This is a genomic window from Ensifer sp. NPDC090286, assembly GCF_044769565.1.
GTDB lineage: Bacteria > Pseudomonadota > Alphaproteobacteria > Rhizobiales > Rhizobiaceae > Ensifer.
The window spans coordinates 845,406-952,254 of record NZ_JBIVYF010000003.1 but is presented as its reverse complement, the minus strand read 5'-3'; the positions used below and the strand labels follow the sequence as shown (position 1 = coordinate 952,254).

General features: G+C 63.8%; 121 protein-coding genes and 2 tRNA genes (2 of these 123 only partly in view). 53 read left to right on the top strand and 70 right to left on the bottom strand.

Annotation, left to right across the window (positions count from 1 at the left end; all coding sequences use genetic code 11):
• Together fabB and fabA are read right to left on the bottom strand one after the other, a co-directional pair.
• On the bottom strand, positions 1 to 551 hold the 5' portion of the coding sequence (gene fabB, locus ACIQUG_RS19865; RefSeq protein ID WP_402323634.1) for a beta-ketoacyl-ACP synthase I. 673 nt of this gene lie to the left of the window's left edge; 551 of the gene's 1,224 nt are visible here — the first part of the coding sequence; its start codon is at positions 549 to 551; the stop codon falls past the left edge of the window.
• A 47-nt stretch (positions 552 to 598) separates the two neighbouring features.
• A complete protein-coding gene (gene fabA / locus ACIQUG_RS19860; RefSeq protein ID WP_402323633.1) occupies positions 599 to 1,114 on the bottom strand; it encodes a 3-hydroxyacyl-[acyl-carrier-protein] dehydratase FabA in 516 nt (171 codons plus the stop codon).
• Positions 1,115 to 1,435: 321 nt separating this feature from the next.
• Between fabA and irrA the strand changes: the two genes are divergently transcribed.
• Positions 1,436 to 1,858: an iron response transcriptional regulator IrrA gene (gene irrA, locus ACIQUG_RS19855; protein ID WP_043611882.1), complete on the top strand. Its 423-nt coding sequence runs from the start codon at positions 1,436 to 1,438 to the stop codon at positions 1,856 to 1,858.
• 45 nt (positions 1,859 to 1,903) lie between these two features.
• Here the strand turns inward: irrA and ACIQUG_RS19850 are convergent, their stop codons facing one another.
• The 3 genes from ACIQUG_RS19850 to ACIQUG_RS19840 form a co-directional block, all read right to left on the bottom strand.
• Positions 1,904 to 2,329, bottom strand: a complete 426-nt coding sequence (locus ACIQUG_RS19850; RefSeq protein WP_402323632.1) for a plastocyanin/azurin family copper-binding protein — start codon at positions 2,327 to 2,329, stop codon at positions 1,904 to 1,906.
• A gap of 104 nt (positions 2,330 to 2,433) precedes the next feature.
• Positions 2,434 to 3,069 carry a trimeric intracellular cation channel family protein gene (locus tag ACIQUG_RS19845; protein ID WP_077962782.1) on the bottom strand — a complete coding sequence of 212 codons (636 nt, stop codon included), beginning with the start codon at positions 3,067 to 3,069 and terminating at the stop codon, positions 2,434 to 2,436.
• A 110-nt stretch (positions 3,070 to 3,179) separates the two neighbouring features.
• Positions 3,180 to 3,965, bottom strand: coding sequence for a YdcF family protein (locus ACIQUG_RS19840; RefSeq protein ID WP_402323631.1), 786 nt, complete (start codon positions 3,963 to 3,965; stop codon positions 3,180 to 3,182).
• 59 nt (positions 3,966 to 4,024) lie between these two features.
• Here ACIQUG_RS19840 and ACIQUG_RS19835 point away from each other — a divergent pair, with 59 nt between their 5' ends.
• Entirely contained in the window at positions 4,025 to 4,465 is a 441-nt protein-coding gene (locus ACIQUG_RS19835) for a hypothetical protein (protein WP_402323630.1), read from the top strand.
• Positions 4,466 to 4,497: 32 nt separating this feature from the next.
• On the opposite strand, the gene ACIQUG_RS19830 is transcribed toward ACIQUG_RS19835, so the two are convergent.
• Together ACIQUG_RS19830 and ACIQUG_RS19825 are read right to left on the bottom strand one after the other, a co-directional pair.
• Positions 4,498 to 4,573: transfer RNA gene (locus tag ACIQUG_RS19830), tRNA-Ala, on the bottom strand.
• A 200-nt stretch (positions 4,574 to 4,773) separates the two neighbouring features.
• Positions 4,774 to 5,166, bottom strand: a complete 393-nt coding sequence (locus ACIQUG_RS19825; protein WP_043611865.1) for a TIGR02300 family protein — start codon at positions 5,164 to 5,166, stop codon at positions 4,774 to 4,776.
• A gap of 298 nt (positions 5,167 to 5,464) precedes the next feature.
• Here ACIQUG_RS19825 and aroA point away from each other — a divergent pair, with 298 nt between their 5' ends.
• The 4 genes from aroA to rpsA all read left to right on the top strand — a co-directional run bounded on the left by aroA (position 5,465) and on the right by rpsA (position 10,149).
• Entirely contained in the window at positions 5,465 to 6,811 is a 1,347-nt protein-coding gene (aroA, locus tag ACIQUG_RS19820) for a 3-phosphoshikimate 1-carboxyvinyltransferase (protein WP_402323629.1), read from the top strand.
• Positions 6,812 to 6,834: 23 nt separating this feature from the next.
• Positions 6,835 to 7,641, top strand: coding sequence for a hypothetical protein (locus ACIQUG_RS19815; protein WP_402323628.1), 807 nt, complete (start codon positions 6,835 to 6,837; stop codon positions 7,639 to 7,641).
• Positions 7,638 to 8,276, top strand: coding sequence for a (d)CMP kinase (gene cmk / locus ACIQUG_RS19810; protein ID WP_402323627.1), 639 nt, complete (start codon positions 7,638 to 7,640; stop codon positions 8,274 to 8,276). The genes ACIQUG_RS19815 and cmk overlap by 4 nt, the downstream gene beginning before the upstream one ends.
• 148 nt (positions 8,277 to 8,424) lie before the next feature.
• Positions 8,425 to 10,149, top strand: coding sequence for a 30S ribosomal protein S1 (gene rpsA / locus ACIQUG_RS19805; protein ID WP_082005877.1), 1,725 nt, complete (start codon positions 8,425 to 8,427; stop codon positions 10,147 to 10,149).
• Between the two features lie 139 nt (positions 10,150 to 10,288).
• Here rpsA and ACIQUG_RS19800 read toward each other — a convergent pair whose 3' ends face one another.
• The 3 genes from ACIQUG_RS19800 to ACIQUG_RS19790 form a co-directional block, all read right to left on the bottom strand.
• Positions 10,289 to 11,881 carry a hypothetical protein gene (locus tag ACIQUG_RS19800; protein ID WP_402323626.1) on the bottom strand — a complete coding sequence of 531 codons (1,593 nt, stop codon included), beginning with the start codon at positions 11,879 to 11,881 and terminating at the stop codon, positions 10,289 to 10,291.
• A 284-nt stretch (positions 11,882 to 12,165) separates the two neighbouring features.
• Positions 12,166 to 12,870 carry a hypothetical protein gene (locus ACIQUG_RS19795; RefSeq protein WP_402323625.1) on the bottom strand — a complete coding sequence of 235 codons (705 nt, stop codon included), beginning with the start codon at positions 12,868 to 12,870 and terminating at the stop codon, positions 12,166 to 12,168.
• A 229-nt stretch (positions 12,871 to 13,099) separates the two neighbouring features.
• Positions 13,100 to 13,624 (bottom strand): BA14K family protein, encoded by a 525-nt coding sequence (locus ACIQUG_RS19790; protein ID WP_402323624.1) that lies wholly within the window; start codon positions 13,622 to 13,624, stop codon positions 13,100 to 13,102.
• 224 nt (positions 13,625 to 13,848) lie between these two features.
• Here ACIQUG_RS19790 and ACIQUG_RS19785 point away from each other — a divergent pair, with 224 nt between their 5' ends.
• The 3 genes from ACIQUG_RS19785 to ACIQUG_RS19775 all read left to right on the top strand — a co-directional run bounded on the left by ACIQUG_RS19785 (position 13,849) and on the right by ACIQUG_RS19775 (position 16,674).
• Positions 13,849 to 15,276, top strand: coding sequence for a phosphomannomutase (locus ACIQUG_RS19785; RefSeq protein ID WP_402323753.1), 1,428 nt, complete (start codon positions 13,849 to 13,851; stop codon positions 15,274 to 15,276).
• A 77-nt stretch (positions 15,277 to 15,353) separates the two neighbouring features.
• Positions 15,354 to 15,440, top strand: a tRNA-Leu gene (locus ACIQUG_RS19780).
• A gap of 280 nt (positions 15,441 to 15,720) precedes the next feature.
• The gene (locus tag ACIQUG_RS19775) at positions 15,721 to 16,674 is read left to right on the top strand and encodes an adenylate/guanylate cyclase domain-containing protein (protein WP_402323623.1); all 954 of its coding nucleotides are present in this window, start codon (positions 15,721 to 15,723) and stop codon (positions 16,672 to 16,674) included.
• Between the two features lie 3 nt (positions 16,675 to 16,677).
• Here the strand turns inward: ACIQUG_RS19775 and ACIQUG_RS19770 are convergent, their stop codons facing one another.
• The 3 genes from ACIQUG_RS19770 to ACIQUG_RS19760 form a co-directional block, all read right to left on the bottom strand.
• A complete protein-coding gene (locus ACIQUG_RS19770) occupies positions 16,678 to 18,684 on the bottom strand; it encodes an adenylate/guanylate cyclase domain-containing protein (RefSeq protein WP_402323622.1) in 2,007 nt (668 codons plus the stop codon).
• Positions 18,685 to 18,837: 153 nt separating this feature from the next.
• A complete protein-coding gene (locus tag ACIQUG_RS19765) occupies positions 18,838 to 19,866 on the bottom strand; it encodes a hydroxyacid dehydrogenase (protein WP_402323621.1) in 1,029 nt (342 codons plus the stop codon).
• A gap of 184 nt (positions 19,867 to 20,050) precedes the next feature.
• A complete protein-coding gene (locus tag ACIQUG_RS19760; RefSeq protein ID WP_192448158.1) occupies positions 20,051 to 20,362 on the bottom strand; it encodes a hypothetical protein in 312 nt (103 codons plus the stop codon).
• 107 nt (positions 20,363 to 20,469) lie between these two features.
• Between ACIQUG_RS19760 and ACIQUG_RS19755 the strand changes: the two genes are divergently transcribed.
• The gene (locus ACIQUG_RS19755; RefSeq protein WP_192448157.1) at positions 20,470 to 21,096 is read left to right on the top strand and encodes a ribonuclease D; all 627 of its coding nucleotides are present in this window, start codon (positions 20,470 to 20,472) and stop codon (positions 21,094 to 21,096) included.
• A gap of 14 nt (positions 21,097 to 21,110) precedes the next feature.
• Here the strand turns inward: ACIQUG_RS19755 and ACIQUG_RS19750 are convergent, their stop codons facing one another.
• A complete protein-coding gene (locus tag ACIQUG_RS19750; protein ID WP_082566375.1) occupies positions 21,111 to 21,455 on the bottom strand; it encodes a YqaA family protein in 345 nt (114 codons plus the stop codon).
• 83 nt (positions 21,456 to 21,538) lie between these two features.
• On the bottom strand, positions 21,539 to 21,820 hold the full coding sequence (locus ACIQUG_RS19745) for a SelT/SelW/SelH family protein (RefSeq protein ID WP_029742402.1): 282 nt from the start codon (positions 21,818 to 21,820) through the stop codon (positions 21,539 to 21,541).
• Between the two features lie 215 nt (positions 21,821 to 22,035).
• On the opposite strand from ACIQUG_RS19745, the gene ACIQUG_RS19740 reads away from it, so the two are divergent.
• Positions 22,036 to 22,491: a DoxX family protein gene (locus ACIQUG_RS19740; protein WP_402323620.1), complete on the top strand. Its 456-nt coding sequence runs from the start codon at positions 22,036 to 22,038 to the stop codon at positions 22,489 to 22,491.
• A gap of 96 nt (positions 22,492 to 22,587) precedes the next feature.
• Here the strand turns inward: ACIQUG_RS19740 and rnk are convergent, their stop codons facing one another.
• On the bottom strand, positions 22,588 to 22,992 hold the full coding sequence (gene rnk / locus ACIQUG_RS19735; protein WP_043617194.1) for a nucleoside diphosphate kinase regulator: 405 nt from the start codon (positions 22,990 to 22,992) through the stop codon (positions 22,588 to 22,590).
• Positions 22,993 to 23,345: 353 nt separating this feature from the next.
• Here rnk and ACIQUG_RS19730 point away from each other — a divergent pair, with 353 nt between their 5' ends.
• Genes ACIQUG_RS19730 through ACIQUG_RS19715 form a run of 4 tightly spaced genes read left to right on the top strand, consistent with a single transcriptional unit; the run spans position 23,346 to position 25,675 of the window.
• The gene (locus ACIQUG_RS19730) at positions 23,346 to 24,101 is read left to right on the top strand and encodes a type 1 glutamine amidotransferase (RefSeq protein WP_402323752.1); all 756 of its coding nucleotides are present in this window, start codon (positions 23,346 to 23,348) and stop codon (positions 24,099 to 24,101) included.
• Positions 24,098 to 24,577, top strand: coding sequence for a GFA family protein (locus ACIQUG_RS19725; RefSeq protein ID WP_402323619.1), 480 nt, complete (start codon positions 24,098 to 24,100; stop codon positions 24,575 to 24,577). The genes ACIQUG_RS19730 and ACIQUG_RS19725 overlap by 4 nt, the downstream gene beginning before the upstream one ends.
• The gene (locus ACIQUG_RS19720) at positions 24,574 to 25,137 is read left to right on the top strand and encodes a sugar O-acetyltransferase (RefSeq protein WP_402323618.1); all 564 of its coding nucleotides are present in this window, start codon (positions 24,574 to 24,576) and stop codon (positions 25,135 to 25,137) included. The genes ACIQUG_RS19725 and ACIQUG_RS19720 overlap by 4 nt, the downstream gene beginning before the upstream one ends.
• Positions 25,138 to 25,162: 25 nt before the next feature.
• On the top strand, positions 25,163 to 25,675 hold the full coding sequence (locus tag ACIQUG_RS19715; RefSeq protein ID WP_402323617.1) for a GNAT family N-acetyltransferase: 513 nt from the start codon (positions 25,163 to 25,165) through the stop codon (positions 25,673 to 25,675).
• Between the two features lie 92 nt (positions 25,676 to 25,767).
• Here the strand turns inward: ACIQUG_RS19715 and ACIQUG_RS19710 are convergent, their stop codons facing one another.
• A complete protein-coding gene (locus ACIQUG_RS19710) occupies positions 25,768 to 26,388 on the bottom strand; it encodes a TetR/AcrR family transcriptional regulator (protein ID WP_402323616.1) in 621 nt (206 codons plus the stop codon).
• Positions 26,389 to 26,518: 130 nt separating this feature from the next.
• Here ACIQUG_RS19710 and ACIQUG_RS19705 point away from each other — a divergent pair, with 130 nt between their 5' ends.
• Positions 26,519 to 27,985: an MFS transporter gene (locus tag ACIQUG_RS19705; protein ID WP_402323615.1), complete on the top strand. Its 1,467-nt coding sequence runs from the start codon at positions 26,519 to 26,521 to the stop codon at positions 27,983 to 27,985.
• A gap of 100 nt (positions 27,986 to 28,085) precedes the next feature.
• On the opposite strand, the gene lepA is transcribed toward ACIQUG_RS19705, so the two are convergent.
• Together lepA and ACIQUG_RS19695 are read right to left on the bottom strand one after the other, a co-directional pair.
• Positions 28,086 to 29,912: a translation elongation factor 4 gene (lepA, locus tag ACIQUG_RS19700; protein WP_371742535.1), complete on the bottom strand. Its 1,827-nt coding sequence runs from the start codon at positions 29,910 to 29,912 to the stop codon at positions 28,086 to 28,088.
• Between the two features lie 70 nt (positions 29,913 to 29,982).
• On the bottom strand, positions 29,983 to 31,224 hold the full coding sequence (locus tag ACIQUG_RS19695) for an MFS transporter (RefSeq protein ID WP_112983904.1): 1,242 nt from the start codon (positions 31,222 to 31,224) through the stop codon (positions 29,983 to 29,985).
• A gap of 219 nt (positions 31,225 to 31,443) precedes the next feature.
• Here ACIQUG_RS19695 and ACIQUG_RS19690 point away from each other — a divergent pair, with 219 nt between their 5' ends.
• The 4 genes from ACIQUG_RS19690 to ACIQUG_RS19675 all read left to right on the top strand — a co-directional run bounded on the left by ACIQUG_RS19690 (position 31,444) and on the right by ACIQUG_RS19675 (position 34,196).
• A complete protein-coding gene (locus ACIQUG_RS19690; protein ID WP_192448148.1) occupies positions 31,444 to 32,022 on the top strand; it encodes a helix-turn-helix domain-containing protein in 579 nt (192 codons plus the stop codon).
• Positions 32,023 to 32,024: 2 nt separating this feature from the next.
• Positions 32,025 to 32,552, top strand: coding sequence for a GNAT family N-acetyltransferase (locus ACIQUG_RS19685; protein WP_402323614.1), 528 nt, complete (start codon positions 32,025 to 32,027; stop codon positions 32,550 to 32,552).
• A gap of 172 nt (positions 32,553 to 32,724) precedes the next feature.
• A complete protein-coding gene (locus ACIQUG_RS19680; RefSeq protein ID WP_402323613.1) occupies positions 32,725 to 33,750 on the top strand; it encodes a histone deacetylase family protein in 1,026 nt (341 codons plus the stop codon).
• A 98-nt stretch (positions 33,751 to 33,848) separates the two neighbouring features.
• A complete protein-coding gene (locus tag ACIQUG_RS19675) occupies positions 33,849 to 34,196 on the top strand; it encodes an antibiotic biosynthesis monooxygenase (protein ID WP_402323612.1) in 348 nt (115 codons plus the stop codon).
• A gap of 109 nt (positions 34,197 to 34,305) precedes the next feature.
• On the opposite strand, the gene ACIQUG_RS19670 is transcribed toward ACIQUG_RS19675, so the two are convergent.
• Entirely contained in the window at positions 34,306 to 34,944 is a 639-nt protein-coding gene (locus tag ACIQUG_RS19670; RefSeq protein ID WP_192448145.1) for an exopolysaccharide biosynthesis protein, read from the bottom strand.
• Between the two features lie 203 nt (positions 34,945 to 35,147).
• Between ACIQUG_RS19670 and ACIQUG_RS19665 the strand changes: the two genes are divergently transcribed.
• Positions 35,148 to 35,810, top strand: coding sequence for an OmpA family protein (locus ACIQUG_RS19665; protein WP_029742421.1), 663 nt, complete (start codon positions 35,148 to 35,150; stop codon positions 35,808 to 35,810).
• A gap of 71 nt (positions 35,811 to 35,881) precedes the next feature.
• On the opposite strand, the gene ACIQUG_RS19660 is transcribed toward ACIQUG_RS19665, so the two are convergent.
• From ACIQUG_RS19660 to epmA, 6 genes are all read right to left on the bottom strand, one after another.
• On the bottom strand, positions 35,882 to 36,697 hold the full coding sequence (locus ACIQUG_RS19660; protein WP_402323611.1) for a class I SAM-dependent methyltransferase: 816 nt from the start codon (positions 36,695 to 36,697) through the stop codon (positions 35,882 to 35,884).
• A gap of 80 nt (positions 36,698 to 36,777) precedes the next feature.
• Positions 36,778 to 38,205 (bottom strand): MFS transporter, encoded by a 1,428-nt coding sequence (locus tag ACIQUG_RS19655; RefSeq protein ID WP_402323610.1) that lies wholly within the window; start codon positions 38,203 to 38,205, stop codon positions 36,778 to 36,780.
• Positions 38,206 to 38,295: 90 nt separating this feature from the next.
• Entirely contained in the window at positions 38,296 to 39,189 is an 894-nt protein-coding gene (gene sigJ, locus ACIQUG_RS19650) for an RNA polymerase sigma factor SigJ (protein WP_402323609.1), read from the bottom strand.
• Between the two features lies 1 nt (position 39,190).
• Positions 39,191 to 39,622, bottom strand: a complete 432-nt coding sequence (locus ACIQUG_RS19645) for a carboxymuconolactone decarboxylase family protein (protein WP_402323608.1) — start codon at positions 39,620 to 39,622, stop codon at positions 39,191 to 39,193.
• A gap of 167 nt (positions 39,623 to 39,789) precedes the next feature.
• The gene (locus ACIQUG_RS19640; protein ID WP_402323607.1) at positions 39,790 to 40,842 is read right to left on the bottom strand and encodes a lysine-2,3-aminomutase-like protein; all 1,053 of its coding nucleotides are present in this window, start codon (positions 40,840 to 40,842) and stop codon (positions 39,790 to 39,792) included.
• Positions 40,839 to 41,891: an EF-P lysine aminoacylase EpmA gene (gene epmA / locus ACIQUG_RS19635; protein WP_402323606.1), complete on the bottom strand. Its 1,053-nt coding sequence runs from the start codon at positions 41,889 to 41,891 to the stop codon at positions 40,839 to 40,841. Before epmA ends, ACIQUG_RS19640 begins: the two co-directional genes overlap by 4 nt.
• Positions 41,892 to 42,051: 160 nt before the next feature.
• Between epmA and efp the strand changes: the two genes are divergently transcribed.
• Positions 42,052 to 42,621, top strand: coding sequence for an elongation factor P (efp, locus tag ACIQUG_RS19630; protein WP_043617128.1), 570 nt, complete (start codon positions 42,052 to 42,054; stop codon positions 42,619 to 42,621).
• Positions 42,622 to 42,781: 160 nt separating this feature from the next.
• Entirely contained in the window at positions 42,782 to 44,023 is a 1,242-nt protein-coding gene (locus ACIQUG_RS19625) for a class I SAM-dependent methyltransferase (RefSeq protein WP_402323605.1), read from the top strand.
• Here the strand turns inward: ACIQUG_RS19625 and ACIQUG_RS19620 are convergent.
• Positions 44,013 to 44,843 carry a lipo-like protein gene (locus ACIQUG_RS19620; protein WP_402323604.1) on the bottom strand — a complete coding sequence of 277 codons (831 nt, stop codon included), beginning with the start codon at positions 44,841 to 44,843 and terminating at the stop codon, positions 44,013 to 44,015. The genes ACIQUG_RS19625 and ACIQUG_RS19620 overlap by 11 nt on opposite strands.
• A 165-nt stretch (positions 44,844 to 45,008) precedes the next feature.
• Here ACIQUG_RS19620 and mbfA point away from each other — a divergent pair, with 165 nt between their 5' ends.
• A complete protein-coding gene (gene mbfA, locus ACIQUG_RS19615; protein WP_402323603.1) occupies positions 45,009 to 45,992 on the top strand; it encodes an iron exporter MbfA in 984 nt (327 codons plus the stop codon).
• Positions 45,993 to 46,063: 71 nt separating this feature from the next.
• Here mbfA and ACIQUG_RS19610 read toward each other — a convergent pair whose 3' ends face one another.
• Both ACIQUG_RS19610 and ACIQUG_RS19605 read right to left on the bottom strand, forming a co-directional pair.
• Positions 46,064 to 46,684, bottom strand: coding sequence for a transglutaminase-like cysteine peptidase (locus tag ACIQUG_RS19610; RefSeq protein WP_043617116.1), 621 nt, complete (start codon positions 46,682 to 46,684; stop codon positions 46,064 to 46,066).
• A gap of 288 nt (positions 46,685 to 46,972) precedes the next feature.
• On the bottom strand, positions 46,973 to 47,776 hold the full coding sequence (locus ACIQUG_RS19605) for an alpha/beta hydrolase (protein WP_402323602.1): 804 nt from the start codon (positions 47,774 to 47,776) through the stop codon (positions 46,973 to 46,975).
• Between the two features lie 220 nt (positions 47,777 to 47,996).
• Between ACIQUG_RS19605 and infC the strand changes: the two genes are divergently transcribed.
• The 10 genes from infC to pheT all read left to right on the top strand — a co-directional run bounded on the left by infC (position 47,997) and on the right by pheT (position 57,382).
• A complete protein-coding gene (gene infC, locus ACIQUG_RS19600) occupies positions 47,997 to 48,533 on the top strand; it encodes a translation initiation factor IF-3 (RefSeq protein ID WP_043617110.1) in 537 nt (178 codons plus the stop codon).
• 166 nt (positions 48,534 to 48,699) lie between these two features.
• Positions 48,700 to 49,212, top strand: coding sequence for a hypothetical protein (locus ACIQUG_RS19595; protein ID WP_402323601.1), 513 nt, complete (start codon positions 48,700 to 48,702; stop codon positions 49,210 to 49,212).
• Between the two features lie 279 nt (positions 49,213 to 49,491).
• Positions 49,492 to 49,962 (top strand): PepSY domain-containing protein, encoded by a 471-nt coding sequence (locus tag ACIQUG_RS19590; protein ID WP_402323600.1) that lies wholly within the window; start codon positions 49,492 to 49,494, stop codon positions 49,960 to 49,962.
• A gap of 9 nt (positions 49,963 to 49,971) precedes the next feature.
• Positions 49,972 to 50,637 carry a response regulator transcription factor gene (locus tag ACIQUG_RS19585; protein WP_402323599.1) on the top strand — a complete coding sequence of 222 codons (666 nt, stop codon included), beginning with the start codon at positions 49,972 to 49,974 and terminating at the stop codon, positions 50,635 to 50,637.
• A complete protein-coding gene (locus ACIQUG_RS19580; protein ID WP_402323598.1) occupies positions 50,634 to 52,001 on the top strand; it encodes a sensor histidine kinase in 1,368 nt (455 codons plus the stop codon). The genes ACIQUG_RS19585 and ACIQUG_RS19580 overlap by 4 nt, the downstream gene beginning before the upstream one ends.
• Positions 52,002 to 52,220: 219 nt before the next feature.
• Positions 52,221 to 52,424 (top strand): 50S ribosomal protein L35, encoded by a 204-nt coding sequence (gene rpmI, locus ACIQUG_RS19575; RefSeq protein WP_043617095.1) that lies wholly within the window; start codon positions 52,221 to 52,223, stop codon positions 52,422 to 52,424.
• Positions 52,425 to 52,463: 39 nt separating this feature from the next.
• Entirely contained in the window at positions 52,464 to 52,868 is a 405-nt protein-coding gene (gene rplT, locus ACIQUG_RS19570; RefSeq protein WP_043617092.1) for a 50S ribosomal protein L20, read from the top strand.
• Between the two features lie 145 nt (positions 52,869 to 53,013).
• Entirely contained in the window at positions 53,014 to 53,787 is a 774-nt protein-coding gene (locus tag ACIQUG_RS19565; protein ID WP_402323597.1) for a serine/threonine protein phosphatase, read from the top strand.
• Positions 53,788 to 53,839: 52 nt separating this feature from the next.
• Complete coding sequence (gene pheS, locus ACIQUG_RS19560; protein ID WP_192448129.1) at positions 53,840 to 54,922, top strand: phenylalanine--tRNA ligase subunit alpha; 1,083 nt, start codon at positions 53,840 to 53,842, stop codon at positions 54,920 to 54,922.
• A 33-nt stretch (positions 54,923 to 54,955) separates the two neighbouring features.
• Positions 54,956 to 57,382: a phenylalanine--tRNA ligase subunit beta gene (gene pheT, locus ACIQUG_RS19555; RefSeq protein WP_402323596.1), complete on the top strand. Its 2,427-nt coding sequence runs from the start codon at positions 54,956 to 54,958 to the stop codon at positions 57,380 to 57,382.
• 60 nt (positions 57,383 to 57,442) lie between these two features.
• Here the strand turns inward: pheT and ACIQUG_RS19550 are convergent, their stop codons facing one another.
• The 3 genes from ACIQUG_RS19550 to ACIQUG_RS19540 all read right to left on the bottom strand — a co-directional run bounded on the left by ACIQUG_RS19550 (position 57,443) and on the right by ACIQUG_RS19540 (position 59,297).
• Positions 57,443 to 57,841 (bottom strand): VOC family protein, encoded by a 399-nt coding sequence (locus tag ACIQUG_RS19550; protein WP_402323595.1) that lies wholly within the window; start codon positions 57,839 to 57,841, stop codon positions 57,443 to 57,445.
• The gene (locus ACIQUG_RS19545) at positions 57,838 to 58,200 is read right to left on the bottom strand and encodes a nuclear transport factor 2 family protein (RefSeq protein ID WP_034804642.1); all 363 of its coding nucleotides are present in this window, start codon (positions 58,198 to 58,200) and stop codon (positions 57,838 to 57,840) included. The genes ACIQUG_RS19550 and ACIQUG_RS19545 overlap by 4 nt, the downstream gene beginning before the upstream one ends.
• A gap of 101 nt (positions 58,201 to 58,301) precedes the next feature.
• Complete coding sequence (locus tag ACIQUG_RS19540; RefSeq protein WP_402323594.1) at positions 58,302 to 59,297, bottom strand: aldo/keto reductase; 996 nt, start codon at positions 59,295 to 59,297, stop codon at positions 58,302 to 58,304.
• Between the two features lie 252 nt (positions 59,298 to 59,549).
• Here ACIQUG_RS19540 and ACIQUG_RS19535 point away from each other — a divergent pair, with 252 nt between their 5' ends.
• Positions 59,550 to 60,440 (top strand): LysR family transcriptional regulator, encoded by an 891-nt coding sequence (locus ACIQUG_RS19535; protein WP_402323593.1) that lies wholly within the window; start codon positions 59,550 to 59,552, stop codon positions 60,438 to 60,440.
• A gap of 79 nt (positions 60,441 to 60,519) precedes the next feature.
• The gene (locus ACIQUG_RS19530; RefSeq protein ID WP_402323592.1) at positions 60,520 to 61,155 is read left to right on the top strand and encodes a hypothetical protein; all 636 of its coding nucleotides are present in this window, start codon (positions 60,520 to 60,522) and stop codon (positions 61,153 to 61,155) included.
• On the opposite strand, the gene ACIQUG_RS19525 is transcribed toward ACIQUG_RS19530, so the two are convergent.
• Entirely contained in the window at positions 61,107 to 61,580 is a 474-nt protein-coding gene (locus ACIQUG_RS19525) for a GNAT family N-acetyltransferase (protein WP_402323591.1), read from the bottom strand. The two genes, ACIQUG_RS19530 and ACIQUG_RS19525, sit on opposite strands and share 49 nt — an antisense overlap.
• A gap of 19 nt (positions 61,581 to 61,599) precedes the next feature.
• Positions 61,600 to 62,550: an aldo/keto reductase gene (locus ACIQUG_RS19520; RefSeq protein ID WP_402323590.1), complete on the bottom strand. Its 951-nt coding sequence runs from the start codon at positions 62,548 to 62,550 to the stop codon at positions 61,600 to 61,602.
• 199 nt (positions 62,551 to 62,749) lie between these two features.
• Between ACIQUG_RS19520 and ACIQUG_RS19515 the strand changes: the two genes are divergently transcribed.
• The gene (locus ACIQUG_RS19515; protein WP_402323589.1) at positions 62,750 to 63,736 is read left to right on the top strand and encodes a Gfo/Idh/MocA family protein; all 987 of its coding nucleotides are present in this window, start codon (positions 62,750 to 62,752) and stop codon (positions 63,734 to 63,736) included.
• 66 nt (positions 63,737 to 63,802) lie between these two features.
• On the opposite strand, the gene ACIQUG_RS19510 is transcribed toward ACIQUG_RS19515, so the two are convergent.
• On the bottom strand, positions 63,803 to 64,258 hold the full coding sequence (locus ACIQUG_RS19510; protein ID WP_402323588.1) for a hypothetical protein: 456 nt from the start codon (positions 64,256 to 64,258) through the stop codon (positions 63,803 to 63,805).
• 77 nt (positions 64,259 to 64,335) lie between these two features.
• Between ACIQUG_RS19510 and ACIQUG_RS19505 the strand changes: the two genes are divergently transcribed.
• A complete protein-coding gene (locus tag ACIQUG_RS19505) occupies positions 64,336 to 65,115 on the top strand; it encodes a helix-turn-helix domain-containing protein (RefSeq protein WP_043617066.1) in 780 nt (259 codons plus the stop codon).
• 4 nt (positions 65,116 to 65,119) lie between these two features.
• On the opposite strand, the gene ACIQUG_RS19500 is transcribed toward ACIQUG_RS19505, so the two are convergent.
• From ACIQUG_RS19500 to ACIQUG_RS19485, 4 genes are read right to left on the bottom strand one after another with little or no spacing between them, the layout of a single operon-like run.
• Entirely contained in the window at positions 65,120 to 65,329 is a 210-nt protein-coding gene (locus tag ACIQUG_RS19500; protein WP_043617063.1) for a hypothetical protein, read from the bottom strand.
• Positions 65,330 to 65,346: 17 nt separating this feature from the next.
• Complete coding sequence (locus tag ACIQUG_RS19495; RefSeq protein WP_245281632.1) at positions 65,347 to 65,715, bottom strand: transporter; 369 nt, start codon at positions 65,713 to 65,715, stop codon at positions 65,347 to 65,349.
• Between the two features lie 3 nt (positions 65,716 to 65,718).
• Positions 65,719 to 66,426 carry a class I SAM-dependent methyltransferase gene (locus ACIQUG_RS19490; RefSeq protein WP_402323587.1) on the bottom strand — a complete coding sequence of 236 codons (708 nt, stop codon included), beginning with the start codon at positions 66,424 to 66,426 and terminating at the stop codon, positions 65,719 to 65,721.
• On the bottom strand, positions 66,423 to 67,457 hold the full coding sequence (locus tag ACIQUG_RS19485) for a glycosyltransferase family 2 protein (RefSeq protein WP_402323586.1): 1,035 nt from the start codon (positions 67,455 to 67,457) through the stop codon (positions 66,423 to 66,425). The genes ACIQUG_RS19490 and ACIQUG_RS19485 overlap by 4 nt, the downstream gene beginning before the upstream one ends.
• A 137-nt stretch (positions 67,458 to 67,594) precedes the next feature.
• On the opposite strand from ACIQUG_RS19485, the gene ACIQUG_RS19480 reads away from it, so the two are divergent.
• From ACIQUG_RS19480 to ACIQUG_RS19465, 4 genes are all read left to right on the top strand, one after another.
• The gene (locus ACIQUG_RS19480; RefSeq protein WP_402323585.1) at positions 67,595 to 69,415 is read left to right on the top strand and encodes a hypothetical protein; all 1,821 of its coding nucleotides are present in this window, start codon (positions 67,595 to 67,597) and stop codon (positions 69,413 to 69,415) included.
• Positions 69,416 to 69,488: 73 nt separating this feature from the next.
• Entirely contained in the window at positions 69,489 to 71,093 is a 1,605-nt protein-coding gene (xseA, locus tag ACIQUG_RS19475; protein WP_402323584.1) for an exodeoxyribonuclease VII large subunit, read from the top strand.
• Between the two features lie 66 nt (positions 71,094 to 71,159).
• Positions 71,160 to 71,753, top strand: a complete 594-nt coding sequence (locus ACIQUG_RS19470) for a chloramphenicol phosphotransferase CPT family protein (protein ID WP_402323583.1) — start codon at positions 71,160 to 71,162, stop codon at positions 71,751 to 71,753.
• 124 nt (positions 71,754 to 71,877) lie between these two features.
• Positions 71,878 to 72,468 (top strand): NAD(P)H-dependent oxidoreductase, encoded by a 591-nt coding sequence (locus tag ACIQUG_RS19465; RefSeq protein WP_402323582.1) that lies wholly within the window; start codon positions 71,878 to 71,880, stop codon positions 72,466 to 72,468.
• 6 nt (positions 72,469 to 72,474) lie between these two features.
• Here the strand turns inward: ACIQUG_RS19465 and ACIQUG_RS19460 are convergent, their stop codons facing one another.
• Positions 72,475 to 72,969 (bottom strand): MarR family winged helix-turn-helix transcriptional regulator, encoded by a 495-nt coding sequence (locus tag ACIQUG_RS19460; RefSeq protein WP_402323581.1) that lies wholly within the window; start codon positions 72,967 to 72,969, stop codon positions 72,475 to 72,477.
• Between the two features lie 89 nt (positions 72,970 to 73,058).
• Here ACIQUG_RS19460 and ACIQUG_RS19455 point away from each other — a divergent pair, with 89 nt between their 5' ends.
• From ACIQUG_RS19455 to ACIQUG_RS19445, 3 genes are all read left to right on the top strand, one after another.
• A complete protein-coding gene (locus ACIQUG_RS19455; protein WP_402323580.1) occupies positions 73,059 to 73,937 on the top strand; it encodes an EamA family transporter in 879 nt (292 codons plus the stop codon).
• 72 nt (positions 73,938 to 74,009) lie between these two features.
• Positions 74,010 to 74,639: an RNA polymerase sigma factor gene (locus ACIQUG_RS19450; RefSeq protein ID WP_402323579.1), complete on the top strand. Its 630-nt coding sequence runs from the start codon at positions 74,010 to 74,012 to the stop codon at positions 74,637 to 74,639.
• Positions 74,640 to 74,660: 21 nt separating this feature from the next.
• The gene (locus tag ACIQUG_RS19445) at positions 74,661 to 75,059 is read left to right on the top strand and encodes a VOC family protein (RefSeq protein WP_402323578.1); all 399 of its coding nucleotides are present in this window, start codon (positions 74,661 to 74,663) and stop codon (positions 75,057 to 75,059) included.
• An 89-nt stretch (positions 75,060 to 75,148) separates the two neighbouring features.
• Here the strand turns inward: ACIQUG_RS19445 and ACIQUG_RS19440 are convergent, their stop codons facing one another.
• The 3 genes from ACIQUG_RS19440 to ACIQUG_RS19430 form a co-directional block, all read right to left on the bottom strand.
• Positions 75,149 to 76,402, bottom strand: a complete 1,254-nt coding sequence (locus ACIQUG_RS19440) for an aminopeptidase (RefSeq protein WP_034804607.1) — start codon at positions 76,400 to 76,402, stop codon at positions 75,149 to 75,151.
• An 88-nt stretch (positions 76,403 to 76,490) separates the two neighbouring features.
• Positions 76,491 to 77,396, bottom strand: coding sequence for an MBL fold metallo-hydrolase (locus ACIQUG_RS19435; protein WP_402323577.1), 906 nt, complete (start codon positions 77,394 to 77,396; stop codon positions 76,491 to 76,493).
• A 66-nt stretch (positions 77,397 to 77,462) separates the two neighbouring features.
• Entirely contained in the window at positions 77,463 to 78,134 is a 672-nt protein-coding gene (locus tag ACIQUG_RS19430) for a glutathione S-transferase family protein (RefSeq protein WP_402323576.1), read from the bottom strand.
• A gap of 84 nt (positions 78,135 to 78,218) precedes the next feature.
• On the opposite strand from ACIQUG_RS19430, the gene ACIQUG_RS19425 reads away from it, so the two are divergent.
• A complete protein-coding gene (locus ACIQUG_RS19425) occupies positions 78,219 to 78,674 on the top strand; it encodes a MarR family winged helix-turn-helix transcriptional regulator (RefSeq protein WP_402323575.1) in 456 nt (151 codons plus the stop codon).
• Positions 78,675 to 78,825: 151 nt separating this feature from the next.
• Here ACIQUG_RS19425 and ACIQUG_RS19420 read toward each other — a convergent pair whose 3' ends face one another.
• The 5 genes from ACIQUG_RS19420 to tatA all read right to left on the bottom strand — a co-directional run bounded on the left by ACIQUG_RS19420 (position 78,826) and on the right by tatA (position 82,295).
• Complete coding sequence (locus tag ACIQUG_RS19420) at positions 78,826 to 79,413, bottom strand: dual specificity protein phosphatase family protein (RefSeq protein WP_402323574.1); 588 nt, start codon at positions 79,411 to 79,413, stop codon at positions 78,826 to 78,828.
• Positions 79,414 to 79,522: 109 nt separating this feature from the next.
• Complete coding sequence (ybaK, locus tag ACIQUG_RS19415; RefSeq protein WP_402323573.1) at positions 79,523 to 79,996, bottom strand: Cys-tRNA(Pro) deacylase; 474 nt, start codon at positions 79,994 to 79,996, stop codon at positions 79,523 to 79,525.
• Between the two features lie 21 nt (positions 79,997 to 80,017).
• Positions 80,018 to 80,371, bottom strand: coding sequence for an ArsC family reductase (locus ACIQUG_RS19410; protein ID WP_402323572.1), 354 nt, complete (start codon positions 80,369 to 80,371; stop codon positions 80,018 to 80,020).
• Positions 80,372 to 80,484: 113 nt separating this feature from the next.
• Positions 80,485 to 81,117 (bottom strand): YitT family protein, encoded by a 633-nt coding sequence (locus ACIQUG_RS19405; RefSeq protein ID WP_402323571.1) that lies wholly within the window; start codon positions 81,115 to 81,117, stop codon positions 80,485 to 80,487.
• 8 nt (positions 81,118 to 81,125) lie between these two features.
• Positions 81,126 to 82,295, bottom strand: coding sequence for a tyrosine aminotransferase (gene tatA / locus ACIQUG_RS19400; protein ID WP_402323570.1), 1,170 nt, complete (start codon positions 82,293 to 82,295; stop codon positions 81,126 to 81,128).
• A 15-nt stretch (positions 82,296 to 82,310) separates the two neighbouring features.
• Here tatA and ACIQUG_RS19395 point away from each other — a divergent pair, with 15 nt between their 5' ends.
• Together ACIQUG_RS19395 and ACIQUG_RS19390 are read left to right on the top strand one after the other, a co-directional pair.
• Positions 82,311 to 82,511, top strand: a complete 201-nt coding sequence (locus ACIQUG_RS19395; RefSeq protein ID WP_402323569.1) for a hypothetical protein — start codon at positions 82,311 to 82,313, stop codon at positions 82,509 to 82,511.
• A complete protein-coding gene (locus tag ACIQUG_RS19390) occupies positions 82,504 to 82,977 on the top strand; it encodes an Lrp/AsnC family transcriptional regulator (RefSeq protein ID WP_043625875.1) in 474 nt (157 codons plus the stop codon). Before ACIQUG_RS19395 ends, ACIQUG_RS19390 begins: the two co-directional genes overlap by 8 nt.
• Before the next feature lie 26 nt (positions 82,978 to 83,003).
• On the opposite strand, the gene ACIQUG_RS19385 is transcribed toward ACIQUG_RS19390, so the two are convergent.
• Positions 83,004 to 84,062, bottom strand: a complete 1,059-nt coding sequence (locus tag ACIQUG_RS19385; RefSeq protein ID WP_402323568.1) for a succinylglutamate desuccinylase/aspartoacylase family protein — start codon at positions 84,060 to 84,062, stop codon at positions 83,004 to 83,006.
• Positions 84,063 to 84,231: 169 nt separating this feature from the next.
• On the opposite strand from ACIQUG_RS19385, the gene ACIQUG_RS19380 reads away from it, so the two are divergent.
• A complete protein-coding gene (locus ACIQUG_RS19380; protein ID WP_402323567.1) occupies positions 84,232 to 84,858 on the top strand; it encodes a glutathione S-transferase family protein in 627 nt (208 codons plus the stop codon).
• Positions 84,859 to 85,051: 193 nt separating this feature from the next.
• The gene (locus tag ACIQUG_RS19375) at positions 85,052 to 85,516 is read left to right on the top strand and encodes a hypothetical protein (protein WP_402323566.1); all 465 of its coding nucleotides are present in this window, start codon (positions 85,052 to 85,054) and stop codon (positions 85,514 to 85,516) included.
• Between the two features lie 123 nt (positions 85,517 to 85,639).
• On the opposite strand, the gene ACIQUG_RS19370 is transcribed toward ACIQUG_RS19375, so the two are convergent.
• From ACIQUG_RS19370 to ACIQUG_RS19345, 6 genes are all read right to left on the bottom strand, one after another.
• The gene (locus ACIQUG_RS19370; RefSeq protein WP_402323565.1) at positions 85,640 to 86,212 is read right to left on the bottom strand and encodes a 2'-5' RNA ligase family protein; all 573 of its coding nucleotides are present in this window, start codon (positions 86,210 to 86,212) and stop codon (positions 85,640 to 85,642) included.
• A 129-nt stretch (positions 86,213 to 86,341) separates the two neighbouring features.
• On the bottom strand, positions 86,342 to 86,755 hold the full coding sequence (locus ACIQUG_RS19365) for a GFA family protein (RefSeq protein ID WP_402323564.1): 414 nt from the start codon (positions 86,753 to 86,755) through the stop codon (positions 86,342 to 86,344).
• Positions 86,756 to 86,876: 121 nt separating this feature from the next.
• Positions 86,877 to 87,344 (bottom strand): SRPBCC domain-containing protein, encoded by a 468-nt coding sequence (locus ACIQUG_RS19360; RefSeq protein ID WP_402323563.1) that lies wholly within the window; start codon positions 87,342 to 87,344, stop codon positions 86,877 to 86,879.
• Positions 87,341 to 87,670, bottom strand: a complete 330-nt coding sequence (locus ACIQUG_RS19355; RefSeq protein WP_402323562.1) for an ArsR/SmtB family transcription factor — start codon at positions 87,668 to 87,670, stop codon at positions 87,341 to 87,343. The genes ACIQUG_RS19360 and ACIQUG_RS19355 overlap by 4 nt, the downstream gene beginning before the upstream one ends.
• 124 nt (positions 87,671 to 87,794) lie before the next feature.
• Entirely contained in the window at positions 87,795 to 88,529 is a 735-nt protein-coding gene (locus ACIQUG_RS19350) for an SDR family oxidoreductase (protein WP_402323561.1), read from the bottom strand.
• A 257-nt stretch (positions 88,530 to 88,786) separates the two neighbouring features.
• Positions 88,787 to 89,545, bottom strand: coding sequence for an alpha/beta hydrolase (locus ACIQUG_RS19345; protein WP_402323560.1), 759 nt, complete (start codon positions 89,543 to 89,545; stop codon positions 88,787 to 88,789).
• Positions 89,546 to 89,692: 147 nt separating this feature from the next.
• Between ACIQUG_RS19345 and ACIQUG_RS19340 the strand changes: the two genes are divergently transcribed.
• Positions 89,693 to 90,139, top strand: a complete 447-nt coding sequence (locus ACIQUG_RS19340; protein WP_043625851.1) for a MarR family winged helix-turn-helix transcriptional regulator — start codon at positions 89,693 to 89,695, stop codon at positions 90,137 to 90,139.
• Between the two features lie 101 nt (positions 90,140 to 90,240).
• Here the strand turns inward: ACIQUG_RS19340 and guaA are convergent, their stop codons facing one another.
• From guaA to ACIQUG_RS19320, 4 genes are all read right to left on the bottom strand, one after another.
• Entirely contained in the window at positions 90,241 to 91,803 is a 1,563-nt protein-coding gene (gene guaA, locus ACIQUG_RS19335; RefSeq protein ID WP_402323559.1) for a glutamine-hydrolyzing GMP synthase, read from the bottom strand.
• Between the two features lie 94 nt (positions 91,804 to 91,897).
• Complete coding sequence (locus ACIQUG_RS19330; RefSeq protein WP_402323558.1) at positions 91,898 to 92,536, bottom strand: 5'-methylthioadenosine/S-adenosylhomocysteine nucleosidase; 639 nt, start codon at positions 92,534 to 92,536, stop codon at positions 91,898 to 91,900.
• Positions 92,533 to 92,985, bottom strand: a complete 453-nt coding sequence (locus ACIQUG_RS19325) for a PaaI family thioesterase (protein ID WP_192448094.1) — start codon at positions 92,983 to 92,985, stop codon at positions 92,533 to 92,535. Before ACIQUG_RS19325 ends, ACIQUG_RS19330 begins: the two co-directional genes overlap by 4 nt.
• A 76-nt stretch (positions 92,986 to 93,061) precedes the next feature.
• Positions 93,062 to 93,514, bottom strand: coding sequence for a TspO/MBR family protein (locus ACIQUG_RS19320; protein WP_402323557.1), 453 nt, complete (start codon positions 93,512 to 93,514; stop codon positions 93,062 to 93,064).
• Between the two features lie 83 nt (positions 93,515 to 93,597).
• Between ACIQUG_RS19320 and ACIQUG_RS19315 the strand changes: the two genes are divergently transcribed.
• Positions 93,598 to 94,152 carry a GNAT family N-acetyltransferase gene (locus ACIQUG_RS19315; RefSeq protein WP_043625836.1) on the top strand — a complete coding sequence of 185 codons (555 nt, stop codon included), beginning with the start codon at positions 93,598 to 93,600 and terminating at the stop codon, positions 94,150 to 94,152.
• Between the two features lie 13 nt (positions 94,153 to 94,165).
• Here ACIQUG_RS19315 and ACIQUG_RS19310 read toward each other — a convergent pair whose 3' ends face one another.
• From ACIQUG_RS19310 to ACIQUG_RS19265, 10 genes are all read right to left on the bottom strand, one after another.
• The gene (locus ACIQUG_RS19310; RefSeq protein ID WP_402323556.1) at positions 94,166 to 95,251 is read right to left on the bottom strand and encodes a DUF1513 domain-containing protein; all 1,086 of its coding nucleotides are present in this window, start codon (positions 95,249 to 95,251) and stop codon (positions 94,166 to 94,168) included.
• 31 nt (positions 95,252 to 95,282) lie between these two features.
• Complete coding sequence (locus ACIQUG_RS19305) at positions 95,283 to 96,272, bottom strand: magnesium transporter CorA family protein (protein ID WP_402323555.1); 990 nt, start codon at positions 96,270 to 96,272, stop codon at positions 95,283 to 95,285.
• 209 nt (positions 96,273 to 96,481) lie between these two features.
• On the bottom strand, positions 96,482 to 97,597 hold the full coding sequence (locus ACIQUG_RS19300) for an imelysin family protein (protein WP_402323554.1): 1,116 nt from the start codon (positions 97,595 to 97,597) through the stop codon (positions 96,482 to 96,484).
• Complete coding sequence (locus ACIQUG_RS19295) at positions 97,597 to 99,126, bottom strand: di-heme oxidoredictase family protein (RefSeq protein WP_402323553.1); 1,530 nt, start codon at positions 99,124 to 99,126, stop codon at positions 97,597 to 97,599. Before ACIQUG_RS19295 ends, ACIQUG_RS19300 begins: the two co-directional genes overlap by 1 nt.
• A gap of 49 nt (positions 99,127 to 99,175) precedes the next feature.
• Positions 99,176 to 100,456 carry an imelysin family protein gene (locus ACIQUG_RS19290; protein WP_043615417.1) on the bottom strand — a complete coding sequence of 427 codons (1,281 nt, stop codon included), beginning with the start codon at positions 100,454 to 100,456 and terminating at the stop codon, positions 99,176 to 99,178.
• Between the two features lie 188 nt (positions 100,457 to 100,644).
• On the bottom strand, positions 100,645 to 101,931 hold the full coding sequence (locus tag ACIQUG_RS19285) for an RsmB/NOP family class I SAM-dependent RNA methyltransferase (protein ID WP_402323552.1): 1,287 nt from the start codon (positions 101,929 to 101,931) through the stop codon (positions 100,645 to 100,647).
• Between the two features lie 136 nt (positions 101,932 to 102,067).
• The gene (locus ACIQUG_RS19280) at positions 102,068 to 102,442 is read right to left on the bottom strand and encodes a septal ring lytic transglycosylase RlpA family protein (protein WP_060519659.1); all 375 of its coding nucleotides are present in this window, start codon (positions 102,440 to 102,442) and stop codon (positions 102,068 to 102,070) included.
• 461 nt (positions 102,443 to 102,903) lie between these two features.
• A complete protein-coding gene (locus ACIQUG_RS19275; protein WP_402323551.1) occupies positions 102,904 to 103,779 on the bottom strand; it encodes an SDR family oxidoreductase in 876 nt (291 codons plus the stop codon).
• Positions 103,767 to 104,969 (bottom strand): tRNA epoxyqueuosine(34) reductase QueG, encoded by a 1,203-nt coding sequence (queG, locus tag ACIQUG_RS19270; RefSeq protein WP_402323550.1) that lies wholly within the window; start codon positions 104,967 to 104,969, stop codon positions 103,767 to 103,769. Before queG ends, ACIQUG_RS19275 begins: the two co-directional genes overlap by 13 nt.
• Positions 104,950 to 105,642, bottom strand: a complete 693-nt coding sequence (locus ACIQUG_RS19265) for a glutathione S-transferase family protein (protein ID WP_043615432.1) — start codon at positions 105,640 to 105,642, stop codon at positions 104,950 to 104,952. Before ACIQUG_RS19265 ends, queG begins: the two co-directional genes overlap by 20 nt.
• A 162-nt stretch (positions 105,643 to 105,804) precedes the next feature.
• Between ACIQUG_RS19265 and ACIQUG_RS19260 the strand changes: the two genes are divergently transcribed.
• A complete protein-coding gene (locus ACIQUG_RS19260; RefSeq protein ID WP_402323549.1) occupies positions 105,805 to 106,611 on the top strand; it encodes an undecaprenyl-diphosphate phosphatase in 807 nt (268 codons plus the stop codon).
• A 164-nt stretch (positions 106,612 to 106,775) separates the two neighbouring features.
• Here the strand turns inward: ACIQUG_RS19260 and ACIQUG_RS19255 are convergent, their stop codons facing one another.
• Positions 106,776 to 106,849, bottom strand: partial view of a hypothetical protein gene (locus ACIQUG_RS19255; RefSeq protein ID WP_034804494.1) — the end only. It continues 88 nt past the right edge of the window; the window shows 74 of its 162 coding nt (coding positions 89–162); its start codon lies off the right edge, out of view; it ends in the stop codon at positions 106,776 to 106,778.

The window sequence follows — 106,849 nt, the reverse complement described above, 5'->3', positions numbered from 1 at the left end:
ACGTCCTGCTTGCCCCACTGGATCATCTCGGCAGCGTTGCCGATGCAATGGGCCGAGGTCGAGCAGGCCGACGAGATCGAATAGTTGACGCCGTGGATCTGGAACCAGGTGGCAAGCGTCGCCGATGCGGTGGACGACATCGCCTTCGGAACGGCGAACGGGCCGATACGCTTCGGGCTGACGTTCTTGCGGGTGATGTCGGCCGCTTCGACGATCGTGCGGGTGGACGGTCCGCCCGAGCCCATGATGATGCCGGTGCGCTCGTTGCGGGCGATGACGGCTTCTTCCAGACCGGAGTCGGCGATTGCCTGCTTCATCGCCACGTGGTTCCAGGCGCCGCCCTGCGACAGGAAGCGCATGGCACGGCGATCGACGAGTTCGGTCGGATCGAGCGAAGGCGCGCCCCAGACCTGGCACTTGAAGCCGTTCTCGGCGAAATCGGGAGAAAACGTGATGCCCGACTTGGCATCGCGCAACGACGCCGTGACTTCGTCTGCATTGTTCCCGATCGAGGAAACGATGCCGAGGCCCGTGACAACAACCCGTCTCATGGTACTGACCTTTTCTTTATTTCGTTGGCTGCGGAAAGGCCTGGATCTTACTCGGCCTTATCCTTCGACAGGCCGACGCGGAGGTCGGTCGCCTGATAGATAGTTTCGCCATCGGCTTTCAGCCAGCCGTCGGCCGTGCCGAGCACGAGCCGTCCGCGCATGACGCGCTTGAAGTCGATGCCGTACTCGAGAAGCTTGGTGTGGGGACGCACCATGCCCTTGAACTTCACTTCGCCGGTGGAAAGCGCCATGCCGCGGCCGGGCTCGCCGAGCCAACCGAGGTAGAAGCCGGTCAGCTGCCACATGCCGTCGAGGCCGAGGCAGCCAGGCATGATCGGGTTGCCCTGGAAGTGGCAGGGAAAATACCAGTCGTCCGGCCGCACGTCGTATTCGGCGCGCAGGTAGCCCTTGTCGAAGGCTCCGCCGGTTTCGGAGATTTCGGTGATGCGGTGGACCATCAGCATCGGCGGCAGCGGCAGCTGGGCATTGCCGGGGCCAAACAATTCTCCACGGCCGCAGGCCAGGATTTCCTCATAGTTGAAGCTGGATTGTCTGGTCGTCATGAATAGATGTTTCCCCGCGTAACAAATTGTGTTGTCCGACCTGCTTTAGAGCAAGTTTGGCTTGAAATGAAGCGTGGCGACCCGGATCTTGCGGTTTTCCGTCCGGTCTCCATCGCTCCAGATGACGATTTCACTCCGCCGTCGCTTACAGGATCAATGTGGGCGCGACCAGAGTTAATTGCCAGCATTCCCCGAGTTTGACCGGTTTTTCGGGCTTTGCAACGCCTGTCAGGGCTGGAATCTATTGAAAGGCGAGGACGTAAAAGTTATATCGCGGAGGAAGTATTGTGAATTTCGCCGGGATACATGGAACGACCCTTGATGACGAAAGCAACAGAAGTGAGCTCGGAAGAAAGGCTTCGCCACTCAGGCCTGCGTCCGACCCGTCAACGCGTTGCCCTCGCCGATCTGATCTTTGCCAAGGGTGATCGCCACCTGACCGTCGAAGAATTGCACGAAGAGGCCGTCATGGCCGGCGTGCCCGTGTCGCTGGCGACGGTCTACAACACGCTGCACCAGTTTACCGAGGCCGGCATGATCCGCGTGCTGGCGGTGGAAAGCGCCAAGACCTATTTCGACACCAACGTGTCGGACCATCATCACTTCTTCGTCGAGGGCCAGAACGAGGTTCTCGATATTCCGGTCAGCAACATCCACATAGACAATCTGCCGGAGCCGCCCGAGGGCATGGAAATCGCCCATGTCGACGTGGTCATCCGTCTGCGCCGCAAGAACGGCCGCTGATAGGGCGGCCACCGTGACGGTGGCCGCGATGGCGATCGATCGCCGCTATTCCGTCACCGTCAGATTGGCGCGCATGCCAGCCTCGTAGTGCCCTTTGATGTTGCAAAGGAGCACATAGCTGCCCGGCGCGAGCTTGGCTTTCAGCTGGCCGTCGGCTCCGGGCTTCAGCTCGGAAACCTCACCGAGGCTCTTGAGTTGCTTTTCGTCGACGCGATGCTTGGCCGCGATGAGATTGATCTTCTGGTCGGCTGATTTCAGCTTCACCAGCACCATCTCGTGCTCTTCGGTCATGGCGTCGTTGTGCACCAGGAAGACCGTCTCTCCGGCCTTTATCGTCGACTGGTCGAGTGTCAGTGTCATCGGGCCGCCCGCTTCACCACCTTCGACGACCTTGACGGTCGTGGCGGCAAATGCCGGCGAGGCCATGCAAAGAAGGGCGAGTGCGGCAAGCTTGTTGCTGAGGAAGCGCATGCGGTATCCCTTTCGCTGGAGCCGCCCGGGTGGCGGCCGACACCGCATCAACTACGCTACCCGTGCTGTCCGGCGCCTGTCATAGGCAGGCGGGTGCTCAAGGCTCACATCACGTCGTCCGGGTCGCGGCCAGGCAATGCCTTGCCGGTCGGCAGCGTCCAGCCGAATTTGAGCGCGCCTGCGCGTACGGCAAAGGCCGAGGCCACGCCGAGCGCCGAGGCGGCCACAAGCGGTAGCCCCACCATCGTCGCCAGCACATAGGCGCTGGCGCCGATCAGCGCTGCCGTCACGTAGACTTCCGGCCGCAGCAGCACCGAGGGTTCTCCGGCCAGCAGATCGCGAAGCACGCCGCCGAACGTCGCCGTCAGCATGCCGGTAACGAGCGCGACGCCCGGCGACCCCGTGGCCGCATAGCCTTTCGCCGCACCCATCACGCAATAGGCCGACAGGCCGATCGCGTCGAGCCAGACGAGGACCCGGTAGCGCGAATCGAAGAGATGGGCGGTGAAGAACAGGAGAACGGCGACGGTGGCGCAGACCAGCAGATAGGTCGGGTTGGTGACCCAGAAGACGGGCGTAGCGCCGAGCACGACGTCGCGCATCGTGCCGCCGCCGATGCCGGTGACCGAGGCCAGGAACAGATAGCCGATGATGTCGAGCTGCTTGCGCGACGCCGACAGCGCCCCGGTGGCGGCAAACACGGCCACGCCGGCATAGTCGAGGATTTCGAGGATCGGCATGGGCGCTCCGTTTCAGCCCGATTGGCTCTCGCAGATCATTAGCGCACCGCCAGGATGAAGTCAGGGGGCGAACTGCCGTTTGCAGCAGCAGTGGGGCATGTCATGGCTTCCTATTGCGGCAGCACGGCCTGGGTGCGGCCGAGCAGGTAGTAGGCAACAAGCCCGGTCCATTCCTTGGCGGCCGTCGTCGTCAGCTGCGCGTTCAGCGAGGGCTGGGTGAAATCGAAGCCAAGGCGCACCTTGCCGCTGGTGCGGTAGTCGGTCGGCCAGGGCAGGACATCGATGTCATTGGCGCGGAAGAGCCCGACGGAGCGCGGCATATGATAGGCCGAGGTGACGAGCGCGCACTGTGAAAGTCCGTTTGCCGCCAGCAGGTCCTTGGTGTAGCGCGCGTTCTCGAAAGTGGTGCGCGAATCTTCCTCGCGGATCACCCGATCCGCGGCGATCCCGAAGATGTCGAAGAACGCCTTGGAGGCCAGCGCATCGCCCTCGTAGGCGCCGCTGATCGAGCCGTCGCCGCCGGAGACGAGGATCCGCGCTTCGGGATAACGCTTGGCGAGGCTCGCGGTCTCGATGAAGCGGTCTGCCGCCTGGTTGAGTTCCGTGCCGCCACGGCTCGCCATGACTTCGTTTTCGAAGGCGCCGCCGAGCACGATGATGCAGGAGAGCGCCGTCGGCGGTGTCGGGCGCGCAAATCGATCCTCGAGCGCTTGCAGCGCATAGGGGCCTGTGGTGGTGAACAGGCTGGCGAAAAGCACCAGCGCGCCGAGGCTGCCGAGAACAGCGCCGATGCGGCGCCAGCCGATGGCCGTCGCAAGCAGCCCGGCGATGACGGCAAGCAGCGAGAACGACAGCGGCTGCGCGATGAGCCAGAAGATTTTCGAGATCAGAAACATGGTACCAGCTTCTGCGTTCCGCTGCTTAACAAATCATGAACGCATGGCGGCGCGAGCGGATGGTGCGCGCGAAGCGGCTGTTCGCGTTCGCGCAAGCTAGCGCATGCATCCTGTTCATCCGAACGTTGCGTGGGCGGCTCCGGCCACCACTTTCATTTGAAGCCGAAAGGAGTATCATCCCCGAGATGACCACGATAGCCGGCTTCCGATCGCAGCTGTTTCGTGCCGCCAACGAGGTTCATGACCTCACCCCGCTGCAGGCACAGCGCTTGCTTGAAGGCGCAGTGGCGCTGATCCGCTGCATGCGCGAGCAGACGGGCATGGAGCCGAACACCGAAGCGCCGGACGTAACCAACATCCTTCTGGATATCGCCGGTTCCATCCCCAGCCGATCCGAACGCGAAATCCGCAACGCCCTGCTTGAGTCGGCCGACATCATCCGGCTCTTGACGATGATCCTGGATTCGCTGGACGAAATGGCAGCGGACGAAGGTCCGTGAGGACCGGGCACTGATCAATCGAAAGAAGGATTTGGTGGAGCTAAGCGGGATCGAACCGCTGACCTCTTGCATGCCATGCAAGCGCTCTCCCAGCTGAGCTATAGCCCCATATCGGGTTCCGGCTAGGCCGGTCCGGGAAGCTCGTCGGGCTGTTGTGCTCGGCGAGTGGCGGCTTATTACTTCCCCTTTTTGAGGATGGCAAGCCGAAAAATGCGTGGCCTGTGGATTTATTTTTTGTCCGGGCCATTTTTCTCCCGTCCGGGCCACTTTGGCCGAGGACGGGAGCATTTCTTTGTCATTTGAAGCGCTTAGACGTCTTCTTCGTCGTCCGACACGCCGATGAGGTCGCTCATGTCGTCGTCGTCGTCTTCGTCGTCTGTCTGCAGGAAGGTGTCGTCATCGTCGTCACCGTCGATTTCGACGTCGTCGTCGCCGAGATCCGGCAGGTCGTCGCCGCCGGCTGCCTCATCATCGGCATCCTCGAGCGAAACGAGTTCGACTTCGGTGTTCTCTGCATCGACTTCCGTTACGTCTTCTTCTTCTTCCTTCTCGAGCACCTTGGCGACCGAGGTTTCTTCGAAGAAGGACAGCGGATAGGACTTGCCGGTGTAGGGCGAAACGATCGGATCACTGTTCAGATCGTAGAATTTGCGCCCCGTTTCCGGGTCGATGCGCTTTGTTCCAAGTTCCGGTTTTGCCACAGTCAAAGCCTCTTGAATGGCCGGCCGAGCCGGCGCTTGCCGGAAAGCCGGCGGGTGGAAAGGGTATCAAGCTTATGATGATTAGCCGGTCCCCATAATCGTCTTGACCGCATCTGTCAAAGACAAATCGCCAAAGCCCCGGCGTTGCCGGCTTTCCGGCCCTTGCCGCCTCCTGTGGCGATCTCCGCGCGACCGCGATTTATGGAACACGCAACAGGGGTTGTGATAGGAGTGCTGCGGAACGGGCGCGGTTGCGCCTTTCACCAAGAGCGCCCTTTTTCGGGCCAGAGGATGCCGCATGTCTCATGGATCGGGCCCGCGGCCCGCCACCGCCCGAAAGTCCGCCGATCTGCGCGGGTCGATCCGCATTCCCGGCGACAAGTCGATCTCGCACCGGGCGCTGATGCTGGGTGGGCTTGCTGGCGGCGAAACGCGCATTACGGGCCTTTTAGAAGGCGCGGACGTGCTGGCCACCGGCCGCGCGATGCAGGCCATGGGGGCCCGCATCCGCAAGGAGGGTAACACCTTTGTCGTCGATGGCGTCGGCAACGGCGCGCTGCTTGCACCAGAGGCGCCGCTCGATTTCGGCAATGCCGGCACTGGCTGCCGTCTGGTGATGGGGCTGGCGGGCGTCTATGACTTCGAAACGACATTCGTTGGCGATACCTCGCTCAGCCGCCGGCCGATGGCGCGGGTTCTCGACCCCTTGCGCGAAATGGGCGTGCAGGTGAGGGCGGCCGCAGGCGATCGCCTGCCGGTGACCCTTCGCGGACCGAAGACGCCGACGCCGATCGCCTACCGGGTGCCGGTCGCCTCCGCCCAGGCGAAGTCGGCGGTGCTGCTCGCCGGTCTCAACGCGCCCGGCATCACCACCGTCATCGAACCGGTCATGACGCGCGATCACACGGAACGGATGCTGCAGGCGTTTGGCGCCGCGCTCTCTGTCGAGACCGAGATCAACGGCGTTCGTACGATCCGCCTCGAAGGTCGAGACAAGCTTACCGGCCAGGAGATCGACGTGCCCGGCGATCCTTCGTCGGCGGCTTTCCCACTGGTCGCGGCCCTGGTCGTTCCGGGCTCCGACATCACGATCACCAACGTGCTGATGAACCCGACGCGCACGGGTCTGATCCTGACGCTTCAGGAGATGGGCGGGGATATCGAGGTGATCGACGGCAGCCATGTTGGCGGGGAAGACGTGGCGGATCTGCGCGTACGGCATTCCGAACTGAGCGGCGTCACGGTTCCTGAAGAGCGCGCCGCTTCGATGATCGACGAGTACCCGGCTCTCGCCATCGCCGCCGCATTTGCCGAAGGTAAGACCGTCATGGCCGGCCTCGACGAACTGCGGGTAAAGGAGTCCGATCGTCTCGCCGCCATCGCCGCAGGCCTGACGCTCAATGGCGTCGAATGCGAGGAGGGGGCTTCTTCGCTGATGGTGCGCGGCCGTCGCGACGGCAAGGGGCTCGGAAACGCAGCCGGTGCATCGGTCAAGACCCATCTCGATCACCGCATCGCCATGAGCTTCCTGGTTCTTGGACTTGCATCCGAACATCCGGTCACCGTCGATGACGTGTCGATGATCGCGACAAGCTTTCCTGGCTTCTTGGACCTGATGGCCGGTCTCGGCGCGAGGATCGCGTGAGTTCGACGACGCTGGCGACAAGAATGAGATTGCCGCTGACCGTTGCGGTCGTGGTGCTTCTGACCCTGCTGACGCAGATCGGCGGCGCCGTCTGGCTCGTCACGCGTGCGCTCTTGCGCCGAAGGAGGGCCGGCGTTGCCGTGTTCCTCGCGCTCTTTCTCGGCCTCTATGCGGCAGGGACCGCGCTCAGCTATGCCGTTGCGCCGATCTTCGGCCGCGTTCCTCTGTCCTGTTTCGACGATGGCACGTCGCGGCTGAAGATGCAGTCACCGCTCTTCTGCGTCCTGAACCGCCAATATGTCGTTCCGGAATTGAAGGAAGCGGCGGCCGCCCTGTCGCGCCATATGGATCAGGCGTTCCCCGGAACGACCACCTTGGCGCTCGACGCCAACTTTCCGTTCTTTGACGGTTTTCCGCTTTTCCCGCATCTCTCCCATTCGGACGGTCGGAAGCTCGATGTCGCATTCTTCTATCAGGATGCCGAGGGCAGCTATAAGGATAGGGCGACCCGCTCGCCGATCGGCTATTTTGCCTTCGAGCAACCGAGAGCGGAGAGCATTCTCCCATGCCGGGATCGCGAAGACCTCTTGACCTTGCGCTGGGACTTGGACTTCTTGCAGTCGCTGTGGCAGCCCTTGCCGCTGGAGGAGGGCCGAACCGCAGAGGCGCTCCGCTGGCTCTCGGGCGAGGGGAGCGGTTTCGGCATCGAGAAGATTTTCGTGGAGCCGCATCTGGCGCAGCGACTTGGCGTCGAAGCGGAGTCCATTCGGTTTCAGGGGTGCCGGGCCGCCAGGCACGACGACCATATACATATGCAGGTTGGAAAATGACGTTCACCATCGCCATCGACGGACCGGCCGCAGCCGGCAAGGGCACGCTCTCGCGCCGCATCGCCGAGGAATACGGCTTCCATCATCTCGATACGGGGCTGACCTATCGCGCCACCGCCAAGGCACTGCTCGATGCCGGCCTGCCGCTTGACGACGAGGCGGTCGCCGAGAAGGTGGCGCGCGAGGTCGAACTGGCAGGCCTCGATCGCTCGGTCCTTTCCGCCCACGCGATCGGCGAGGCGGCCTCGAAGATCGCGGTCATGCCGGCCGTGCGCCGGGCGCTGGTCGAGGCGCAGCAGGCCTTTTCGCTGCGCGAGCCCGGCACGGTGCTCGACGGCCGCGACATCGGCACGGTCGTCTGCCCGGATGCGCCGGTAAAACTCTATGTCACCGCCTCGCCGGAAGTGCGGGCCAGGCGTCGCTACGACGAGATCATCGGCAATGGCCAGCCGGCCGACTACCAGGCGATTTTCGAGGATGTGAAGAAGCGCGACGAGCGCGACATGGGGCGTGCAGACAGTCCTTTGCGCCCGGCCGAGGATGCGCACTTGCTTGATACGTCCGAAATGAGTATAGAGGCGGCGTTTCAGGCCGCGAAGACTTTGATCGAGGCGGCCCTGATCAAGAAGATCTGAAGAAGAGCCCATCCCAGACACTGTCAGGATCGCCCTTCTTGCATAAGCCTGAAATTCCGTCCACGCGCCGGATTGCTCCTTCAAATGGAGCGGACTGGGTTCAGGCCTGTTCAACACCAGCCCCCGGCGCATGTGCGTCTCGAATGAGATGCATGCAGGAGATTCCATGTCTGCTACCAACCCCACCCGTGACGATTTCGCAGCGCTTCTCGAAGAATCCTTCGCGAAGACCGATCTCGCCGAAGGCTATGTTGCCAAGGGCATCGTTACGGCCATCGAAAAGGACGTCGCCGTTGTCGACGTCGGCCTGAAGGTCGAAGGCCGCATCGCTCTGAAGGAATTCGGCGCGAAGGCGAAGGACGGCTCGCTCAAGGTCGGCGACGAAGTCGAAGTCTACGTTGAGCGCATCGAAAACGCGCTCGGCGAGGCTGTTCTGTCGCGCGAAAAGGCTCGCCGCGAAGAAAGCTGGATGCGCCTGGAAGTGAAGTTCGAAGCCGGCGAACGCGTCGAAGGCATCATCTTCAACCAGGTCAAGGGTGGCTTCACCGTCGATCTCGACGGCGCCGTTGCCTTCCTTCCGCGCTCGCAGGTCGACATCCGTCCGATCCGCGACGTGACCCCGCTGATGCACAACCCGCAGCCCTTCGAAATCCTCAAGATGGACAAGCGCCGTGGCAACATCGTCGTTTCGCGTCGTACGGTTCTCGAAGAGTCCCGCGCCGAACAGCGTTCTGAAATCGTTCAGAACCTTGAAGAAGGCCAGGTTGTCGAAGGCGTCGTCAAGAACATCACCGATTACGGTGCGTTCGTCGACCTCGGCGGCATCGACGGTCTGCTCCATGTCACCGACATGGCATGGCGCCGCGTGAACCATCCGTCGGAGATCCTGAACATCGGCCAGCAGGTCAAGGTTCAGATCATCCGCATCAACCAGGAAACCCACCGCATCTCGCTCGGCATGAAGCAGCTCGAGTCGGATCCGTGGGATGGCATCGGTGCGAAGTACCCGGTCGGCAAGAAGATCTCCGGTACCGTCACGAACATCACCGACTACGGTGCGTTCGTCGAGCTGGAGCCGGGCATCGAAGGCCTGATCCACATCTCCGAAATGTCCTGGACCAAGAAGAACGTACACCCCGGCAAGATCCTGTCCACGAGCCAGGAAGTCGACGTTGTCGTTCTCGAAGTCGATCCGACCAAGCGTCGTATCTCGCTCGGCCTCAAGCAGACGCTCGAGAACCCGTGGCAGGCATTCGCGCATAGCCATCCGGCTGGCACCGAAGTTGAAGGCGAAGTCAAGAACAAGACCGAATTCGGCCTGTTCATCGGCCTCGACGGCGACGTTGACGGCATGGTTCACCTTTCCGACCTCGACTGGAACCGTCCGGGCGAGCAGGTCATCGAAGAGTTCAACAAGGGCGACGTCGTTCGCGCTGTTGTTCTCGACGTCGACGTCGAGAAGGAACGCATCTCGCTCGGCATCAAGCAGCTCGGCAAGGATGCAGTCGGCGACGCCGCTGCTTCGGGCGAACTGCGCAAGAACGCCGTTGTTTCGGCCGAAATCATCGCGATCAACGATGGTGGCATCGAAGTGAAGCTCGTCAACCACGAAGACATCACCTCGTTCATCCGCCGCGCTGACCTGTCGCGTGATCGTGACGAACAGCGTCCGGAGCGTTTCTCGGTTGGTCAGGTTGTCGACGCTCGCGTCACCAACTTCTCCAAGAAGGACCGCAAGATCCAGCTGTCGATCAAGGCTCTGGAAATCGCTGAAGAGAAGGAAGCCGTTGCTCAGTTCGGTTCGTCCGACTCGGGCGCTTCGCTCGGCGACATCCTCGGCGCAGCTCTGAAGAACCGCCAGAACAACGAGTAATCGTTGCCTGACGTTTGAACTGAAAAACCCGCGGAGAGCGATCTCCGCGGGTTTTTCTTTGTAAGTCCGAAGTGTGAAATCGGCGCGCAGCTTTGGGCGCGGCCAGGCCCGAGCCCAAGTCCAAGTCTGAGCCGGTGTCCTAACCGAGACCGCCGAGCCTGCGGTAAAGATCATAGGCGTCGGGCGTTTCCGGTGCCTCTTCCTCTGGCATGGCTTCGCCGGTCGGCTCTCCGTCTTCCGGGTTTCCGTCGCTGCCCTCTTGTGCCGTTTCTTCCTCGCCCGTTGCCTCTTCGCCGGAGCCTCCAGGCATGCCGCGCGAATGGTCTTCGCCTTCCACCTCGCCCGCGTCCGTCGGATAGGGGATCATGGCGAAGGGGATGGCCTCACGCGGCAGGCCGTTTTCCACCAACCTCGCGATCATCTGCTGCACCGTCTGTTCGTCCGTAGTGCGCTGTGGGCGAATGTCTGTGGTTGCGCGCGGCTGGACCGTCTCCTCGGGGCGATCATCCAGGAGCGACGGCAAGTTCGTGTCTGCAGCCGTTGCGGTGTGCTGGCGGGCGGCGGCATCGGCGATGCGCGTGCCGGCGTCCTTGGCGGGCGTCTGGGAATGGGTGGCCGGTTCTTCAATCGGTTGCCGCGCCGCCGATCCGGGATCGCCATCGGCCGCGCCGGCAGGCAAGGCCACGCTGTCACGGATGAGTGTCTTGATCGCCTCGGAAAGCACGCGTGCCGGGCGCACCTCCGGGTCGTTGCGACCGGCCGCAGTGGTCCTGTGGCCGTCTTCCTCGTCGGCATCGGGCAGCGGTCCGTAGGTGCCGTCGGGATCCTCGCCTTCGATCGTATCGGCCGCCTCCGTCTCGTCGGCGCCGTGTGCGTCGAGCGGCGCTGCGGCACTGTCTTCGGCCGGGGCTTCTATCTCTCCATGCCCGGTCTCCCCGGGTTGCAGGGCTTCCTCGGCCTCGGCCATGGGGCCGGCCAGCGATGCCGCCTCCGCAATCTCGCCTTCGCCGGCAAGCAGGGCGGCAGCGCTGCCGATCGGCGTATCGCCCGACGAAGCGCTCTTCGCGCCGTTTGCGCGCGCGTCGCCTCGCTCCGCGGGCTTTTCGCTCCGGCCCTTCGACGACGCTTCGGTTCCGACCGTTTCCAGTTCCTCGCCCCGCGGCTCGGTCACATCGTTGCCGACGCCAAAGGTCTTGCGCAGCACGGCCTGTAGAAGGGCGACTTCACCCCCGAGCGGCGTGCGTGCGGCAGCCTGGCTCAAAGGCAGCGCCGGCTGGAGCGAGGGGTTGCGTAGGATGACGTCACGCGCCTGCGCCGGCATGGGTGTCGCGGTGCCGCCCGGCGCGTTCGTGCCGTTGCGGATGGCCGGCAGCTCCGCCAGCAGGCCGACGCGGATAGAAAGATTGCGCCCGCCGAGCTGCCGCTCCAACAGCACCCGGTCGGACGTCGGCATGGATTCGAGGAAGGCGACCAGCCGCCGGACGAAATCGCGCCCGCCTTCCTGCGGCAGTGGCGGGAATTTGAGGATGCGCGCCAGATCCTCCATCAGTCGCACCAGCGCGTCCTTCGAAAGGATCTCGCGACCGGACAGATGCCGTGTCAGCGCATCGAGGATTTTCTGTATGGCTTCGCCACGCTGGCTGGCAGTCAATGGCGCTGCAGGCTGCAGCGTCCTTGCGGTCGTCTCTTCTGTGCTGGCCGCGGTTCGGGCTGCCTGGATGGGTATCAGCATTCTGGTCTCCATCTCGCTTGACCTCGGTTTGACCAATCGTCGTCGAGCGACGAAACGCGCTTGGGCGCGGTCCGATTTTTCGGCTTGCGCGCGACTTTCTGTTCATCACTTGCGGGTTGGCGCCTCATGCGCGTCGTGGCGAATGGCCAGACAGCCGCGGCTCGGCCGCGGATAGGAGAATCGGCATGATGGTTTGAGATTAGGAGAAAGAGGTTTATGAATTCTTAACCATGTTTCGACGCCCCCGCCTGTCGCGGTCCGGCTTGCGGACGGGTCGGCAAGGCCTATGGTGCGCCCGCCGTGCGCTGGTCGGCGACATCTTCCATCTCGTCCTTGAGCTGGAGTGCCCGCAGCTGGTGCTCCTCTTCGTCGAGCGATAGCTTGTCGGTTCTGCGGGTCGGGTCGCTGCGCAGGCTATCGAGCTGCGCTTCCTCGATCGACTGCGGCTCGGTCGCGCGCGCCAGGCGGTCGACGGCATTTGCGGCTTGGGCGGTGCTTTGCGGCCCCTTGTCGGCCGTTTCGCCAAGCGCGGCCTTCAGCAGGTCGTTTTCGCGGCCGGTTGGATTTTTGAGCGCCTGGATCAACTCGCTCAGAGAAATGCTGAGCTTGTGAAGCCCAAGCGCCTTCTCGACGCCGGCGATGGCGCCGGGGCTCATTTCCTTCAGCTGGTTCTCGATTTCCCTTGCAAAGGCCGCATCGGACTTGAACGTTTCGCGCTCGACGCCGAAGATCTTTCCGACCTCTCGGATGAGCACGGCGCGGTTGTTGCTGGCGTCGTTGCGGGCATGATCGAAGAAGTAGCCGTTGATCTTCTCGTTGGCCGCTTTTTGAGCGCCATCGGGCTTGACCTGCTCCCTCAGGAGCCTGTCGTCCTTTGTGCCCTTGGCCTTTTCCTCTTCCTCCGTCTGTCGCTTCTCGATGTCCCTGAGGATCGAGCCGACCAGATTGGTCGTCGCGGTGGCGGCAGATTGCTGGGTCGGAAGCAGCATGTTTCATCCTGGCAGCACGATGGATCGTTTCGAAACGGTAGGCCTTCGCGGTTAATGCCGGTTTAACTCGCGCTGCCGAGATGTTGGAACACGCAAGAGCCGGCAATGGCGCGCAAGGCTTCCACCTCCCGCTGACGCGGGACCAAAGGGGCGCAGGCGGCACGGCCAGGCCGGGCCTCGATCAGGGCGCTAGAGCGTCTCTTGCGCGTTCACATGGACGCATCGGGCTCTAGCGGTAAGGCGAATAGCAGACCTTGTAGGCGCCACCGTAGCTTAAGAACCGGTTGGTTGCCGGATTGTAGGAACGGTAGCGCGACAGGCACCAGCTGACATGGGCGTTGCCGCCGCCGACATAGCGATCGCGATAGTAGTAGTTGCCGCCGTAGTAACGGCGGGGATAGTCGCGATAGTAGCCGTAACGGGGATAGTAGCCGTAGCGGGGGTAGTAACCTCCGCCATAGTAACCGCCACCGTAATAGCCGCCGGAGCCGAAATACAAGGTCAGGCCGGAGCCGCCATAATAAGGGCTACCCCATCCGCGTCTGTAGTAAGGGCCTCCCCAACCGCCGCGCCAACCGTATCCGCCATATCCGCCGTAACGGCGGTGATAATACTGCACATTCTGGACGTCGCCTTGTGCCTTGATCTGAAGGTCGGGCGCCTGAAGCGGCATCGTCTGCACAGGTCCGACGGGGGTGATCAGGGAGGCGGCGGCCAAGCTGCAGCCGATAACGAAATTGCGAAATCCCGTCATTTTGTCCTCGCTTTCGGAAAGCACTGCCTTCCGGTTGTGTCCCTGCCTGTATTACGTTTGCATTTCTTGGTTTATTCATGGCAATGGGCAGGGAGCGTGCAGAAGGGAGCCTTGGAGCTCCGACCTTTGGCCACCTCGCCCGGAAGGCGCCTGTCCCGCGTGCGCGCCGTTTTACATTTGTCCCTTTTTTCGCCCAGCACTGGGCAGCGGAGAATGCGATGCAGTTGAAGTTTGGTACCAGCGGCCTGCGTGGCCTCTCAGAGGAACTGAAGGGTGAGCCTTCGGCTCGCTACGCGACCGCGTTTGCGCGCTATCTTCTGACGTCCGGGCGCAGCCAGCCGGGTGATCCCATCGTGATCGCCCGAGATTTTCGCGATTCGAGCCCGGAGATCGCCGCGGTCTGCGCCTCGGCGCTTGGGCGCGAGGGGCTGCGCGTTTTCGATTGCGGCACGGTGCCGACGCCGGCGCTTGCGCTCTATGGCCGCGAATGCGGAGCGGCCGGTCTGATGATCACCGGCTCCCATATCCCGGCCGATCGCAACGGCATCAAGTTTTATCGGCCGGACGGCGAGATCGACAAGGAAGATGAAGTCGCCATCAGCCGGATTGCCGATGAAATCGCCGGGCAGGTCGCACCCGTCGCCGATCAGGGGATCGGCGAGGACCATGAGTCCCGCGCAGCCACGCTTTTCATGGAGCGGAACCGGCAGTTGTTGCCCGCCGGAGCGCTTGTCGGCCTCAAGGTCGGCGTCTACCAGCACAGCACCGTCGCCCGGGACCTTCTCGCCGAGCTGATCGCCTTCTTTGGCGCCGAGGTCGTCGCCCTTGGACGCTCGGAACACTTTGTCCCGGTCGACACCGAAGCTGTGTCCGCTGAAACGATCGAACGGCTTCAGGAGTGGGCCCGCGAACACCGGCTCGACGCGATCGTATCTGCGGACGGTGACGGCGACCGACCGCTGGTCGCGGACGAGAACGGCGCGCCGTTGCGCGGCGATCTCCTCGGGTTGATTGCCTGCGGCTTCCTCGGCGCGACGCGCGCCGTTACGCCGGTCACGTCGAATTCCGGCCTGGAGCGCAGGGAAGGGCTCTCCGTGCTGCGCACCCGTGTCGGGTCGCCCTTCGTGATCGCCGGGATGCAGCAGGCCTTGGACGAGGGATCGACCAAGGTCGCCGGCTTCGAGGCCAATGGCGGCACGCTGACGGCCAGCCCGTTCATCGTCAACGGCGCAACCCTCCAGGCGCTGCCAACCCGCGACTGTGTCCTGCCGATCGTCGCTGCACTGGCCGCGGCGGCAGAGGCCAAGCTCTCGCTGTCGGCGATGGCCGCATCCTATCGCCTTCCCGTGGCGCTCAGCGACCGGCTCGAAAACTTTCCGGTCGAAACCAGCGCCCGACTGATGGCCTATTTGCGCGGCGGTGACGAAAACCTCTCCGCATTTCTGGCGCCGATCGGCAAGCCGGCGAGCGTAAGCGATATCGACGGGCTGCGGGTGACGCTCGACGACGGTCGCATCATTCACTTCCGCCCCTCCGGAAATGCGCCAGAGATGCGCTGCTATGTCGAGGCGGACACGGTAGAGGCGGCCGAGCGGCTTCTGTCGAGCGGTCTATCCACAATCCGGCATTGGGCAGAAACCGCCTCGAACTGAGTTTTTTGTCCTCTGACACGAAAACTTCAAAAAGCCTGTTGACACTTCGACTCGAGCCTTTTACACACCCGCTCGTCGCCCAGATGGCGGAATTGGTAGACGCGCCAGCTTCAGGTGCTGGTACTCGAAAGGGTGTGGAGGTTCGAGTCCTCTTCTGGGCACCAAATTCCCAAACCAAATCTTTGATTTGGTTTTGAAAAACCCCGGTTCGCCGGGGTTTTTTCGTTTCTGGCCTCTGGCCGGATTCCGCGACGATTTCCTGCCTTCCAGTCCGCACTTTTCGACCAGAATGGTTGCATGCTCGAGATATTTTCGCGCGGTGCGCCTTGAAGCTTGGGTCGGCAGCATTGATATTCTATCGGCAATGAAAGGGCAGGCTTTCCGAGCGAGGGCGGCGCCCATGTTATCGTCCGCCGGGGCGGCGGCTTTGAGGAGGACGAAGCGATGTCTGAGACACGTCGCAAGCTGACGACCATATTCTCCGCGGACGTCCAGGACTACACGCGGCTGATGCGCGCCGACGAGGAAGGCACGCTCGCCACGTTGAAGCGCCACCGCGATGCCATGGGACGGCTGATCGAGGCGCATGAGGGCCGTGTCGTCAACACCTGGGGCGATGGGCTGATCGCCGAGTTTCCGAGCGTCGTGGAAGCGCTGCGTACCGCGATCGACGTGCAGAACGAACTTGCCGGCTGCAACGAGAAATGCGCGGCCGACGAGCAGATGCTGTTTCGCATCGGCATCAATCTTGGCGACGTGATCGCCGAGGGCGACGATCTCTATGGCGACGGCGTCAACGTGGCAGCCAGGCTGCAGGCGTCCGCGCCGGCTGGCGGCATCGTCATCTCCAACACCGTGTACGACCAGGTACGCAACAAGGTCGCCGTCGGTTTCGATTTTCTGGGACCTCTTGAGGTCAAGAACATCGATGGCGGCGTGCCGAGCTATGCCGTGCGCATCGGCACGGACGATCCCCGTCCGGCCTTTGCCGCCGAAACCTTCGGCCGTCGCGTTGAAGCCGCCGCTCCGGAAGCGGCCCAACCGCGCCCTGAGCCGGAACCCGTGGGCGTGATTGCGGCGATCAGAAGCGGATCGCTCCCGGTCCTCTGCATCGTTGCTGCAGGACTGGTCGCTCTCAACCTTTTGACCTGGAACGGAACCTTCTGGTCCGTCTGGCCGCTGCTTGGCCTCGCCATCCTGGCCGGACTTGCCTGGATCAAAGCCAACCCGTGGGTGGATCGCAGCATCGGCATGCTGGTGCTCTCGGGGTTGGTGCTTCTCAGCATCAATCTCTTGACGTGGCGCGGCGTCTTCTGGGCCGTCTGGCCACTGCTTGCCTTTGCCGTGGTCGGAGGCATCCGCTGGGTCACGCGGCAGGGCCGCAGCCTCGGCTCCTGACGCCTATCCGCGGCTTTCGGAACCGGCCGGCGAGTTGTCGCGCGTCGTCGGCTCGTCATCGAGGGCTTCCGGCTCTTTCGGCTCGGCGCCCAGCACTTCGTAGATCTCAAGGGCCGAAGCGCGGCCCTTGGCTTGCGCTGTGCCAAGCGGTCGGAAGTGGATCGTGCCACCCGTATGGGCGACGACCGCGCCGCTCGCCATGATCGTCGTGCCGTAGTTCTTGTTCATGCCCTCCAGGCGCGAGGCGACGTTCACCGTGTCGCCCATGGCGGTATATTGCAGCCGTTCCTTGGCGCCGACATTGCCGACGACGGCGGTGCCGGTGTGGATGCCGAAGCGCGTGCGGAACTCCGGGAGTCCCTTCTTGCGCTGTGCTTCGTTGAAGACGCTGAGGCGCTGCTGGACTGCGAGCGCGCACCGACACGCATTCTCGGCGTGTTTGTCGTCCGGCGCCGGGGCGTTCCACATGGCAAAGACCGAATCGCCGAGGAACTGGATGATCGTGCCGTCGTGCTCGCCGACCGTCTCGCTGAAAATGTCGAAATACTCCGACAGCATCGCCACCACCTCCTCGGGCGAATGCCGTTCGCTGAGCGTGGTGAAATCGTAGATGTCGGTGAAGAGCGCGGTGACTTCCTGGCGCCAGGCGGCGCGGCCGCTGAAGTGTCCGGATTCGATGCCCTTGCGCACCAGTTCCTTCGGCACATAGAGCGCGAAAGTGAAGATCGCGTCGCGGGCCCGGTTCATGGCGCCGCCGAGCGTCGAGATTTCGCTGACATGCGAGGAAACGTCGATCGGGGTGGTGAAGTCGAGGTCCTGCAGCCGGTTGGCGCTGGCGGTCAGCTGGTTGAGCCCCTTGGTGATCAGATGCGCCAGCACCAGAGAGGCGAGCACCGCCAAGGCTACCACGGCCCCGGAAATCGCCAGCCCCTGAACGAGCGTCTTGTTGGCGTCCGCCATCAGTTCGTCGAGCGGGGCGGCCACGACGGCCCGGTTGCCGGAGAGAAGCAGCGCGGATTCGAGCGGCGTCACCATGACGAGATAGGTGCGGTCCCCTACCTGCACGAAGTCGGCCTTGCCGGGCGCTGGCGGATGCTGACGGATGCTCTGGATCAGCGGATCGCTGTCGGCCTGCACGATCGGAGCGTCCTTGTCCTTGGCCGCCATGATACGCCGCATCATCACCCTGTCGGAGTGGATGATCGGCCGGCCGACGGCATCGAGGATGAAGGAGACCGAACCAGCAGTCAGCCGCTCGCGGGCGAGGAAGTCGGTGATCGTGTCGAGCACGACATCGGCGCCGATGACGATCTGCGGATTGCCGCGATGCGCCTGCGAGATGGTCATGCCCAGCGTTTCGGTGGTGGCGCTTTCATAGGGCCCGGTCGAGACCGCGGCCTTGCCGTTGACTGCTGCGCGGTACCAGGGCCGGGTGCGCGGGTCGAAGCTCGATGGCGGCAGCCGCCGTTCGGAGAACTGCGTGCCGTCCTTGTCGAGGAAGAGAACGCGCTGGACCGGCTTGCCGTTCGAATCCCGTTCCATCGAGCGCACCGCAATGGCGGCGCCACGGGGCGCGTCGAGCGCCATGCGCCAGGCAACCTGCTTGAGGTCGACGACCTGAAAGAACGCGCCATTGGGATAGCCGACATAGACCCCATCGATGTGCGGCGAGCGGGTGATGCCTTCGCGAAGTACCGCGACCTTGTCGTTCATGCGCTCAGGCGGGGGCACGAGGAAGGAATTGGCGACGGAGGAGACAAGATTGACGAGGGCGGACGTGTCCCCCGAGAGCACGCCCAGCCGGTCGACAAGGCGGTTCATGAAGCCGCGCATGTTGGCTTCGGCGTCGGCGATCGCGGCGTTGCGCGAGCGATGGTAGTCGAGCCCGACAAGCGTCGCGGAAACGACGATCAGCATGGCGACCATGACGAGGCTGAACAGCGATCGCAGCGAACTGTTCCAGCCATCGCGTGTCTTGCCTTGTCGAGCGCCGGGCGCCGTGTCTACCATCGCGTTTCTCTGAATCCGTAACGATGCCTCGGCGACGACCTTAACGTGCAAGGTCGGTCGCATGTGCAAGAAAAGTTAAATGCGAATCCCATAAAACACGTTAACCGGCGGGATGCACGATCCCGCCGGGATCAGCAGCGAAAAATCGATGTCTCAGTTCACCGTTACGGGCTTCGAGCGCATGCGCGCGACGGTTTCGCGTTCGGCGCGCTTGCAGCGCATCGGCGGCAGGCCGCGATCCATCAGGTCCATGTCTTCGAGCACCATGTCGCCCATCTTCTTGAAGGCGCTGTCGAGCGCGCCGGCGCGATGGGCCGAACGCAGGAAGCCCGGTAGGCGGCGAACGGGATGGTCGAGCGGCAGGGGCTCCTGCGGAAAGACGTCGCTCGCCGCCACGATATGGCCGCGCGCGACGGCTGCGATCAGCGCATCGAAGTCGACGACGCTGGCACGGCTGAGCAGAATGAAGGCAGCACCCGGACGCATGCGAGCAAACGCCTTCTCGCCAAGGAAGCCTTCATTCTCGCTGGTGACGGAGGCAACGACGAAGACGAAGTCGCTTTCGCCAAGCACGGTGTCGAGCGGTGCCGGTTCGACGCCGTTGTCTCGCAGGATCGAAGCCGGCATCCAGGGGTCAAAGACGCGGATCTTCGCCCGGAAACCGGAGAGTACACGGTTCAAGGCCTTGCCGAGATCGCCAAAGCCGATGATGCCGATCTCGGCGCCGGAGAGAAGGCGTGCCGAGCGGTTGCCGTCGCCGCCCCAAAGTTCGCGGCCCTCGCGGAAAGCAAGGTCGGCGTCGACGACGCCGCGGGCGATATTGAGCGCCATGGCGAGGCCGAGTTCCGCCACCGGCTCGGCAAAGACCTGGCCGGTCGTCACCACATGGATGCCGCGCTCGAACAGCACCTCATAGGGCATGTTGTTGATCAGGTTGCTTTCGACGTTGAGGATCGCTTTCAGCTGGCCCATGCGCTGCAGGGTGGCGTGGTCGAGCGGCGGCTGGCCGATGATGTAGCGGGCGTTGCCGAGCACGTCGTCGCCAAGGCTTGCGATATCCTCCGGGTCCGCTTCGACAATGCGGTAGCGGCGATGCAGGTCCTTGAGGGCATCCGGTGTGAAGATGAGATCGAGCGTGCGCGGTGCGGGTGCACTGATGGCAAGCGGCCGGCTGTCTGGCATGGTTCCTCCCACTGCCTGTTTCCTTTGATCATGTCGATCGAAGGATAAGAACATGCAGCACTTCAAAGCGCTACCGTGACCTTTGCGCGGCGCTGCAGATGGAGGATGCCCCAGGCGCTGGTCGTGAAGTTACGAACCGATGCGCCGCTTGCCAAACGGACGAGCGGGCTTGCCCAGTTTTTGCTTAGTAGCCGAGGCCACGCTTCTGCCGATAGAGCGACGGCGGCAAGTCGCTGCCCTGGAACACCGGCCCGTCACCGCGGCGGCAATTGTAGATCGTGTCGTAGACGGGACCGCCGCGGGCTGACGATTCGAATGGATAGTTGCGGTCGACAAAGGTCTGCTCGCAGACGGTTTGGTCGCCACCGCCGTTCAACGGGTCCATCTGTCGCACGCCCGGCAGGTCCCGATAGGTCTGTGCCGGCGCCGGCACGGCCGTCAGCCCGATCGCCAGCGCGAGCGTGGAAAGAGCGAGGGCGGGTTGAAAAGACGTCATCGTCAGGACTTTCAAAGGGCAGCCGGCGGGCGGAACGCGACAACGGTATCGCCGACGCCAAACTTGCGCTATAGGCCACACCACTTCGTTTGATCTGGGGATTTTCGATGGCGAATGCAATACGGTTCCATGAAGGCGATATCTCCGCAGCCGACGCTGACCGTTACCGAGGCGCGATCGCGATCGACACGGAAACGCTCGGCCTCATCCCCCGTCGTGATCGTCTCTGCGTGGTGCAGCTGTCATCGGGCGACGGAACGGCTGACGTGATCCGCATCGCCTCCGGCCAGAAGGAGGCGCCGAACCTCGTCGCCATGCTTGCCGATCCGGCCCGCCAGAAGATCTTCCATTTCGGCCGCTTCGACATCGCCGTCCTCTTCCATACCTTCGGGGTGACGACGACGCCGGTCTTCTGCACCAAGATCGCCTCGCGGCTGGCCCGCACCTACACTGATCGCCACGGCCTCAAGGACAACCTCAAGGAAATGCTCGACGTCGACATTTCCAAACAGCAGCAATCGTCCGACTGGGCAGCAGAAACCCTGTCTCAGGCGCAGCTCGAATATGCCGCCTCCGACGTGCTGCACCTGCATGCGCTGCGCGACAAGCTGACGGCGCGCCTCATTCGCGATGGTCGCATGGAGCATGCCGATGCCTGCTTCGCGTTCCTGCCGACGCGCTCCAAGCTCGACCTGCTCGGCTGGGACGAGACGGATATCTTCGCTCACAGCTGAGCTGCGTTGGGCGGCTACGGCGTCAGGTAAAGGACGACCGCATAACGCGCGGCCTTGCCGATCGTGACGAACAGCAGGAACAGCGGCAGCTTCATGCGCAGCAATCCGGCAACCAGCGTCAGCGGGTCACCGATGACCGGCAGCCAGGAAAGAAGCAGCACCGGCTGGCCGTAGCGGGCAAAGAGCGCCTCTGCCTTTTGCCGATTGGTCGGCGAAACCGGAAACCAGCGGCGTCCCTCGAAGCGGATCAGGAAACGCCCGAGCGCAAAATTGACGACGGCGCCGAGCACGTTGCCTGACGTCGCGGCGATGAAAAGGGCAGGGCGGCTCGTTTCGCCGTGCAGGGCGGCGGCGACGATCGCGGCTTCCGACATGCCGAAAAGCAGCGTTGCCGACAGGAAGGCCGCGGAAAAGACGCCGGCAAGAATTCCGAAATCCAGGATCAACTCCTGTCCGTATGGCCGAGATCGCGCTCCGGCTCGATGATGTCGCGGATGCGCTGCTTCAGTTCCTTGGGGCCGGGAAAACCGCCGTCCCGCTTGCGCTCCCAGATGAGCGCGTCATCGACGCGGATCTCGAAGTTGCCGCCGGTGCCGGGAATGAGCGCCACTTCGCCGAGCGACTGCCCGAAGGTCTGCAGCAGTTCCTGCGCCATCCAGCCGGCGCGCAGCAGCCAGTTGCACTGGGTGCAGTAGAGGATGGTGATGCGCGGCTTCTGGTCCATCGGGTGTCTCGGATGTGCTTCGGGCGGCGACCATAGCGGTCGCCTCAGTTGGAAACAACTGCGTTCCGGGAGCTCGTGCTCACGCTGTGCTCACATGATTGTCAACCAATTTAGTCATGTTTTTATCGGCGGATAGCTTGCTTTGCGCGGGCGTCGCGGCGAGACAATGCGGCATTGCACAAATTGTCGCACCCAACCGCCGGAGAGGCCCCTTAATGACCGACGTCACCGTTTCCAGTTCCCGCCCGCGCGCCATCCTGCCGGCGCTGGAAAAGATCTATCTGCCGCTCAACACGTCCGCCGAAACGCTGTTGCGTGTGCTCGCCGGCGCTCTGCTCGCGGTTCACGGTTTTGGCAAGATCACCAATCCCTTCGGCGCGATCGGCATGGTCGAGGGCCTCGGGTTCTATCCGGGCGTCTTCTGGTCGCCGCTTCTCGCTGCGACCGAATTCTTCGGCGGCATTCTGATCACGATCGGTCTGTTGACGCGCCCGGCCGCCTTTGCCGGCATGATCGTTCTGCTCGTCACCGTCTACTTCCACGGCATCGTCCAGGGTGAGGGGCTCTTCGGCGCGGAGAAGTCGATCCTCTGGGCAGCGATCCTGTTCTTCTTCGCCATTCGCGGCGCCAACAGCCAGTCTGTCGACGCCAAGCTCGGCAAGCAGTTCTGATCGAACGAACGACGGTCGGACAAACGGGGAGGCGGTGAAAATCGGCCTCCCCGTTTTCGTCTGGCTGCCAGCGAGGCTTCCTCTGTCGCTGATCTCTCAGGCGCTTTCCTTGGCCGTGACGCTGCGAATGGTCATCCGGTGTACCTTGCCCGACCGGTCCTGCCAGTCGATCGACTGGCCGACGGAGAGCCCGATCAGCGCCGCGCCGACAGGCGTCAGAACCGAGATGCGGCCGGCCTCGATATCGGCCTCGCCGGGATAGACGAGCGTCACCTGCTTGGCAAAACCGTTGTCCGCCTCGAAGGCGACGGTGGAGCCCATCTGCACGCTATCGGCGGGTAGCGCGCCGGGCGCGCCGACGCGGGCGCGGTCGAGTTCGGAGAGCAGCGCCTCGGCCACATCAGGCACGCGTTCGAGCGCGGAGGAAGCGAGCGCCGTCAGCCGCTTGTGGTCTTCGGCATTGATGATGATCGGGGGAAGTTTCTTGCGGGTTGCCGCCATGATGGGACCTGACAGGTTCAATCGAAGCGCACGACAGGGCGCAATCGAATAGGTTTTCTGGAGATTGGCGCTCGTTCAGCCGCGCTCGGAAATTTCTTCTGCCGACGCGAAAGGCTCCCCTGACCCGGAGAGCGCAAGCGTCCGGGCTGGGGTCAGGTTCCTGCGATCGGGCACACCCGGAAGCAGCAATGAGAAGAAATCATCGGCATCATCATGCCCCAAGGGTCGGAAAGTTCGCTCCCGAAGTCAAGGCCCGCATGGACCCGTCGGCATCATCGCATCGCCATGTGACCTCTTGAACAGTGGCCGCGCTCGTGGTCAATCTCCACGGTCGATGTGAAGGGAATGCGATGATGCGGGTGCTGGTGGTTGAAAACATGGCGAAGACCGAGCTTGGCCAGGTCGGCACGGCGCTGCGGGAGGCAAAGGCCGAGATCGAGATCCGCCGCGCCTATCTTGGCGAGGCCGTTCCCGAAACACCGGAAGGCTACGACGCGCTTGTGGTGCTCGGCGGCGAGCAGAGCGCGCTCGACGATGCCGCCTATCCCTATCTGCCTGAGCTTGCCGCGCTGATGCGCCGATTCGGTGACAGCGGCCGTTCCGTGCTCGGGATCTGCCTCGGCAGCCAGCTTCTCGCCCGCGCCTATGGGGGGCGGAACCTGCTGGGCGAGGCCAAGGAATTCGGCTGGTGCGAGGTGCAGGTGCGCGGCGAAGGTGCCGAGGACCCGGTCCTTTCCAGCGTTGGCGAGCGCTTCCCCATCTTCCAATGGCATGGCGACACTTTCACGCTGCCCGAAGGGGCGGTCCATCTCGCCGAAAATGGCGTTACCCGGCATCAGGCCTTCCGCGTCGGCCGTGCCGCCTACGGCACCCAGTTCCATTTCGAGGCGGACACGCACCTCGTCGAAGACTGGAACCGCGCCTTCCCGGACACGATCAAGCGGCTCGATCCCACCTGGCTTGCGCGCTACCATGAACACGCCGCGCGCCACGGCTGGCAGGCGGATACCGCTGGCCTGGCTCTTGCCCGCGCCTGGGTCGCGACTATCATCCGCCAGCAGGGCAGCGCGGCAAATGAGGAACCGGCGTTGGAGGAGATCAGCGGATGAGCGAGGCACGAAACGGCGGCTGCTTCTGCGGCAGGATCCGCTATCGGTTGAAGGCAGCGCCGATGTTCGTCAATTGCTGCCATTGCAGCGATTGCCAGCGCCAGGTCGGCAGCGCCTTCGTCGTCAACGGCGTGATCGAGCGCGACAATATCGAACTGGTTGAGGGCGAACCGGTCGTCGTGACGCTTCCGACGGACAGCGGCCGTCCGCATGACGTCTACCGTTGCGCCGAATGCCAGACGGCGCTCTGGAGCGACTACGGTCGGCGCGGCTGGCTTTCGTTCGTCCGGATCGCAAGCCTCGACCACCCGTCGGACTTCCCGCCGGATGCGCATATCTTCACCCGCTCCAAGGTTCAGTGGCTGTCGCTCGAGGGCGGCGCGCCGGCCTTTGATATCTACTACGACATGAAGACGATGTGGCCGCCGGAAAGCCTGGCGCGGCGCGCGGTCGCGGAAGCGAAAGCAAAAGCGTGACAGCCAGCGAACGCGACAAGATGGCAGCCGGAGAATGGTACTCCTGCCTCGTCGACGAACTCGAGGCGATGCGGATGACGGCGCGTATTGCTGTCCATCAGCACAACACCATGCCGCCGGCGGAGCGTGGAAACGTGGCGTCGGCGCTACGGGCGCTGTTCGGTGCCGTTGCCGATAACGTCTTCATCGAGGCGCCGTTCCATTGCTCCTACGGCATCAACATCCACCTTGGCGCCCGCGTCTATCTCAATGCCGGCTGTACCATCCTCGACAGCGGTCGCGTGACGATCGGCGCAGGGGCGATGCTGGGGCCGAACGTGCAGATCTATTGCGCCGAGCATCACAGGGATGCCGTGCTTCGTGGCCAGGGTCTCGAAGTCGCCAAGCCGGTGACGATCGGCGCAGATGTCTGGATCGGCGGTGGGGCGATCCTTCTTGGCGGCGTGACGATCGGCGAGGGCGCGATCGTTGGTGCGGGTTCGGTGGTGACAAAGGACGTGGCGGCTGGCGCCGTGGTCGCCGGCAACCCGGCGCGCCCGCTCCGCCGACGGACCACTTAACACGATTTTAGAAGGACGATTTTTGATGGCGAATGACATGAAGACGATCCGTGTGCGCCCGGCGCGGCCGGACGATGCACCGGCGTTGTGCGCTTTCCTCAACGAGATCATCGCGATCGGCGGCACCACCGCCCATCAGACGCCGTTCACGCCGGAGAGCTTCGTGGCGCATTATCTCGCCGGCCCCGGCTTCGTCTGCTGCTTCGTCGCCGAGGACGAGGCGGGTGAGCCCTGCGCCTTCCAGGCGCTCGACCAGTGGGACGGGATACCAGAGGACTGGGCCGATATCGGCACTTTCTCGCGCCCTGGCAACAAGGTGCCCGGCGCCGGTACGGCGCTCTTCAAGGCGACCTGCGACCATGCCCGTTCGATCGGCCTCAGCGCCCTCAACGCCACGATCCGCGCCGACAACACCGGCGGGCTTACCTATTACGGCAAGATGGGCTTCGTCGACTACAAGGTCGACAAGGCCGTGCCGCTTGCGGACGGGAGGCTGGTGGACCGTATCTCGAAACGATTCCTGCTTTCAGAGGGGTGAGGCGGACGCTGTCGCCAGACCTTTCGGTACTCTCCCAATTCGATCCTCGGACTTGATCCGAGGATCCAGGCCCGAACAATCACGAACCGACGTCACGCCGGCCGGACGCTTCGCTCCACCATGGCCAGGATCGTCTCACAGAGCTCGTCTCGCGCCTCTTCGGCCGTGATGTCTCCTGTCGCTGCGGCGTTGGAGAGGCCATCGGCGGCGCCGAGCATCGCCCAGAACGCGGCCGCCGCGATGCGCTTCTCTCCCGTGAACGGGCTCAGCACCTTCCGGCACTTCTCGATGTAAATCAGCTGATAGGTGCGTTTGACGCTCGCAAGCTCGGGCGAGCCGGCGAGCGCTGCCAGCACGCCGGGGATCTCGCGGCCCTGTGCCAGCACGCACTCGACATAGGACGCGGCAATGGTCCTTGCGGTTCCCTGAAGTGTCGGGTCGCTCGCGGCAATGGCGGCATCCATCACCACCGTCTGGCGCGCGTCGAAATCCTGGTAGAGCGCTGCGAGCAGGCCGTTGCGGGTACCGAAATGATCATAGACCACCGGCTTTGCGACCGCTGCCGCCTCGGCGAGATGCGGCAGGGTCAGCGCGTCCGTGCCTTCGTCGCGAACGAGGCTCCATGCCACGTCGATGAGTTGGTTCAGCCGCTGCTCGCGGCTCAGGCGAACGCGCTTCACAGCGGTCGGGCTTGTTTCCATTGCACTTGACATCACTATATACCAAAAGTAACTTACCTTAAGTATATAAGATAAACCCTCCCATCGCAACCATCCGCCTGCCTGACGGCCGGTGGCCGAAGCGGCATGCGCACGCGTGCCGTTGGCAAAGGAATTGTGCCCAATGACTGACGTCTCGCTCCCTCGTTCTCAAGGCCGAAGCGCCTGGCTCGGCCTCATCGCCGTGCTGCCGCTGGTCCTCATCGTCGCCATGGATGGTTCCATCCTCTATCTCGCCATGCCGCGCGTGACCTCGGCTCTCATGCCCACCGCCGACCAGGCGCTCTGGATCCTCGATATCTACGGTTTCGTCGTCGGTTCGCTGCTGATTGCCTTCGGCAATATCGGCGATCGCTACGGCCGATTGAAACTGATCATGATCGGCGCGGTGATCTTCGGTGCTGGGTCTCTTGGTGCCGCCTTTTCGCAATCGCCGATGGCGCTGATCGCTTCGCGGGCGCTGATGGGGCTCGGTGGGGCGACATTGCTGCCCTCGGGGCTCGCAATCGTCAGTGCGTTGTTTCCGGATCCGCGACTGCGGGCGCGGGCGATCGGCATCTTCGCTGCCACCTTCGCGGCCGGCTTCGCCATCGGTCCGGTGATCGGCGGCATTCTGTTGCAGCGGCTTGAGTGGGGCGTGGTGTTCCTGATCAACGTTCCCGTCGTGCTCGGCTTCCTCATCGCCGCACTGATCCTTCTTCGCGAAGTGCGCTCCACGACCTATGGCCGCATCGACCTGCCAAGCCTCGTCCTGTCCTTTGCCGGGATCCTGCTCACCACCTATTCGCTGAAGACCGCAGCCGCCTACGGCTTCACGCCGCTGCAGATGTTCTCCGGAATCGTTGGTGTCCTCGCCATCGTGCTCTTCCTTCGCCGGCAAACGCGGATCGCCTATCCGCTGCTCGACCTCGGCCTGTTTCGCGACCGCATCTTTTCCATCGCCATTCTCACCGGCCTCCTGCCGCTGGTCGTCTGGTCGGCTGTCGGTTACCTCTCGGGCATCTATCTGCAATCGGTCCTGGGCTTCGATGTTTTTACCGCGGCACTTTTGACCTTGCCGGGCGCTGTCGTGCTGATGGCGACCTGCGTCGGGACGGCGCGCATCGTCGATGCGGTCGGCCGCAAGAGGGCGCTTGTCGCGACGCATGTCCTGATCGCAGCCGGCCTCTCCCTGCTGCTTTTCACGAGCACCGAAGCGGGCGTTCCAGCCCTCATTGCCTCGACGGTGGTTGCGGGCATCGGTTACGGCCTCTCCTTCAGCCTCGTCGCCGAAATCGCCGTGTCAGCGGTGCCGGCCGAACGCGCCGGTGCCGCGGGGTCGATCGCCGAAACCAGCAACGAACTCGGCAACGCGCTCGGTATCACGCTGCTCGGCTCACTGGCCGCCCTCAGCTTCCGCCTGCTCGGCCCCGGCGTCGCCGGTACGCTCAACGAAACCCTTGATAAGCCGGGCCTTGCTCCTGAAATGGTGCTGCAGGCCAAGGACGCCTTCCTCACCGGCCTCCACCTCGCAGCCGGCGTCGGCGCATTGTCGCTGCTCGCATTGGGCATCATTGCCTGGCTCTGGCTGCCGAAGAAGCTGCCGGAGTGAGTGGCACGAGAAGCAACGGACATTGCGGACGGTGACCACAAACCAAAAAGGGCGACCCGAGGGCCGCCCTTTCAAACGTAGAAACATGCGGCGCTACCGCCTATTCGTCGCCCATCTTGAGGGCGGCGATGAAGGCTTCCTGCGGGATTTCCACCTTGCCGAACTGGCGCATGCGCTTCTTGCCGGCCTTCTGCTTTTCCAAGAGCTTGCGCTTGCGGGTGGCGTCGCCGCCGTAGCACTTGGCGGTCACGTCCTTGCGCAGCGCCGAGATGGTTTCGCGGGCAATGACGTTGCCGCCGATGGCCGCCTGGATCGGGATCTTGAACATGTGCTTCGGGATCAGCTCCTTGAGCTTCTCGCACATTTCGCGGCCGCGCTTTTCGGCTGCCATCCGGTGCACCATCATCGAGAGCGCGTCGACCGGCTCGCCGTTGACGAGGATCGACATCTTCACAAGGTTGCCTTCCTTGTGGTCGGTGATCTGGTAGTCGAACGAGGCGTAGCCCTTGGAGATCGACTTCAGGCGGTCGTAGAAATCGAAGACGACTTCGTTGAGCGGCAGGTCGTAGGTCAGCATCGCCCGGGTGCCGACATAGGTCAGCTCGATCTGGATGCCGCGGCGGTCCTGGCAGAGCTTCAGGATACCGCCGAGATAATCGTCGGGCGTCAGGATCGTCGCGCGGATCCACGGCTCATGGATCTCGGCGATCTTGACGACGTCGGGCATGTCGGCCGGGTTGTGCAGTTCGCGTTCCGAGCCGTCGGTCATGAACAGCTTGTAGACAACCGAAGGCGCGGTCGCGATCAGGTCGAGGTCGAACTCGCGCTCGAGACGCTCCTGGATGATTTCGAGGTGCAGCAGGCCGAGGAAGCCGCAGCGGAAGCCGAAGCCGAGTGCCGCCGAGGATTCCATTTCGAACGAGAACGAGGCGTCGTTGAGGCGCAGCTTGCCCATTGCCGAGCGCAGGTCCTCGAAGTCGGCGGCATCGACCGGGAAGAGACCACAGAACACCACCGGCTGCGCCGGCTTGAAGCCCGGCAGTGCGGTTGCGGTCGGGCGCTTGTCCTCGGTGATGGTATCGCCGACGCGGGTATCGGCCACTTCCTTGATCGAAGCGGTGATGAAGCCGATCTCGCCTGGGCCGAGCGCATCCATCGCCACCATCTTCGGCGTCAGCACGCCGACGCGTTCGATCGTGTACTTGGCGTCGGTACCCATCATGCGGATGGTCATGCCCTTCTTGAGCGTACCGTCGATGATGCGCACGAGAACCATGACGCCGAGATAGGTGTCGTACCAGCTGTCGACGAGCAGGGCCTTCAGCGGTGCCGCATCGCCGCCGTCGCTCTTCGGCGCTGGCAGCTTGGTGACGATCGCTTCGAGCACGTCAGGAATGCCGAGGCCGGTCTTGGCCGAAATCAGCACCGCGTCGGACGCGTCGATGCCGATCACTTCCTCGATCTGTTCCTTGATGCGGTCCGGTTCGGCCGCCGGCAGGTCGATCTTGTTGAGCACGGTGACGAGTTCGTGGTTGTTGTCGATCGCTTGGTAGACGTTGGCGAGCGTCTGGGCTTCCACGCCCTGCGACGCGTCGACGACCAGCAACGAGCCTTCGCAGGCCGACAGCGAGCGCGAGACTTCGTAAGCGAAGTCGACGTGCCCGGGGGTGTCGATCAGGTTCAGCACATAGGTTTCGCCATCATTGGCCTTGTAGTGCAGGCGCACCGTCTGGGCCTTGATGGTGATGCCGCGCTCGCGCTCGATATCCATGCTGTCGAGCACCTGCTCGGACATCTCGCGCTCGGCGAGGCCGCCGGTGGACTGGATCAGCCGGTCGGCAAGCGTCGACTTGCCGTGGTCGATGTGGGCCACGATCGAGAAGTTGCGGATATGCGAAAGGGGCGTCTTCGAAGATGTTGTGCTCATGGGCCGCATATAGCAGTGCCTTCAACCGCCGCAAAGCGGGAAATGAAGGCTTCGTTCACTATAAATCAGGCTATTCGGCACTCGCCTCCGCATCGACGAGCGCGCCGGCATTGGGCACCTGCGCACTCCTGATCTCGAAGCTCTCGCGCTCGGCCGCCGGCACCTCATCGCGCTTGCGCAACCTGAGCAGCACGAAGAAGGCATAAAGGGCGGCAACGGCCATCGCCGCATAGATGAACGTGCGCTGCCCGAACACCGGCGTCAGCAGCGTTACCAGCATCGGCACGACGGTCGCGGCGATCGACCAGGCGACCAGCATGGTGCTGGCAAGCGGCACGAAATCGGCGGGATCCGTGCGGTCGTTGGCATGCGCATTGGCGATCGAATAGACGGTCTCGACCGCACCGGCGAACAACGCAAAGACCAGCATGAGCAGGAGCAGATTGCTGAAGGAGGCCGACAGCGCGAAAAAGCCGGCAGCAAGGATCAGCAGGCACGTGCCGATCAGCACCAGGCGCCGGTCGATCCGGTCCGACAGCGTACCCATCGGATACTGGATGGCGATGAGGCCGAACTGCATGACGAACATCAGGTTGGCGACGTCGCCTTGGCTGACATTGTTGGCGGCCGCATAGATCGGCGTGAAGCCCTGCACCACCATCGAAAGGCCGCCGGCGGCGAGTACGCCGATGAAGGCGACGGGGGAATTGCGCCAGACCATCGGGATGTCGATGCTGACCTTGGCCGGCGGTGGTGGCGTCGGCAGGCGGGTGAGCCCGATCGGCAGAAGGGCAAGGGCGGTGAAGAAGATGGTGACGAGCGGCGGCAGGTTGCCGTCGGCCGGGATCTGCCCGAACAGCCAGGCGCCGGTGCCGAGCCCGATGACATAGGCCATGTAGAACAGCGCCATCGCCTTGCCGCGCCAGTGGTTTTCGCTCGCATGATTGAGCCAGCTCTGGGCGATGATGAAATTGGTGTTGCCGGACGCGCCATAGAGGCCGCGCGCAAGCACCCACAACAGGGGATGCATGCCGAGCGCGATCGTCAGCGCCGAGAGGATGACGAGCGCCATCGAGCAGGAAAAGGCGCGCGCATGGCCGACGCGACGGATCATCGGTCCGGCGATGACGCAGCCGATCAGCCCGCCGAAGGCGATCATCGTGACAGCAGCCCCCGGCACCCAATCCGGTGCGTCCGAGCGCGTCAACGCGAAGGGCACATAGGCGAGCATCATGCCGTTGCCGATCGCGACCGCCGTCATCGAGGCGACGATGCTGGCGATCGAGGTCAGCGAGGAGGGCTGCTTGGTCATGTCCAACCTGTCGATGGAGGCCGCCCGTGCGGGTGCGCTGGCGTGATGGATGAGGGTCGTCTAAAGTATTGAAGTCAAAGCTTTTCTCGTTTCTGCGTCCGAAGCCGCCACCATAGCCGAAACACCCGTGTCGCGCTGTCGCCAATGCGGCATCGCATGCCTGTATTTTCAGTCTTTCTCAGTCTTGACTCCACTATATGAGAAATGCAATCTCAAATAATGGAAAACGTCACCGACCCCCTCGAACATGCCATCGGCGAGCGCATTCGCACGCTGCGGACGCAACAGAACCTGACGCTCGACGAACTCGCCTCAAGCTCCGGCGTCAGCCGGGCGATGATCTCGCGCATCGAGCGCGGTGAGGCGAGCCCGACCGCCCAGCTTCTCGCCAAGCTCTGCAGCGCGCTCTCGACGACCCTTTCTGCGCTCTTTGCCTTCGAAGCCGAGGAAGCATCGCCGCTTGCCAGGCGCGCCGATCAGCGGCTCTGGCGCGATCCGGAATCCGGCTATCTACGCCGCTCCGTCTCCCCCGACGGTCTTGGCTCGCCGATCGATATCGTCGAGGTCGAGTTTCCGCCCGGTGCCCGCGTCGTCTTCGAGCGGCAACCCTCCGATCGCGGCATCACCCAGCATCTCTGGCTGTTTTCCGGGCGGCTCGAAATGACGACTGCATCCGGCTTCCATTCGCTCGAGCCAGGCGACTGCCTGTTCATGGGGCTGGAGGCGGGCCACATCTTCCACAACCCCCACGATGAGCCGGCTCACTATGCCGTCATCCTCTGCCGCACCAAGGTTTGACCATGTCTGACATTCAGATCCGCCTGCTCGATGAAGCCCAGACCCGCGACGCCATCCCGGCGCTTGCCGAGGTGCTGTCCGATTGCGTCGAGGGCGGCGCCTCGGTCGGTTTCATGCAGCCCTACCCGCCGGAAGCGGCACTCACCTACTGGCGCGGCGTCGCCGAGGCGGTTGCCGGCGGTGAGACGCTGCTGATGGTTGCCGAGGTTGCAGGCCGCATCCTTGGCACCGTGCAGGTCGGCGTCGCGCAGATGCCGAACCAGCCGCATCGCGGTGACCTGAAGAAGCTGCTGGTGCATCGCGACGCCCGCGGCAAAGGCCTGGCGCGCCGGCTGATGGACGCGGTCGAGCGCGAAGCCGCCACCCGTGGCAAGACACTGCTGGTGCTCGATACGGCGACCGGCAGTGAGGCCGAGGCGATCTACCCGCGCTTGGGCTGGGAGCGCGTCGGCGTCATCCCCGATTACGCCATGTGGCCGGAAGGCGGCCTCTGCGCCACCACGTTCTTCTACAAGCGGATCGCGGCTTAGAGCGGTTGCCATGGGTTGGATTATCCCCTCTCCTTGGTTTAACCGGAGGACTAACCCTCTCCCCGCTCGCGGGGCGAGGGGGACATGCACGAGGCACGGGCTGACCGCCCGAGGTTGCCAACCTCGAAACCTGGGGTAGGGTGCTGGCACCGTTTCCATCTCAGGATACTCCATGCGCATCTATTACACCGAAGACCACAAGCTCCGTGACGCCAAGACCGAGCTTTTCGGCGGCGAACTTGTGCCGCCTTTCGAGGCGCCGTTTCGTGCCGAATGGATCCTGGCGGCGGTCAAGGAAGCCGGCTTCCACGATGTCTTGGCACCGGAACGTCACGGTCTCGATGTCGCGCTCAAGCTGCATGCGCCCGATTATCTCGACTTCCTCGAAACCGCCTGGGCGCGTTGGGTCGCCGATGGCTACCGCGGCGAGGCGATCCCGGCCTGCTTTCCGGCGCGGCGCATGCGCCAGCATCCGCCGAGGGACATCGACGGCGCGCTCGGCTATTATTCCTTCGCGGCGGAAACGGCGATCACCGAGGGCACCTATGCGGCCGCGCGCGCCGCGATGGATTGCGCCATCTCGGCCGCCGACCACATCCATGCCGGCAACCGTGCCGCCTTCGCGCTCTGCCGCCCGCCCGGCCATCATGCGGCGATCGATCTCTATGGCGGCTATTCCTTCATCAACAATGCCGCCTGCGCCGCCCAGCGCCTAAGGGATCATGGTGCTCAAAAGGTCGCCGTGCTCGACGTCGATTTCCACCATGGCAACGGCACCCAGGATATCTTCTACGAGCGCGGCGACGTCTACTTTGCCTCGCTGCATGGCGACCCCGTCGAGGCCTTTCCGCACTTCCTCGGCTTTGCCGACGAGGAGGGCGCCGGCGCCGGGCTCGGCACGACGAAGAACTATCCGCTGCCGCGCGGTACGCTGTTTGACGCCTGGTCGGCGGCGATGGCCGATGCGCTCTCGCGCATCGAGGCCTTCGGTGCCGAAGCCCTGGTCGTCTCGCTCGGCGTCGATACCTTCGAGCGCGATCCGATCTCATTCTTCCGACTGAAATCCGAAGATTATCTGCGCATGGGCGAGGCGCTGCAGCGCACCGGCCTGCCGGTCGTCGTCTGCATGGAGGGCGGCTACGGCGTGCCGGAAATCGGCCTCAACGTCGCCAATGTGCTGAAGGGTATTTCTGGCTAAAGGTCAGCATTCGGAAAATACGCTTGCCGCTATTGACCTCAACTTTGCTTGAGGTCGTACGACTGCTCTCGTTCAAAAGAGATCAGAGGAAAAGAGCTATGAGCAGTCAGTCAAATAGCGTGGCGCCGCTTTACCGCATCAACAAATACACCGTGCCGGCGGAAGCCCGGCCGCAGTTCGTCGAACTGGTCGACAAGACGCTGGCCGTCATTCGCAAACAGGATGGTTATGTGAAAGACCTGTTCCTGGAGCAGCATGCCGGTCCCGGCCAGTTCGATTTCATTACCATGATCGAATTCGCGAGTGCCGACGTCGCGCCCAAGGTCGCAGCCGCGCTGATCGAGTTCGACCGCCAGCTCGGCCTCGATCGCGAGGCGCTGATGACGACGCTCGGCATCCGCACCGATTTCGCCAGCTACCGGGCCTTCGGCGGGTTGGCTGCCTAGGACCGTTCCAGCAAACGGTTTTCCGTCCGGAATTGCGCGTAACAGAGGGCTGGAACGAAAAAGCCCGGCAGTCAGCCGGGCCGATCGATGCTTCCGATGCAAACGCGCGTCAGGAAACGAAGAACGTCGACAGGCCCTGGCCGGCGGCAAAGGCCATATAGGCAAGCACGGTGAAATAGACCGTCGTCGCGACGAGGAAGAGATAGCCGCCAGCCACCATCAGTCCGTCGCGCTGGATGATGCCGAGCGAGAGCAGCAGGATCGCGATCCCTGGTAGCGTATTCGACAGCGGGATCAGGCCCAATGGAAACATCAGCAGGATGCCGCCGGCCATGATCATCAGGCCGTTGAAGCGGTTCATCAGCGCGCCCTGCGTCAGGAAGCCGAGACGCGGGCGGACATAGCGGTCGAGCTTGGAAACGATATCCGCGCCTTTTTGCAGCGTCGGCACCAGCTTCTCGGTTTCGATCCGGCGATCGAGAATGCGCTGCGGCATCCACGGCAGGCGATTGAGCGTGACCGATACGGAAATCAGGATGATCGCCGCGCCGAAGACGGTGCTGACGCCCGGGATCGACACCGGCAGCAGAAACGGCAGCGTCAGCAGGGCGCACAGCAGCAGGAAGCCCTGTTCGCCGATTTCGGTCATGAGTTCGCGCAGCGTGATCGTCTCGCCGCGGATCGAGGCAATCATGCCGTTGAGCGTGTCGCTGAGACTGCGTTGGGTGTCGCCGAACTCGATTGCCATTGGCGCTTGCCTCTCTTTTCTTGGATGCCCGTCCTATCAAGAGCGTGTGAAGGATCGGTTATTGTGTGCCCTGATGGCCACGCCGGCCGCTGGAGAAGCGGGATTTGCCGGCAAACCGTGGCGTGAATGGGACGCCTCTTCATCTTCCTGCCGCAATCGCTAGTATGAAGCAACTTCGAGCACCAATGGGGACAACTGATTCCATGATCAAGAAATGCGCCATTCTGGCTGTCGCGGCCATCTATCTTTCGGGATGCACCACCACCGATCCCTATACGGGCGAACAGAAGATGTCGAACACCGCCGGTGGCGCGCTGATCGGCGCAGGCCTCGGCGCGGCAACCGGTCTGCTGGTTGGCGGCAGTGCCGCAGGACGCCGTGACTCGGCCCTCGTCGGCGCCGCGATCGGCGGTCTCGGCGGCGGCCTGATCGGCAACTACATGGACAACCAGGAAGCCGAACTGCGCGCCCAGCTGCAGGGTACCGGCGTTTCGGTCACCCGCGCCGGCGACCGCATCATCCTCAACATGCCGTCCAACATCACGTTTGCGACCGACCGCGACCAGGTGATCCCGGCCTTCTACGACACGCTGAACTCGGTGGCGATCGTGCTGCGCAAGTTCAACAAGACGATGATCGACGTCGACGGCCACACGGATGCGACCGGCAGCGCCTCGTACAACCAGGGCCTCTCCGAGCGCCGTGCCGCTTCGGTCGCCAACTATCTGGCTGGCCAGGGCGTCGACCAGCGCCGCATGTCGGCCATGGGCTACGGCAAGGAGCGTCCGATCGCATCCAACGGCAGCGAAGCCGGCCGCGCGCAGAACCGCCGCGTCGAAATCTCGATCGCGCCGATCAAGGCCTGATCGGTCGAAATCGACGGCTTGCAATGAAAGGGCTGCGCCGCAAGGCGCGGCCCTTTTTCATTTTCGTCAGTCTAGAAACCGTAGCGCAACAGGCGGCCCATCCGGCGTAGCATTGGCAGGGCGCTGACGACATGCGCCGCTATGCGCGCCAACGGCGACAGGCGCGCGACCTGAGCCGCATCATATTCGCTGATCTCGTCGAGCAAGGTCAGGCCGGGCACGTCCCGCTCCAGCGCCCGAGCGTTTTCCAGCCCCCAGCGAAGCTCCGCCCCGGTCGCCCGCAGGGACGGGTTCAACCGCAAAAGTTCGATGCCCAGATGGCTGTAGGCATCGAAAACGATTTCTCCGCCGGAAAGGCAGGAGGTCACCCGTCGCAAGACATCGCGCACCTCCTGTTCACAAAGATAGGGGAACACCCCCTCGGCGACGACGATCGCCGGGCGGTCCGCCGGAACGAGGTCGATCCAGCCGCGCTCCGTTATCGAGGAGGCGATCGTCGTGCAGCCCGGGCGCTTCGGGAAAAGCTGTTGCCGCAAGGCGATCACATCGGGAAAGTCGACGTCGAACCAGCCGATGGACGCGGGCGGATCGAGCCGCAGCACGCGGGTGTCGAGACCGCAGCCGAGATTGAGCACGATCGCGTCCGGGTGGCGCCCGATAAAGTCGCGCGTCCAGCGGTCGAGCATATGGGCGCGCACCGCGATGCCGATAGTCATGTCATGGCTTGCATCGGGCGGTTTCGGCCTGCCGGCAAGCCGCCGCATCAGATCGGCGGCAAAGTGATCGTTCAGCAAGGAATCGGGAAACGCGCTCTCTGCGGCCTTGGCCTGGAGCGTGACCAGCAGGGTCTCCCGTACACCATGAAGGCCGATCTCCTCGGCTTCCATCCTCTCCTCCCAAGGGCGCCCGCACCCCTCGTGCTTGCATTTTCTGGCCTTCCACCCCCGGGGGAAAGCCAGCAATGCGCCTATTTTGCCACCCGCCGCGCCCGCCAGACGCGTCCGGCTGTCAGCACGGCCAGCGCCGGCATCAGCGCGAACAGCCAGAAGAGCCAGCGCGTCGCCGTCGCCACGCCATCCGTCGACGGCGTTTCGATGCCGGCGAGATTGGCTGTCAGTCCGGCAAGCGCCGCGCCGAGCGCTGCGGCGAAGAGCTGGACCGTGGTAATCGAACTCGAGGCCTTCTCCGCTTCGCCCTCCGGCGCAAATTCATAGACCGCCGTCACGATGTGCGGCCAGGCAAAACCCATGCCGAAACCGACCGCCATGATGCCGATGCTGAGCGGCACGGCGATCGTCATGAATTCCGAGCCCGCCATCGGCATGAACAGCGCAATCAATGCCAGGCCGACGAAGCCGAAGGCCGGGCCGGCAAAGATCGTCTGCTTCGCCCTTTCGCCGTGCCAGTGCGCGCTTGTCATCGACCCGGCGGTCCAGCCGATCGACATCAGCGCCGCAATGTAGCCGGCGACCAGCGGCGACAAGCCGTGCAACTCCTGCAAGAGGTACGGCACATAGATTTCCGGCTGCAGGCCGACCATCAGCAGGGTGATCGTAGCATAAAGGGCTGCCAGCGGGGAGGCCGGGGTGAAGCTTCCGGAGGGGAGCAGTTTGCCGGTCGCCCGCTTCTCGACGACGAGCAGCGCCAGGAACATGAGGATCGCGGCGCCGACGCAGCCTATCTGTTCCGCCGCCGTGGTCAGCGTGCTGGCAATCGAAAGCGCAAGCACGATGGCGACGAGCAGCGCGAGTTGCACCAAGGGAAGCGGCGTGCGCACGCTCTCGGCGGCAGCCTTGCGCGGCAAGGTCGAGAAGGCGAGCGTCGCCAATAGCGCCGTCAGCGGCAAGAGCGACCAGAAGGCGACGCGCCAGGTGGAAAACTCGGCGAACATGCCGCCGATCGCCGGGCCGACCAGCGTCGCCGTGCCCCAGGTGGCCGAAATCAGGCCGATGGCGCGGGTCCAGAGCTCCGGCCGGAAGACCTCGCGGATCACGCCATAGGCAAGCGCATAGAGCAGCCCGCCGCCAAAACCCTGGATCGCCCGGCCGGCAAGCAGCATCGCCATCGACGGGGCCGCAGCGCAGAGGAGCGTGCCCAGCCCGAAGACGAGCGCACCGATCGCATAGGCGCCGCCGGCGCCAACGGCACCAAGCAGCCGGGCCGACAGGGCCGCGCCGAGGATCGAGGCGGCGACGAAGACGGTCGTGCTCCAGGCGTAATATTCGAGCCCGCCGATCTCGCGCACGATCGACGGCATGATCGTCGTCACGACGTAGATGTTGAGCGCGTGCAGCGCGACGCCACCGCTGAGCACCAGCGAATGCACGGCGTTGCCGCCGCTCAAGAGCGCGCGCCAGCCGGTTTCCTGGTGGGGGGCGGATGTTTTTTCGAGCATGTCAGTACCTCATGCAGGGGTATCGCCGAAAACGTGCGACCGGCTTCGCCGGTGGGGAGGATCACGTTTGCAAAGGCGAAGCCGCCAGTATCAGTGGAGCGCAGCCTCGCCGAAACGCGTGAGCTTTTCCGGGTTGCGCATGATGAAGATGTCGTTGACGTTTCCGTCGCCGTCATAGCCGAAGGCGACGGTTGCCGCGATCTCGTTTTTCGTTTCGTCCCGAAGCACGATGCCGCGGCCGCCATTGATGTCGCCGATTTCCCAAACGTAATGCGACCAGTATTCGGTAAGCCGGTCGACGATGAAGGCGAGCACCGTTTCCTTGCCGGCGAGCACGCCGAGCACGGTCGCCACCTTGCCGCCGCCGTCGGCCGTCAGCTTCACATCGGCCGAAAGCAGGGCCGAGAGCCCGGTGACATTGCCGCCGTGGATTGCGCTATGGAAAGCGGAAAGCAGTTCGTCCTGGCGTTCGCGCGGGGTCTGGTGCCGCGCCTTTTCGAGCCCGATGTTGGTCTTGGCGCGCGACACCAGCTTGCGCGCGGCGGTTTCCTGCATGTCGAGCGTTTCGGCCACTTCGTCATAGGGCTGGCCGAAGATCTCGTGCAGCAGGTAGGCGGCGCGCTCCTTCGGCGTCAGCCGTTCGAGCATCAAAAGGAACGCGGTGGTGAGCGAGGAGGTCAGCGTCAGCTTCTCCTCGGCATTGTCGTCGCTCGCCGTATGGATCGGCTCGGGCAACCATGCGCCGACATAGTCGACGCGCTTGCGGTGAGCCGCTTTCAGGAGGTCGAGGCAGCGGCGGGTGCAGGCCGTCGTCAGCCATGCCGCCGGCGTGTCGATCGATGCCCGGTCGACCTCCTGCCATTTCAGGAACGTGTCCTGCACCGCATCTTCCGCATCGGCACGCGAGCCGAGAATGCGGTAGGCAAGACCGAGGAGGCGCGGGCGCGCCTCCTCGAAGATCTGCATGTGCTGCCGGTCGTTCATATCAGTGCCTCGAAATCTGGATGCGGTTCCAAAGGTTGATCATCGCCACCGTCGCGGTGATGACGCTGATCTCCTTTTCGCTGAAATGCTGGCGCAGTTCGGCGCGAAGCGGCGCAAAGTCGGTGCGCGGCTCCAGTTCGGTCAGTGCCTCGGTCCAGGCAAGGGCTGCCTTCTCACGCGGGGTGAAATCACTGACCTGGTCCCAGACGATGATGCGGTCGAGCCGCTCGTTGCTCTCGCCCTCGGCGCGGGATTCCTTGGTGTGCATCTTCACGCAGAAGCCGCAACGGTTGATCTGCGAGGCGCGCAGCTGCACCAGATTGTGGATCGTGCGGTCGAGCCCGTGCAGGTCCATGGTCTTGTGCACGTCGGCGAGCGCGCCGAGCACATCGGAGATTTCCTGTTCATAGCGGACGGCTTTGGTATCGGCCATGGTCTCAACTCCATCGTTGTCGTGTTGCTTATGACCAATTGACGATCGACGCCGGACAGCTGTGACGTGGGCTCGATGATTTTTCTCGCAGGACGCGAAGAAAAATGCATGAGCTGATTATTTTGAAGAAGTTTCAATAATTTGAGAGTCGCGATTTCTCGCGGTCATCAGGCTTTCGGTGGATAGCTGTGCTCGCCGCCGCGAAAATCCGTGACCGTGTAACAGCCGCCGCCCTCGGCCGCGATCGAGGCGGCGCTGATCACCGCCTTGCCGTGCCCGCCGGGAATGTCGAGGATGTAGGTCGGCTGGCAGAGGCCGGAGACCCGGCCGCGCAAGGCGGCGACCAGCGCCTGGCCTTCCTCGATCGTCAGGCGGAAATGGCTGGTGCCGGGCGCGAGGTCCGGGTGGTGCAGGTAGTAGGGCTTGATCCGCGTTTCGACGAAGGCGCGCATCAGGCCGGCAAGCACCTCGGCATCGTCGTTGACGCCCTTCAAGAGCACCGACTGGCTGACCATGACGATGCCGGCATCGATCAGTCGGGCAGAGGCGGCACGCGCCTCGTCCGTCAGTTCGCGCGGGTGGTTGGCATGCAGCGCCACATAGGTCGCCTTGCCGCTGGCTTTGAGTGCCGCGATCAGGTCGGCGTCGATGCGCGCCGGCTCGACCACCGGAACGCGGGTGTGGAAACGGACGATCTTCACATGCGGGATCGGCTTCAGCCGTTCCATGAGTTCGGTGAGCCGGCGCGGCGACAACACCAGCGGATCGCCGCCGGTGAGGATCACTTCCCAGATTTCCTCGTGGCTTGCGATGTATGCGATCGCGGCGTCGAGTTCGGCCGGCGTCAGCGTGCCGAGACCCTGCGGCCCGACCATCTCGCGGCGGAAGCAAAAACGGCAATAGACCGGGCAGACATGCACGGCCTTCAGAAGCACCCGGTCCGGATAGCGGTGAACGATGCCGGTGACGGGGCTGTGCGGCTTGTCGCCGATCGGGTCCTCGCGCTCTTCAGGCAGCAGCGTCAGTTCGGCCGCGTCGGGCACGAACTGGCGGGCAATCGGGTCATTGGGGTCGTTGGGATCGATGAGACCGGCAATTGCAGGGCTGATCGCGACGGCGTAACGCTCGGCAACAGCAGCAACCGCCGCCTCCTTGGCTTCGTCGATGAGGCCGGCATCGACGAGTTCGCGCGCAGTCTTGATCGGGCGGTGCACGTTCACGCTCGTGTCTCCGCCACCGGCGCCCAGAGCACCTGGTCGATGCGCGACGCCCCGGTTGCGAGCATCACCAGCCGGTCGAAGCCGAGCGCAATGCCGCTTGCCTCGGGCATGATCGCAAGTGCGGCCAGAAAATCCTCGTCGAGCGGATAGGTCTCGCCATAGACGCGGGCCTTTTCGACCATTTCCATCTCGAAGCGCCGGCGCTGCTCGGCCGCGTCGGTCAGCTCGCCGAAGGCATTCGCAAGTTCGACGCCGCAGGCATAGAGCTCGAAGCGTTCGGCAACGCGACGGTCGCGCGCAGCCGGACGCGCCAGCGCCGCTTCCGCCATCGGGTATTCGTCGAGGATCGTCGCGCGGCCGAAGCCGAGATGCGGCTCGACCTTTTCGACGAGCACGCGGCTGAAGAGGTCGGCCCAGGTGTCGTCATGGGCGACCCGAAGACCGGCCGCGGCCATCGCTGCGGCAAGGGTTTCGCGGTCGGTTTCGCCGTTGGCGGCAATCGAGGCCAGCAGGTCGATGCCGGCAAAACGCCCGAAGGCGTCCGCCACGCTGAGGCGCTCTGGCGCGGCAAAGGGATCGCAGGCCTGCCCCTGGAAAACGAACTGCTTCGTGCCGGTCGTTTCCGCCGCAAGCGCCAAGATCTCGGCGCTGTCGCGCATCAAGGCCTCATAGCTTTCACCAGTGCGGTACCATTCGAGCATGGTGAATTCGGGGTGGTGCAGCGGTCCGCGCTCGCGGTTGCGGTAGACATGGGCGAAACAGGCGATGCGCTGTTCGCCGGCCGCCAGCAGCTTCTTGCAGGCAAATTCCGGCGAGGTGTGCAGATAGAGCGGATGGCCGGAGCCGTCGTGGTTGAGCGCTTCTGTGGCGAAGGCATGCAAATGTGCCTCGTTGCCGGGCGAGACCTGCAGCGTTGCCGTGTCGACCTCGATGAAATCGCGTGTCTCGAAGAACCGGCGCAATGCCGATTGGATCCGGTTGCGGCCGAGAAGAAACGGGCGCCGGTCGGCATGGACATCGGGTGTCCACCAGGGTGAGGCATGCGACATGGTCGGTTCAGTCCAGGCTTTCTTCGCGCAGATGCCGGCTCAGGCTGGCTATTTGCACGAAATTAGGGTAGTGGCGGCGCGAAATCCTTATTTTCGCGTCCTTCAGGGCCAGTGTTTCCGGCCCACGGTGTCGCGCATACCTCTGTTACAAGGAAGACTAATGGTCAAGGTCATCGCTTCATCTGTCCGTAAGGGCAACGTACTCGACGTCGACGGCAAGCTCTATGTCGTGCTTACCGCCCAGAACTTCCACCCGGGCAAGGGCACGCCGGTCACCCAGGTCGACATGCGCCGCATTTCCGACGGCGTGAAGGTCTCCGAACGCTACCGCACGACCGAACAGGTCGAGCGCGCCTTCGTCGAAGACCGCGAGCACACCTTCCTTTACGAAGACGCCGAAGGCTTCCACTTCATGAACCCGGAAAGCTATGACCAGCTGGTCATGAGCACGGACGATATCGGCGACCTCAAGGCCTACCTGCAGGAAGGCATGGCTGTCATTCTTTCGATCCACGAAGGCCTGGCGATCGCCATCGACCTGCCGCGCCACGTGACGCTCGAAATCACCGAGACCGAGCCGGTCGTCAAGGGCCAGACGGCTTCGTCGTCCTACAAGCCGGCGGTTCTGTCGAACGGCGTTCGCACGCTCGTTCCGCCGCACATCCAGGCCGGCACCCGCGTCGTCATCGCGACGGAAGACGGTTCCTACGTCGAGCGCGCCAAGGACTGAGGCATCGACCAGGTCAATTTGGACGGGGACGGCAGCGAAGGTTGCCGTCCCCGTTTTCGTTTCCAGTAGGTTGCGTGAGCAACCAGAAATTTAAGGGGCGCATTTCGAAAAACGGGTGCTAGGATGCGGCGCCGATACGACATGTCACGAGAGGGCCTGCATGTTCCCATTGTCGCATATGATGAAGTCGTTCATTCGCAAGGGTCGCCTGACGGTGATCGATGCCGATGGCAAGAGGCACGTTTATTCCGGGACGCCCGGGCCGGAAGTGACGATGCGTCTCACCGACAAGAAGCTCTATCGCAGCCTCGTCTTCAATGCGGAACTGGCCGCCGGCGAAGCCTATATGGACGGCACCATGCGCTTCGAGGAGGGCTCCACCCTCCGGGATTTCCTGACGCTGTTTTCGATCAACCGCCTGTCGCTCGGCTCCTACCCGATCCAGAAGTTGCTGCGCGCGGTAAAGATGCGCTTCCGCAAGCGCCAGCAGGCCAACCCCAAGGGCAAGGCACAGCAGAACGTCGCGCATCACTACGATCTCGGCAACGAGTTCTACAAGCTGTTCCTCGACGAGAACATGCTCTACTCCTGCGCCTACTTCCGCGAGCCGAACGAGACGCTCGAGACGGCGCAGCGCAACAAGCTGAGGTTGCTTGCCTCCAAGCTTTGCCTGGAGCCCGGCATGAAGGTGCTCGATATCGGCTGCGGCTGGGGCGACCTTGCGATGTATCTCGCGCAGCTCGCCGATGTTCAGGTGCTCGGCGTGACGCTTTCCAAGGAGCAGCAGGCGCTTGCCACCGAACGGGCGCGCAAGGCTGGCCTTTCGGACCGGGTGCGCTTCGAGCTCAAGGACTATCGCGATGTGCAGGGGCCGTTCGACCGCATCGTCTCGGTCGGCATGTTCGAACATGTCGGCGTGCATCACTATGACGAGTTCTTCAAGAAGCTGAACGCGCTGATGCCGGACGACGGCCTGGCGGTGCTGCATTCGATCGGCCACATGAGCCCGCCCGGCATGGCAAGCTCCTGGCTTCGCAAGTACATTTTCCCCGGCGCCTATTCGCCGGCACTGTCGGAGGTCTTCGAGGTCGTCGAGCGCAACAGCCTCTGGGTTTCCGATCTCGAATTCCTGCGGGTGCACTATGCAACGACGCTTGCTCATTGGGGCGCGCGCTTCGAGGCGAACCGCGACAAGGTGATCGCCCTTTACGACGAGCGCTTTGCTCGCATGTGGGAGTTCTATCTGATCAGTGCCGAGATGATGTTCCGCACCGGCAGCCAGCTCGTCTTCCACATGCAGCTGTCGCGCTCCCGCGATGCGGCGCCGATCGTGCGCGACTATATCACCGATCGTCAGCGCGATTACATGGCCCGCGAACAGGCGCTCGCCCTCAACCTTTGAACGGGTGTTCTTCGTCGTTGTGCCAACGCAGCCGCTTGTAGTCGAAGCCGAACTCCAGCGTCGGCTTGACGATCGCAAAGAACGGCGAGAGGTCGAAATCCCTGGGCGTGTAGAGCGAGTGATGCCGGATATGCAGGATCTCTTCGCGTGAATAGGTCGAGGTTGCGGCCGCCCGTCCGGGCGCGCGGGTAACCTCCGGCAGGATCGGATAGCGGATCTGCTCGAAGGCGGCCGCAATCAGCGTCGAGCAGATCGCCCGCGTCGGATCGCCGGAACCGAAGGCCAGCAGCCGTCGCCGCCAGCGCACCGGAACCGGCGGTGTCGGCAGGAAGTAGCGCAGCATGTCCAAAATGTTCTTCAGGTCGTATTTCAACCCGAGCCTCGAGATCATGAAGCCGACGAGGGCCGTGCGATCATCCGGCGTCAGCGCGATTGGCCGGCAGATGCGGGTGTTGAACGAGGCGTATTTCTTCAACGGCACGGCGACGCAGCCCTCGCCGATGTTGACCTCGATCAGCTGCGGCCGCTCGATGACCGGCAATGTCGCCTGATCGAGCGTCAGCGGCATCTGGTCGCCGGCAAAGAAGGCGGCATGCGACCAGGTCGATTGCGTCAGGTACTTGATCGCCGCCGAAACCTTCTGGTTGCCCTCGATCAAGAGAATGTCGCCCGGGCGCAGCGTGCGCGCCAGCGTTTCCTGATCGGATGGCGTGTAGGGTTCGTAGCCGGATGTCTGCGCCTGCAGGCGCGCGGCGATCCTGGCGCCGAGACGATCCAACACTGTGTCTTTGCTTTCGGAAAGCGGATAGATGGTCCTCATCGAGGCGATCGCTCCGGGGAAGGGAATGAGATTCGCGGGTGGCCGGCATCGTGGCCGAGCCGCGACACTCTGTCGAGAGATTGTCGCATGATTGCATGGCTTTGGCCTTGACGGGGTGATCCCGCATTTCTATTTTAGAATTATTCTAAAGAAGGTTTCCTCCCGATGTTTTCCCGTCTCTTCTCCCGTTCCAAACGCCCGTTTTTGTCCTTGAGCGAACAGGAAATCCTGGCGCTCGCGATCTCCTCCGAAGAGGACGACGGGCGCATTTATCTCGCCTATGCTGATGCGCTTCGGGCGCAATACCCCCACTCGGCAAAAGTGTTCGAGGAGATGGCGGAGGAGGAAAGCCACCACAGGCAATGGTTGATCGATCTGCACGTTCAGCGTTTCGGCAATCGCATCCCGCTGATCCGGCGCGAGCATGTGCGCGACTTCCCCGAGCGCAAGCCCGACTGGCTGATTGCCGAAATGCCGATCGAAAAGGCGCGCGAGGAAGCCGAAGCGATGGAGGAGGCGGCGCACCGCTTTTATGTCGAGGCCGCGACCAGAACCCAAGATGCCGCCACCCGCAAGCTGCTCGGCGATCTCGCGATTGCCGAAAAGTCGCATGAATCGCTGGCCCGTCGGCTTGGCGAACAGCATACGCCCGAGGACGTGCGCGCCGAGGAGGACCAGACTGCGCGCCGCCAGTTCATTCTCACTTACGTTCAGCCCGGGCTCGCCGGCCTGATGGACGGCTCGGTGTCGACGCTGGCCCCGATCTTCGCCGCCGCCTTTGCGACCCAGGACACCTGGCAGACCTTCCTGGTCGGTCTCTCGGCCTCTGTCGGCGCCGGCATCTCCATGGGCTTCACCGAAGCCGCCCATGATGACGGCAAGCTTTCCGGTCGCGGCTCGCCGATCAAGCGCGGCCTCGCCTCCGGCATCATGACCGCGCTTGGCGGTCTCGGCCATGCGCTGCCCTATCTGATCCCGCACTTCTGGACGGCGACCGCGACGGCGGCCGTGATCGTCTTCGTCGAGCTTTGGGCGATCGCCTTCATCCAGAACCGCTACATGGAAACGCCGTTCCTCAGGGCCGCTTTCCAAGTGGTGCTCGGCGGTGGCCTGGTGCTGGCGGCCGGCATCCTGATCGGCAACGCCTGACGGCGCGCGGCAGATACGAAAAAGGGCCGGTTCGACCGGCCCTTTTTGAAACTCTTCGTGTTGCCTTGAAGTCAGTTGCCGACCGAGCCGACGAGGACTTCTGCGCCGTTCTGGATGGTGACCCAGCGGCCGCTGTGGTTCGACGCCTGGCGCTTCAGGTAGCGGTAGGGCGTATGGGTCCAGAGCTTGACGCCGTTTTCGAGGTTGTCGAGGATGAAGTCGCCCTGCGCGGTGCGAACGGTCAGAACCGCATGGCCTTCGCCGTCGGGCTTGCGCACCACGGTGATCAACAGGTCGCTCGCCGAGAAGCCCTTGCTCATCAGGCGCTTGCGCTTTTCGAGTACGAAGTCTTCGCAGTCGCCAGCGCCATCCGGATAGGACCAGACTTCGTCCCGGCCGTGCAGTTCCAGGTCGGTCATCGGCGTGATCTCGCGGTTGACGGTCGCGTTCACCTGCCGGATCGTTGCCCAGCCGCGTTCGGTCACGCGCGCAGCGACGGTTCCCTTGGAGCGTACGTTGCACTCGCTCTTGTACTTCTGGCAGAATTCGTAGTGGCCGATCGGCTGCGAGGTCGCCGAGCCAGTCTGCATCCAGGGAGACGATCCCGCCTGTGCGGGGATTGCCGTGTTTGCTGAAATGAAAAGTGCGCAGAACGCCGCGATACTTCCCTTAACTCCAGTCCAAGACGCCATACAAGTCCCCTGCGGCGCGGTATGCCGGACGCTCTTTGTCCAGACGCATTCGCGCAATCCTGAGTTGAAGGCAGCTTGTTTAGGTTCGTCCCCGGCGCTGCTCTAATCGTTAATAAAGAGTTAATAACGTCGGGACTGCAGAGTCAATCTCCGGAATCGGGACATCGGAGTTTATGGTTAAAACCGGAACTGGACGCACGCGAACCGTTGCGCCGCAGGGGATCTGCGGCGCAGGAGCGGTTTTGTCCCTGGGTTCCGGTCGAAAGGAAGGGATACTCCGGCGACGGCTCAGGCGAGCATGGTGCCGATCGCCTGTTTCATTTTAGCAATGTCTTCTTCGCGCGAGAGGCGATGATCGCCATCGCGAATGAGCGTCATGACGACGTCGTCGGCGGGCAGGTGCTCCATCAGCCGCAGGGCGTGGGTATAGGGCACGTCGGGGTCGCGCATGCCCTGCAGGATGTGCACCGGGCAGCCGGTCGAGATCGTGCCGTCGAGCACCCGGTTCTTTCGCCCGTCCTCGATCAGCGCGCGGGTAAAGATGTTCGGCTCGGGGCTGTATTCGGAAGGCTCTTCGAAATAGCCGCGTTCGGAGAGCGAGGCCCGCTCCGCATCCGTCAGGTTGGGCTCGATCAGTTCGGCGGTAAAGTCGGGTGCCGGCGCGATCAGCACGAGACCGGCGACCCGGTTTCCGTCGCCCCGACGCCGGAGTTCCTGGATGACCCGCAAGGCAATCCAGCAACCCATCGACGAGCCGATCAGCACCACGCGTCCGGGTGCCGCCTCGTCGATGACGGCGAGGCTTTCTTCGAGCCACCGCGAGATCGTGCCGTCGGCGAAGGCGCCGCCGGAGGCGCCATGGCCGGAATAGTCGAAGCGCACGCAGTCAGCGCCTCGCTCCATCGCATATTGCTCGACCTCGACCGCCTTGGTGCCGGTCATGTCCGAGCGGTAGCCGCCGAGCCAGACCAGCGTCGGCTGCCCGTCCGTCGGCTTGTCGGCATGCCGTACACGCATCGCGATCCTGCGTCCGGCCTCCGCTGCGCCGACCTCGATGAAGCTGATTTCCGTCTCGGCTGGCGTGTTCTGCATGCAAATTCTCTCCAAAGGCCGGTTTCGTTGGCGATTTTCCTTCTAAAACAGATTCGTCTTGCTATCGACAGGTGGTGATTTTCCTTGCAAGCCGTGCTATTGACTCTCCCGTCGCAATTCACACATAGCCGTCGGTGACAGATTCAGGCGCTTCGTTTGGGATCGCGCCGGCGAACGAATTAAACAACATTTTTCGAAATAGCTCGAGGAGAGTACGACCATTCGCAGACCGTTCAAAGCGGACGCCCCCGTCAAGGAGGGGCCGCGCTCAAACAAGGAAATCCGGGTGCCCCGGGTTCAGCTTATCGACGCCGAAGGCCAGAACATCGGCGCCGTTCCGATCGACCAGGCGCTCCGCATGGCGGAGGAAGCCGGTCTTGATCTGGTAGAAATCGCACCGAACTCCGAACCGCCGGTGTGCAAGATCCTGGATCTGGGCAAGCTGAAATACGCCAACCAGAAGAAGGCGGCTGAAGCGCGCAAGAAGCAGAAGATCGTCGAAATCAAAGAAATCAAGATGCGCCCGAACATCGACACGCATGACTATGACGTGAAGATGAAGGCAATGAACCGGTTCTTCGAGGACGGCGACAAGGTCAAGGTCACGCTGAAGTTCCGCGGCCGCGAAATGGCGCACCAGGAACTGGGCATGAAGCTTCTGCTGCAGGTCAAGGACGACACCCAGGCGATCGCCAAGGTGGAAGCCGAGCCGAAGCTCGAAGGCCGCCAGATGATGATGGTTCTCGCGCCGCGCTAAGCGCTGCCGCCCATCCGTCGACATGACGAAAGCCGCCTCCGGGCGGCTTTTTTCGTTGTGCGACCCTTCCGGCTTTGCTGACAGAATGCTGACAGTCGCCCTCAGCGAGCTGTCAGGCATCCCGTGCCATTCTCTCCGCATCAAATCGGGAGAAGGAGCCGAGATCATGAATTCAGTGCTGCGAAAGGCCTTGCTCGTTTCTACGGTCGGTATCTGCGGCCTCGTATCGGCGCCGATCGGCGCCTCGCTCGTTGCCACCGGTCCATCGCATCCTTTCTCGACCATGGCGTTCGCCGACGATGACGACAACGACAACGACGACCGCGGTGGTGGCGACGACGACCGCGACGATCGGGGCCGTGATCGCGACGATGACGATGATGATGATCGCGGTCCCGGACATCGTGACGATGACGATGATGACGACCGCTTTGACGACATTGACGACGACTTCGACGATGCCCGGGATGATCATGAGATCGAGCTGCGGGTGACCGATGAAAATCTCCGCGGCCTGCGCAATGGCTCGCTGGTTGCCGTCGACAATCTCGGCCGGGTGCTCGAGGTCGAGGTGGAATACGAACGCGGCGTTCGCGTCGTGACGGTCGAGCCGCACGACAGCGACATCCGCCGCAATCCGGGACCGATCGGTAGCGTCTCCATCCGTCCGGCATTCTGATCCGGTCACGATTTGCCCGGCGCATTAGCCCCACACCATGCGCCGGAGCAATGGTCGGCCGTCACCAGCCCGCCCGGCGGTCCGACCCGGCAAGCGTATGCCCCCTGTGCCCGAGACGGCATTGGGGGCATGCGCGTCGCTGGCGTTCTCGCCAAGGCTGGCATAGGCTCGCCCCGAACGATGTCCGCGGCGTCGCGGTAGAGAAACCACCTGGCGGGCGCATCCGCAACGCATGTGGAAGGAACCGAAGCTGAGGAGCAGTTGCGACAGGATGAAGCCATGGCGATGACACGACGAGACCTGATCGCGCTCTTCTGCTGCTCGCTCCTGCTTTCGCTCGCGCCGCAGCCTGGCGGCATCGCGGCCTTGGCCAAGGATGACGACGATGATGATGACGGCGGCTCGCATGGCGGCGGCGGCCACGGCAACGACGACGATGGCGATGATGATGACGACGAAGACGAAGACGATGATGACGACGAAGACCTCGGGCCGGATGGCGCCGGCGGTGCCCGGCGGAGCGATCAGGAGCGGGCGCGCGACGGCGTCGAAAAGGGCGATATCCTGCCGCTGAAGGAGGTTCTGCAGCTGGTCGACGAAGACAGATACGGCCGGGTCATCGCGGTCGATCTCAAGCGATCCGGCGGCAGCGAGATCTACCGGCTCCGCACCCGCGACCGGCAGGGCACGATCCGCAACCTGCGCATCAATGCTCGAACCGGCAAGTTCGTGAACATTTTCGGGTTCTAGAGGAGCGTCATGCGGATTCTTCTGGCGGAGGACGATCCCAATATTGCAGCCCACGTGGCAAGCCGGCTGGAGGCGGAAGGTTATGGCGTCGATACGCTTTCCCATGGCCCGGATGTCTGGGAGCAGGGAGAGAGCGGCAACTACGCCCTGGTCATCCTCGATCTCGGTCTACCGGGCATGGACGGGCTGTCGATTCTGAAGCGCTGGCGGCAGGCGGGGCTGGAGACGCCGGTTCTGGTGCTGACGGCGCGCGGCTCCTGGATGGAGCGCGTCGACGGTTTCGATGCCGGGGCGGACGATTACCTGCCGAAACCCTTCCGCGCCGAGGAGCTCCTGGCGCGGCTGCGCGCGCTCTTGCGGCGCGCCGGTCCGCGTGTGACATCGGTGCGTGCTGCCGGGCGCTTCACCCTCGACGATGCCGGGCGCCGGGTGACCTTCGACGGGCAGCCGCTCGACCTCAGCCCGCTCGAATACCGCATGCTCGCCCTGTTCGTGGAGCGTAAGGGCCAGGTTGTCACGCCGCTCGAGCTGGCAAGCCACGTGCAGGGCCGCGACGACGATGCCGCCAAGAATGCGGTGGAAGCGATGATTGCCCGCCTGCGCAAGAAGACCGAGAGCGGCGCGATCGAAACGCGGCGCGGGTTTGGCTATGTGCTGCCGGACGTTGGCGCATGATCCGCTCGTTGCGGCTGAGGCTGGCAATCGGCGCATCGGTCGCCATCTGCCTGGTTCTGCTGGTGGTCTGGCTGTCTTTGAGCCGGCTTTTCACCGACTACGTTGCCGGACGCTACCGCGCCGAAATGGCAACGCTTGTCGACACCGTTGCCGCCCAGGTGCGGGTGCGCAACGGTGAATTGGTGCTGCCGCGCGCGCCGGCCGATCCACGCCTGAGCCTGCCGGCCGGCGGCCGCTACTGGCAGCTCGACCGCGACGGCGGCACGCCGCTGCGTTCACGCTCCCTCTGGGACACGGTGATCGATGCCGATCGCCCGTCGGCGCCGCACCACCTGGGCTTCCTCGAAGCGGAGGGGCCGGACGGTGCACCGATCCTCGTCTACCGCCAGGCCCTGACGCTCGGCGAGGGCGCGGATGCCAAGCGGTTCGCCGTCACGGCCGGCTTTGCGCGCGGCGAACTCGATGACGCCTTGTCCACTTTTCACGGTCGCATCCGGCTGATGCTGCTGGCGACGGCGGCCGTGCTTGCCGGTGCCGCATTCCTGCAGGGTGCGCTCGGCCTTCTGCCGCTGGTGCGGCTGCGGGAGCGGGCCGCTCGCGTCCGCTCCGGCGAGGAGAAGGACTTTGGTCTGGCTGGCCCGAGCGAGGTGCAGCCGCTCGTCAGTGAAATCAATCTTCTGCTTGCGGAGCGCGCGACGGCGTTGGCGCAGGCCCGGGCGCGCGCCAGCGATCTTGCCCACGGGCTGAAGACGCCGCTGACGGTGCTGGCGCAACTTGCCGAAGGCCTGCCGAAACAGCAGCGCGACATCGCCCTCGAACAGGTCGACCTCGTGCGCCAGCGCGCCGACCGCCAGCTTCAGGCGGCCCGCATGGGCGTCGAGCGCATGGCAACGACCTCGATCGCCGACCTCGGCAACAAGCTGGTCAGCGTCTTGCGTCCCGTGACCGCCGAGCGCGACGTTGCCTGGGAGGTCGATATCGATCCGTCGATTTCGATCGACGTCGATCCGGCCGACCTTGCCGAATGTCTCGGCAATCTGCTCGACAATGCCGCCAAATGGGCGCGGGCGCGCATCCGGCTTTCGGCGGGGATGATCGACGGGCGGGTGCGGATCGCCGTCGGTGACGATGGGCCGGGCATTGCGGAGGGCGATCGCGCGCAGGCAATGCGCCGCGGGAGCCACAGTGCCGATGCAGCGCCGGGCCACGCTTCCGGCAATGGCCTCGGACTGGCGATCAGCGCCGATATAGCGGAGGCCTATGGCGCGGCCATGTCGCTCGGGCAATCGGCGTTGGGTGGTCTTGAGGTCGCGCTGATCTTCGACGTCGGCGGTGGCAGCCGCCGCCCGCGTGATCCGGCCTGAGGCGCAACACGCCGTCGCAAAATGGCGGAATGTGCCGGCGTTGAAGGCATCGGATCGCCGCTTGCAGCCTGTGTCTTCGATTCCCCAGTTGCGCTTTTCGGGATGTGCGGTTATAAGCCCCCGTCCGAACGGTCCGGCAGGGCATGCCGTGGCCGTTCTTAACGCTGGAAATGGACCTCGTCTGTCCGTTTCGATTCTTAAGAACAATGGAGTAGCAAAATGCCCAAGATGAAGACGAAATCGTCTGCCAAGAAGCGGTTCAAGATCACCGCCACCGGCAAGGTTCGTGCTGCAGCTGCTGGCAAGCGCCACGGCATGATCAAGCGTACCAATAAGTTCATCCGCGACGCGCGTGGAACGATGATCCTCGCTGAGCCCGATGGCAAGAAGGTCGTCAAGAACTACCTGCCGAACGGTCTCTAAGACTTTCAGGCATATTGGACACGTTAAGGAGATCATGACATGGCACGTGTAAAACGCGGCGTAACCGCCCACGCCAAGCACAAGAAGACGCTCAAGGCAGCCAAGGGCTTCTACGGCCGTCGCAAGAACACCATCCGCGCCGCCAAGGCAGCGGTTGACCGTTCGAAGCAGTACGCTTACCGCGACCGCAAGGTTAACAAGCGCAACTTCCGCGCTCTCTGGATCCAGCGTATCAACGCTGCCGTCCGCGAATTCGGCCTGACCTACGGCCGCTTCATCGACGGCCTGAACAAGGCTGGCATCGAAGTCGACCGCAAGGTTCTGTCCGACATGGCTATCCATGAGCCGGCAGCATTCGGCGCCCTCGTCGAAGCTTCCAAGAAGGCGCTCGCCTACCTCAAGGAAGCCGGTACGGAAAACGAGTTTGAAAGCGCTGTTCGTTAAGCCAGCGTTTTCCCAAAATCGTTTTTGAAATTAGTTGGGAAACCCGCGCTGGCAGGGCTGGCGCGGGTTTTTCTTGTTTTACGGGACGAAAGTGTACCACGATCGAAGGGGACCATGCGCGGTCCCGGAGCTTGATGACGACGATATGACGTCTCTGCTGGCAGCGCTTGCAGCCGGCCGGGAGCGCGTTGAGCGCTGCGAGCTCAAGGATCGTATGGTCTGGATCAAGCGCTATCGTCGCCAGGGCCCCCGTCTTTGGCTGCGCACGCAAGCCTTCATCGCCCGGATCTGTGGCCTTCCCGTGCTGCTGCCTTCCCCGCTTCTCGACGTCGAGGGCATGATCGAGCGCGAAGTTCGCCAGATCGCGACCTTCTCCGAGGCCGGTTTCATGACGCCCGAGGTCGTCTATCGCGGACCGAAGGTGCTGGTTCTCTCCCATCTCGGCCTGCCGGTCAGCAAGCATATGGGGCCGCTGCGCAACAGTGACGCCGACGCCCACGATCAGCTGCTGGTGCGCTGCGCTGCGGAACTCGGGCGCCTGCACCGCGCTGGCCTCTGCCACGGACGCCCGCATCCGCGCGATTTCATCATCGACAACGGCGAATTCGGCTTCCTCGATTTCGAGGAAGTGCCTGCGAGCGTCATGCCGCTGGCGATCGCCCAGGCGCGCGACCTCTGGCTGCTGTTTTTGCAGGTGGCGAGCCGGGCCCTTCTGCCGGAGACCCCGGCAGTGGCCTTTGCCGCCTGGAAGTCCGCCGCTCCGGCGGAAGCCAGCAGGGCGCTCACCGAAATCATGCCGCTCTTCATCCGCTTCCTGCCGCTGGCGCGCTTCCTCCTGCGCTTCCGCAAGGGCAACGATATCATCCGTTTCATCGCTGCGACGGACTATCTGGCGGGTGCGACGCGATCACATTCCTGAAGACAAGAACCGATATAGAACCGAACCCATTCCCGCATCGAGGCAGGACAGAATGAGCGAACTGGAAACACTGGAACGGACACTCCTGGCGGACATCGACGCCGCCGGCGACGAAGGATCGATCGAGGCGGTGCGCGTCAACGCACTCGGCAAGAAGGGCTCGATCTCCGAGCTGCTGAAGACGCTCGGCACCATGACGCCCGAGGAGCGCCAGACCCGCGGCGCGCAGATCAATGCGCTGAAGAACACGGTCGCCGAAGCGATCGCCGCCCGCAAGTCGGCGCTCAAGGACCAGGCGATCGCCGAGCGCCTGGCGCGCGAGACCGTCGACATCAGCCTGCCGGTGCGCTCGTCGCCGGCCGAGCGTGGCCGCATTCACCCGATCAGCCAGATCGTCGACGAGATCACCGCGATCTTCGGTGACATGGGCTTCTCGATCGCCGAAGGGCCGGACATCGAAACCGACTACTACAACTTCACGGCACTGAACTTCCCCGAGGGCCACCCGGCCCGCGAGATGCACGACACCTTCTTCTTCAACCCGGATGAGAAGGGCGAGCGCAAGGTGCTGCGCACGCACACCTCGCCGGTGCAGATCCGCACCATGGAAGCGCAGAAGCCGCCGATCCGCATCATCATTCCCGGCAAGACCTACCGGCAGGATTCCGACGCGACCCATTCGCCGATGTTCCATCAGGTCGAAGGCCTGGTGATCGACAAGGCGGCGAATGTCGCCAACATGCGCTGGGTGCTCGAAGAATTCTGCAAGGCCTTCTTCGAGGTTGACCAGGTGACGATGCGCTTCCGTCCGTCGTTCTTCCCCTTCACCGAGCCGTCTTTCGAGGTCGACATCCAGTGCGACCGTTCCGGACCGATCGTCAAGTTCGGCGAAGGCACCGACTGGATGGAGATCCTCGGCTGCGGCATGGTGCACCCGAACGTGCTGCGCTCCGGCGGGCTCGACCCGGACGAGTACCAGGGTTTCGCCTGGGGCATGGGCCTCGACCGTATCGCCATGCTGAAATACGGCATGCCGGACCTGCGTGACTTCTTCAACGCCGACGTCCGCTGGATGACCCATTATGGCTTCCGCCCGCTGGACATGCCGACGCTGTTCGGCGGTCTCTCGGCCTGATCGCGCGCAGATATTTAGGACACAGGTGAAATCATGAAATTCACGCTTTCCTGGCTCAAGGACCACCTTGAAACCGACGCTTCGCTGGAAGAGATCTGCGCGCGCCTGACGATGATCGGGCTCGAAGTGGAAGACGTCGACGACAAGGCCGCCTTCAAGCCCTTCGTCATCGCCAAGGTCGTTTCGGCCGAGCAGCATCCGAACGCCGACAAGCTGCGCGTGCTGATGGTCGACACCGGCGCCGGTGCTCCGATCCAGGTCGTCTGCGGCGCACCGAATGCGCGCGCCGGTCTCGTCGGCGCTTTTGCAGCCCCCGGCACCTACGTGCCCGGCATCGACGTGACGCTCGCCGTCGGCACCATCCGTGGCGTCGAAAGCCGCGGCATGATGTGCTCGGAAAAGGAACTGCAGATCTCCGAGGATCACAACGGCATCATCGACCTTCCCGCCGATGCGCCCGTCGGCACGAGCTACGCGACTTACGCCGGTCTCGACGATCCGATGATCGAGATCAACCTGACGCCGAACCGGCCGGACTGCACCAGCGTCTACGGCATTGCCCGTGACCTCGCCGCCTCCGGCCTCGGCACCTTGAAGGCGCGCAACGTGCCGACCTTCAAGGTGGAAGGCGACACGCCCACCAGGCTGACGCTCGACCTCGGCGAAGACAAGCATCTCTGCCCGGGCTTTTCGCTGCGCCTGGTGCGCGGCGTCAAGAACGGCCCGTCGCCGAAGTGGATGCAGCAGCGTCTGCTGGCGATTGGCCTGCGTCCGATCAACGCGCTGGTCGACATCACCAACTACATGACCTTCGACCAGGGTCGCCCGATGCACGTCTTCGACGCCGCCAAGGTCAAGGGCAACCTGACCGTCCGTCGCGCCAAGGACGGCGAGACGGTGCTTGCGCTCGACCAGCGCGAATACAAACTCGGCCCCAACAACGTGGTTATCGCCGACGAAAAGGCGATCGAGTCGATCGGCGGCGTCATGGGCGGCGAACATTCCGGCTGCGACGAGAACACCACCGACGTCCTGATCGAATCGGCGCTCTGGGACCCGATGAACATCGCCAAGACCGGCCGCACGCTCGGCATCATCACCGATGCGCGCTACCGCTTCGAACGCGGCGTCGATCCGGAATACATGGTGCCCGGTCTCGAGCGCACCACCGAGTTGGTGCTCGAACTCTGCGGCGGCACGGCAGCCAAGGCCGAAGTCGTCGGCTATGCCGGTCATGAGCCGAAGATCGTCGACTTCCCGGTCTCCGAAGTGAAGCGCCTGACCGGCCTTGAGGTTTCCTCCGAGGAAAGCGTCTCGATCCTGAAGAAGCTCGGCTTCGGCGTCGAAGGTTCCGGCGATCGCTTCAAGGTCTCGGTTCCGTCCTGGCGCCCGGATGTCGATGGCAAGGCCGATCTCGTCGAAGAGGTCATGCGCATTCACGGCGTCGACAACATTGTTGCCGCCCCGCTGCCGAGCCATGGCACCGTCAACGGCAAGATTCTGACGACGCTGCAGATCCGCACGCGCCTTGCCAAGCGCGCGCTTGCAAGCCGCGGCATGCTCGAAGCGGTCACCTGGTCGTTCGTCTCCGAGGAACAGGCCAAGCTCTTCGGTGGTGGCTCGGCTGCCCTGAAGCTCGCGAACCCGATTGCCTCCGACATGTCGGACATGCGTCCCTCGCTGCTGCCAGGCCTTTTGACCGCCGCCCAGCGCAATGCCGACAAGGGTTTCGGCGACGTCGCAATCTTCGAAGTCTCCGGCACCTATGAAGGCGATACGGCGGACGCGCAGCGCCGCGTTGCGGGCGGCATTCGTCGCGGCACGGCTTCCTTGAACGGAGCAGGCCGTCTGTGGTCGAACGCCGCCAAGGGCGGCGGCAAGCCGGTCGACGTCTTCGACGCCAAGGCCGACGCCATTGCGGTGCTCGAAGCCTGCGGCGTGCCGATGGGCAACGTCCAGTTCGAACCGGGCGGTCCCGCCTGGTACCATCCTGGCCGCTCCGGCACGATCAAGCTCGGCCCGAAGATCGTTCTCGGTACCTTCGGCGAGTTCCATCCGAAGACGCTCGAAGCGCTCGACGTCTCGGGTGCGCTTGCAGGCTTCGAGATCTATGTCGACGCCATGCCCGAGCCGAAGAAGAAGGCGACCCGCACCAAGCCGGCGCTCGACCTCTCGCCGTTCCAGGCGGTCAAACGCGACTTCGCCTTCGTCGTCGACAAGACGGTGGAAGCCGGCGCCATCCTGCGTGCCGCTTCCGGTGCCGACCGCAAGCTGGTGACCGGCGTCAGCGTCTTCGACGTCTTTGAGGGCGCATCGCTCGGCGAAGGCAAGAAGTCGATCGCCATCGAGGTGACCATCCAGCCGGTCGAGCGCACGCTCACCGACGAGGACTTCGAGGCGCTCACCGCCAAGATCGTCGCCAATGTGACGAAGACGACCGGCGGCGTTCTGCGCGCCTGACCCGATCGATACGACTGAACGAAAAAGGCCGCTGCACCGCAGCGGCCTTTTTGTTGAACCCTATTGCGCGCGCTGCATCAGCTCGATGCGGTTGCCGAAGGGGTCGTTGACATAACATCTGCGGTAGCCGGCAAGCGGTTCGTCCTTAGCGATCGTCACGCCGCCGGCTTCGAGCCGGAGGATCATGCGTTCGAGACCGTCGACCAGGAAGGCCGGATGGGCCTTGCGCGCCGGCACGAAATCCCGGTCGATGCCGAGATGCAGGCGGATGCTGCCCTGCGCGAACCAGCAACCACCACGGCCAAGCAGATTTGCGGGCTTGGCGACCTCCGTCAGCCCCAGCAGCCCGCCGTAAAAGCCGCGCGCCAAGTCTTCGCCGCCTTCCGGTATCGCAAGCTGCACATGCTCGATGGCAAGCAGCCGGCCGGTCGACGTGGCCTGGGGTCCGCCGTCCGTCATTGCGCGTGCAGGTGATAGATCTTGTTGACGATCAGCCAGCGGCCGTCGATCTTCACCAGCGACAGGTAATCGGAGAAGCGCTCTCCGGCGAAGCTGTCGATGACTTTCACCGTGGCGGCGTCGCCGGTAATGTCGATCATCTGCACGTCCATTTCCGGCTGTGTTCCGGGCGGTGCCGCGCCGGTGTCGAGGATCGCCTTGATGAAGCCGTCACGCGTCATCCATTCGAGTGCCCCCTGGTAGTTGCCGATGATCGCAGCATCCGGATGGAACGCCTTGCGCAGCGCCCCCTCGTTGGCAAATGCCATGCCGTCGACATAGAGGTGCACCACTGCACTGATCGCCTGTTCGTCGGACATCCCCGCTCCTCCTGATCTTTTGACCGTCGATCGAGAGGTAGGGCACCCGGCGGGAATTTCGATGGGTGATCTCCTCGCGCCGGTGGCGCGAGGAGAAGGTGTCAGCGGTTGGTGAGCGCCAGCGACGCATCCGTGTAGCGCTTGCCGGCGACCAGGGCCGGAGAGAGTGCGTCGGCGAGCCGGCTCGATTCTTCGGCCGTGAGCGTGATGTCCGCAGCAGCGGCGTTCTGTTCCAGATGCTCGAGCTTGCGGGCGCCGGGGATCGGCACGATGAAGTCGCCCTGGTTGATCACCCAGGCAAGAGCCAGTTGGGCGGCGGTGACACCCTTTTCCTCGGCCAGCGCCTGCAGCGTTTCGACCTGCCGGACGTTGGCCTCGAGGTTCTCCGCCTGGAACCGCGGCAGCGAGCGGCGGAAGTCGTCGGCTTCCAGATCCTCGGCCTTACGGATCGCGCCGGTCAGCATGCCGCGTCCAAGCGGGCTGTAGGGCACGAAGCCGATGCCGAGCTCGCGGCAGGTGGCAAGCACGTCTTCTTCCGGATCGCGCGACCAGAGCGAATACTCGCTCTGCACCGCGGCGATCGGGTGAACCCTGTGGGCGCGGCGGATGGTGGCGGCACTCGCTTCCGAGAGCCCGAGCGCCCGCACCTTGCCCTCGCGCACCAGCTCGGCCATGGCGCCGACGGTGTCCTCGATCGGCACCTCAGGATCGACGCGGTGCTGGTAGTAGAGATCGATGACATCGGTGCCGAGCCGCTTGAGCGAGGCCTCCGCCACCGCCTTTGCCTGTTCCGGCCGGCCGTCGACGCCCCTGATCGCCTGGACGCTCGGCACGTCGGTATCGATGCGGAAGCCGAACTTGGTGGCGATGACCACCTTGTCGCGCATCGGGCCGAGCGCCTTGCCGACGAGCTTTTCGTTCTCGAACGGGCCGTAGACTTCGGCCGTGTCGAAGAAGGTGATACCGAGATCGACGGCGCGCTGTAGCGTGCGGATCGATTCCGCTTCGTCGGCGGCGCCATAGGCAAAACTCATGCCCATGCATCCAAGGCCGATGGTGGAGACGGTAAGGTCACTTCCGAGTTTGCGGGTCTTCATGTCTGATCCTGTCTGGCTGCCATGCGTCGGAGGTAGCGCGCTGGGAGCGCACGTCTATCGTCCGAGGCATGAATGGGTGGGTGGGTGAAAACCGCCGTTACGCCCTCCTATGGCGGCACGACGGGTTCCTCTGTGTCATGGCCAAACGCACTCCGCGCGTCGTTCGAGCCTGGCAACACGTGAAGAATAGGCCCCGGCGAGGCGACTGAAAATCGCTGTCAATTCTCACGGGCTGTTCTATCATTTCGATCAATGAACAGAACACAGCTCTCCCAACTCGCGGTATTGGCCGCCGTCGCCGCCCATGGCAGTTTTCGTGGCGCCGCGCGCGAACTGGGTGTCGCACCGTCGGCCGTCAGCCACGCCGTCGGCAGCCTCGAGGCGAGCCTCGGCATTCGCCTGCTGGCCCGAACCACCCGCAGCGTCGCGCCGACGGAGGAGGGCCGCCGGCTGCTCGAACGGCTGGCGCCGGCGCTCGATGAGATCGCCCATGCGCTGGAAGCGGCGTCGGACGCCCGCGAACGCCCGGCCGGCAATCTGCGCATAACCGCGCCGCGTTTTGCCGCAGACCTCATCCTTGCGCCCAGGCTCGGCGCCTTCCTGGACCGCTATCCCGAGATTGTGCTCGAAATCGCCAACGAGGACGGATTCACCGATATCGTCCAGGAAGGTTTCGATGCCGGCATCAGGCTCGGCGAGAGCCTGGAGGCCGACATGATCGCGGTGAAGGTCGGGCCGGAGCTCGAAAGCGCCGTCGTCGCGTCGCCCGAATACTTCCAACGCTACGGCCGGCCGCAGCATCCGCGCGACCTCGCGCAGCATCGCTGCATCCGCCGGCGCTTCTCCAACGGCACGCTCTATCGCTGGGAATTCGAGAAGGCTGGCGAGGAACTGACGGTGTCGGTCGAGGGACCGCTGATCCTTGGCGAAGACCGGCCGATCATCAAGGCGACAATGGGCGGCGCCGGCCTTGCCTATCTCTTCCTGTCGCGCGTCGAGACCGCGATTGCCGAAGGCAAGCTGGAGCGCGTCATGGCGGACTGGTGCGCACCCTATGCCGGTCCGTATCTCTACTATCCGAGCCGCCGGCAGATGCGGCCGGCACTGCGCGCCTTCATCGATTTCTTCCGGCACAGCGGATAGCCGCGGCGCGAAATCGGGTGGCGCGACAGACCCGGATCTGGAATGCCATTGGTTTCGTGTCTTGATGAGAGGAAGGCCCATGAAGAAGCCCGGTTCGATGAAGGGCCTTGAAGATCTCGGCCGGGTGCGGCTTTCCCGAAACTTCTTCTTCCGCGACTTCCTGCATTCGGAGATTGCCGATTTCTACCGCATCCCGAACATTCCCGATGATCCGGATCTGGCGATCGAGGCCGGTCGTCGTTTGTGCGAAGAGTTGCTGGAGCCGCTGGAGGCGACCTTCGGTCGTCTCGTCATCCGCTCCGGCTACCGCAACCGCGCCGTCAACGGCTTCGGCAATGCCAACGGGCTGAACTGCTCGACCAATGCGGCCTCGGCCGCAGATCACATCTGGGACATGCGCGATGCAGACGGATGCATCGGCGCCACCGCCTGTATCGTCATCCCCTGGGTCTGGGACCGGCGCGGCGAGATCGGCGGCTGGCAGTCGATCGCCTGGTGGATCCACGACCATCTGCCCTATGCCTCGCTCTGTTTCTTCCCGAAGCTTTGGGCTTTCAACATCCAATGGCACGAGCGGCCGGCGCGCAGGATCATGAGCTTCGTCGAGCCGCGCGGTGTCTTGACCAAGGCCGGTATGGCGAACCAGGGCGGCCGCCATGCCGAGGCCTATCCGGGGTTTCCGGATTTGAGGACCGCGCCGATATTGACCTTGTAGCGCACATGCTCGTCGGTGCCGGAGTAGCGGTCATAGAGCCGCCGCGCCGTTGCATTGTCGGCCTCGGTGTACCAGTAGAGCCGGTCCCAGCCCTTATCCTGGCAATGCGCGATCAGATCGTCGATCATCGCCCGCGCCACGCCCTGGCCGCGTGCGTCAGGATCGACATAGAGATCCTCGATGTAGCAGATCGGATGGCGAAAGAAGGTGGCGAGTTGCTCCTGGCAGATCGCAAAGCCGACCACCTGCCCGTCGAGGATCGCCAGCCGCGCAAAGAGCGGCGCGACGGGATCGATCAACCGGTTCCAGGTGCCGTCGATGATGTCTTCGGCGAGTTCGCTGCCGGAAAAGGCGACATAGCCGGCCCAGAGGCGGCGCCAGTCCGCCTCGTCGCCGCCTGTCGCGGCGCGTATCGTCAATGCCATTGTGTTGTTTTTGCTCCCGTCATTCACCGACGTCGTTGAGTTTTCGCACCGCCTCGTCCGGCAACCTGAGTTCGGCGGACCGAATGAGGCTCTGCAATTGCGCAAGGCTGGTGGCGCTGGCGATGGGGGCCGTGACGCCCTTGCGCGTGCGGATCCAGGCAAGGGCGATTTCCGCCTGGGTCGCTCCGGTGTCGGCCGAGATGTCGTCGAGCACGCCGAGGATGCGCATGCCGCGTCCGTCGAGATATTTCTCGACGCCGCTGCCGCGCACCGAGCCTTCGAGGTCCTTGTGGGTGCGGTACTTTCCTGAAAGGAAGCCCCGCGCCAACCCGAAATAGCTGATGACGCCGATCTCCTCGGCGATGCAGAGGTCGCGCAGCGGCCCTTCGAAGGCATCGCGGTCGTAGAGATTATATTCCGGCTGCAGCACCTGATAGCGGGGCAGGCCCTGGTTGGCGGACACGTCGAGCGCCTCGCGCAGTTGCAGCGAGTTCAGGTTGGAGGCGCCGATCGCCCGCACCTTGCCTTCGGACAGAAGCTGGTCGTAGGCCGCAAGCGTCTCCTCGTAGGGTGTTTCCGGATCCGGCCAGTGCGAGAGATAGAGGTCGATATGGTCGGTCTGCAGGCGTTTCAGCGAATCCTCGACCGCTTTAAGGATCCACCGGCGCGAAAGTCCCTTGCGGTCGGGGCCGAGTTCGGAGCCGACCTTGGTGACGATGACCGCCTTGTCGCGCGACCGGCCCGACTGTTTCAGCCACTTGCCGATGATTGTTTCGGACTCGCCGCCCTGATTGCCGGGCGCCCAGGAAGAATAGACATCGGCAGTGTCGATGGCGTTGAACCCGGCATCGAAAAAGGCGTCGAGCAGCGCGAAAGAGGTCTTCTCGTCGGCGGTCCAGCCGAAGACATTGCCGCCGAAGACGAGGGGCGCGATTGTCAGGTCGGTGCGGCCAAGTCTCAGTTTTTCCATGGTTTCGCTCCATTGGACTGGATGAAGGCATGTTGCGATCGGGAGGATTGCGAGGGAAAGATAGGGCAGAAAAGCTGACATTGTCACCCGCCTTTCGCCAATTTTCTGCACGGTGCCCTTCTTCGCCAAACCGCGCTCTGCCGCTTGCTAGGTACGTACCTCGGCGCTAGTCTCTGCCGCCAAATCAGGGAGCCTTGTCATGTTACGTTTCGGAATTCTGTCCACGGCCAGGATCGGCCGCGACCTCGTCGTGCCGGCCATTCAGGACGCGGAGAACGCCGTCGTTTCGGCTGTTGCCAGCCGCGACTTCGCCAAGGCCCGGGCCATGGCCGATCGCTTCTCCGCGCCGCATGCCTTCGGTTCCTACGAAGAGATGCTGGCCTCCGACGTCATCGATGCGGTCTATATTCCGCTGCCGACGGCGCAGCATGTGGAGTGGTCGGTCAAGGCCGCCAATGCCGGCAAGCATGTGCTTTGCGAAAAGCCGATTGCGCTGCGTGCCTCCGAGATCGACCAGCTCATCGCCGCGCGTGACCGCAACGGCGTCGTGATCGCCGAAGCCTTCATGGTCACCTACAGTCCGGTCTGGCGAAAGGTCCGCTCGCTGATCGCCGAGGGCGCGATCGGCCGGCTGCGCCACGTCCAGGGTGCCTTCACCTATTTCAACCGCGACCCCAACAACATGCGCAATATCCCGGCGCTCGGCGGCGGCGGCCTGCCGGATATCGGCGTCTACCCCACGATCACCACCCGCTTCGTCACGGCCAAGGAGCCGGCGCGCGTTCAGGCAAGCACCGATCGCGATCCGGAATTCGGCACGGATATCTATTCGAGCGTGCGCGCCGATTTCGGTGATTTCGAGCTGAGTTTCTATATCTCCACCCAGTTGGCGGCCCGCCAGGTCATGGTCTTCCATGGCGACAAGGGCTTTATCGAGGTGAAGTCGCCCTTCAACGCTGACCGCTACGGCCGCGAGGAAGTGGAACTGACGAACCAGAACCACGCCCAGTCCCAGCTCTTCCGCTTCCAGGACGCGCGCCAGTACAAGCTCCAGGCGGAGGCTTTCGCTCGCGCCGCCAGGGGCGAGGACGAGGAAGTGGTGACGCTGGAAAACTCCCGCCTCAATCAGAAATTCATCGACGCGATCTACCGCGCCAGTGCCAAGGACGGTTGGGAGACCATCTGATCGACGGCAAGGGCCCGCCGGTCTTGCCGGCAGGCCCTTGCCTCTTCATCTCCTGCGATCATCCGGTCAGGCAAGCGCTGCCTGTTCTCGTGCGAGACCCCGCAGCTTGAAGATCAGAAAGTCGGCGACCGTGATCAGGCCGATGGCGATGAAGCCGATACCTGCGACAGTGAGCAACGGATAGGCCGCGACCAGCAGCGCGACGCTTGCCACCTGCCAGAGGATGTCGCCGGCGATGCTGACGCGTGCTGCCGAAGCGACCGGCCCGCCGTTGCGCGCCGCGGCGAGGTGAAAGATCCCCCAGAAGACCAGCCCGACGCCGAGCATCTTCATCATCGTCGCCGTTGCGGCAGGGCTGAAGAGCGAAGCAAGCGGGGCGGCAAACAGGATCAACACGGCGCCGACGGCAAGAGAGTAGACGCCGTCGGCAAGGAAGGTCTTGTTGAGCAGGCTGCGGTTCGAGAGGTTCATCGTCGGCTCCATCGGTTTGTCGATGGCCGCAGACTGCCGGTTCGGTGTCATTAAACCAATTACCTCTGAGGTAATGGATTTTACGTCCGCCGCGCGCCACTCTCCGGCAGAACGGAGAATCACGACCCATGCAGTTTGGCGAACATCTGAAGGAATGGCGCGGGCACCGCCGCATGAGCCAGCTTGATCTTGCGGTTGCCGCCGGTATCTCGGCGCGCCACCTGTCCTTTCTCGAAACCGGCCGCTCGAAGCCGTCGGAGGGTATGATCCTGCGGCTGGCCTCGGTGCTGGAAGTGCCGGCGCGAGACCAGGGCACGTTGTTTTCGGCGGCCGGCTATCGACCGCGCATGGCGACGCGGCCCGCCGCCGGGCTGGACGCCATGCCGCCAGTCGTTGCCAATGCCATCAGGCTGATCCTCGCGCGCCACGATCCCTATCCGGGGCTGGTGCTCGACCACGAATATACGCTGCTGGTCGTCAATCCGGCGCTGGCGAGCCTCGCGGTTGCCGCCGACATTCCGTTCCAGCCCGGAGAGAACTTCCTCGACACGTTTCTTGGCAACGACAATGTGCGCAAGCTGGTCGTGAACTGGGAGGCCGCTGCCGCCGATCTGGTGCAGCGGGTCAGGACCGAAGCCTGGTTGCAAGGTCCGCGCAGCCGTCTCGGCAAGCGGCTGGAAAAAGCCGCGTCCAATCCGGCCGTGGCGCGTGCGATCGAGAACCATCCGGACACCGACCGGCTGCCAGTGCTGCCGATCGAGCTCGACATCGGCGGCCTGCGCTTGAGCTTCATCACCACGCTTCAGACTTTCGGCTCGACCCAGGATGCGCTGGTCGAGGGCGTGCTGATCGAATCCTTCTTTCCGGCGGACGAGGAGACGAGGGCGTTCTTCGAACGCAAGGGATGACGGGCTACCGGTCGCGCTCGATGCCGATGGCGATTGCGCCGCAAATCATCAGCGCGACGCCCATGTTGTAGGCGCCGATCGCTGCCGCCGCCTGGATCCAGTCGCCGTTTGCGCCGGCCAGCGCCAGCAGCCCCGTGCCGGCAAACAGGCAGGCGCGTGCGGATTTGAGGCCGCATATAGCAATGCCGAGGACGAAGGATGCGGTGACGATCATGAGGCCCGCCTATCCCCTTAGGAGTTGATGATGATCATGCCGCTGATGATCAGCGCGGCGCCGAAGGCGTAGCGCAGCGTCACCGCCTCGCCGAGAAAGACGGCGGCGAGCAGCGGCACGATGCAGAAGGTGAGCGCCATGAAGGAATAGGCGATCGTCAAGGGCACCGACTTGATCGTGAAGATCCAGATGATCGTGCCGATGCCATAGACGGCGAGCGCGATCAGCAGGGTCGGGCTGAGGGCCAGGGCCAGAAGCCCCTGGGCACTGGCATTACCGGTCTTCGCGCTTGTCAGCTTGAAGAGGATCTGCCCGGCCGAGATCAGCACCGGGGTGAAAAACAGCCCGAACCAGACGGTGGGTGCGAGATTGAGGTTCATCGCCATGCTTCACTCCGCCGCGTCAGTTCTGTCTTCGCAATAGAAGATGTCGCGGCCGATATCGACGCATGCGTGCTCGGCTGGAACCGGATGCATCGCCCGCAGGAAGGAGTGGGTATAGGGGAAGAAATTGAAGTGCGGATTGAAGGTGTAGCGATATTCGCGCTCACGCGGCACGACGATGATCAGCCGTCGGCGGGTAATCCGGCGAAGCTCGGCGATTGCCTTGCGATAGTCGAGGATGTGCTCGATCACATGCGTGCAGACGACCGTGTCGAATTCGCCGTCAGCAAAGGGCAGGTCTTCGATCATCGCAGCGTGATATTCGATGCCTTCGATCCGCGCCGCATCGTCGATGGCGAAGTCGACGCCTGCGAGGCGTTTAAGATCGGGCTTGGTCTCCCGGATCCTCTTCAAGAGAACACCGGTGCCGCACCCAACGTCGCAGACGCTGTCGCCGACGACGCTTGCCGCGATCTTGCGCACGCAGGCTTCGGAATTGTCCGTTCCCTCGTGCACCCGGGGATGTTGCCGGTAGAGGTCCTCGTACTCGTTCGCTGACAGGAACGGCGCCCGTGCGCGAAAGTCGGCGAGATGCGCGATATGCTTGCCCCAGGCAAGGCTCGCCATGCCCTTGAACAGGCGCGAATCCCTGAGGATCGGCGGAATGACGTCTTCGATCAGGAAGCGTATGCGGTTGGTCGTTTCCCGGTTCATCCGCGGCGCTCCCGCACAATGCGCGGTGCCGACTGCAATCCGGCCTCTTGGATGTCGATGCTCTCGACCGGCATGGCCCGCGAAGGGGTCGCGATGTAGTGCAGCCGGAGTTGCTCGGTGCGAGCGCGCGAGACCGAATCGAGGATCAGGCCTGCCGTGAACGTGATGATCGACATCATCAGCATGGCCAACGCGAAGACCCAGGTGGGCATGCGCGGCACGAGCCCGGTCGCGAAATATTCGAGCAGGACGGGCATCATGAAGCCGATGCTCGTCGCAAAGAAGGCCATGGCGATCACGCCGAAGAATGTGAAGGGCCGCGTTTCCTTCATGAGCATCGCGAAGGTCCAGAGGATCTTGGCGCCGTCCTTGTAGGTCGACAGCTTGGAATGGGAACCTTCCGGGCGCCGGCCATAGTCCAGTTCCAGTTCCGCGACCGGCAACTTGAGACGCGAGGCATGGACCGACATCTCCGTCTCGATTTCGAAGCCGTTGGAAATGGCCGGGAAGCTCTTGGCAAAGCGCCGCGAGAGCACGCGGTAACCGGAGAAGATGTCGTTGAAATCCGTGCCGAAAATTTCCCGGTACAGGATGTTGAAGAGCCGGTTGCCGAAGGCGTGACCCTGCCTGCCGGCATCGTCATGAACGCCGCGCCGCGTGCCGACGACCATGTCGGCGCGCTCGGTGATCAGGGTGCGGATCAGGTCTTCCGCATCGGTCGGGCAATAGGTGCTGTCGCCGTCCGCCATGACGTAGATGTCGGCGTCGATATCGGCGAGCATGCGGCGCACCACGTGCCCCTTGCCCTGTCGGCGCTCACGCACGACGGTCGCGCCGGCGAGCATCGCCTTCAGCGCCGTGCCGTCGGTCGAGTTGTTGTCGTAGACGAAGATGCGTGCCGTCGGCAGTGCGGTCTGGAAACCCTGGACCACCTGTCCGATGGTCGATGCTTCGTTGTAGCAAGGCAGGAGAACGGCGATGTTGAAGCGGTCGAACATCAGGGTGGCTCGGTTGCTGTTGGATCGCGCCATCATAGGATCAGGGTGTTAACAAGGTGCCAAGGTGCGCCGCGCGGGGCGGTCCAAGCGGCATGCGCCGCTGCCGTCCGCTTTACGCTTTCTTGATCGCGGCGGCGTAAGCTCCGCGCGATCAAGAGGGGCGGAGACCTATGTCGGGCGGCACGGCAGCACTACCGGAAATGGCGGCGATGCCCAGGCAGCGGCGGTTCTCGTCGAACCTCCTATGGATGGTGCTCGCCTATGGCGTGCCCACAGTTCTTTTCCTCGTCATCCAGTTCATGCGGGCACCGGATTATCTCGGCCGCGACAATGACGATGCCATGCGCCTGGTTGAGGTGCGCGACCTCCTTGCCGGCCAGAGCTGGTTCGACCTGACGCAGCCCCGCCTGGGGCTCGAGGGTGGAACGCTGATGCACTGGTCGCGCCTGATCGACCTGCCGATCGCCGGGCTCATCTCCATGTTCCGGCCCTTTGTCGGCGTAGCGCAGGCGGAAGTTCTGGCGCTGGCGATCTGGCCGATGGCGCTCGCGGTCGCGCTGCTGGCGGCGATGGGGCTCGCCGGGCGCCGGGCCGGCGGCACGGCCGCGATGCATTTCTGCCTGGGGCTGACCGCGATCTTCATCGCCACGTCGAACCGCTTCCTCGGGGGCGCGATCGACCACCACAATGTGCAACTGGTGCTGGCTGCGGTCATGGTGGCCATGCTCGTCGATCACCGGTATCGTGCCCTGAACTATGCGCTTGCCGGAGTGGCGGCGGCCATCGCGATCGCCGTCGGTGCCGAAACCACGCCATTCGTGGCCGTCGTCTGTGCCATCGTTGCCTGCCAATGGCTCTGGGCCGGCCAACCGGCCGCCCGCGCGACCGTCGCATTCGGCCTGTCGCTGGCAACGGGCCTCAGCGTCATCTTCTTTTCGACCGTGCCGCCGCGCCTCTATTTCGTCGCGACCTGCGACAATCTCTCGATCGCCTTCTATTCACTGGCGCTGACGGGCGGCGTCCTCCTGGCGCTCGCGGCCGTCACGGTCAGCCACCGCGCGCCGGCGCTGCGCCTCGGCGCGCTCGCTCTCTGCGGTCTCGGCGTTGTCGCGGTCGCCCTGGCGGTGGCGCCGCAATGCCTCGGCAATCCGCTGGCCGGTCTCGATCCGCTGCTCGTCGAGCTCTGGCTCGACCAGGTCTCCGAAGCCCGTTCCGTCGCGCTCATTGCTGCGCAAGAGCCGACCAATATCGGCGCTTACTATTTCACCGGCGCCTTTGCTTCGGCGATCTGCCTCTGGCGCATCTGGCGTCGCGACCGGGTCGATCTCCATCTCGTGCTCCTGGCCCTGGTGTTTTCGAGCCTGGCGATCGCGCTTGTCCAGGTCCGCGGCATGGCATTCTCCAACCTGCTCGCCATCGTGCCGATGGCGCTCCTGCTGGCCGATCTGCGCACGCGGTCGAGCGGCGGAACGGCCGGGGCCCGCGCCTCCCTTCTCTATGTCGGCGCGCTGCTCGTTTCCGTTCCGGCGACATGGGCCATTGCCGGAACGCTTGCGGAAAAGGGGATCAACGGGTTTGCTGCGGCAGAAAGAGTGGTCACCAACGGCGAGGCGTGCCTGAGCGACGTCGCGCTTGCCGATATTGAGCGGCTTGCGCCGTCGCTGGTCGTCGGACCGTCGGATATCGGCGCGACACTGCTTCGCCGCACCGAACACCGCGTGCTCAGCGCTCCCTATCATCGCAATGCCGCCGGCATGCTCCGCGAGCTGAAGATCGGCCTGGCCGAGCCTGAAGCCGCAGCCGTCCTGTTGCACCAGCTCGGCCAGCCCGTGCTCGCCTTCTGCGCCGTCGATGTGCAAACGCAGATCATAGCTGCCCGCGCTCCCGATGGTCTCTATGCCGACCTCGCCGCCGGGCGCGTGCCGGCGTTTCTGACGCCCCTGCCGGTGTCGGAAGGCTCGCCCATCCGGCTCTACACGCTGTCGCCTTGAGCGCCACGCCCCTGGCGCGTGGAAAGCGTGAGGGATGTGCTGGCCTTCGGCGAAGGGTGCGGTAAAAGAGGCAATGGCCTCTTTCTTCGACAACGATTCTCCGAGCAACCTCACCGAATATTCGGTGTCCGAGCTTTCGGGCTCGATCAAGCGAACGGTCGAACAGGCCTTCGACCAGGTGCGCGTGCGCGGCGAGATCTCCGGCTATCGCGGCCCGCACTCCTCCGGCCACGCCTATTTCGCGCTCAAGGACGACCGCGCGCGCATCGACGCGGTGATCTGGAAGGGCACCTTCTCGCGGCTGCGCTTCCGTCCGGAAGAGGGCATGGAGGTGATCGCGACCGGCAAGGTCACGACCTTCCCCGGCTCGTCGAAGTATCAGATCGTCATCGAGACGATGGAGCCGGCCGGAGCCGGCGCGCTGATGGCGCTGCTCGAAGAGCGCAAGCGCAAGCTCGCCGCCGAAGGGCTGTTCGACGCCAATCGCAAGCGGCCGTTGCCCTATATGCCCAAGGTGATCGGCGTCGTGACGTCGCCGACCGGTGCCGTCATCCGCGACATCCTGCACCGCATTGCCGATCGCTTTCCCGTCCATGTCGTCGTCTGGCCGGTTCGGGTGCAGGGCGATGGCTCCGGTGACGAGGTGGCAGCGGCGATCCGCGGCTTCAACGCGGTCGAGCCCGGCGGGCCGATTGCGCGGCCGGATGTGCTGATCGTTGCGCGTGGTGGCGGTAGCCTCGAAGACCTCTGGGGTTTCAACGACGAGGCGGTCGTGCGCGCAGCCGCCGCCTCCGAGATCCCATTGATTTCCGCCGTCGGCCACGAGACCGACTGGACGCTGATCGACTATGCCGCCGACCAGCGCGCGCCGACGCCGACGGGTGCTGCCGAAATGGCAGTTCCGGTCAGGGCCGATCTCGAAGCCGGGCTTTCCGGCCTGTCGGCCCGCCTCAAGTCGGCCGTCGGCCGCCAGATGGACAATCGCCGCCAGTCGGTGCGGGCGCTCGCACGGGCGCTGCCGTCGCTCGACCAGTTGCTGGCGTTGCCGCGCCGGCGCTTCGACGAAGCCGCCCTCGGGCTCGGGCGTGGCCTCACGATGAACACGGCCAACAAGCGGCGCCAGTTCGAGCGCGCCTCGGCCGAACTGCGTGCCGATCTTCTCAAGGGCAAGCTTTCCGAGCGCCGCCAACGCCTGGTCGACGCCATGAACAAGGCCGACCGCATCGTCGAGCGGCAGGTGCATCGCGGCGAGGCGCGGGTTTCGGCGGCGGACGCTGCATTGCGCGCCTTGCCTTCTCGCCTCATCGGCCAGATCCATCGCGCATCCGATCGCGTCGCCGGCCTTGCGGCCCGGTCCGATGCGGCCGTGCGCGCCGACGTGCGCCGCCTGCGCAGCGTCATCGTCGCCCAGGACCGCGTCCTGCAGTCGCTTTCCTATCGCAACGTCCTGCAGCGCGGCTTTGCGCTGGTGCGTGACGCCGAAGGCGGGCCGGTGCGCCAGGCTGCGTCCGTCTCGGTTGGCATGGCGATCAGCCTGGAGTTCGCCGACGGTCGCGTGTCGGCCATTGCCGGCGAAGGCGAAGGCGAGCCGGCTTCCCCGCCGACGGCGCCGCGCAAGAAGCAGACGAAGCTCGCAGAGCCGGCGGGGGACCCGCCGAAACAGGGCAACCTGTTCTAGCGCGTCATCCCGCTGTCATGGCGACGGCGTAACGCCAGCCTTCCCAAGAGAGCGACGGAGCCCGGCATGGTCGAGCGAGCCAAGATTATCTTCATCCACGGGGCCTCCAGCAGCGGAAAATCGACGCTGGCGCGGGCGGTCCAGGCGCAGATCGGCGAGCCGTTCTGGCACGTCTCGATCGACCATCTTCGCGATTCGGGAACGGTGCCGATGGAACGGTTCCGCCGCGGCGATTTTCGCTGGAAGGAATACCGGGCGCGCTTCTTCGACGGGTTCCACCGCTCGCTGGTCGCCTATGCGTCAGCCGGCAACAATCTCCTGCTGGAGCACATTCTCGAGGAGCCCGGCTGGGCGTCTGAGCTCGCGGTGATGTTGCAGCCGTTCGACGTGTTCTTTGTCGCGCTTCACTGTGAACTAGACGAACTGGTCCGGCGCGAACGGCTTCGCGCCGACCGGCCGATTGGCAGCGCCGCGGATGATTTTCACCGCATTCACTTCGGACAACGTTACGATCTGGAGCTCGGTCCGGGGCAGGCCGCCGAGGACGCCGCCGCGCAGTTGATATCCGCCTGGTCGGTGCGCCGCGCGCCCTCCGCCTTCGATGCACTGGCACTGGAGGCGCAGGCAGGATCTGGAAGATCCCAGGTCCAAGAACAGTGAGCCGGCTATCCTTCTTCAGCGCCGCTCGTCGCTCGTGAAAAACGGCATTGTATTCGGTTGATTTTTCAGCTCATTTTCCCGGCTACGGATCTTGATTCCAGATCGATATGTTAGGAAACGCCGGATGCGCATCCTGCTCGTGCTTGCTCACCCGCTCGAAGACAGTTTTGCCGCAAGCGTGGCGCGTCAGGCGCGCGCCGCCTTGGAGGCGAACGGTCATTCGGTCGACTTGCTCGACCTCTATCGCGAGGATTTCGATCCCCGCCTCACCGTTGCCGAGCGCGGCAGCTACTTCAGCGACGCCTATGATCGCTCAAGCGCGGCAGATTGGATCGCGCGGCTGCAGGCGGCCGAAGGGTTGGTGCTCGTCTTTCCGCAATGGTGGTTCAATTTTCCGGCGATCCTGAAAGGCTTCTTCGATCGCGTCTTTGCCCCGGGCGTCGCCTTCGACAACGACCCGGCCGGCGGCCGCATCATCCCGCGGCTCCACAACATCAAGGTCTTCTGGGCGCTGACGACGACCGGCTCTCCCTGGTGGGTGGTGCATCTCTACATGGGCAATCCGGTGAAGCGGCTTTTGAAGCGCGGCATCGCCGCCTTCTGCGCCAAGGGGTTGAACTTCCGCATGCTGGCGCTGCACGACATGGACCGGGCGACCGACGCCAAGCGCAAGGCGCGTCTGGAGCGCGTCCGCCGGCTTGCCTCCAGTCTATGATCGCGACTACTCGAACGTCGCGAGATATTTGCGCAGCAGTGCGTTGAGCACCACGCGTTCCTCGGGTGAGAGCGCGGAAACCACGCGATGCTGGTTGGCCACATGCGCGGTCGCGGCTTCGTCGACACGGCGCAAGCCTTCTTCCGTCAAGGCGATGATCACGCCCCGCCTGTCGTCAGGGTTGGCGATCCGTTCGACAAGCCCCGCCTTTTCCAACTGATCGATACGGTTCGTCATGGTGCCGGAACTGACCATGGTCGTATCCAGAAGCTCTCCGGGCGAAAGCCGATAGGGCGGCCCGGAGCGACGAAGCGTCGCAAGCACGTCGAAGCTCGACGCATTCAACCCGCGTTCGGAGAACGACTTCTCGATTTCGCGGGCGACATGTGTCGAGACCCGTGAGAGCCTCCCAAGCAGACCCATGGCCGAAACGTCAAGGTCCGGCCGTTCCCGGTGCCATTGGGCCAAAATCCTGTCGACGCGATCCATCAATACCTCCATGCATTTATCTCAGCATAGAGTATCTTGACTTAGAGATAAACCGCGTTATCCTCAATTTATCTTGATATAGAGATTCTTGAGGTAAAGATATGAGCTCTAACCGCACCGTGGACCTTGCCTTGACCGCGCTGGCCCCAGCGATCTGGGGCAGCACCTATCTCGTCACCACGCAGTTCCTGCCGTCCGGCTATCCGCTGACGGTCGCCATGCTGCGGGCGCTTCCGGCCGGGCTGCTTCTGCTCCTCATCGTCCGGCGGTTGCCGGAAGGCATCTGGTGGCCGCGCACCTTCGTACTCGGCGCACTCAACTTTTCCTTCTTCTGGGCGATGCTCTTCGTTTCGGCTTACAGGCTGCCGGGCGGCGTCGCCGCCACGGTCGGTGCCGTACAGCCGCTGATCGTCATCCTCCTGTCGCGCGTCTTCCTGGGCTCGCCGATCCGTCTGCTCAGCGTCGTCGCCGGCCTTGCGGGCATCGCCGGCGTTGCCCTGCTGGTGCTCACGCCCGGCGCCGCGCTCGATCCGCTCGGGGTGCTCGCCGGTCTCGCCGGTGCGGTCTCCATGGCCTTCGGCACCGTGCTCAGCCGCCACTGGGCGCCGCCGGTGCCGCCGCTCACCTTCACCGCCTGGCAATTGGCGGCCGGTGGCCTCATGCTCGTGCCGGTGGCGCTGTTCTTCGAACCATCGCTGCCGCCGCTGACGACGGCCAACGTCCTCGGTCTTGCCTATCTCGGCCTGATCGGCGCCGCCTTCACCTATCTGCTCTGGTTCCGTGGCCTCTCGCGCCTCGAGCCCTCTGCCGTGTCGCCCCTCGGTTTCCTAAGCCCCGTCGTCGCCATCCTGCTCGGCTGGGGCGTGCTCGGCGAGCAACTGACGCCGGTCCAGGCGCTCGGCATCCTCGTCGTCTTCGTCAGCGTCTGGCTCAGCCAGCGCGCGCAGCTCGCACCGAAGGTGCGACCGGCCCGCGCTTGAGTGTGGGCTTGCAACCACAGGGCATGCGCTTCACATTGCCGGGATCTCAACTCGCAAGAAGCGCATGCCGCAATGACCGAGCACCTGACGCCGGCGCACTATTTTGATCTCCTCCGTTTCGCCAGGCGCCAGACCCGCCGCGCAGCAGAAGCGGAGGATTTGCTGCATGAGGCGCTGATCGTGGCGCTCAAGGCAGGGCGTTTTCCGACCGGCGGCGATCGCGCCTGGTTCTACGGCGTTCTCCGCAAGCTCGCAGCGATGCAGGCGCGCACCGCCGCCCGGCGCTTTCGCCGGGAGCAGCAGCTTGATATCCCAGAAGCGGAAGACGCCAGTTCCGCCGATCCACTCGCCTTCGCCGCCACGCTTTCCCCCAGTCTCAGGATCGTGATGCTGCTGGCGATCGCCGGTCACAATCGCCTCGAAATCCGTCACCTCCTTGGCGTTTCCGATGAAGCGCTGCGCCAGCGCATCCTGATGCTGCGCCGGGCCTGGCGTGATGCCGGCCATGTCGAGAGCAGTCTGGAGCTGACCGGACTGCGCTATCCGCTCGAAAGCGGCCGCATCCGCCAGGCGTTGCTGCCGATCACGCGGAGCGGACGCGCCGCCTTTGCCAGCCACGATCCGGATGGACATCTCTTCGCGGTCAATTTTTTGCTGCGCGCGTCTCACGAAACGGCAACCGGCGGCAACAAGCCGGCGTAACAAGCAAAAAGGAAGTAACCAATGCTGTCGAAACCACGTATCGGGGCCATCTGCTACTTCGTCTCGGAACTTGCCCGGACGGAAGCCTTCTACCGTGATGTTCTGGGTCTCAACGTCCAGCGCATGGAGGACGACGAAGCCGGCGCCTGGCTGATGGCCAAGATAGAAGACGAGGTCGAGTTGATCTTCTTCGTCGCGGAAAGCAAGCCGGGCAACACGCCGATCGTCGTGTTCGATCTCGCCGAGGGCGGTATCGACGATGTTGTGGGTGGCCTTGCCGAAAAGGGAACCACCATCGTCACGCCGGTAAGCCATGCGCCCGGCGGCTGGTCGGCAGAATTCGCCGATCCCGATGGTCACGTCCTGTCGCTCTACCAGTCGGCGGAGATGCCGCGTCTGAAGCGGGCTGCCAACGCTTGAAGGGGCCGTTTCCCAATAGAAAGGGCCGCCGCATGTGCTGCGGCGGCCACAAGCCTTTCAGGTCGGACGAGCCCGGGGAGGGGCCGTGATCAGGCCCATTCACCCTTTCGCATGACCGGCACGCGGCTGCCGTCGGCGCGCACGCCGTCGATGTCGACCTGGCCCGAGCCGATCATCCAGTCGATGTGAATGAGGCTGGAATTGCCGCCCTGGGCGCGGATCTGTTCCGGTGTCAGCTTGGTGTCGTCGACGAAGCAGCCGGAGTAGCACTGGCCGAGTGCGATGTGGCAGGACGCGTTTTCGTCGAACAGCGTGTTGTAGAACAGAATGCCGCTCGCCGAGATCGGCGAGGAATGCGGCACCAGCGCCACTTCGCCGAGCCGGCGCGCGCCTTCGTCGGTATCGAGCACCTTGTTCAGCACTTCCTCGCCCCGCGAGGCCTTGGCCTCGACGATCCGACCGCCCTCGAAGCGCACCTGGATGTTGTCGATCAGCGTACCCTGGTGCGACAACGGCTTGGTCGAGGACACATGGCCCTCGACGCGCAGCGCGTGCGGGGTCGTGAACACTTCCTCGGTCGGGATGTTCGGGTTGCAGGTGACGCCGTTCTTGGCTTCCGACGCGCCGCCGCACCACAGATGGCCGTCGGCCAATCCGACGGTCAGGTCGGTGCCGGGGCCGGTGAAGTGCAGTGCTGCAAAGCGTTCGCCGTTCAGCCAGGCCGAGCGCCGGGCGAGGTTCGCGTTGTGCTCCTTCCAGGCGGCGACCGGGTCGGCGACATCGACGCGCGAGGCAGCGAAGATGGCGTTGGCGAGCTTCTCGACGGCAACCTCTTCCGGATCATTAGGGAAGACGAGCTTCGCCCAAGACGGGTTCGGGTAGGAGACGATGTTCCAGTTGATGTCGAAATTCGAGATCTTTTCGAGCGCCGGCTTGTAGGCGATCGAGTTCGCCTTGTTGGCGCGCGCCACCTTGGCCGGATCCTGCGCCGACAGCATCATCGGGTTGTCGCCGGAGATTGCAAGCCGCGCCGCCCCACCGGCAAAAGCCTCGGCCATGCCCTTGAACAGCCAGTCGCTCGCCCGGTCGAAGCTCTCGTCCGGTGCATAGGCATAACGCGAAAGCGTCGTGTCCTCGTCCGAATAGAGCGTCGTCACGAGGCCGGCACCGGCCTTGTAGGCGTGCTTGGTGATCAAGCGAACGAGCGGCATCGCCGCGACCGGCGCGGTCATGACAAGGTCCTGGCCGCGCTGAAGCTGCAGGCCGACCTGGATCGCGACTTCCGCGAGCTTGTCGAGTTTCACCGGGTCGATCGGATCGGGCGTATTGGCGGGAAAGGTCATGATCTACCTGTCTTTCTGAAATCGGAAGAAGAAGACTTAGAGCGCTTTGCGGCGAAAATGAAGGCTGAGTGCCGGAGGTTTGGTGCAATCAGCGCGCGTCGATGGCCGCACGCACCCTCTCGACATTGCTCCTGTGCACGGCCTCGTACGGCGCGAAATAAAGGATCGCGCCGGAGGCGATGTCCTCGGCCGCGAATTCCTTGAGCGTGCCTGTGACAGCACCGGTCGCGATCGCCTGCGTCAGCCGCTCGATGTAGCCGCGATTGGCGTCGATCAGTTCCGGCCCGTAGCCGCCGCTGGCGATGCGTTCGCGGTCGCCGTGGGCCGGGAGAATCCGAGCAATCGGCCATTGCCGCAGGCGCATGAGTTCGGCGATGTGCATCGCCGTCTGATCGGCCTCGCTGATGAAGGTCGTCGTATCCTCGAGCGTATCGCCGGCCAGCAGCAACCTCTCCTCGGGCAGCCAGATCACGTTGCCGTCGGCGCTATGGATGGCGAAGTGATGCAGTTCCACCGGCCGCGTCCCGACGGTCAGGAGAAGCGTCTCGTCGAACAGGCGGCTCGGCATGACGAGCGGCTGGATCGGTGGCGTCGCCGTTTCGATCTTCTCGCGGTTTTCTTCAAGCTTCTGTGCCGTCAGCCTGAGTGCGATGATCTCGCAATCGGCAAAGACCGCATTTCCGGCCACGTGGTCCTTGTGCCAATGGCTGAGCACGACGCGGATCGTGGTGACGCCAAGGCTTTCGACGTGGTTGCGGATCGCTCGGGCGTGATCGAGCGAGATGTGGGTGTCGTAGACCAGCGCCTCGCGGCCGTCGACGATGGCGTAGGAGGCGACGCCGAGTTCGTAGGCGCCGTCATCGAGCCAGTTCGCCGCCTCTGAATGAAGCCGCACCCCGGCAACGCGCCCGTCATAATAGGCATAGACGCCGGGGTAGGGCTCAAGGATCGTCAGGGTCGAGGTCATGTCCGTCACAAGGCGCTCCTCCAGCATGGCTTACGCCCTGTCATAGAGCAGGCGCGCGCCAAACTGAAGGACGGCATGATCTCGCGCTTCTCGTTATGCCTGCCGGGCGCGCAGCAGATAGGCGTCGTGCTCCCTGAGGAACGTCATCAGCCGCTCACCGTAGTCCGGCGTCACGGCTGCCTTGACGCTTGGCCGGTCGGCGAGCGCTTTGCGCCAGGCGTTGACACGATCGAGCCCGTCGAAAATGCCATGGTCGGCGAGCGTGTCGAAGAGATCGAAGTAACGGAAGACCGGCGCGAAGACCGCATCGACGAGCGAGAATTGTATGCCGGCAAAGTAGGGGCCGTCGCCAAGCGCCGCTTCCATGGTCGCAAACTTGCCGGCGACCGCCTGGCGTTTCTGCTCGTAGGTTTCCTGATCCCGGGCCGTCTCGAAACCCCAGAGATCAGAAAGGATCGACGAGCCGAATTCCATCCAGCCGCGATGCCGGGCGCGCTCCAGCGCGTCTTCCGGGTGAAGCTTTGGGTCGGCTTGGCTTTCCTCGACATATTCGGCGATGACGGAGCTTTCGAACAGCACCGCTTCGCCGCCCGGCTGCGGCACCTGCAGCAGCGGCACCTTGCCAAGCGGCGAGATCTTCAGGAACCAATCGGGCTTGGCCTTGAGGTCGATATAGGTCCGCTCGAAGCGAACGCCTTTTTCTTCGAGCGCGATCGAGGCGCGCTGCACATAGGGGCAGAGATGGTGGCTGACGAGGGTAAGCATGGCGATCTCCCGGTTGAAGAAAAGTAGATGCAAATGCATGTATGTGGACTTGCTTCGACTTTCAAGATGGATGTAATTGCATTTATGAGCAAAGAAACGAAAACCGACAAAAAGGGCCCTGGCGCAGACACAACCGCGGCCTGGATCGGGCTGATGCGCGCGCGGGAATGCGTGCTCGCTCGGATCGAGGCCGATTTCAAGGCTGCCAGCCTGCCGCCGCTCGGCTGGTACGACGTGTTGTGGGAATTGGTTCAGGCGGAAGACGGCCGGCTGAGGCCCTTCGAAATCGAGGCGCGGACCCTCCTTGCGCAGTACAATCTTTCGCGCCTGATCGATCGTCTGGTGAAGGAAGGCCTTGTCCGCCGCGAAACCTTCGACGCCGACGGTCGCGGCCAATGGGTTGTCATCACCGAGGCCGGCCGGGCGATGCGCGCCCGCATGTGGCAGACCTACGGCCCGTCGATCGAGGCCCATGTCGGTGCCCGGCTGACAGAAGCGGAAGCGCGGCAACTGGCGGCGCTGCTGGCAAAGCTAAGGTAGCGGCTTCTCGTTTTGGACAGTCTCATCGCAGGCGTTGAATTGCGACGTTCCCGCGAATTGCTCCTCTCTCAAGTTAGCCAGAGTATGAGGGGCGTGCCGGCCGGATGAGGGCGCCGCTGCGGCGAACGTCAATCCAGGACGTCGTCGTCGCCTAGCTGCTCAACCCGAACGACTTCTCAAGGGCTTCCCAGGTCTCGTCCATGGCGAAGGTGCCGGAGAGATAGGGAATGGCCAGGTGCCCATAGAGCGGCGAAAGCTGCCACTCGGCCGTTTCCTCGTCGACCCCTGCGATCTGCTGCAGGTAGATCGTCGAGACCAGCCCGGTGCGGTCGGCGCCGGCCTTGCAGTGGATCAGAAGCGGCTTCGGTGCGTCCCGAAGGATCGCCATCAGCACGTCGGTTTCCTTGCGGTCGATCTCGGCCGAAGCGGACATGGGGAAGTTGACGAGCCGGATACCGTTGCGCTCTGCGGCGGCAACCTCTTCGCGATACCAGCGCTCGTCCGGCTTCTCGCCGCGCAGGTTGAGAATGGTGCGGATGCCGTAGGCCTTGGAATAGGCGGCGATTGCCTCCGGCGTCGGCTGCGCCGAACGGTAGACCTCACCGGCCACGAGCGTATGGAAATTACCGGTCCACTGAAGACCGACGAGGTAGATGACCATGGCCCCGACCAGCGCTGCCATGCCGACGGCGAGGCGCTTTAAAAGACGCTTCGCGCTGGGAAATCTTGCAAATGCCATGAGAGAGACCCGACGCCGTTCGAAAGCGGGCATGCATGCGAAAGTTGCATTTTCCGTCCCCGCATCAGCGGCACGTATAAGGCATCTGTGATATTTTGATGGCAGCGCCTCAGGCGATGAGCGGTGCGGCGATCGCCTTTAGCGCGGACTGGGCGTCGCGCGGTGCGAGCCGCACCTGCAGGCCGCGCTGCCCGCCATTGATGTAGACCTGCGCTTCGGCAAGTGCTGCCTCCTCGATCGCCGTCGGCACCAGCTTCTTCTGGCCGAACGGGCTGATGCCGCCGACATGGTAGCCGGTCAGCCGCTCGGCGTCCGCCGGTTTCATCATTGCGGCCGACTTACCGCCGAAGGCGGCGGCGAGCTTCTTCATGCTGACCTCGCGGTCGGAGGGCACGACGCAGCAGACCGGCTTGCCGTCGACCTCGGCCATCAGCGTCTTCAGCACCCGGCACGGATCCTCGCCGAGCGCCTCGGCCGCCTGCAGGCCGACGCGCTCCGCATTGGGGTCGTAGTCATAGGCATGCACGCTGAAGGCGACGCCGGCCTTCGAAAGCGTCTGCGTGGCGCGCGTGATCTTCGACATCGTCGTCGCTCCAAATGGGGATCAGGCTTTGGCGAGCACCGCCTCGTAGAGGTCCGGCTTGAAGCCGATCAGGAGATTGCCGTCGGCTTCGAGCACCGGGCGCTTGATCATCGAGGGCTGAGCGAGCATCAGCGCGATTGCCTTCTGCGCGTCGAGGTCCTGTCTGTCGGCCTCGTCGAGCTTGCGGAAGGTCGTGCCGGCGCGGTTCAGCACCGTTTCCCACCCGGCTTCCTTGCACCAGCGCTCGAGATGCGGGCGGTCGATGCCCTCGGCCTTGTAGTCGTGGAAGCGATAGGCGATGCCCCGGCCGTCGAGCCAGGTGCGCGCCTTCTTCATCGTGTCGCAGTTCTTGATGCCGTAAATCGTAACCGTCATGCCCATGCTCCAGCCGCAGCGAGCAATTCCCGAACGCCGGGAATCGCGCAATTTCAAAGCGTGGCAGGAGTGATAGCCGCCCGATGCGCGGGAGGGAAGACCGAGACCGAGCGTCAGGTGACGCCGGCATAGCGCCCCGGCTTGTGGTTGATCGCCAGCGTCATGTTGACGACCGCCGCGCCGATCACCGAAAGCACCAGGTTCGATGGCGGCAGCACGAAGAAGGCGGCCGCCAGAATGGCGAGATCGACTGCCAGCTGGAAATAGCCGGCACGGATGCCGAACCTCTCCTGGAGATAGATCGCGACGATGTTGATGCCGCCAAGCCCGGTGCGATGGCGAAAGAGGATCAACAGGCCCATGCCCATCAACCCGCCGCCGACAATCGCCGCATAGATCGGGTCGAGCCGGGCGATCTCCACCCAGCCGGCGGTCAGCCGGGAGAACAGCGAAACGAGGCTGACGGCGATGAAGGTGCGCAGCGCAAACATCCAGCCGAGGCGTTTGACCGCCAGGACGTAAAACGGCAGGTTGACGAGCGAAAAGACCATCCAGAACTCGGCGCCGGTCGCATATTGCAGAAGCAGCGCCAGACCCGACGTGCTGCCCGTGAGCAGCATCGCCTTGCTGTAGATGATGATGCCGAGCGACATGATCAGCGTACCCGTCAGGATCGCCAGCGCATCCTCGTAGAGGCGATGGCGTTCGGTCGGGGTTTCTGTCGCGTCGATGCTGTGCTCGGCCATCATGGTCCTCAGAGGTTCTTGAAGTTGGCGATGACGCCGTCGACTTCCGCCGTCTTCAGGCCGGCAATGTTGATACGGCCGGAACCGGGCATGTAGATGCCATGCTCGTTCCGAAGCCGCATGACGTCGGCCTCGGCGAGCGGAAGCAGCGAGAACATGCCTTCCTGGCTGGCGACGGCGCCGAGCGCCTGCCAACGATCGCGCAGGCCTTCGGCGAGCGCGCGGCGGATGTTGGTGATACGCAGACGCATGGTTTCGAGCTCTTCTTGCCAGTCGCGCTTGAGCTCGGCGTCGGAAAGGATCATCCGCACGATGGCAGCACCGTGATCCGGCGGCATCGAGTAGCTGGTGCGGGCAAGGCCGGCGAGGTTGGATCGGACCGTATCGGCCGACGAAGACGAGCTCGTCACCGCGAAGATCGCGCCGGCGCGCTCGCGATAAAGCCCGAAGGACTTGGAGCAGGAAACGGCAACCAGCGCTTCCGGCACGACGCCGATCAGGTGGCGGAGCCCGGCGACATCCTCGTCGAGGCCGCGGCCGAAGCCCTGATAGGCGAGGTCGACGAGCGGCAGCAGACCGCGCTCGGCGACGACGGCGGCAAGCTCCATCCACTGCGCCTCAGTGATGACGCCGCCGGTCGGGTTGTGGCAGCTCGCATGCAACAGCACGGCGTCGCCGGCTGCAGCACCCTGGAGTGCCGTCATCATGTTGTCGAAGAGCACGGTCTGCGTCGGCACGTCGAAGAACGGATAGCCGGCGGGCTCAAGGCCTGCGGTCTTGAAGATGCTGGCATGGTTCGGCCAGCTCGGCAGGCCGATCCAGATGCGCTTGCCGCCCATCTGGTGGATGAGGTCGGCCGCAAGCCGGAGCGCGCCGGAGCCGCCCGGCGTCTGCACCCCGGCGATATGGCTGCGATCGATCGTGTCGCCACCGACCAGCGTCCAGAGATGGTCGAGGAAGACGAGGTCGCCTTCGGGGCCGACATAGGACTTGCTGTCCTGCGTTTCGAGCAGGCGCTTCTCCGCCGCCTTGACGGCGCGGAAGATCGGCGTGTGGCCGGTTTCGTCGCGGTAGACGCCGACGCCGAGATCGACCTTTCCGGGGCGCTCGTCCTTGCGGTAAAGCCCGATCAGGGCCAGCAACGGATCATCGGGTTGGCGGGTCAGAGCGTCGAACATGCCGGAAATTCCCCCTTGAATGGCAGCGATGCGATATCGGTCGAGAAAGCCTGCCGGCCGCCGTTCCTCCGGCTGCCCTGCGGCTTTCTTCTTAAGTCAGCGCAAGCGCAAAATCGATGCGATATTTGCCACGGCGACAATATCGACAGCGTGCTATTTGCGCAAAACTCTGCAATTGATTTGCTGATTTGCGCGCTAGGGGCCGAGGATGGTTGAAAAGGTAGCGATGGAATTGGATCAGATCGACCGGCGGATCATCCGCCTGCTGGTGGAGGATGCATCGCTCAGCAACAATGCGCTTGCGGCGCGGGTCGGCCTTTCGCCGGCGCCGCTGTCGCGCCGCCTTGCCCGGCTCTATGCGGCCGGCGTCATCCGCCAGACGGTGGTCGTCGATCCAAAGGCAGCGGGCATCGGCTTCCAGGCCTTTGTCGAGGTGACGCTTGAGCGCACCGCAAGCAAGGTCGGCCAGCGCTTCATCGAGCTGGTGTCGCGCATGCCGGAGGTGGTGGAATGCCACACGGTCGCCGGCGATTTCGACTTTCTTCTGAAGATCGCGGTGCGCGACGTCGCCGATTACAAGCGCCTGCTCTGGAGCGAATTCGAGCAGATCGCCGAGATCAAGACCTTGCGCTCGACCATCCTGCTCGACAGCCCAAAGATGACGGCCGCCACGGGGGCGTGACGGCCGCTTGAACATTCAATGGCGTCCTAGGCTTCGAGCGACCCGGGTTTGCGCACGGCGCTCGACGGCGCAGCGCATGCGATCTTCATCAGGTCCGAGCGTCGGCGTGCAAGCCGCGTCGAGACGCGGGTGACGATCAGCCCGTCCTGCGGCGCGCGCACTTCGAGGGCACCATCCGCCAGGCCGGGGCGCGTAAGGATCGTTGCGAGCAGGTCGCCGGCCTTCACGCTCTCGCCGATATCCCGGTGGAACAGGATGGCGCCGGCCTCAGGGGCCCGGATCATTTCGATGTTGTCGAGCGGCGCGACGATGCCGGCGAAGGGGGCGATCGTTTCTTCGTCACCGGTCACGACGCCGCGGGCGACGAGGAAGCGGAAGACGCCTTCGGCATCCTTGCGGGCAAGTTCCGGATAGACGTCGCGCGTGCCGCGAAGCTCGACCGTCACCGAGAGGCGTCCCGGCAGGCGCGTCTTCTTCTGTCCGGTTTCATATTTCCAGGCATAGGCGACAGCCTCCTCGAAGGCGGAGCTTTCGCCGTCCGAAAGGAACACCGCTTCCATGTCGAGCGCCGAGGCGAGGTCGCCGGCTTCCGGCCAGAAGGCGTCGTCGATATAGGCGTATTGTAGCGCCTCGTCGTCGCAATGAAGATCGAGCATCAGGTCGGCGCCGAGCGCCATATGCAGCAACTGCCGTTTCAGCCGGTCCGTTGCGGAGTAACGGTCGAGATCGTCGATCAGCCGGTCACGGTCGCCGAGCGCAATCAACGGGGAATCACGGTTGAAATTGGTGCGTGACCCCAGGTCGAAGCGGCCCTGCAACTCGCCGAAATGCGACTGCGCGGCTCCGATCGGGTTTGCCTGCGGTACGACGGTGATGTCGCCGAGGATGGCGCCGTCTTTCTCCGCCTGTTGCAGCCGCTGCAGCAGGAAATGCGCAAGGGCAGTGCCCGGCAGCTCGTTGGCGTGCAACGCCGCCTGGATGTAGGTCTTGGGTGCGGCGGCTGTCCTGCCCTTGAAACGGAAGACCGGCAGGCGCCATTCGATGCCGGGCGTATCGCCGGCGATGATGATTTCGGAAACGTCCATGGGCTCCTCCCGTATCGTATGCTGGTGGCGCTTATCGGCATTCCGGCGGCGCTCCGCAAGTCGCTAAAACAGGGGTGCGATTTCGGGTTGCGCCGATGGCGCTTTGCCTTTGACATGGAGGGCCGGCCTATTGTTCCTTGAACCGTCACCACAGGCAGGAAACCGCAAGATGATCCTCATCGGCCAGTACGACTCCCCCTTCGTGCGACGCGTGGGCATCGCGCTCAGCCTCTACGACATTCCGTTCGAACACCGTCCGTGGTCGTCCTTCGGCAACGCCGACGAGCTTCGCGCCTACAATCCGTTGACGCGCGTGCCGACGCTGGTGCTGGACGATGGGACGGTGCTTGCCGACAGCCATATCATCCTCGATTATCTCGACAGTCTCGTTTCCGAGGACCGGGTCCTGTTCCCGCGGACGGAACCGGCGCGCCATCGGGCGCTGAGGATCGCCACGCTTGCGACCGGTCTCGGCGACAAGGCCGTCAGCCTCTTCTACGAGAAGCGGCTGCACGGAGCGGTCTCGGCGCTCTGGGTCGACCGCTGCCGTCGCCAGATCGAAGAGACGCTTCAAGTTCTCGAAACGAGCCGCGCGGAAGGCACGGGCGCCTATTGGTTCGGCGAGCGCATCGGCCATGCGGATATTGCCGTTGCGGCCGTGTTGCGCTTCCTCAAGGAGGTGCATCCCGATCTGGTCGCGGTGGGGCGCTATCCGTGCCTGCAGGCGCACGCAGACATGCTTGAAGCGCTTCCGGTGTTCCAGGCGATCAGCCAGCCCTTCATCCCGCCGGCATAACGAGCAGGGTTTCTCGTCGGAGCAGGGTTTCTCGTCGGAGCCGGGCCGCCACATCACCAAGGCGTGATTGCCCGGCTACCTTCGGCCCGGTGCAATTTCCATCATCCGGTCACAAAGGCGGCAGATTCTCGTGGCGAGGCTGGCGTTCAGGAGCCTCTTGGGCGTTTGGTGCCTCTGGCAAAGGGGAATTTCCATGAAAATCACCCGCATTGCAGCCCTCACCGTTCTCTCGCTTTCTCCCTTCTTGTTTTCATCCGGTGCACACGCTCTGAGCATGAGCGAGTGCAGCGCGAAGTATAAGTCGGCGCAGGCTGCCGGCTCGCTCAATGGCATGAAGTGGAACGATTTCCGAAAAGCCCAGTGTGGCACGGAAGCTGCCGCCAAGCCGACCGCCATGACCAATGAAGAGCCCACGGCAAGCAACACGGAAAGTGCTTCGGAACCGGCCGCGACGACGGCCAAGGCGCCGAAGGGCGTGGTCTTCCCGAGCAAGGTCGATGCGAAATACTCTACGGAAACCGCCGGCAAGGCGCGCATGCACACATGCCTTGACCAGTACAACGCCGACAAGGCGAACAATTCATTGAACGGCCTCACCTGGATCAAGAAGGGTGGCGGCTACTACAGCATCTGCAACACGCAATTGAAGCATTCCTGATCTCAGGCCGTCCCGGCAGTCGGCATTTCGAGCCGCTGCCGCGCGATGCTGTCTCGCGGTGACCTGCCTTTGGCTGCGGCAACCCGTAAGCTGCCAAAGGCAGGTCATGGCACCGCGGGCGCTTTAGCGCGCCGGCAGCAGCGGCCAGCGGGCGAGGATCTTCGCGGAGCCCGTCCCCTTGCGCGCATGGATTAGAACGAGTTCGCGCGCCACCCAGGAGACCGGTTCTGAAACGCGGATCTCCGGCGCGACCCGATCGTTCCGGTAGAGCGTCATGTGAGGGATTGCCGCGAGCGGGCGTTTGAGCGCCCCGATCTGCCGGACCAGCGCGCTGAAACCCGGTGCGGCGTCGCGCGTCGTCAGGGCGCGTGGGCGGTCGCGGCCATTGCCGTTGCTGACCAGCCTGTCGAGCCGGATCTCGACCGGCGGCACGTCGATGCGCGCACCCTGCCGCAGCGCATCCGCGACCGCGAAGTCGGGCAGGCGGCGGCCCTGCCAGCGCTTGTCGACGGAGACGTGCAGGCGATCGGGCCGGTAGACGAAGCCGTCCGCCGCCTGGTCGGCGAAATCCCTTTCGGCGATCGCCAGCGCCTGCGTGGCGGCGGGCTCGTCCGGAAGCAGCGCGAAGTAGAGGATCTCGGTTGCCGGAGCCGGCTGGGGACCACCGAGATCGAATGTGAATTGGTTCGACGACACGGCATCCTCCACCGCCCGGGGCGCGCGCCACGACATGTGGCCTCAAAGGCAGATGGGGATGCCGGCCGACAATGCCAAGGACATCCGGTGGACAAGGGAACACTTCGCCTGGTTGAGGTTCTTGCTTCGCTACTCCGTCGGCATCCGGCTAAATTTCTGCAGGTCCGGATCGAGACGGTCCCAGGCAAGGCCGCGCACGGCATAGGTCACCGCCTGCGGTCTGTATCGGCTGGGGTCGTCGAGGCTTGCCGCGCGAACGCTGAAGAATTCCGGCATGGCCGAGAAGGTCATGTAGACCGGCGAGCCGCAGGTGGGGCAGAAGCCGCGCGTCTTCACATGGCCGCTGTCGGCGACCATGTCCCAATGCGAGGCCTGGCCTTCGAGCTTCACGCCCTCGCGGCGGAACGTCATATGCGATCCGTGTCCGGTCCCGCTTTCCTGCTGGCAATCACGGCACTGGCAGTCGTTGGAAAAGACCGGTTCACTCGAGATCTCGTAGCGGATGGCGCCGCAGGCGCATCCGCCGATATAGGACTTGCTCATGCATTCCTCCTGTTGCGGGCACGGCAAAGCCGGCGCGCGGCCGCACAGGCGGGCGCCGATCGAACTCTTTGCCTATCGAGGTGGGTGCGGTGCCGGATCGCCGTGGCGATCCGGCCGGGCTTCAATGCTGTTCGTCGGTAACGGTGCCGAGGCGCGTCAGGACCTTCGGCCAGCCATTGCTCATGTTGGCATAGGCGCTGTCGTTCTTCGGCGTGACGAAGCCGGAATGAACGAGCCGGAGGCGGGTGCCGTTGTCGACCTTCGTCAGCGTCCAGGTGACGACCGTATCGAGGCGCGAGCCGTAGCCGCTATTGCCCTCATCGCCGCCTTTCCAGGAATAGACGAAACGCTCATGGGGGCGTACCTCCAGCACCTGGCAACGGATGGTGCCATCCCACGCGCCGGCCGGCGTCGTCTGGAAAGTGAAATGGGTGCCTTCCACCGGTTGGAAGCCCGTCGGCGGCATGATCCAGCGGCCCATCAATTCGCCGTTGGTCAGCGTCCTCCAGATCATCTCAGGCGTATGCGGAAAGACCTCGTCGACGACGATATCCTGGGTCTCGAGTTTCAAGGCTGCTGCGTCGGTCATGGATCGATCTCCTTGAGAAGGGTGCGCAGATTGGCGAAGCGGTCGCGCCAGAAGGTGCCGTAGTGGCTCATCCAGTCGACGAGCGGCGCCAGGCCCTCGGGCTCGGCGCGGTAGTAGACGTTGCGGCCCTCCGGACGCTCGGCGACGAGGCCCGCCTGCTTCAGCGATTTGAGGTGCTGCGATATCGCGCCCTGCGTCACGCCGCTGCCGCGCGTCAGCTCGACGACGGTGATTTCCTCGGCATTGGCGATGCGCTCGAAAACGGCGCGCCGGGTCGGATCGGCGAGGGCGCGCATGACGGCGGTGACGGTGGCGGTTTCGATCATTATGAATAAACGAATAGCCGATGCTAATTGATTAGTCAATGCTATTGATTTTGACGCCAGTGCAGAAAGAAAAGGCACGCTCGAGGCGTGCCTTCTGTCGCTTTGATCCCCGGAGCGGATTGCCTCAATGCGGGCTCGCCGTCGGGCGCACGATGATCTCGCTGACGTCGACATCGTCGGGCTGGCCGATGGCGTAGGTGATCGACGATGCAACGGCGTCGGGACTGATGCAGATAGCCCGCCATTCCTTCATCGCCTCGCGCGCGCTGGGGTCGCTGATCGTATCGGCGAGCTCGGAGGTCGTCGTTCCGGGCGAGATGACGGTAACGCGGATGCGGTCGGTCTCCTGCCTCAGGCCGTCCGAGATCGCCCGGACGGCGTACTTGGTGGCGCAATAGACGGCGGCCGTCGGCGACACCGAATGGCCACCGATCGAGGAGATGTTGATGATCTGCCCGGATCCTTGCGCACTCATGATCGGCAGGGCCGCGGCAATGCCGTAGAGCACGCCCTTGATGTTCACGTCGACCATGCGGTCCCACTCGTCGACTTTGAGCGCTGCCAGCGGCGACAGCGGCATCACGCCGGCATTGTTGACGATGACATCGAGGCGACCGAATTCGGCCTGGGCAAAGCGGGCGAAGGCGGCAACGTCGTCGCGGTCGGTAACGTCGAGCACGCGAAAGCGGACCTCGCCGCCGGCAGCGGCGATTTCGTCGGCGATGCGCTCCAGCCGATCGGCTCGGCGTGCACCGATCACCACCTTGGCGCCGGCCGCAGCCAGCCTCTTGGCGGTGGCTTCGCCGATGCCGCTGCTTGCGCCGGTGATGGCCACAACTTTTCCCTGAACATTCTCCATGGATATCGCCTTTCGAGAGGTCCGTTTCTGATTGGCTCGGGTGCTGATGCCCCTGAGCTGATCAGACGGAGGATAGAAAAGGCGATCCGTTCGATCGAGCGGCCAATCGAGGATGGCGTGGTCAGAAGCTCTAACCAATGATGGCGACGGTGGAGCAGGGTTCCACGCGGATTGGTCGTTAGGCTGGCCCTGGAGACAAGCGAAAGGGCGAAGCTTCGCGCTTCGCCCCCATTTCTGTCGCTGTCCGTTGAGGTCGCTTATTCGCTCGCCTGCGCGGCCTGCTCGATGATCGCGGCCACCGCCTCGGGCTTGGAGACATAGATGGCGTGGCTGCCGGATGTCTCAACCACGGTGGAACCCGCCCGCTTTGCCATCTGGCGCTGGGCGGCCGGCGGGATCATGTGGTCGTCGGTCGCGACCAGATAGAAGCTCGGCTTTTCCTTCCACGCCGGGGCGGTGACGGCGCCGGTTGTCGCTTCGATGCCCCACGGTACCTGGGAGTCGGCCATGAAGGCGGCAAGCTTAGGATCGACATCGGCCGCGAAGGCAGCAGTGAACTTTTCCTTGTCGAGCGAGAGGAAGCCATCGACCGGCGGCAGGATCGGCGGAACGGGCGCGCCGGCCGGCGGGTTGGCGATGAGCGAGGAAACGGACTCGCCCTTATCCGGCGCAAAGGCGGCGATGTAGACGACCGACTTCACCTTCTCGTCGGTGCCGGCTTCAGAAACGACCACGCCGCCATAGGAGTGGCCGACGAGCACGACCGGTCCGTCCTGCGCGGCGATCGCACGCTTGGTGGCCGCAACGTCGCCGGCAAGCGTCACAGTCGGGTTCTGCACGATGGTGACGTTGTAGCCGTCCTTCTTCAGGATGTTGTAGACGCCCTGCCAGCCGGAGCCGTCGGCAAAGGCGCCGTGAACGAGCACGACATTCTTGGTGGCGGGGGCCGCGTTGGCCGGTGTCAGCGCGCTTGCGGAGAGGGCGAAAGCAGCGGCGGTGATCAGGGACTTGAGCATTTCGGATCTCCTTCGGTGAGTTATTTTCGCGACATTTATTATCGCGATAATCATCGTATACGGCGACTCGATTTTCTTGTAAAGATATTAATTATCGCGATATCTATTTTCGCGGCGAAAGGCCGCAAGCGCCGCAAGGAGGCTGGAATGCCCGACGACCCGACAACGCTGCCGCTCGACAGCCAGCTCTGTTTCTCGATCTATTCGGCGTCGATCGCCATCAACCGCGTCTACAAGCCGATGCTCGATGCGCTCGGCGTGACCTATACGCAGTATCTCGTCCTGAGCACGCTTTGGGAGAGGGATGGACTGACGATCTCGGCGATCGCCGATCGGCTGGGACTGGAATCGAGCACCATCACGCCGGCCGTGAAGCGCCTCGAAGCCGCCGGCTTCCTGGGTCGGCATCGCAGCGTCACGGACGAGCGCCAGGTCGAGGTCCATCTCACCGCGAAAGGGCGCAGCCTGCACGTGAAGACCGGTTGCCTGACCGATGCGCTCCTGGAAAATTCCGGCTTTACCGTACCGGAAATGATCGACCTCAACGAACGGGTCCGGAAACTGCGCGATGGGATGCGCGACGCGGTGAAATAGGGCTGCATGCGGGCGGCGACTGTGCCGGGACGCAAAAAGGGCGCGCCGAAGCACGCCCTTTAACGCTTTCTATCGCCGACGCAGCAGATGCGTCCGCGTGTTTATTCCCACTCGATCGTGCCTGGCGGCTTCGAGGTGACGTCGTAGACGACGCGGTTGATGCCGCGGACCTCGTTGATGATGCGCGTCGCCGCGCGGCCGAGGAATTCCATGTCGTAGTGGTAGAAGTCCGCCGTCATGCCGTCGACCGAGGTGACGGCGCGAAGGGCACAGACGAACTCGTAGGTGCGGCCATCGCCCATGACGCCGACGGTCTGCACTGGCAGAAGCACGGCGAAGGCCTGCCAGATGGCGTCGTAGAGGCCGGCCTTGCGGATCTCGTCGAGATAGATCGCATCGGCTTCGCGCAGGATTTCGAGCTTCTCGCGGCTGATGCCGCCCGGGCAACGGATGGCGAGGCCCGGACCCGGGAAGGGGTGGCGGCCGATGAAGCTGTCGGGCAGGCCGAGCTCGCGGCCGAGCACGCGCACTTCGTCCTTGAAGAGTTCGCGCAGCGGCTCGACGAGCTGCATGTTCATGCGCTCGGGCAGGCCGCCGACATTGTGGTGCGACTTGATCGTCACCGACGGGCCGCCGGTGAAGGAAACGCTTTCGATGACGTCGGGGTAGAGCGTGCCCTGAGCGAGGAAGTCGGCGCCGCCGAGCTTCTTTGCCTCTTCCTCGAACACTTCGATGAACAGGCGGCCGATGATCTTGCGCTTGGTCTCGGGATCGCTCTGGCCTTCCAGTTCGCCGATGAAGCGGTCGGATGCGTCGACGTGCAGGAGGTGCAGGTTGTAGTGCTCCTCGAACATCGAGACGACGTTCTTTACCTCGTCCTTGCGCATCAGGCCGTGGTCGACGAGGATGCAGGTGAGCTGGTCGCCAACCGCTTCATGGATCAGGAGCGCTGCGACCGAGCTGTCGACGCCGCCCGAGAGCGCGCAGATGACCTTCTTGTCGCCAACCTGCTTGCGGATCGCTTCGACCGCCTTGGCGCGGTAGGCCGACATCGACCAGTCGCCCTTGATGCCGGCAATCTTGTGCACGAAGTTGGAAATCAGCTTGGCGCCGTCGGGCGTGTGCACCACTTCCGGATGGAACTGCACGGCGTAGTACTTGCGCTTCTCGTCGGCGATGAAGGCGAAGGGCGCGTTGGCGGAGGTCGCGACGACCTCGAAGCCCTCGGGGATTGCGGTGACGCGGTCGCCGTGTGACATCCAGACCTGGTGGCGCGAGCCGACCGACCAGAGGCCTTCGAACAGCGGGCAGTCCTTCTCGACTTCGAGGAAGGCGCGGCCGAATTCGCGGTGGTGGCCGCTCTCGACCTTGCCGCCGAGCTGGGCGCAGATGGTCTGCTGGCCATAGCAGATGCCGAAGACCGGCAGGCCGCTATCGAAGATCACCGAGGGCGCACGCGGCGAGCCGATGTCGAGCGTGGAGGCCGGGCTACCGGAGAGGATGACGGCCTTCGGCTTCAGCCGCTGAAAACCTTCTTCAGCCGACTGGAACGGCACGATTTCGCAATAGACACCGGATTCGCGGACGCGTCGGGCGATGAGCTGCGTCACCTGGCTGCCGAAGTCGACGATAAGGACGGTGTCGGGATGGGCTGTCTGGGTCATTGGGTGCCTTCAAACAAGCTTGATCATGGCGAGCCTTTAATGAAAGCCCGCCAACGACGCAACGATTCAATTGCACCCGGACAATTCCGGGGTTTTAGAGCGGGATCGCTCCACTCAAGACCGCATTCTCCAACCGGTCGATCACGCTTGCAAGCTTCTCGTCGATGACGTGAAGATACTCCGTCCAGTCGTTGATATGCTTCAGTTCGGCCTTGCCGTCTGAAATGCCGCGAAGCGCAATCAAGGGAGTTCCGAAGGACTGGCAGGCGCGCAAGACCGCGAAGGTCTCCATCTCCACCATGTCGGCGTCGATCCCATCATAGGCAGCGCCCGACACGATGTTGGCGCCAGTCGAAAGCCGCGCCTCGGGCACGCCGGGGATGCGCAGCGGCAGCGGCACCACGGCCGGAAGGTCGAGAAACGGCGTTCTCCCCTTCTCGAAGCCGAGCGGCGAGGCGTCCATGTCGCGGTAGCCGACGGAAACAGCCTGGTAGACTTCCGTCTGTTCGAGCTTGGCCGCACCCGCCGAACCGAGGGAAACGACGAGATCGGGCAGGGCCCGCTCGGCCGAAAGTTCAGCAAGAGTGCGCGTCAACACGACGGCGGCCTCGACCGGGCCGACGCCGGTCATCAGCGGCTTGATCCGACCCTTCAGATGCGGACCGTATTCGGCATCCACGGCCATGACGTAGAGCACCTTGCGTCCGGCAACATCCTTCACGGCAAAACTCATCCTTCGATCCCTTCGCGTCCGCGCACCACCATCATCGTTCCGGTCATCGAGGCGATCAGCTTTGCCGGTCCGTCGGAGCGGATCGCATAGCCGCGGCCGTCGGAAACGATGATCGTCGAGCCGGGCTTGGTCACCTCGCCGCGGAACAGGAACCGCTCGCCGCGTCCGGGCGAAAGCAGGTTGACCTTGAACTCGATCGTCAGGATCGAGGCCTCCGGGTCGATCACCGAATAGGCCGCATAGGTGCCGGCCGAATCCAGTGCTGCGGAGATCACGCCGGCGTGCAGGAAGCCATGCTGCTGCGTCAGCTTGTCGTCGAAGGGCAGCTCGATTTCGACCGTGCCCTGCTCGACCAGTGTCAGTTCGGCGCCGATCGTGCGCATCGCCGCCTGCCGCGCAAAACTGTTGCGGATGCGGTTTCGGAAATCGGGGGGATCACGGTCATCCATCAGTCCACGGGCCTTTGTGTCGCGCGGCATCATTATGCTGGGCGGACAGTGGCACGCTCATGAAGGTCCGACAAGTTCAATTCATGAGCAAAATCGCGCTGTTGAGTGCGGTCGCAAACGCAACCCAGGCGAGATAGGGGAGGAACAGCAGGGCCGAAAGACGGTCTCTTTGCCAGCTTGCGACGACGAAGCCGGCGACCGCGATCACGAGCGCAAGGATGACGATCATCGCCGACGAGATATCCTGCATGCCGAAGAACAGCGGCGACCAGAGGAAGTTGAGCATCATCTGCGCCAGCCACAGGCGCATGGCGGCGGTACGGAGATGGTCGAGAAAGATCCTGGCACCGGCGATGCCGATCATCACGTAGAGGATCGACCAGACCGGCGCGAAGACCCAGTTCGGCGGATTGAAGGCGGGTTTTGCCAGCGACTGGTACCATTCGCCGGGGATGTTGTTGTAGCCGATGAGAAGGCCGAGGCCGAGAACGGCGGCGATGAAGATTGCGTAAACGATTGGTCTGTTCATGGCTTCGACAGATAGAACAAACTTTGACGCTTTCCAGCGGCCTTGCCGTTTTGAAGCCGCGATGTGTCACCTATATCATCGCCATGAAGAGCTTCAGACGCATCGACATCCGCCCGGCCGGCCCGGATGACATCATGATGATCGCCTCCGTCATCGTCGAAACCTGGCGATCGACGTTCCGCGGGCTGATTTCCGATGCCTTTCTCGACGGCATGAGCATCGAGGAACAGGCGCTGCGTCACGCAAGGCGCATGCGCATCGCCGATGTGTTTCATCTGGTCGCGGTCGACATGAGCACGAACAGGGTGATCGGCTTTGCCAATTACGGCAAAGCGCGCTCGATGCCGCCGCGGTTCGACCGGGAGCTCTATGCACTCTATATCCTCAAGGAATTCCAGGGGGCCGGCATCGGTTCGGCATTGGTGCGCAGCGTCGCCGGCCACTGCCGGGAGTTGGGCGGAAAGTCGCTCTTTGCCTGGGTGCTTTCCAGCAACCCGAGTCGGGGTTTCTACGAGCGCCTTGGCGCCGTTGCCGTCGGCCAGGGACAGGTGAGTCTCGGTGGCGAAAACCACGACCAGACCGCCTATCGCTGGAACGATCTGGCAAAGCTCTCGGGCGACGGCCGCTTTTCGGCCTGAGATCGCTTTGGCGCTAAACCAGCCGCACGATGTGCTGGTCCCAGGCCACGCGGCTCTTGTTGGCCTTGAAGTGGCCGTCATAGGAGGAAACGGCAAAGCCGTGATCGGCGCTGGCGACCCCCGCCGCATCGACGACGCGCTCTTGCTTCAGCACCGCGCCGGTTCGTGCGTCGAGCGTCACCGCCACGCCGCCCTTCGGAGACGTCAGCCCGATCAGTCCCTCGTCCCGGTTGACGGCGATGGCGCCGACATAGTTCGCCAGCGCTTCGGTCGTGCGCTCGGGCAGCGACAGGAACTTCAGGTCCTCGCCCTTGGAGAACGAGCCGACGAGCGGCGGCAGATCGTTGCGCGCGCCTTCGTATTGGCAGGCAAACCAGATTTCGCCCTTCGGACCGATGTCGACATGGCGTGTTGACAGACGGCTGAGATCATCCGGCAGACCGTGCTTCTGCACCAGCGCGCCGGTCGTGGTATCGACCAGCGTCAGGCTCGGCTGCATGTGGTCGAGATTGAGCTTGGTGCGGCCGAAATCCGGATGGGTCTCGATGCCGCCATTGGCGATCGCCAGCAGTTTCCCGTCGGCGCTCAGCGTCATGTCGTGCGGGCCGATGCCATAGGTCGGGAATTCGCCTATGCGAGCGAAGTTATCGCTGCCGTCATAGATACCGACCATGCCGCGGTTGGCGGCAAAGTCGTTCTCGGTGGCATAGAGCAGCTTGCCGTCTCCTGAGAAGCAGCCGTGGCCGTAGAAATGCCGGCCGTCGGCCGCGACAATGACCACCGGCTCGGCCGAGCCATCGGTCGCAAGGATCATCGCATAGGTGCCGGGTCTGCGGGCAAAGGCGACGGCGCGGCGGCTGGCCGGCGAATAGGCCATGCCGTGGGCCCGGGCCGGCAGCGCGGTGCGGTCGATGATCTCGCCCGCTTCCGTCAGCGTCGCAACGCCATAGCTGCCATCCGGTGCCATGAAGGCCGAGGCGAAGACGGCATCCGCCCGGGTCAGGGCGAATGCTCGCTCAGGCGCGAGGCTCGCCATCCAGGCAGCGCCCGTCATCTTCAGGAAACTGCGCCGGTCGATCAGGCCCGTGGCGGCTGTCATGCCATCCTCGCTCGTCGTGGAGGTTGCGCGCTCAGAGCCAGCCCCGGCGCTTGAAGTAGAAATAGGGCACGATCGCCGAGATCACCATCAGCATCAGTGCCGCAGGGTAGCCGAACTCCCACTGCAGTTCCGGCATCACCCCGAAGTTCATGCCATAGATCGAGGCGACCAGGGTCGGCGGCAGGAACACGACGGCGGCAACCGAGAAGATCTTGATGATCTGGTTCTGCTCGAGATTGATGAGGCCGAGCGTTGCGTCGAGCAGGAAGTTGATCTTGTTCGACAAGAACAGCGCGTGGTCGCCAAGCGAGGTCGCGTCCCGCTGGATCAGCTTGATCCGCTGACGGCTCTCCTTGCCGGCCTTGCGCGGCCCCATGCCTTCGAGCGCCACGTGATAGGCGACGAGCCGGCCGATGCTGACCAGGCTTTCGCGAATGACCGTCAACAGATCGCCCTTCTGGCCGATCTGTTCGATCAGCGACTGCAGGTTGCGCGTCTTCTTGGTAGCGCTGGCATTGGTCTTGCGGAACACTTCGCGCGAGATCGCGTCGACCTCGCTGCCGGCGCGCTCCAGCGCGTCCGCTGTGCGGTCGATGATCGCTTCCAACAGGCCGAGCATCACCAGTTCGCCGCTCTCGCAGATCTGGCCGTTGGCCTTCTGGATGCGGTGGGAAAAGGTCTGGAACGGCTTCGGGTCGGCATGGCGCACCGTGACCAGCGTCGTGCCCTTGAGGATGAAGGTCACCGGCACCTTGACCGGATAGTCGCTGTCAAGCTTGGCCGCTGCGGTCATCGTCATGAATTCCGCGCCGGCTTCCTGGTAGAGGCGGTCGGAAAGCTCGATCTCCTGCATCTCGTCACGGGTCGGGATCTCGATGCCGAGCTGGCCCTCGACCAGGCGCGTCTCCTCGGCGGAGGGATTGAGAAGGTCGTACCAGATGGCAGGGGTCGGCAGCGCGATGCCGTCGAGCATGTCGACAAGCACGAGGTGGCTGTTCTGGCTTTTGAAGATGCGCAGCATATTGGGCTCCATAGGGCGAGTCATCCGACCGCCGTGAAGCCCTGATCAAATCAGGACCGGACGGTCGTGAGCGTGAAGGCTCGACTTCGACTGTCGGGGTTCATTGGGAGTTGGTCCTTGTGGTGAAACGTGCCCGCGAGAGCGGACACGGGAAGCGCTTTGCGCCCAAAAATCGTCCTTGTCAACACCCGGTCGGGCCGCCGGATTTCTCAGTCGCCATCGGCAAAGGAGAAGCCGGCGCCAAGGCCGATCGCGCCGCCGAAATCGTTGTTCAGGCGGTTGAGCAGGTCGTTGACGTTGAGCGACAGGAAGGCGAGCTTGCCGCGTTTGTCTTCGTCGACAAGCGCCGCGTCGATCGGCCCGTCGACATTGCCGGCCATGCTGATCACCGACTTGAAGACGAAGTCGGCCGAACCCGCGACCGAGCGGCTGTCTTCCGGCAGCAGGCTCTGCATGTCGGCCACGTCGAACAGGGTCTTCAGCCCCCGGACGTTCGCGGCGATCGACGGCATAGTGTTGCCGGAGCGCCAGTAGATCGCGAGCTTCGGATGTCCCTTGTCGTCCTTGCCCTCGTAGAACGGTTTCAGCCGCTGGTCCTTCACCGTCTCGACGCCATGGACGAGAATGCCGAGCAGTTCGGTTGCCGCCTCGCGGTTGTCGCGGAACTCGGCATTGTTGGGCCCCGGATGTTTCCACGCCGCCTGAATGCCGTCGGGCTTCTGCCACGCGGCCAGGAGCTCGTTGGCGAGGGTGTCGAGGTTCTTGGTGATCGCCAGGCCGTAGCGGCAGCGGAAATCGCCGTCCTTGTTCAGAAGCGCCTCGGCGCCCGTGCCGTAGAGCACGTATTCGAGCGCGCCGAGGCCTTGCGCTGCGACGCTCTTGCCCTTGAGCCTGGCTTCGTCCGCAGCGCTTTCGTCCTTCTTCGAGACGATCGCCTGCACCTGCTTCAAGCCCGTGCTCTTGCGGTCGGGGTAGAACAGGAACCGCTCAAAGCGGTTCTGCTCAAGCGCTGGACCAAGCCTCACCACCTCGATCGCCGACCAGGCGCCGACCACCTCGGAAAACGCAGCGCGAGCGCCGTCGACCGTCGCCTGCGACGGCGCCGCGCAGAGCTTGGCCGTGGCCTTTGTGGCGGCAGCGGTCTTTTCCGTGAGGTTGCGGTAGCCGGGGATGATGAAGTCGTCGACGGCCTTGGCCATGACCGTAGGCACGGCCGCCTCGTTGACGACGCGCGGCGAGAGCGCGCTTCCTTCCTGGGCCACTGCGGGGAAAACGGCCGTCAGGGTTAAGGCAAAAGCGAGAGTAAGCGTATGCGTGCGGGGCATCAGAGTGACTCCAGGAAGGCAAGGAGATCGCGGCGATCGCCTGCGGCAAGGGCGGCAAAGGCATCACGGGCCTTCTGCCCTTCGCCGCCGTGCCACAGGATCGCTTCGGTGAAATTGCGGGCGCGTCCGTCGTGCAGCAGGAAAGTGTGCCCACTGACGGTCTTCGTCAAGCCGATGCCCCAAAGCGGCGGCGTGCGCCACTCGCGGCCGGTAGCCACACCCACCTGCTGCCCGTCGGCAAGACCCTCGCCCATGTCGTGCAGCAGGAAATCGGAATAGGGCCAGATCAGCTGGAAGGATTGCGCCTTGCCCACCGCATCGCGGCGGGTGACGAATTTCGGCGTGTGGCAGCTGGTGCAGCCGAGATCGTAAAAGACCTTCTTGCCGCGGAGCGTTTCGGCAAAGCTCGCCTTGCGCCGCGCCGGCACGGCGAGGTTCTCCGAGTAGAAGGTCACGAGGTTGAGCACCGGGTCGGGCGCCTCGGTGGGGCCGAGGCGCGCCTGCTCGCCGGTCGGCATCGTCAGGCATTTTTTCTGGGCTGCGGTGCAATCGCCGTGCGGCCGGTCGGCGTCGGGAGACGAGATGCCGATATCGGTGGCGAAGGCATCGGCGCTCTGCTGCCGCACGGTGGCGTTCTGCGCCTTCCAGCCGAAGCGGCCGAGCATGAGCTTGCCGGTCTTGGCATCCCGCGTCAGCGCCGGTCGGCCGCTGATGCCGTCACCATCCCTATCGTCGGGGTCGGCGTTCGCCAGAATATCCGCCTCATGGATCGCCTCGATCAGGCCGAGGCCGATCATCGGCTGCGCCACGCGCGGCGAGAGCGTCGTTGCCGGATCGAGCGGTCCGTAGGCAAGGTCGGCGACGAAGTAGCTGGGCCGGCGCAGCGACGCGGTTTCGCCGTCGGGAAAGGTGAAGGTCTCTTCGGTGTAGCTGACCTTCAGATGGCCTTCGGCGGCAAGGCCGGGCACGGCGCTGTCCTGAAGCTGGGCGCCATAGACAGGGTCGCCGAAGTTTACCACTTCGTGCGCGGCAATCATCCGCCGCTCTTCGTCGTCGCGGGGCGGCCGCGCCAGGCGGAAGAACATCGAGGTCGTATCGACGGCACCCTCCGGCGGACGGCCGCGCCCGTCCTTCAGGTGACAGCTCTGGCAGGCGCGGGCGTTGTAGAGCGGACCGAGCCCGTCGGAGGCCTGGGTGGAGGAGGGGGAGGAAACCCAGAGCTTGCGAAAGAGCGCGTTGCCGAGCTTGAAGCCCTCTTCCTCCTGGAAGGTGAGGTTGGCCGAAAACTGCGAAAAACTGTCGGCATTGACGGGCGCGATCGAGGTCGCGGCCCCCCCGGACATGGCCTCGAAGGTTTCCGCCTTGGAGAAATCGGTCGCAGGCTGGGTCACCGCCTGCACGCGCTGGCGGTCCTTGTCGTCGAGATCGGAGCGTTCGGTCAAAAGGCCATCGCCTGCGGAGGCGGGCAGGGCCGTGGAAAGCGCTTGCACGAGAAGAAGCGCGTAAAGGCGGGAAGCGCCGAGTTTCATCTCAGGAGGATCGGGCCGCATCTTTGTCGATGCGGCCCGCCTTTTCAGCTTATTGGAAGACGGCGTTAGGATTATCCAGGCTGTCGGAACCTTCAAGCTCGACGGTGCCGAGATCCAGCGACGCAATGACGCGCTGTACGGTCTTTGCCTGAGCGATCAGGCCGTCGATCGCCGCCTGAATGGTGGCGTTGCCCTCGGCATTGCCTTCGCCGATCATCTGGTCGTAGGCCTCGGTCGTTTCCGCGCGCTTGGCCATCGCCTGCATCTTCTCGACCGTGGTGGCGAGGTTGCCCGCCATCTCCTTGTCGAGCGCGGCATCCTTGGCCGCGACGAGTTCGGAGAGCGACGGGCCGGTCATCTTGGTGCCGTCGACGCGGGTGTATTCGCCGGTATAGGCCGACTGGATGCCGATCGCGTCGTGCAGGTGCGAGTTGTGCGTGTTGTCGGAGAAGCAGTCATGCTCTTCTTCCGGATCGTGCAGCAAGAGGCCGAGCTTCATGCGCTCGCCGGCGAGTTCCCCATAGGAGAGCGAGCCCATGCCGGTGAGGATGGCGACGAGGCCAGCCTTCGGGTCGGCCTCGACCGCCTTGGTCGCGGCACCATCCGGCGTCCAGTTGGCGACCATTTCCTTGAGGTCGGAAACGAGCAGCTCGGTCGCAGCCTTCAGATAGGCGGCGCGGCGGTCGCAATTGCCGCCGGTGCAGGCCTTGGTGTCGTAGTCCGTGTAGGGGCGGTTGCCGGCGCCGGCCTTGGTGCCGTTCAGGTCCTGGCCCCAGAGCAGGAATTCGATCGCGTGGTAGCCGGTCGCGACGTTCGCCTCGATACCGCCGGCTTCCTGCAACGTGCCCGCCAGGAATTCCGGCGTGATGTTGGAGGCGTCGACGTCCTTGCCGTCGATCTTGATCGTCTTGTTGGCGATGACATTGGCGGTGAACAGCGCGTTCTCGTCGCTCTCGGTGCCGTAGCTCGGGTCGACATAGTCGATCAGGCCTTCGTCGAGCGGCCAGGCGTTGACCTTGCCTTCCCACTCGTCAACGATCGCGTTGCCGAAGCGGTAGACTTCGGTTTCCTGGTAGGGGTTGCGGGCCTTCTTCCAGGCGTCGCGCGCGGCCTTCAGCGTTTCTTCGCTCGGCGTCGCGATCAGCGCGTCGACCGCCTTGTCGAGCGCTTCGGCGGTCGTCAGCGCATCTTCGAACTTGGCGTGAGCGACGGCGGTGTAGTGCTTCACCACGGCGGCGGCATCGGTCGCGGCATGGGCCGGCTGCAGGGCCATCGCCGAGGTCGCCGTCATCAGCGCCAGCGCGGCGCCGCGGAAAAATTTCTTGGTCATGACCCTCTCCTGTTGCGTCCCCCGGCGCCGTCGAACGCGCCGCAAAACATGGCGTCGTTCAGCCGTCAGGCCATGAGAAAGGCCCCGCCGAGCCCGCTTCTCATGAACCAAAAGCAAACTTGTGTCAAAGTGTATAGTTTAGAACGCTTTCAATCTGATGCGCGCCTTTTGACGATCGTCAAACGGCCTTAACCCTTGCGTTGCATCAGGCAGAAGAAGAAGCCGTCCGTGCCGGTGGAAGCGGGTGTCAGCGTCACCGTCTTCATGTCCGCAGACCAGGGCTGCGGCTTGTCGGTGCCAAACAGCGTCGCCCAGATATCGGCGGCCGACAGGATCTCGAATTCCGGATTGTCCTCGCAGAAGCCGTAGACCTGCGCCTCGTTTTCCTCAGGCAGAACCGAGCAGGTGACGTAGATCAGGTGGCCGCCGGGGCGGACGAACTGCGCCGCACTTGCCAGCGCCTCTTCCTGCTGGGAGATACGCTCTTCGAGGTTCTTCTGGTTCAGCCGCCACTTGGTGTCGGGACGCCGGCGCCAGGTGCCGGTGCCGGTGCAGGGCGCATCGACCAGCACGCGGTCGAAGCGGCCGGCGAGCGGCGCGAGGCTTTCGGTCGATTCATGCACCTGGACATTGCGGGTGCCGGCGCGCTTCAGCCGCTCGATGATCGGGGCGAGCCGCTTGCGGTCGGTGTCGTAGGCGTGGACCTGGCCCTTGTTGTTCATCGCTGCCGACATGGCGAGCGTCTTGCCACCGCCGCCGGCGCAATAGTCGAGCACCTGTTCGCCTTCCTGCGGATAGGCGAGGTCGGCGACGATCTGCGAACCCTCGTCCTGGACCTCGAACCAGCCCTTCTGGAAGGAAAGCTCGGCGGTCACGTTCGGCAGGCGCGAGGCGCCTTCGCCGGCGGGAATGCGGATGCCGTTGCGGGCGATCGTCGCTGCCTCGGCGCCGCTGCGCTCCAGTGCCTTCAGCACCTTGGCGCGCGAGGCCTTCAGCGTGTTGGCGCGCAGGTCCAGCGTCGGCCGGCCTGCGAGCGCCCTGGCTTCTTCCAGCCAGTCGTCGGAAAAGTTTTCTTCAAAGGAGGCTTGCACCCATTCGGGGATATCGCCCTGCACATGGGCCGGGGCGTCTTCGATCCGGCGCGACCTGAAGGCCTGAAGCTGTTCGGCCGGTGCCTCCGGCGCGAACTTGTCGCCATCGAGTTCGGCGGCAAGCTTTTCTGGCGAAAAGCCCCACTGGCGGTACATCACCGCATGGCCGAGCGCCGAGGCGCTGTCGCTGTCCATGAGGTAAGCGTGGGAGAGCTTCATGCGAAGGGCGTCGTAGACGATGTTGCCGATCGCCGAGCGATCGCCGGATCCGGCGAAACGGTGGGCAAGGCCCCAATCCTTGAGCGCGTCGGCGACCGGGCGCTTCCGCTTTTCGATATCCTCAAGAACTTCAATGGCTCCAGCGAGCCTGCCGCCCAAACGCATCTTCGATCAACTCCTTTTTCGCCGTGGTAACGGCGATGGCATCGAAGAGCAAGACGGCGGAGAAGATTAACCGCCGAGAACGGCCTTTAGCGAAGTAGATCCACCCGAACGCAGGACGGGTAGCAGTATTTCAAGATCAGGAATTGACGACGCGGTAGCAGACGCTGGCGGTACCGGAGCGAACCATGCCGATCTGCGAAGCGGCAGCCTTGGAAAGATCCATGACGCGGCCGCGGATGAACGGGCCGCGATCGTTGATGCGAACGATCACGCTCTTGCCGTTGCGCTTGTTGGTGACCTGCACCTTGGTGCCGAATTTCAGGCTGCGATGGGCGGCCGTCAGGTGAGCGGCATTCATGCGCTCGCCGGAGGCGGTCTTGGAGCTCAGCGCATACCAGGATGCGCCGCCGCAGCCGGCGCCGGCTGCATGGCTATCGGAAACGGAAACGAGACCGATAGTGGCCGTGAATAGCGCTGCAGCGGCAGCAGTCTTGATCTTCGCTGGCGTCAAACTGGCGATCCCCTCGGTCAAAACACTTGGTTAAAAACTTCTGGGAACCGCTAATTGGGGCGAAAAATGGCAAAAACGTGCTTCAACCATTTACGCTCTATTAGGATTTATTAAAAAATGACGAAATTTCAAAAACGAAGATTGTTTGAAATAGTTTAAGCCTGGACTGGAAGTTCTTTGGAATCAGGGGTTGAGCGCTTGCCAACTTCCGCACGCGGGCCGAACTCGCCGGTAAACGAAAAAAATCATTAAAAATTTCGAATTGGACCAATTGTCCGGAATCCGGATGGTCGAAAATTCGTTACTAGCGCACAGGTTGTGTGAAATTAGCCAAGTATCGAACGAATATCCAAAGAATGTCACAATTGCGCTCGCCCAGCCCTGACCATTACTGACGGACTGACTGTCGACGTTCTATAAGCATTACGGGTTATGCTATCTGGCGCGCGCCATATTTCGTTTCACTGTCCGCGCCAAGCGCCCGACTGCCAGAGCTGTGCAAGCGAGACGCGATAATCCGGAAACGCGAATTCAAAACCGGTTGCGCGCATGCGGGCGTTCGAAACCCGCTTGTTTTCGCCATAGAAGGTGCGGGCCATCGGCGACAGTTCGGCTTGCTCGAAGGGCGTTTCCGGCGGCGGCTCGACACCCATCAGCCGGGCGGCTTCCGCGACCACGTCCTGGGGCGGCGCCGGCTCGTTGTCGGTGATGTTGAAGACACCGCTGGTGCCAGTGTTGGCGAGGAACAGCGCCGCGGCGCCGATATCCTCGACGCGGATGCGATTGAACACCTGGCCAGGCTTGACCAGCCGCCGGGCCGTGCCGGTTTCGAGATTGCAGAAGGCGTTGCGTCCGGGGCCGTAGATGCCGGAGAGCCTCAGCACCGCGACGGGAATATCCTGCCTCTTGCCGAAGGCGATCCAGGCGTCTTCCGCTTCCACGCGCTCGACAGAGCGGGCCGAGACCGGTTTGCGCAGCATGTCCTCGGTGACCCATTCTCCGCCGTGGTCGCCATAGACGCCCACCGTCGAGAGGTAGCCGATCCATTTGAGGTTCGGCGCGATCTGCGCGAGGTCCGGGCTCGTGGCGCGGAACATGGGATCACCGTCGCGACCGGGCGCGATCGACTGGATCAAATGGGTTGCCTTGCCAAGGGCGGCGGCCAGACCGTCGGAGATCGTCTCGCCGTCGAAGAGGACCGGGCGGATGCCGGCCCTTTCGAGCTTTGTCGCCTTCTCCTCGGTCCGGGTGGTGCCCATGACGCTTGTGGCCGTCGGGGCCATCGCTTTTGCGATTGCCGTACCGGAGTAACCGGCGCCAAGGATCAGGACATGCATCGGCTCACTCCCGCGATCTGCCATTCGTTGAGGACGTCTTCGTCCGTCTCTGGCTCGCATTGTTCGGCAAATTCCGCAAGCGCCGCAGGCGCGACCAATCGTGACAGCGCCCAGACCGCCATCGCCCGCACCACGGCAGAGGTGTCGTTGACGCGGGCCTTGACTGCGGGCACCAGCGCGTGGCTGCCGGAGTTGCCGGCGGCGATGAGCACGTTCCGCACGAAGCGGTCTCGACCGATGCGCTTGACCGGCGAGCCTGAGAACAGGCTGCGGAAGCTCGGATCATCGAGGTCAAGCAGGGTTTCGAGCGACGGCGCCTTCAGGTCGTCGCGTGCTCTGAGCTTCATTTCCGAGGCCGCCTGCGCGAACTTGTTCCAGGGGCAGGCGGCAAGACAGTCGTCGCAGCCATAGATGCGGTTGCCGATCAGCGGCCGGAATTCAGGATCGATCGGCCCCTTGTGCTCGATCGTCAGGTAAGAGATGCAACGGCGCGCGTCGATCCGGTAGGGCGCCGGGAAGGCGTCGGTCGGACAGGCGTCGAGGCAGGCGCGGCAGGAGCCGCAATGGTCGCGCTCGGCTTCGTCGAACGCAAGGTCGGCCGTGGTGAACAGGCTGCCGAGAAACAGCCATGAGCCATAGTCGCGGCTGACGAGATTGGTGTGCTTGCCCTGCCAGCCGAGGCCGGCCTGCTCCGCCAGCGGCTTTTCCATGACAGGGGCAGTATCGACGAAGACCTTGACGTCCTCGCCGGCGCGGGCGGCAAAGCGGGTCGCGACTTCCTTGAGCTTGCCCTTGATGATGTCGTGATAGTCGCGGTTCTGGGCATAGACCGAGATCGCACCGCGGTCGGTCTGCTCCAGGATGCCGCGCGGATCGTGTTCCGGCCCGTAGTTCATCGCGAACATGACGACGGAGCGCACCTCGCTCCAGAGCGTGCGCGGATCGGAACGGCGCTCGGCCGTCTCCTCGAGCCAGTCCATCGTGCCGTGAAAGCGCTCGTCGAGGAAATCCCTGAGCCGGCTTGGGGCTTGCGGAATGGCATCGGGCCGGGTGATGCGACAGAGATCGAAGCCCTTGTCTGCCGCTTCCGCCTTCAGGAACGCCGTCAGCTTCAGCCGGCGCCGTTCCTCACTGTCTGCCTTGGCATCGATGCCGGGCACGCTATTCGCCTCAGAAGTCGAGATCCGCATAGTGCGGAACGGGGGTCACGCCGCGCACGCGCTCGGCAAGCAGCGGGCGGAAGGAGGGGCGGGACTTCAGCCGCTGGTACCATTCCTTGGCGCTCGGAGCGTCCGACCAGTCGATTTCTCCAAGATAGTCGAGCACGGACACGGTCGCGGCCGCGGCGAGATCCGCATAGGAAATGCGGTCGCCGGCAAGCCAGGTGCGCGTGCCCGCGAGCCACGAGAGGTATTTCATGTGCTGGCGGATGTTGGCGCGGGACGTGCGCAGAATCTTGCTGTCGGGCGCGCCGCCGCCCTGGTCCGGCGTCATCTGCAGCTTGAAGATCCGCTCGCGCACCAGCGGCCGGGTCACATCGGCTTCCATCTTCTGTAGGAACCACTCGACCAGCCGGCGGATCTCGGCGCGCTGGAACGGATCTTCCGCGAGCAGCCGGCGATCCCGCTTCATGATGCCGTTCGTCTCGTCGAGATATTCCGAGATGATCGTGGCCCCACAGAGAGCCCTCATACTATCGTCAACATAGACCGGTAGCGTGCCGGCCGGGTTCAACGCCAGGAAGTCGCGCCGATTTTCCCAGGGCTGCTCATCGGTCAGTTCCGTCTGATAGCCGTATTCCGAAAGGATCAGGCGAACGAACCGTGAGGCGGAGGACATTGGGTGGTGATACAGTGTCGGCATCGATGATCTGGTTTCTCAGAGGCTTTTTGCTGGGGGCATCAGCGTGGCGGCGCAAGCGTCTGGCCACGGCTCATAAGAAAGAGCTATAGAAATTTGTGGTGGCAAACACAAGCGAATCAGCCTTTTCCCCCCACTTCAAAACTTGTCAGGAAAATCTCATATATGGCGGATCAATCGATCATCAGCGCGCTCGTCCTCGGGCTCATCGAGGGCCTGACGGAGTTTATCCCTGTCTCGTCGACGGCGCATGTTCTCCTCGCCGGTCACTTCCTCGGCTTCAAGTCGCCGGGCAACACCTTCGCCGTTCTCATCCAGCTTGGCGCCATTCTGGCAATCCTGCTCGTCTATTTCCAGAAGCTTCTGTCGATCGCGCTGGCGCTGCCGACAAGCATCAAGGCGCGCCGCTTCGTCGTGTCAGTGCTGCTCGCTTTCCTGCCGGCGGCCATCATCGGCGCCATCGCCCATGATTTCATCAAGACGGTGCTGTTCGAGACGCCTGTCCTGATCTGCGTCGTGCTGATCGTCGGTGGCGTCATCCTCTATGCGATCGACCAGATGCCGCTGAAGCCGCGCTATACCGACGTGATGGACTATCCGCCGTCGCTGGCGCTGAAGATCGGCCTGTTCCAGTGCCTGGCGATGATCCCGGGCACGTCGCGTTCCGGCGCGACGATCGCCGGTGCGCTGCTGATGGGCACCGACAAGCGCTCGGCCGCCGAGTTCTCGTTCTTCCTGGCGATGCCGACCATGCTCGGCGCCTTCACGCTGGACCTCTACAAGAACCGTGACGCGCTGTCCTTCGACGATTTCACCATGATTGCCGTCGGCTTCATCGCGGCCTTCGTCGCCGGCATCTTCGTCGTACGCTCGCTGCTCGACTTCGTCTCGCGGCGCGGCTTCACCCCGTTCGCCATCTGGCGCATCATCGTTGGTACCGCTGGGCTCATCGGTCTCTGGCTGGTCGGCTGAGCAAAGCCAACGGTCTCAGAATGACAAAAGGCGCGTTCCGGACGCGCCTTTTTCTTTGGCCTAAAGCGGCCTCCAAAAACAAAGCCGCGTGCGTCTCAAGAAGAAACGCACGCGGCCACTGGCCCCCGCCAATAACTGATTTTACCCTCCAAGAGGGTGCCGGCTTAGTGGCCGGAAAGGTCGATCGACGCGGTCGTGCACGGATCGACGCCATAGGCCGGAGCGCAATCCTTGCCGC

Coding starts and splice junctions, on each gene's coding strand:
- fabA (WP_402323633.1), bottom strand. CDS start 1,114: ATGACGACCAGACAATCCAGCTTCAACTATGAGGAAATCCTGGCCTGC.
- ACIQUG_RS19535 (WP_402323593.1), top strand. CDS start 59,550: ATGAACAGAACACAGCTCTCCCAACTCGCGGTATTGGCCGCCGTCGCC.
- ACIQUG_RS19775 (WP_402323623.1), top strand. CDS start 15,721: ATGTCTGAGACACGTCGCAAGCTGACGACCATATTCTCCGCGGACGTC.
- ACIQUG_RS19665 (WP_029742421.1), top strand. CDS start 35,148: ATGATCAAGAAATGCGCCATTCTGGCTGTCGCGGCCATCTATCTTTCG.
- ACIQUG_RS19340 (WP_043625851.1), top strand. CDS start 89,693: ATGCCCGACGACCCGACAACGCTGCCGCTCGACAGCCAGCTCTGTTTC.
- ACIQUG_RS19365 (WP_402323564.1), bottom strand. CDS start 86,755: ATGAGCAAGTCCTATATCGGCGGATGCGCCTGCGGCGCCATCCGCTAC.
- ybaK (WP_402323573.1), bottom strand. CDS start 79,996: ATGTCGAAGATCACGCGCGCCACGCAGACGCTTTCGAAGGCCGGCGTC.
- ACIQUG_RS19675 (WP_402323612.1), top strand. CDS start 33,849: ATGAGCAGTCAGTCAAATAGCGTGGCGCCGCTTTACCGCATCAACAAA.
- efp (WP_043617128.1), top strand. CDS start 42,052: ATGGTCAAGGTCATCGCTTCATCTGTCCGTAAGGGCAACGTACTCGAC.
- ACIQUG_RS19795 (WP_402323625.1), bottom strand. CDS start 12,870: ATGCTGCTTCCGACCCAGCAATCTGCCGCCACCGCGACGACCAATCTG.
- ACIQUG_RS19680 (WP_402323613.1), top strand. CDS start 32,725: ATGCGCATCTATTACACCGAAGACCACAAGCTCCGTGACGCCAAGACC.
- ACIQUG_RS19660 (WP_402323611.1), bottom strand. CDS start 36,697: ATGGAAGCCGAGGAGATCGGCCTTCATGGTGTACGGGAGACCCTGCTG.
- ACIQUG_RS19585 (WP_402323599.1), top strand. CDS start 49,972: ATGCGGATTCTTCTGGCGGAGGACGATCCCAATATTGCAGCCCACGTG.
- ACIQUG_RS19765 (WP_402323621.1), bottom strand. CDS start 19,866: ATGCCAGACAGCCGGCCGCTTGCCATCAGTGCACCCGCACCGCGCACG.
- ACIQUG_RS19515 (WP_402323589.1), top strand. CDS start 62,750: ATGTTACGTTTCGGAATTCTGTCCACGGCCAGGATCGGCCGCGACCTC.
- ACIQUG_RS19430 (WP_402323576.1), bottom strand. CDS start 78,134: ATGCTTACCCTCGTCAGCCACCATCTCTGCCCCTATGTGCAGCGCGCC.
- ACIQUG_RS19850 (WP_402323632.1), bottom strand. CDS start 2,329: ATGCGCTTCCTCAGCAACAAGCTTGCCGCACTCGCCCTTCTTTGCATG.
- ACIQUG_RS19545 (WP_034804642.1), bottom strand. CDS start 58,200: ATGTCCGACGAACAGGCGATCAGTGCAGTGGTGCACCTCTATGTCGAC.
- ACIQUG_RS19495 (WP_245281632.1), bottom strand. CDS start 65,715: ATGGCGATGAACCTCAATCTCGCACCCACCGTCTGGTTCGGGCTGTTT.
- ACIQUG_RS19840 (WP_402323631.1), bottom strand. CDS start 3,965: ATGTTTCTGATCTCGAAAATCTTCTGGCTCATCGCGCAGCCGCTGTCG.
- ACIQUG_RS19595 (WP_402323601.1), top strand. CDS start 48,700: ATGAATTCAGTGCTGCGAAAGGCCTTGCTCGTTTCTACGGTCGGTATC.
- queG (WP_402323550.1), bottom strand. CDS start 104,969: ATGCGGATCTCGACTTCTGAGGCGAATAGCGTGCCCGGCATCGATGCC.
- ACIQUG_RS19500 (WP_043617063.1), bottom strand. CDS start 65,329: ATGATCGTCACCGCATCCTTCGTCCTCGGCATTGCTATATGCGGCCTC.
- ACIQUG_RS19460 (WP_402323581.1), bottom strand. CDS start 72,969: ATGGAGGTATTGATGGATCGCGTCGACAGGATTTTGGCCCAATGGCAC.
- ACIQUG_RS19295 (WP_402323553.1), bottom strand. CDS start 99,126: ATGAAACTCGGCGCTTCCCGCCTTTACGCGCTTCTTCTCGTGCAAGCG.
- ACIQUG_RS19465 (WP_402323582.1), top strand. CDS start 71,878: ATGCGCATCCTGCTCGTGCTTGCTCACCCGCTCGAAGACAGTTTTGCC.
- ACIQUG_RS19655 (WP_402323610.1), bottom strand. CDS start 38,205: ATGCTCGAAAAAACATCCGCCCCCCACCAGGAAACCGGCTGGCGCGCG.
- ACIQUG_RS19285 (WP_402323552.1), bottom strand. CDS start 101,931: ATGCGTTTGGGCGGCAGGCTCGCTGGAGCCATTGAAGTTCTTGAGGAT.
- xseA (WP_402323584.1), top strand. CDS start 69,489: ATGGCCTCTTTCTTCGACAACGATTCTCCGAGCAACCTCACCGAATAT.
- ACIQUG_RS19645 (WP_402323608.1), bottom strand. CDS start 39,622: ATGGCCGATACCAAAGCCGTCCGCTATGAACAGGAAATCTCCGATGTG.
- cmk (WP_402323627.1), top strand. CDS start 7,638: ATGACGTTCACCATCGCCATCGACGGACCGGCCGCAGCCGGCAAGGGC.
- ACIQUG_RS19525 (WP_402323591.1), bottom strand. CDS start 61,580: ATGGCATTGACGATACGCGCCGCGACAGGCGGCGACGAGGCGGACTGG.
- ACIQUG_RS19520 (WP_402323590.1), bottom strand. CDS start 62,550: ATGGAAAAACTGAGACTTGGCCGCACCGACCTGACAATCGCGCCCCTC.
- ACIQUG_RS19815 (WP_402323628.1), top strand. CDS start 6,835: ATGAGATTGCCGCTGACCGTTGCGGTCGTGGTGCTTCTGACCCTGCTG.
- ACIQUG_RS19790 (WP_402323624.1), bottom strand. CDS start 13,624: ATGACGGGATTTCGCAATTTCGTTATCGGCTGCAGCTTGGCCGCCGCC.
- ACIQUG_RS19375 (WP_402323566.1), top strand. CDS start 85,052: ATGAAAATCACCCGCATTGCAGCCCTCACCGTTCTCTCGCTTTCTCCC.
- ACIQUG_RS19770 (WP_402323622.1), bottom strand. CDS start 18,684: ATGGTAGACACGGCGCCCGGCGCTCGACAAGGCAAGACACGCGATGGC.
- ACIQUG_RS19305 (WP_402323555.1), bottom strand. CDS start 96,272: ATGCTGCGCATCTTCAAAAGCCAGAACAGCCACCTCGTGCTTGTCGAC.
- ACIQUG_RS19320 (WP_402323557.1), bottom strand. CDS start 93,514: ATGAACAGACCAATCGTTTACGCAATCTTCATCGCCGCCGTTCTCGGC.
- ACIQUG_RS19540 (WP_402323594.1), bottom strand. CDS start 59,297: ATGAAGACCCGCAAACTCGGAAGTGACCTTACCGTCTCCACCATCGGC.
- ACIQUG_RS19480 (WP_402323585.1), top strand. CDS start 67,595: ATGTCGGGCGGCACGGCAGCACTACCGGAAATGGCGGCGATGCCCAGG.
- ACIQUG_RS19505 (WP_043617066.1), top strand. CDS start 64,336: ATGCAGTTTGGCGAACATCTGAAGGAATGGCGCGGGCACCGCCGCATG.
- ACIQUG_RS19330 (WP_402323558.1), bottom strand. CDS start 92,536: ATGAGTTTTGCCGTGAAGGATGTTGCCGGACGCAAGGTGCTCTACGTC.
- ACIQUG_RS19705 (WP_402323615.1), top strand. CDS start 26,519: ATGACTGACGTCTCGCTCCCTCGTTCTCAAGGCCGAAGCGCCTGGCTC.
- guaA (WP_402323559.1), bottom strand. CDS start 91,803: ATGACCCAGACAGCCCATCCCGACACCGTCCTTATCGTCGACTTCGGC.
- ACIQUG_RS19345 (WP_402323560.1), bottom strand. CDS start 89,545: ATGCTCAAGTCCCTGATCACCGCCGCTGCTTTCGCCCTCTCCGCAAGC.
- ACIQUG_RS19625 (WP_402323605.1), top strand. CDS start 42,782: ATGTTCCCATTGTCGCATATGATGAAGTCGTTCATTCGCAAGGGTCGC.
- ACIQUG_RS19730 (WP_402323752.1), top strand. CDS start 23,346: ATGCGGGTGCTGGTGGTTGAAAACATGGCGAAGACCGAGCTTGGCCAG.
- ACIQUG_RS19350 (WP_402323561.1), bottom strand. CDS start 88,529: ATGGAGAATGTTCAGGGAAAAGTTGTGGCCATCACCGGCGCAAGCAGC.
- ACIQUG_RS19410 (WP_402323572.1), bottom strand. CDS start 80,371: ATGACGGTTACGATTTACGGCATCAAGAACTGCGACACGATGAAGAAG.
- ACIQUG_RS19290 (WP_043615417.1), bottom strand. CDS start 100,456: ATGACCAAGAAATTTTTCCGCGGCGCCGCGCTGGCGCTGATGACGGCG.
- ACIQUG_RS19845 (WP_077962782.1), bottom strand. CDS start 3,069: ATGCCGATCCTCGAAATCCTCGACTATGCCGGCGTGGCCGTGTTTGCC.
- ACIQUG_RS19445 (WP_402323578.1), top strand. CDS start 74,661: ATGCTGTCGAAACCACGTATCGGGGCCATCTGCTACTTCGTCTCGGAA.
- ACIQUG_RS19580 (WP_402323598.1), top strand. CDS start 50,634: ATGATCCGCTCGTTGCGGCTGAGGCTGGCAATCGGCGCATCGGTCGCC.
- sigJ (WP_402323609.1), bottom strand. CDS start 39,189: ATGAACGACCGGCAGCACATGCAGATCTTCGAGGAGGCGCGCCCGCGC.
- aroA (WP_402323629.1), top strand. CDS start 5,465: ATGTCTCATGGATCGGGCCCGCGGCCCGCCACCGCCCGAAAGTCCGCC.
- lepA (WP_371742535.1), bottom strand. CDS start 29,912: ATGAGCACAACATCTTCGAAGACGCCCCTTTCGCATATCCGCAACTTC.
- ACIQUG_RS19605 (WP_402323602.1), bottom strand. CDS start 47,776: ATGCAGAACACGCCAGCCGAGACGGAAATCAGCTTCATCGAGGTCGGC.
- ACIQUG_RS19355 (WP_402323562.1), bottom strand. CDS start 87,670: ATGATCGAAACCGCCACCGTCACCGCCGTCATGCGCGCCCTCGCCGAT.
- epmA (WP_402323606.1), bottom strand. CDS start 41,891: ATGTCGCATGCCTCACCCTGGTGGACACCCGATGTCCATGCCGACCGG.
- ACIQUG_RS19835 (WP_402323630.1), top strand. CDS start 4,025: ATGGTGCGCGCGAAGCGGCTGTTCGCGTTCGCGCAAGCTAGCGCATGC.
- ACIQUG_RS19800 (WP_402323626.1), bottom strand. CDS start 11,881: ATGCTGATACCCATCCAGGCAGCCCGAACCGCGGCCAGCACAGAAGAG.
- ACIQUG_RS19725 (WP_402323619.1), top strand. CDS start 24,098: ATGAGCGAGGCACGAAACGGCGGCTGCTTCTGCGGCAGGATCCGCTAT.
- tatA (WP_402323570.1), bottom strand. CDS start 82,295: ATGTTCGACGCTCTGACCCGCCAACCCGATGATCCGTTGCTGGCCCTG.
- rnk (WP_043617194.1), bottom strand. CDS start 22,992: ATGGCGGCAACCCGCAAGAAACTTCCCCCGATCATCATCAATGCCGAA.
- ACIQUG_RS19755 (WP_192448157.1), top strand. CDS start 20,470: ATGGCGAATGCAATACGGTTCCATGAAGGCGATATCTCCGCAGCCGAC.
- ACIQUG_RS19420 (WP_402323574.1), bottom strand. CDS start 79,413: ATGGCATTTGCAAGATTTCCCAGCGCGAAGCGTCTTTTAAAGCGCCTC.
- ACIQUG_RS19470 (WP_402323583.1), top strand. CDS start 71,160: ATGGTCGAGCGAGCCAAGATTATCTTCATCCACGGGGCCTCCAGCAGC.
- ACIQUG_RS19265 (WP_043615432.1), bottom strand. CDS start 105,642: ATGCCGACACTGTATCACCACCCAATGTCCTCCGCCTCACGGTTCGTT.
- pheS (WP_192448129.1), top strand. CDS start 53,840: ATGAGCGAACTGGAAACACTGGAACGGACACTCCTGGCGGACATCGAC.
- ACIQUG_RS19260 (WP_402323549.1), top strand. CDS start 105,805: ATGGCGGATCAATCGATCATCAGCGCGCTCGTCCTCGGGCTCATCGAG.
- ACIQUG_RS19425 (WP_402323575.1), top strand. CDS start 78,219: ATGAGCAAAGAAACGAAAACCGACAAAAAGGGCCCTGGCGCAGACACA.
- ACIQUG_RS19390 (WP_043625875.1), top strand. CDS start 82,504: ATGGTTGAAAAGGTAGCGATGGAATTGGATCAGATCGACCGGCGGATC.
- ACIQUG_RS19440 (WP_034804607.1), bottom strand. CDS start 76,402: ATGACCTTTCCCGCCAATACGCCCGATCCGATCGACCCGGTGAAACTC.
- ACIQUG_RS19565 (WP_402323597.1), top strand. CDS start 53,014: ATGACGTCTCTGCTGGCAGCGCTTGCAGCCGGCCGGGAGCGCGTTGAG.
- ACIQUG_RS19510 (WP_402323588.1), bottom strand. CDS start 64,258: ATGACACCGAACCGGCAGTCTGCGGCCATCGACAAACCGATGGAGCCG.
- ACIQUG_RS19360 (WP_402323563.1), bottom strand. CDS start 87,344: ATGACCGACGCAGCAGCCTTGAAACTCGAGACCCAGGATATCGTCGTC.
- ACIQUG_RS19710 (WP_402323616.1), bottom strand. CDS start 26,388: ATGTCAAGTGCAATGGAAACAAGCCCGACCGCTGTGAAGCGCGTTCGC.
- pheT (WP_402323596.1), top strand. CDS start 54,956: ATGAAATTCACGCTTTCCTGGCTCAAGGACCACCTTGAAACCGACGCT.
- ACIQUG_RS19760 (WP_192448158.1), bottom strand. CDS start 20,362: ATGACGTCTTTTCAACCCGCCCTCGCTCTTTCCACGCTCGCGCTGGCG.
- ACIQUG_RS19740 (WP_402323620.1), top strand. CDS start 22,036: ATGACCGACGTCACCGTTTCCAGTTCCCGCCCGCGCGCCATCCTGCCG.
- ACIQUG_RS19530 (WP_402323592.1), top strand. CDS start 60,520: ATGAAGAAGCCCGGTTCGATGAAGGGCCTTGAAGATCTCGGCCGGGTG.
- ACIQUG_RS19275 (WP_402323551.1), bottom strand. CDS start 103,779: ATGCATGTCCTGATCCTTGGCGCCGGTTACTCCGGTACGGCAATCGCA.
- ACIQUG_RS19405 (WP_402323571.1), bottom strand. CDS start 81,117: ATGGCCGAGCACAGCATCGACGCGACAGAAACCCCGACCGAACGCCAT.
- ACIQUG_RS19315 (WP_043625836.1), top strand. CDS start 93,598: ATGAAGAGCTTCAGACGCATCGACATCCGCCCGGCCGGCCCGGATGAC.
- irrA (WP_043611882.1), top strand. CDS start 1,436: ATGACGAAAGCAACAGAAGTGAGCTCGGAAGAAAGGCTTCGCCACTCA.
- rplT (WP_043617092.1), top strand. CDS start 52,464: ATGGCACGTGTAAAACGCGGCGTAACCGCCCACGCCAAGCACAAGAAG.
- ACIQUG_RS19685 (WP_402323614.1), top strand. CDS start 32,025: ATGTCTGACATTCAGATCCGCCTGCTCGATGAAGCCCAGACCCGCGAC.
- mbfA (WP_402323603.1), top strand. CDS start 45,009: ATGTTTTCCCGTCTCTTCTCCCGTTCCAAACGCCCGTTTTTGTCCTTG.
- ACIQUG_RS19485 (WP_402323586.1), bottom strand. CDS start 67,457: ATGGCGCGATCCAACAGCAACCGAGCCACCCTGATGTTCGACCGCTTC.
- ACIQUG_RS19670 (WP_192448145.1), bottom strand. CDS start 34,944: ATGGCAATCGAGTTCGGCGACACCCAACGCAGTCTCAGCGACACGCTC.
- ACIQUG_RS19695 (WP_112983904.1), bottom strand. CDS start 31,224: ATGACCAAGCAGCCCTCCTCGCTGACCTCGATCGCCAGCATCGTCGCC.
- ACIQUG_RS19745 (WP_029742402.1), bottom strand. CDS start 21,820: ATGGACCAGAAGCCGCGCATCACCATCCTCTACTGCACCCAGTGCAAC.
- ACIQUG_RS19620 (WP_402323604.1), bottom strand. CDS start 44,843: ATGAGGACCATCTATCCGCTTTCCGAAAGCAAAGACACAGTGTTGGAT.
- ACIQUG_RS19455 (WP_402323580.1), top strand. CDS start 73,059: ATGAGCTCTAACCGCACCGTGGACCTTGCCTTGACCGCGCTGGCCCCA.
- ACIQUG_RS19690 (WP_192448148.1), top strand. CDS start 31,444: ATGGAAAACGTCACCGACCCCCTCGAACATGCCATCGGCGAGCGCATT.
- rpsA (WP_082005877.1), top strand. CDS start 8,425: ATGCATGCAGGAGATTCCATGTCTGCTACCAACCCCACCCGTGACGAT.
- ACIQUG_RS19550 (WP_402323595.1), bottom strand. CDS start 57,841: ATGACGGACGGCGGACCCCAGGCCACGTCGACCGGCCGGCTGCTTGCC.
- ACIQUG_RS19300 (WP_402323554.1), bottom strand. CDS start 97,597: ATGCCCCGCACGCATACGCTTACTCTCGCTTTTGCCTTAACCCTGACG.
- ACIQUG_RS19590 (WP_402323600.1), top strand. CDS start 49,492: ATGGCGATGACACGACGAGACCTGATCGCGCTCTTCTGCTGCTCGCTC.
- ACIQUG_RS19325 (WP_192448094.1), bottom strand. CDS start 92,985: ATGGATGACCGTGATCCCCCCGATTTCCGAAACCGCATCCGCAACAGT.
- ACIQUG_RS19490 (WP_402323587.1), bottom strand. CDS start 66,426: ATGAACCGGGAAACGACCAACCGCATACGCTTCCTGATCGAAGACGTC.
- ACIQUG_RS19435 (WP_402323577.1), bottom strand. CDS start 77,396: ATGCTGGAGGAGCGCCTTGTGACGGACATGACCTCGACCCTGACGATC.
- ACIQUG_RS19380 (WP_402323567.1), top strand. CDS start 84,232: ATGATCCTCATCGGCCAGTACGACTCCCCCTTCGTGCGACGCGTGGGC.
- rpmI (WP_043617095.1), top strand. CDS start 52,221: ATGCCCAAGATGAAGACGAAATCGTCTGCCAAGAAGCGGTTCAAGATC.
- ACIQUG_RS19385 (WP_402323568.1), bottom strand. CDS start 84,062: ATGGACGTTTCCGAAATCATCATCGCCGGCGATACGCCCGGCATCGAA.
- ACIQUG_RS19450 (WP_402323579.1), top strand. CDS start 74,010: ATGACCGAGCACCTGACGCCGGCGCACTATTTTGATCTCCTCCGTTTC.
- ACIQUG_RS19610 (WP_043617116.1), bottom strand. CDS start 46,684: ATGGCGTCTTGGACTGGAGTTAAGGGAAGTATCGCGGCGTTCTGCGCA.
- ACIQUG_RS19715 (WP_402323617.1), top strand. CDS start 25,163: ATGGCGAATGACATGAAGACGATCCGTGTGCGCCCGGCGCGGCCGGAC.
- ACIQUG_RS19310 (WP_402323556.1), bottom strand. CDS start 95,251: ATGACAGCCGCCACGGGCCTGATCGACCGGCGCAGTTTCCTGAAGATG.